Origin of the sequence: Rouxiella badensis, assembly GCF_002093665.1 — a bacterium.
Taxonomy (GTDB): domain Bacteria; phylum Pseudomonadota; class Gammaproteobacteria; order Enterobacterales; family Enterobacteriaceae; genus Rouxiella; species Rouxiella badensis.
On the sequence record NZ_MRWE01000010.1, the window covers coordinates 1 to 115,343 of the forward strand.

Annotated in this window: 95 protein-coding genes and 2 pseudogenes (1 of these 97 running past the window's edge); 51 read left to right on the forward strand and 46 right to left on the reverse strand. The window is 53.3% G+C overall.

Features of this window, described 5'->3' with window-relative positions; all coding sequences use genetic code 11:
* Window positions 1–101: 101 nt before the first annotated feature.
* Window positions 102–302 (forward strand): annotated as a pseudogene (locus BS640_RS22240) (Tn3 family transposase); the annotation flags it as partial.
* A 213-nt stretch (window positions 303–515) separates the two neighbouring features.
* Here the strand turns inward: BS640_RS22240 and BS640_RS07680 are convergent.
* From BS640_RS07680 to exaC, 4 genes are all read right to left on the reverse strand, one after another.
* Window positions 516–923, reverse strand: a complete 408-nt coding sequence (locus BS640_RS07680; protein ID WP_017493396.1) for a nuclear transport factor 2 family protein — start codon at window positions 921–923, stop codon at window positions 516–518.
* Between the two features lie 168 nt (window positions 924–1,091).
* Window positions 1,092–1,928, reverse strand: a complete 837-nt coding sequence (locus tag BS640_RS22160; RefSeq protein ID WP_193791213.1) for a hypothetical protein — start codon at window positions 1,926–1,928, stop codon at window positions 1,092–1,094.
* Between the two features lie 352 nt (window positions 1,929–2,280).
* A complete protein-coding gene (gene adhP, locus BS640_RS07690; protein WP_017493398.1) occupies window positions 2,281–3,306 on the reverse strand; it encodes an alcohol dehydrogenase AdhP in 1,026 nt (341 codons plus the stop codon).
* A gap of 26 nt (window positions 3,307–3,332) precedes the next feature.
* Complete coding sequence (gene exaC / locus BS640_RS07695) at window positions 3,333–4,853, reverse strand: acetaldehyde dehydrogenase ExaC (protein ID WP_084912307.1); 1,521 nt, start codon at window positions 4,851–4,853, stop codon at window positions 3,333–3,335.
* A gap of 285 nt (window positions 4,854–5,138) precedes the next feature.
* Here exaC and BS640_RS07700 point away from each other — a divergent pair, with 285 nt between their 5' ends.
* Window positions 5,139–6,914 (forward strand): sigma-54-dependent Fis family transcriptional regulator, encoded by a 1,776-nt coding sequence (locus BS640_RS07700; protein ID WP_017493400.1) that lies wholly within the window; start codon window positions 5,139–5,141, stop codon window positions 6,912–6,914.
* Window positions 6,915–6,939: 25 nt separating this feature from the next.
* On the opposite strand, the gene BS640_RS07705 is transcribed toward BS640_RS07700, so the two are convergent.
* Entirely contained in the window at window positions 6,940–8,277 is a 1,338-nt protein-coding gene (locus tag BS640_RS07705; protein WP_084912308.1) for an ABC transporter ATP-binding protein, read from the reverse strand.
* Window positions 8,278–8,288: 11 nt separating this feature from the next.
* Complete coding sequence (locus BS640_RS07710; protein WP_084912309.1) at window positions 8,289–10,025, reverse strand: ABC transporter permease; 1,737 nt, start codon at window positions 10,023–10,025, stop codon at window positions 8,289–8,291.
* A gap of 234 nt (window positions 10,026–10,259) precedes the next feature.
* Between BS640_RS07710 and BS640_RS07715 the strand changes: the two genes are divergently transcribed.
* Complete coding sequence (locus BS640_RS07715; RefSeq protein ID WP_026110740.1) at window positions 10,260–12,137, forward strand: potassium transporter Kup; 1,878 nt, start codon at window positions 10,260–10,262, stop codon at window positions 12,135–12,137.
* A 49-nt stretch (window positions 12,138–12,186) separates the two neighbouring features.
* Here the strand turns inward: BS640_RS07715 and BS640_RS07720 are convergent, their stop codons facing one another.
* The 7 genes and pseudogenes from BS640_RS07720 to BS640_RS07750 all read right to left on the reverse strand — a co-directional run bounded on the left by BS640_RS07720 (window position 12,187) and on the right by BS640_RS07750 (window position 17,834).
* Window positions 12,187–12,741: a glycine zipper family protein gene (locus tag BS640_RS07720; protein ID WP_017493404.1), complete on the reverse strand. Its 555-nt coding sequence runs from the start codon at window positions 12,739–12,741 to the stop codon at window positions 12,187–12,189.
* A 40-nt stretch (window positions 12,742–12,781) separates the two neighbouring features.
* Complete coding sequence (locus BS640_RS07725) at window positions 12,782–13,123, reverse strand: hypothetical protein (RefSeq protein ID WP_017493405.1); 342 nt, start codon at window positions 13,121–13,123, stop codon at window positions 12,782–12,784.
* Between the two features lie 318 nt (window positions 13,124–13,441).
* A complete protein-coding gene (locus tag BS640_RS07730) occupies window positions 13,442–14,764 on the reverse strand; it encodes a PQQ-dependent sugar dehydrogenase (protein ID WP_017493406.1) in 1,323 nt (440 codons plus the stop codon).
* Window positions 14,761–15,201 carry a DUF2231 domain-containing protein gene (locus tag BS640_RS07735; RefSeq protein WP_084912310.1) on the reverse strand — a complete coding sequence of 147 codons (441 nt, stop codon included), beginning with the start codon at window positions 15,199–15,201 and terminating at the stop codon, window positions 14,761–14,763. Before BS640_RS07735 ends, BS640_RS07730 begins: the two co-directional genes overlap by 4 nt.
* Before the next feature lie 200 nt (window positions 15,202–15,401).
* Window positions 15,402–16,223 (reverse strand): annotated as a pseudogene (locus BS640_RS07740) (oxidoreductase); the annotation flags it as partial.
* Window positions 16,224–16,230: 7 nt separating this feature from the next.
* Complete coding sequence (locus BS640_RS07745) at window positions 16,231–17,136, reverse strand: alpha/beta fold hydrolase (RefSeq protein ID WP_084912312.1); 906 nt, start codon at window positions 17,134–17,136, stop codon at window positions 16,231–16,233.
* 146 nt (window positions 17,137–17,282) lie between these two features.
* Window positions 17,283–17,834 carry a cytochrome b gene (locus BS640_RS07750; protein ID WP_084912313.1) on the reverse strand — a complete coding sequence of 184 codons (552 nt, stop codon included), beginning with the start codon at window positions 17,832–17,834 and terminating at the stop codon, window positions 17,283–17,285.
* A gap of 142 nt (window positions 17,835–17,976) precedes the next feature.
* Here BS640_RS07750 and yqfB point away from each other — a divergent pair, with 142 nt between their 5' ends.
* A complete protein-coding gene (gene yqfB / locus BS640_RS07755; RefSeq protein ID WP_017492117.1) occupies window positions 17,977–18,282 on the forward strand; it encodes a N(4)-acetylcytidine aminohydrolase in 306 nt (101 codons plus the stop codon).
* A 12-nt stretch (window positions 18,283–18,294) separates the two neighbouring features.
* Here yqfB and BS640_RS07760 read toward each other — a convergent pair whose 3' ends face one another.
* On the reverse strand, window positions 18,295–18,936 hold the full coding sequence (locus tag BS640_RS07760; RefSeq protein WP_017492118.1) for an HD domain-containing protein: 642 nt from the start codon (window positions 18,934–18,936) through the stop codon (window positions 18,295–18,297).
* A 122-nt stretch (window positions 18,937–19,058) separates the two neighbouring features.
* On the opposite strand from BS640_RS07760, the gene BS640_RS07765 reads away from it, so the two are divergent.
* Complete coding sequence (locus BS640_RS07765) at window positions 19,059–20,036, forward strand: GlxA family transcriptional regulator (protein ID WP_017492119.1); 978 nt, start codon at window positions 19,059–19,061, stop codon at window positions 20,034–20,036.
* On the opposite strand, the gene BS640_RS07770 is transcribed toward BS640_RS07765, so the two are convergent.
* Window positions 20,033–20,896, reverse strand: coding sequence for a LysR substrate-binding domain-containing protein (locus BS640_RS07770; RefSeq protein ID WP_084912314.1), 864 nt, complete (start codon window positions 20,894–20,896; stop codon window positions 20,033–20,035). The two genes, BS640_RS07765 and BS640_RS07770, sit on opposite strands and share 4 nt — an antisense overlap.
* Window positions 20,897–21,038: 142 nt before the next feature.
* Here BS640_RS07770 and BS640_RS07775 point away from each other — a divergent pair, with 142 nt between their 5' ends.
* Window positions 21,039–21,761 (forward strand): sulfite exporter TauE/SafE family protein, encoded by a 723-nt coding sequence (locus BS640_RS07775; RefSeq protein ID WP_017492121.1) that lies wholly within the window; start codon window positions 21,039–21,041, stop codon window positions 21,759–21,761.
* Here BS640_RS07775 and BS640_RS07780 read toward each other — a convergent pair.
* Both BS640_RS07780 and BS640_RS07785 read right to left on the reverse strand, forming a co-directional pair.
* Window positions 21,758–22,318, reverse strand: coding sequence for a DNA-3-methyladenine glycosylase I (locus BS640_RS07780; protein WP_084912315.1), 561 nt, complete (start codon window positions 22,316–22,318; stop codon window positions 21,758–21,760). The two genes, BS640_RS07775 and BS640_RS07780, sit on opposite strands and share 4 nt — an antisense overlap.
* Window positions 22,315–23,424: an NAD(P)/FAD-dependent oxidoreductase gene (locus BS640_RS07785; protein ID WP_084912316.1), complete on the reverse strand. Its 1,110-nt coding sequence runs from the start codon at window positions 23,422–23,424 to the stop codon at window positions 22,315–22,317. Before BS640_RS07785 ends, BS640_RS07780 begins: the two co-directional genes overlap by 4 nt.
* 302 nt (window positions 23,425–23,726) lie before the next feature.
* On the opposite strand from BS640_RS07785, the gene BS640_RS07790 reads away from it, so the two are divergent.
* From BS640_RS07790 to BS640_RS07800, 3 genes are all read left to right on the forward strand, one after another.
* Window positions 23,727–24,467: an ABC transporter ATP-binding protein gene (locus tag BS640_RS07790; protein WP_017492124.1), complete on the forward strand. Its 741-nt coding sequence runs from the start codon at window positions 23,727–23,729 to the stop codon at window positions 24,465–24,467.
* Window positions 24,468–24,488: 21 nt separating this feature from the next.
* On the forward strand, window positions 24,489–25,469 hold the full coding sequence (locus BS640_RS07795; protein WP_017492125.1) for an ABC transporter substrate-binding protein: 981 nt from the start codon (window positions 24,489–24,491) through the stop codon (window positions 25,467–25,469).
* Between the two features lie 61 nt (window positions 25,470–25,530).
* A complete protein-coding gene (locus BS640_RS07800) occupies window positions 25,531–27,186 on the forward strand; it encodes an ABC transporter permease (RefSeq protein WP_084912317.1) in 1,656 nt (551 codons plus the stop codon).
* On the opposite strand, the gene BS640_RS07805 is transcribed toward BS640_RS07800, so the two are convergent.
* Entirely contained in the window at window positions 27,158–27,997 is an 840-nt protein-coding gene (locus BS640_RS07805; RefSeq protein ID WP_017492127.1) for a helix-turn-helix transcriptional regulator, read from the reverse strand. The genes BS640_RS07800 and BS640_RS07805 overlap by 29 nt on opposite strands.
* A gap of 126 nt (window positions 27,998–28,123) precedes the next feature.
* On the opposite strand from BS640_RS07805, the gene BS640_RS07810 reads away from it, so the two are divergent.
* Window positions 28,124–29,017, forward strand: coding sequence for an SDR family oxidoreductase (locus tag BS640_RS07810; RefSeq protein ID WP_084912318.1), 894 nt, complete (start codon window positions 28,124–28,126; stop codon window positions 29,015–29,017).
* Here BS640_RS07810 and BS640_RS07815 read toward each other — a convergent pair.
* Together BS640_RS07815 and BS640_RS07820 are read right to left on the reverse strand one after the other, a co-directional pair.
* Window positions 29,014–30,375 carry an HdeD family acid-resistance protein gene (locus BS640_RS07815; protein ID WP_017492129.1) on the reverse strand — a complete coding sequence of 454 codons (1,362 nt, stop codon included), beginning with the start codon at window positions 30,373–30,375 and terminating at the stop codon, window positions 29,014–29,016. The genes BS640_RS07810 and BS640_RS07815 overlap by 4 nt on opposite strands.
* Before the next feature lie 87 nt (window positions 30,376–30,462).
* Window positions 30,463–31,308, reverse strand: a complete 846-nt coding sequence (locus tag BS640_RS07820) for a LysR family transcriptional regulator (protein WP_017492130.1) — start codon at window positions 31,306–31,308, stop codon at window positions 30,463–30,465.
* 121 nt (window positions 31,309–31,429) lie between these two features.
* Between BS640_RS07820 and BS640_RS07825 the strand changes: the two genes are divergently transcribed.
* The gene (locus BS640_RS07825; protein WP_084912319.1) at window positions 31,430–32,359 is read left to right on the forward strand and encodes an NADP-dependent oxidoreductase; all 930 of its coding nucleotides are present in this window, start codon (window positions 31,430–31,432) and stop codon (window positions 32,357–32,359) included.
* Between the two features lie 19 nt (window positions 32,360–32,378).
* Here the strand turns inward: BS640_RS07825 and xdhC are convergent, their stop codons facing one another.
* The 5 genes from xdhC to guaD all read right to left on the reverse strand — a co-directional run bounded on the left by xdhC (window position 32,379) and on the right by guaD (window position 39,210).
* On the reverse strand, window positions 32,379–33,164 hold the full coding sequence (gene xdhC / locus BS640_RS07830) for a xanthine dehydrogenase accessory protein XdhC (RefSeq protein ID WP_017492132.1): 786 nt from the start codon (window positions 33,162–33,164) through the stop codon (window positions 32,379–32,381).
* Between the two features lie 12 nt (window positions 33,165–33,176).
* A complete protein-coding gene (gene xdhB, locus BS640_RS07835; RefSeq protein WP_084912320.1) occupies window positions 33,177–35,576 on the reverse strand; it encodes a xanthine dehydrogenase molybdopterin binding subunit in 2,400 nt (799 codons plus the stop codon).
* Window positions 35,569–37,032, reverse strand: a complete 1,464-nt coding sequence (gene xdhA, locus BS640_RS07840) for a xanthine dehydrogenase small subunit (protein ID WP_084912321.1) — start codon at window positions 37,030–37,032, stop codon at window positions 35,569–35,571. Before xdhA ends, xdhB begins: the two co-directional genes overlap by 8 nt.
* 139 nt (window positions 37,033–37,171) lie before the next feature.
* Complete coding sequence (locus BS640_RS07845) at window positions 37,172–37,798, reverse strand: TetR family transcriptional regulator C-terminal domain-containing protein (RefSeq protein ID WP_017492135.1); 627 nt, start codon at window positions 37,796–37,798, stop codon at window positions 37,172–37,174.
* An 86-nt stretch (window positions 37,799–37,884) separates the two neighbouring features.
* Window positions 37,885–39,210, reverse strand: coding sequence for a guanine deaminase (guaD, locus tag BS640_RS07850; RefSeq protein ID WP_084912322.1), 1,326 nt, complete (start codon window positions 39,208–39,210; stop codon window positions 37,885–37,887).
* Window positions 39,211–39,553: 343 nt separating this feature from the next.
* On the opposite strand from guaD, the gene kup reads away from it, so the two are divergent.
* A complete protein-coding gene (gene kup, locus BS640_RS07855) occupies window positions 39,554–41,422 on the forward strand; it encodes a low affinity potassium transporter Kup (protein ID WP_084912323.1) in 1,869 nt (622 codons plus the stop codon).
* Window positions 41,423–41,611: 189 nt separating this feature from the next.
* Here the strand turns inward: kup and BS640_RS07860 are convergent, their stop codons facing one another.
* Window positions 41,612–47,434 carry a hypothetical protein gene (locus BS640_RS07860; protein WP_084912324.1) on the reverse strand — a complete coding sequence of 1,941 codons (5,823 nt, stop codon included), beginning with the start codon at window positions 47,432–47,434 and terminating at the stop codon, window positions 41,612–41,614.
* 417 nt (window positions 47,435–47,851) lie between these two features.
* Entirely contained in the window at window positions 47,852–48,901 is a 1,050-nt protein-coding gene (locus tag BS640_RS07865; RefSeq protein ID WP_017492139.1) for an acyltransferase family protein, read from the reverse strand.
* 267 nt (window positions 48,902–49,168) lie between these two features.
* Here BS640_RS07865 and BS640_RS07870 point away from each other — a divergent pair, with 267 nt between their 5' ends.
* The 3 genes from BS640_RS07870 (at window position 49,169) to ydfG (ending at window position 52,620) form a co-directional block, all read left to right on the forward strand.
* The gene (locus BS640_RS07870; protein WP_084912325.1) at window positions 49,169–50,632 is read left to right on the forward strand and encodes an MFS transporter; all 1,464 of its coding nucleotides are present in this window, start codon (window positions 49,169–49,171) and stop codon (window positions 50,630–50,632) included.
* Window positions 50,633–50,668: 36 nt separating this feature from the next.
* Entirely contained in the window at window positions 50,669–51,730 is a 1,062-nt protein-coding gene (locus tag BS640_RS07875; protein ID WP_084912326.1) for an aldo/keto reductase, read from the forward strand.
* A 140-nt stretch (window positions 51,731–51,870) separates the two neighbouring features.
* On the forward strand, window positions 51,871–52,620 hold the full coding sequence (gene ydfG / locus BS640_RS07880; protein WP_017492142.1) for a bifunctional NADP-dependent 3-hydroxy acid dehydrogenase/3-hydroxypropionate dehydrogenase YdfG: 750 nt from the start codon (window positions 51,871–51,873) through the stop codon (window positions 52,618–52,620).
* Window positions 52,621–52,695: 75 nt separating this feature from the next.
* Here the strand turns inward: ydfG and BS640_RS07885 are convergent, their stop codons facing one another.
* Window positions 52,696–53,022 (reverse strand): YnfA family protein, encoded by a 327-nt coding sequence (locus BS640_RS07885; protein WP_084912327.1) that lies wholly within the window; start codon window positions 53,020–53,022, stop codon window positions 52,696–52,698.
* A 129-nt stretch (window positions 53,023–53,151) separates the two neighbouring features.
* On the opposite strand from BS640_RS07885, the gene BS640_RS07890 reads away from it, so the two are divergent.
* Window positions 53,152–53,520, forward strand: coding sequence for a DUF1283 domain-containing protein (locus tag BS640_RS07890; protein WP_017492144.1), 369 nt, complete (start codon window positions 53,152–53,154; stop codon window positions 53,518–53,520).
* 65 nt (window positions 53,521–53,585) lie between these two features.
* Window positions 53,586–53,885 (forward strand): DUF1161 domain-containing protein, encoded by a 300-nt coding sequence (locus tag BS640_RS07895; RefSeq protein WP_017492145.1) that lies wholly within the window; start codon window positions 53,586–53,588, stop codon window positions 53,883–53,885.
* Between the two features lie 65 nt (window positions 53,886–53,950).
* On the opposite strand, the gene BS640_RS07900 is transcribed toward BS640_RS07895, so the two are convergent.
* The gene (locus BS640_RS07900; protein WP_026110558.1) at window positions 53,951–55,408 is read right to left on the reverse strand and encodes an MDR family MFS transporter; all 1,458 of its coding nucleotides are present in this window, start codon (window positions 55,406–55,408) and stop codon (window positions 53,951–53,953) included.
* Window positions 55,409–55,681: 273 nt separating this feature from the next.
* Between BS640_RS07900 and BS640_RS07905 the strand changes: the two genes are divergently transcribed.
* The gene (locus BS640_RS07905; protein ID WP_139802796.1) at window positions 55,682–56,635 is read left to right on the forward strand and encodes a hypothetical protein; all 954 of its coding nucleotides are present in this window, start codon (window positions 55,682–55,684) and stop codon (window positions 56,633–56,635) included.
* 104 nt (window positions 56,636–56,739) lie between these two features.
* Here BS640_RS07905 and bioD read toward each other — a convergent pair whose 3' ends face one another.
* Complete coding sequence (gene bioD, locus BS640_RS07910; RefSeq protein WP_026110361.1) at window positions 56,740–57,414, reverse strand: dethiobiotin synthase; 675 nt, start codon at window positions 57,412–57,414, stop codon at window positions 56,740–56,742.
* Window positions 57,415–57,633: 219 nt separating this feature from the next.
* On the opposite strand from bioD, the gene BS640_RS07915 reads away from it, so the two are divergent.
* On the forward strand, window positions 57,634–58,251 hold the full coding sequence (locus BS640_RS07915) for a LysE family translocator (RefSeq protein ID WP_017490599.1): 618 nt from the start codon (window positions 57,634–57,636) through the stop codon (window positions 58,249–58,251).
* Window positions 58,252–58,258: 7 nt separating this feature from the next.
* Here BS640_RS07915 and mlc read toward each other — a convergent pair whose 3' ends face one another.
* Window positions 58,259–59,476 (reverse strand): sugar metabolism global transcriptional regulator Mlc, encoded by a 1,218-nt coding sequence (gene mlc / locus BS640_RS07920; RefSeq protein WP_026110362.1) that lies wholly within the window; start codon window positions 59,474–59,476, stop codon window positions 58,259–58,261.
* 148 nt (window positions 59,477–59,624) lie between these two features.
* Window positions 59,625–60,527 (reverse strand): LysR substrate-binding domain-containing protein, encoded by a 903-nt coding sequence (locus BS640_RS07925; protein ID WP_017490601.1) that lies wholly within the window; start codon window positions 60,525–60,527, stop codon window positions 59,625–59,627.
* Window positions 60,528–60,717: 190 nt separating this feature from the next.
* On the opposite strand from BS640_RS07925, the gene BS640_RS07930 reads away from it, so the two are divergent.
* Together BS640_RS07930 and tus are read left to right on the forward strand one after the other, a co-directional pair.
* Entirely contained in the window at window positions 60,718–61,956 is a 1,239-nt protein-coding gene (locus BS640_RS07930; protein ID WP_225741578.1) for an MFS transporter, read from the forward strand.
* Window positions 61,957–62,193: 237 nt separating this feature from the next.
* Window positions 62,194–63,129 (forward strand): DNA replication terminus site-binding protein, encoded by a 936-nt coding sequence (tus, locus tag BS640_RS07935; protein WP_017490603.1) that lies wholly within the window; start codon window positions 62,194–62,196, stop codon window positions 63,127–63,129.
* Between the two features lie 72 nt (window positions 63,130–63,201).
* Here the strand turns inward: tus and fumC are convergent, their stop codons facing one another.
* Together fumC and BS640_RS07945 are read right to left on the reverse strand one after the other, a co-directional pair.
* Complete coding sequence (fumC, locus tag BS640_RS07940) at window positions 63,202–64,599, reverse strand: class II fumarate hydratase (protein ID WP_017490604.1); 1,398 nt, start codon at window positions 64,597–64,599, stop codon at window positions 63,202–63,204.
* 216 nt (window positions 64,600–64,815) lie between these two features.
* Window positions 64,816–65,190 (reverse strand): winged helix-turn-helix transcriptional regulator, encoded by a 375-nt coding sequence (locus BS640_RS07945; protein WP_017490605.1) that lies wholly within the window; start codon window positions 65,188–65,190, stop codon window positions 64,816–64,818.
* Between the two features lie 121 nt (window positions 65,191–65,311).
* Between BS640_RS07945 and BS640_RS07950 the strand changes: the two genes are divergently transcribed.
* From BS640_RS07950 to BS640_RS07960, 3 genes are all read left to right on the forward strand, one after another.
* On the forward strand, window positions 65,312–65,845 hold the full coding sequence (locus BS640_RS07950; protein WP_017490606.1) for an NAD(P)H-dependent oxidoreductase: 534 nt from the start codon (window positions 65,312–65,314) through the stop codon (window positions 65,843–65,845).
* A gap of 257 nt (window positions 65,846–66,102) precedes the next feature.
* Window positions 66,103–67,281 (forward strand): mannose-6-phosphate isomerase, encoded by a 1,179-nt coding sequence (gene manA / locus BS640_RS07955; RefSeq protein WP_017490607.1) that lies wholly within the window; start codon window positions 66,103–66,105, stop codon window positions 67,279–67,281.
* Between the two features lie 168 nt (window positions 67,282–67,449).
* A complete protein-coding gene (locus tag BS640_RS07960) occupies window positions 67,450–69,024 on the forward strand; it encodes a YdgA family protein (protein ID WP_084912329.1) in 1,575 nt (524 codons plus the stop codon).
* Window positions 69,025–69,092: 68 nt separating this feature from the next.
* Here BS640_RS07960 and malI read toward each other — a convergent pair whose 3' ends face one another.
* A complete protein-coding gene (malI, locus tag BS640_RS07965; RefSeq protein WP_017490609.1) occupies window positions 69,093–70,127 on the reverse strand; it encodes a Mal regulon transcriptional regulator MalI in 1,035 nt (344 codons plus the stop codon).
* A gap of 202 nt (window positions 70,128–70,329) precedes the next feature.
* Here malI and malX point away from each other — a divergent pair, with 202 nt between their 5' ends.
* The 3 genes from malX (at window position 70,330) to add (ending at window position 74,268) form a co-directional block, all read left to right on the forward strand.
* Window positions 70,330–71,943: a maltose/glucose-specific PTS transporter subunit IIBC gene (gene malX / locus BS640_RS07970; RefSeq protein WP_017490610.1), complete on the forward strand. Its 1,614-nt coding sequence runs from the start codon at window positions 70,330–70,332 to the stop codon at window positions 71,941–71,943.
* 48 nt (window positions 71,944–71,991) lie between these two features.
* Window positions 71,992–73,164: a MalY/PatB family protein gene (locus BS640_RS07975; RefSeq protein ID WP_084912330.1), complete on the forward strand. Its 1,173-nt coding sequence runs from the start codon at window positions 71,992–71,994 to the stop codon at window positions 73,162–73,164.
* 105 nt (window positions 73,165–73,269) lie between these two features.
* Window positions 73,270–74,268, forward strand: a complete 999-nt coding sequence (gene add / locus BS640_RS07980; protein ID WP_017490612.1) for an adenosine deaminase — start codon at window positions 73,270–73,272, stop codon at window positions 74,266–74,268.
* Between the two features lie 89 nt (window positions 74,269–74,357).
* Here add and BS640_RS07985 read toward each other — a convergent pair whose 3' ends face one another.
* Together BS640_RS07985 and BS640_RS07990 are read right to left on the reverse strand one after the other, a co-directional pair.
* Window positions 74,358–75,401, reverse strand: a complete 1,044-nt coding sequence (locus BS640_RS07985; protein WP_017490613.1) for an oxidoreductase — start codon at window positions 75,399–75,401, stop codon at window positions 74,358–74,360.
* A gap of 352 nt (window positions 75,402–75,753) precedes the next feature.
* Window positions 75,754–76,587 carry an IclR family transcriptional regulator domain-containing protein gene (locus BS640_RS07990; protein ID WP_017490614.1) on the reverse strand — a complete coding sequence of 278 codons (834 nt, stop codon included), beginning with the start codon at window positions 76,585–76,587 and terminating at the stop codon, window positions 75,754–75,756.
* Window positions 76,588–76,786: 199 nt separating this feature from the next.
* On the opposite strand from BS640_RS07990, the gene BS640_RS07995 reads away from it, so the two are divergent.
* The 11 genes from BS640_RS07995 to benD all read left to right on the forward strand — a co-directional run bounded on the left by BS640_RS07995 (window position 76,787) and on the right by benD (window position 86,304).
* On the forward strand, window positions 76,787–77,473 hold the full coding sequence (locus tag BS640_RS07995; RefSeq protein ID WP_084912331.1) for a 3-oxoacid CoA-transferase subunit A: 687 nt from the start codon (window positions 76,787–76,789) through the stop codon (window positions 77,471–77,473).
* 9 nt (window positions 77,474–77,482) lie between these two features.
* Window positions 77,483–78,148 (forward strand): 3-oxoacid CoA-transferase subunit B, encoded by a 666-nt coding sequence (locus tag BS640_RS08000; protein WP_084912332.1) that lies wholly within the window; start codon window positions 77,483–77,485, stop codon window positions 78,146–78,148.
* Window positions 78,141–79,346, forward strand: coding sequence for a 3-oxoadipyl-CoA thiolase (gene pcaF / locus BS640_RS08005; RefSeq protein ID WP_084912333.1), 1,206 nt, complete (start codon window positions 78,141–78,143; stop codon window positions 79,344–79,346). The genes BS640_RS08000 and pcaF overlap by 8 nt, the downstream gene beginning before the upstream one ends.
* Window positions 79,347–79,356: 10 nt before the next feature.
* Window positions 79,357–80,136, forward strand: coding sequence for a 3-oxoadipate enol-lactonase (gene pcaD / locus BS640_RS08010; protein WP_017490618.1), 780 nt, complete (start codon window positions 79,357–79,359; stop codon window positions 80,134–80,136).
* Window positions 80,120–81,238 carry a muconate cycloisomerase family protein gene (locus BS640_RS08015; RefSeq protein WP_017490619.1) on the forward strand — a complete coding sequence of 373 codons (1,119 nt, stop codon included), beginning with the start codon at window positions 80,120–80,122 and terminating at the stop codon, window positions 81,236–81,238. Before pcaD ends, BS640_RS08015 begins: the two co-directional genes overlap by 17 nt.
* A gap of 71 nt (window positions 81,239–81,309) precedes the next feature.
* Complete coding sequence (gene catC, locus BS640_RS08020; protein ID WP_017490620.1) at window positions 81,310–81,600, forward strand: muconolactone Delta-isomerase; 291 nt, start codon at window positions 81,310–81,312, stop codon at window positions 81,598–81,600.
* A 35-nt stretch (window positions 81,601–81,635) separates the two neighbouring features.
* On the forward strand, window positions 81,636–82,562 hold the full coding sequence (gene catA, locus BS640_RS08025; RefSeq protein ID WP_084912334.1) for a catechol 1,2-dioxygenase: 927 nt from the start codon (window positions 81,636–81,638) through the stop codon (window positions 82,560–82,562).
* A 70-nt stretch (window positions 82,563–82,632) separates the two neighbouring features.
* A complete protein-coding gene (locus tag BS640_RS08030) occupies window positions 82,633–83,997 on the forward strand; it encodes a Rieske 2Fe-2S domain-containing protein (RefSeq protein ID WP_084912335.1) in 1,365 nt (454 codons plus the stop codon).
* Window positions 83,997–84,485 (forward strand): benzoate 1,2-dioxygenase small subunit, encoded by a 489-nt coding sequence (gene benB, locus BS640_RS08035; RefSeq protein WP_084912336.1) that lies wholly within the window; start codon window positions 83,997–83,999, stop codon window positions 84,483–84,485. Before BS640_RS08030 ends, benB begins: the two co-directional genes overlap by 1 nt.
* A gap of 9 nt (window positions 84,486–84,494) precedes the next feature.
* Window positions 84,495–85,520, forward strand: coding sequence for a benzoate 1,2-dioxygenase electron transfer component BenC (gene benC / locus BS640_RS08040; RefSeq protein ID WP_084912337.1), 1,026 nt, complete (start codon window positions 84,495–84,497; stop codon window positions 85,518–85,520).
* Window position 85,521: 1 nt separating this feature from the next.
* On the forward strand, window positions 85,522–86,304 hold the full coding sequence (gene benD, locus BS640_RS08045; RefSeq protein WP_017490625.1) for a benzoate diol dehydrogenase BenD: 783 nt from the start codon (window positions 85,522–85,524) through the stop codon (window positions 86,302–86,304).
* Window positions 86,305–86,379: 75 nt separating this feature from the next.
* On the opposite strand, the gene BS640_RS08050 is transcribed toward benD, so the two are convergent.
* The 5 genes from BS640_RS08050 to BS640_RS08070 form a co-directional block, all read right to left on the reverse strand.
* The gene (locus tag BS640_RS08050) at window positions 86,380–87,381 is read right to left on the reverse strand and encodes an LA_2272 family surface repeat-containing protein (protein WP_225741478.1); all 1,002 of its coding nucleotides are present in this window, start codon (window positions 87,379–87,381) and stop codon (window positions 86,380–86,382) included.
* Between the two features lie 573 nt (window positions 87,382–87,954).
* Window positions 87,955–88,890 carry an arabinose operon transcriptional regulator AraC gene (gene araC, locus BS640_RS08055; RefSeq protein WP_017490627.1) on the reverse strand — a complete coding sequence of 312 codons (936 nt, stop codon included), beginning with the start codon at window positions 88,888–88,890 and terminating at the stop codon, window positions 87,955–87,957.
* Window positions 88,891–89,032: 142 nt separating this feature from the next.
* Window positions 89,033–90,037, reverse strand: a complete 1,005-nt coding sequence (araH, locus tag BS640_RS08060) for an L-arabinose ABC transporter permease AraH (RefSeq protein WP_017490628.1) — start codon at window positions 90,035–90,037, stop codon at window positions 89,033–89,035.
* Window positions 90,038–90,062: 25 nt separating this feature from the next.
* Window positions 90,063–91,652 (reverse strand): L-arabinose ABC transporter ATP-binding protein AraG, encoded by a 1,590-nt coding sequence (gene araG, locus BS640_RS08065; protein ID WP_084912338.1) that lies wholly within the window; start codon window positions 91,650–91,652, stop codon window positions 90,063–90,065.
* A gap of 1 nt (window position 91,653) precedes the next feature.
* Window positions 91,654–92,643, reverse strand: a complete 990-nt coding sequence (locus BS640_RS08070) for an arabinose ABC transporter substrate-binding protein (protein ID WP_017490630.1) — start codon at window positions 92,641–92,643, stop codon at window positions 91,654–91,656.
* 419 nt (window positions 92,644–93,062) lie between these two features.
* Between BS640_RS08070 and BS640_RS08075 the strand changes: the two genes are divergently transcribed.
* The 10 genes from BS640_RS08075 to nth all read left to right on the forward strand — a co-directional run bounded on the left by BS640_RS08075 (window position 93,063) and on the right by nth (window position 103,408).
* The gene (locus BS640_RS08075; protein ID WP_017490631.1) at window positions 93,063–94,742 is read left to right on the forward strand and encodes a ribulokinase; all 1,680 of its coding nucleotides are present in this window, start codon (window positions 93,063–93,065) and stop codon (window positions 94,740–94,742) included.
* A gap of 56 nt (window positions 94,743–94,798) precedes the next feature.
* Window positions 94,799–96,304 carry an L-arabinose isomerase gene (araA, locus tag BS640_RS08080; protein ID WP_017490632.1) on the forward strand — a complete coding sequence of 502 codons (1,506 nt, stop codon included), beginning with the start codon at window positions 94,799–94,801 and terminating at the stop codon, window positions 96,302–96,304.
* A gap of 327 nt (window positions 96,305–96,631) precedes the next feature.
* Window positions 96,632–97,072: a DUF2569 domain-containing protein gene (locus tag BS640_RS08085; protein ID WP_017490633.1), complete on the forward strand. Its 441-nt coding sequence runs from the start codon at window positions 96,632–96,634 to the stop codon at window positions 97,070–97,072.
* Window positions 97,073–97,144: 72 nt separating this feature from the next.
* A complete protein-coding gene (rsxA, locus tag BS640_RS08090; protein WP_017490634.1) occupies window positions 97,145–97,726 on the forward strand; it encodes an electron transport complex subunit RsxA in 582 nt (193 codons plus the stop codon).
* Entirely contained in the window at window positions 97,726–98,292 is a 567-nt protein-coding gene (gene rsxB, locus BS640_RS08095; RefSeq protein ID WP_017490635.1) for an electron transport complex subunit RsxB, read from the forward strand. Before rsxA ends, rsxB begins: the two co-directional genes overlap by 1 nt.
* Before the next feature lies 1 nt (window position 98,293).
* On the forward strand, window positions 98,294–100,390 hold the full coding sequence (rsxC, locus tag BS640_RS08100) for an electron transport complex subunit RsxC (RefSeq protein ID WP_017490636.1): 2,097 nt from the start codon (window positions 98,294–98,296) through the stop codon (window positions 100,388–100,390).
* Complete coding sequence (gene rsxD, locus BS640_RS08105; protein WP_026110365.1) at window positions 100,391–101,443, forward strand: electron transport complex subunit RsxD; 1,053 nt, start codon at window positions 100,391–100,393, stop codon at window positions 101,441–101,443.
* Window positions 101,444–101,452: 9 nt separating this feature from the next.
* Complete coding sequence (gene rsxG / locus BS640_RS08110) at window positions 101,453–102,085, forward strand: electron transport complex subunit RsxG (RefSeq protein WP_017490638.1); 633 nt, start codon at window positions 101,453–101,455, stop codon at window positions 102,083–102,085.
* Entirely contained in the window at window positions 102,078–102,770 is a 693-nt protein-coding gene (locus tag BS640_RS08115; protein ID WP_084912339.1) for an electron transport complex subunit E, read from the forward strand. Before rsxG ends, BS640_RS08115 begins: the two co-directional genes overlap by 8 nt.
* On the forward strand, window positions 102,770–103,408 hold the full coding sequence (gene nth / locus BS640_RS08120) for an endonuclease III (protein WP_017490640.1): 639 nt from the start codon (window positions 102,770–102,772) through the stop codon (window positions 103,406–103,408). The genes BS640_RS08115 and nth overlap by 1 nt, the downstream gene beginning before the upstream one ends.
* 77 nt (window positions 103,409–103,485) lie before the next feature.
* On the opposite strand, the gene BS640_RS08125 is transcribed toward nth, so the two are convergent.
* Both BS640_RS08125 and BS640_RS08130 read right to left on the reverse strand, forming a co-directional pair.
* Window positions 103,486–103,986 carry a YjjA family protein gene (locus BS640_RS08125; protein ID WP_084912340.1) on the reverse strand — a complete coding sequence of 167 codons (501 nt, stop codon included), beginning with the start codon at window positions 103,984–103,986 and terminating at the stop codon, window positions 103,486–103,488.
* Between the two features lie 124 nt (window positions 103,987–104,110).
* Window positions 104,111–105,031 carry a LysR family transcriptional regulator gene (locus BS640_RS08130; RefSeq protein ID WP_017490642.1) on the reverse strand — a complete coding sequence of 307 codons (921 nt, stop codon included), beginning with the start codon at window positions 105,029–105,031 and terminating at the stop codon, window positions 104,111–104,113.
* 361 nt (window positions 105,032–105,392) lie between these two features.
* Between BS640_RS08130 and BS640_RS08135 the strand changes: the two genes are divergently transcribed.
* Both BS640_RS08135 and BS640_RS08140 read left to right on the forward strand, forming a co-directional pair.
* Complete coding sequence (locus BS640_RS08135; RefSeq protein WP_017490643.1) at window positions 105,393–105,620, forward strand: YgdI/YgdR family lipoprotein; 228 nt, start codon at window positions 105,393–105,395, stop codon at window positions 105,618–105,620.
* Between the two features lie 377 nt (window positions 105,621–105,997).
* Window positions 105,998–106,408: a hypothetical protein gene (locus tag BS640_RS08140; RefSeq protein WP_017490644.1), complete on the forward strand. Its 411-nt coding sequence runs from the start codon at window positions 105,998–106,000 to the stop codon at window positions 106,406–106,408.
* 80 nt (window positions 106,409–106,488) lie between these two features.
* On the opposite strand, the gene dacD is transcribed toward BS640_RS08140, so the two are convergent.
* A complete protein-coding gene (dacD, locus tag BS640_RS08145) occupies window positions 106,489–107,658 on the reverse strand; it encodes a serine-type D-Ala-D-Ala carboxypeptidase DacD (RefSeq protein ID WP_017490645.1) in 1,170 nt (389 codons plus the stop codon).
* 323 nt (window positions 107,659–107,981) lie between these two features.
* On the opposite strand from dacD, the gene BS640_RS08150 reads away from it, so the two are divergent.
* Window positions 107,982–110,288, forward strand: coding sequence for an FdhF/YdeP family oxidoreductase (locus tag BS640_RS08150; RefSeq protein WP_084912341.1), 2,307 nt, complete (start codon window positions 107,982–107,984; stop codon window positions 110,286–110,288).
* A gap of 50 nt (window positions 110,289–110,338) precedes the next feature.
* On the opposite strand, the gene BS640_RS08155 is transcribed toward BS640_RS08150, so the two are convergent.
* Window positions 110,339–115,343: the 3' portion of a hypothetical protein gene (locus BS640_RS08155; protein ID WP_084912342.1), read on the reverse strand. 119 nt of this gene lie beyond the right edge of the window; the window shows 5,005 of its 5,124 coding nt (coding positions 120–5,124); its start codon lies off the right edge, out of view — the gene reads right to left on this strand; the stop codon is at window positions 110,339–110,341.

The following is a 115,343-nucleotide window of genomic DNA, read 5'->3' on the forward strand; positions in this document are numbered from 1 at the left end:
GTATATACCATTTTATAAAGCGAGATTTATCTATAAGTATTTAAGAGATTGCTGTGTAAAGCAGGAGTTGTGGAAATCAGCCACCGGTGAATGAAAAATAAAACACGAAAATCAAAGCTAGCGGACTGACGCTGCTGACCGCGGCCATCACTCTGTGTAATAAGGTGTAAAGAGAAAGGAGGATTGACGCATTAAAACGTAAGAGAGCGAAGTTGAACAAGCCGCTGCTGCCGCATTGGTCCGCGTTAGGCTGGGAGCCTATCAATCTGACTGGCGGTTATAATTTTCGATATACAAACTGATCCCCTTGAAGCCCGTGATTCATTGATAGGCTTAAAACCAGGAGCGAGGGCAGTGGGATGCCTGATATGGCTATGAGGTGGATGGTGGTGTGCAGAAGGTAAATTCCTAAGTGACTACCATATCGTATTTAACATAATATACATTATGCGCACCAAGGTATCGGTACGTCGATTCTGAGCTTTTGGGCTTTAGCTCGACCTTGTCTTCAATTATTAGCTTTTGGGGATTATCAATCCTTTGCTATTTGCTGCCGGCGTTCCCTGATGAAATCTCATCTGCCAGCGTCCACTTTTTTCATTGAGCTTCCAGATCGACGACCGCAATGTTTGCCGTGTTACGTTTCCTACGTGGTCGCGGGTAAAACTTTCGTAAGTCAGCAACGTCACCCGATCCTCTAGAAGACTACATTTAAAATTGCTGGCCACTATTTCTAGCCGCTCAGTTTCCTGCAGTAAACTTTCTATCACCTCCTGCCTGACATATACCTTTCCAGAGCGACCTATCTCCGTGAACGCCGGGTGCAGCAAATCCTCGAGCATACTGGCATCGCTGCGAATTCCAGGCTGATGGAGCTTCCTTTCGAGTGTGATTAGCCGCTGAGTTAATATATCGAGTTCCATCTTTACTCCTAAAAGATCGCGCTACGTGAAATCTGAGTACTTTGCGGCCCCAATTACCCGTAATGATGGCGAGAGAGATAGGATTATAATAGAAGTTGTCGTATCGGGATTATCGGTGGCGCGCAAGGGAATTCTCCCCTTGCGCTCTGTCAGGCAGATTTTATAACCCTACTCTGCCGACGTTGGCGTTGGCGTTGTGGTCGTCGTTGATGAAGACGCGGCTGCTGGCGTTGTCGTTGAAGTCGATGAAGACGTCGTGGACGAATCTGTTGGCGTCGTCGCCGTGGACGAAGAAGATGTTGAAGACGCTGCAGGTGCGGTTACTGAGGTTGACCCCGTCGAGGCCGGCGTAGTTGTTGTGGTCGAAGCAGCGGCCGGAGTTGTCGTGGCCGAAGTAGACGCTGGCGTGGTCGCTGAAGTTGCTGGCGTTGCTGGCGTTGACGTCGAAGTTGCTGCCGGTGTCACAATCGAGGCTGGCACCGCAGGAACCCCCGTTGCCGCTGGAGTCGCTGGAGCAGCAGGCGTCGCAGCCGGAGCCGGGGTTGGAGTCGGGGCTGGCGTATCGAAAATCACCTTGGTGGCAGGACGCACTTTGAACGATGGCGTCGTATCCGTCACGGAGTAATTGATATGCTGTTCGTATTTCGTCGTGGTAGTCACCTCAACCGCAGGGATAGTCACACGACCCACCATTGAACGTGCGTAACCCCCGATTTTGTGCTTGCCGGCATTGACGTGCAGTTCAACGGTTTGACCCAGGGCCAGAATACCGGCGTCTACACCGTCAACCGTCACGTAAATTGGTGCACCGTCATCAGCCAACTCTCTAAGATGAGTCACAGTCACTACCGTCGGTCCGGTAGAAAAATCCGTTGCCTGAGGCTTGGCCGGAGTTAAGGCTGAGGCAGCGGCCGAGGTGGCTGCTGAGGTAGCTGCGGTAATCTTTGCGCAGCCGGTCAGCGCAAAAGCTGTCGTGACAGCAATCAGGGTGAAACGGTTAATCATGTTGCGACGTCTTCCTATCGTGGTTTTGTGACTTGTGCACCAATATAACCTATCTCGGGATCGAGATGAATATCAGCTTAATTTTCTTACACAAAACTCGCAGCGATTGCTAATTTATATTGGGGTGAACGGCAGCGAAATGAAACATGAAGGCATCTCTCCTGTGAGAAGTTACCGGTAGTGGAATGACAGAGTGACAGTGTCACGGGCCAAGTATATGGCAACGCAGGAGCAAATGGGCTTTTATGAGGGATGGAAAATCGTCGTTGATTAACTCGAAGATATGCTAACAGTCTGAAAAAATGACTTTATATAGAAGAGGCCCCGAGCGGAGCCTCTTGATAAGCCTGTTTTAAAGAGCTAAATCGACCACGATGCGCCCTTCAATTTTGCCTGCATGCATACGGGCAAAAATATCGTTAATATTGCTGAGAGGTTCAACCGCAATATTCGCCGCCACTTTATGACGACCGGCAAAATCTAACGCCTCCTGCAGATCTTTACGTGTACCTACAATCGAGCCGCGGACGGTGATACCGTCAAGTACCATATTGAAGATTGACAGATCAAAGGTGCCCGGAGGCAGGCCGTTTAAGACCATCGTCCCCCCACGGCGCAGGGTGCCAATGGCTTGCTCGAACGCTTTAGGCGAGACGGCGGTCACGAGAACGCCGTGTGCACCGCCGAAACTTTCGTGGAACACTGTTGCTGGATCCACGTTTTTCGCGTTGGCGACCACGGTTGCCCCCAGTCGCCTGGCAAAAGCCAACTTGTCATCATCAATATCGACCGCCGCGACGTTCAGGCCCATGGCGACCGCATATTGAATCGCCATGTGGCCCAGCCCGCCAATTCCCGAGATAACCACCCAGTCGCCCGGCTTGGTTTCGGTCATTTTAAGACCTTTATAGACCGTGACACCTGCGCAGAGGATCGGTGCAATTTCGTTATAGCCCACGTTATCGGGCAAGATACCCACGTAGTTTGCATCGGCCAAACAGTACTCAGCAAAGCTGCCGTTAACGGAATAACCGGCGTTTTGCTGCGAATGGCATAGGGTCTCCCAGTTGTCCAGACAGTGTTCGCAGTGGCCACAGGCGGAATATAACCAGGGCACTCCCACGCGATCCCCCTCTTTTACGTGCTTTACGCCCTCACCTACGGCAACCACATACCCAACCCCTTCATGACCAGGAATAAACGGTGGCTGCGGTTTAACCGGCCAGTCGCCCTCCGCAGCGTGTAGATCCGTGTGACAAACACCGGTGGCAACAATTTTTACTAACAGTTGCCCCGCTCCAACTTCGGGGATCGGGACTTGTTCAATAACCAAAGGTTCACCAAAGGCTTTCACTACTGCGGCTTTCATCGTTTTCATCTTGTCACTCCATCAAGGAAACAGGCTTAAAACAGACCTAAAGGCGCCGTGTCATAGCTGACCAGCAAATTCTTGGTTTGTTGATACGCGGTGAGTGCCATTTTGTGCGTCTCGCGTCCCACACCTGACTGTTTGTAGCCACCGAATGCCGCGTGTGCCGGATAAATGTGATAGCAGTTGGTCCATACACGACCGGCCTTGATAGCACGTCCCATGCGATACGCGAGGTTGGTGTCTCGTGTCCAGATCCCGGCACCGAGACCAAACTGAGTCTCGTTGGCGATCGCCAATGCTTCAGCCTCGTCTTTAAAGGTGGTGACGCCGATGACAGGTCCAAAAATTTCTTCCTGGAAGCTGCGCATTTGGTTGGTGCCTTTAATCAGCGTTGGCTGGATGTAGAAACCGTTATCAAACTCCGGAGCGATGCTAGCGCGAGCTCCCCCGACGAGAATCTGCCCTCCTTCGTCGCGGGCAATATCGATATAGGAAAGGATTTTATCGTACTGCTGGCGTGAAGCCTGTGCACCGATCATGGTGTCAGTGTCCAGGGGATCACCACGGTGAATGTTGGCAATTTTTGCCATGACGCGTTCCATGAATGGCGCATAAATAGATTCATGGATAAGCGCGCGTGAAGGACAGGTACAGACTTCGCCCTGATTGAAGAAGCCCAGCACTAAGCCTTCGACCGCCTTTTCAATGAATTCAGGCTCGGCGTTCATGATGTCGGCGAAGTAGATGTTCGGCGATTTACCGCCCAACTCTACGGTGCACGGGATAATATTCTCTGCCGCGCAGGCCATGATGTGGCGGCCAACAGGGGTGGAACCCGTAAAGGCAATTTTGGCGATACGCTTGCTGGTTGCCAGGGCTTCACCCGCCTCTTTACCATAGCCTTGGACCACGTTGAGCACGCCAGCCGGGAAGAGATCGCCAATCAACTCAAGCAGCAACGTAATGCTTAGCGGCGTCTGCTCTGCCGGTTTCAGGACCACACAGTTACCTGCAGCCAGCGCCGGGGCAAGTTTCCAGGCGGCCATCAGCAGTGGGAAGTTCCAGGGAATAATTTGGCCGACAACGCCAAGAGGTTCATGGAAATGGTAGGCCACGGTTTTTTCGTCAATCTCTGCCGCACTGCCTTCCTGCGCACGCAGACAACCTGCGAAATAGCGGAAATGATCGGCCGCCAGCGGCAGGTCGGCGTTCAGGGTTTCGCGAACCGGCTTACCGTTGTCCCAGCTTTCTGCCACCGCCAGGTATTCAAGGTTTTCTTCAATACGCGAAGCGACCTGTAACAGCAGGTTGGAACGATGTTGAACGCTGGTTTTGCCCCAGGCGTCGGCCGCTTTATGCGCCGCATCCAACGCTGCATCAATATCTCGCGCATCGGAACGCGGGAATTGGCCGATGTCGCTGCCATCAACTGGGGAGGTATTCATGAAATATTGACCGCTAAGCGGTTCTACGAATTTGCCATCAATATAGTTACCGTAGGCGGCTCTGAGTGAGAATAAAGCGCCTGTTGTTCCGGGATGTGCATAACGCATCGCAAACTCCTTATGTAGGTTACGGCTATCAGAGATAGGCAACCGCCACAGCAAACTCTGAATGGGCGGCATACGGTTGCCTAAGTTACATTGCAGGCGCCGTGCCAATCTTTCACTTTACGACTTTTAGTAAAATATTTTTATTTATTAGATATTTAAAAGAACCCAAGCCGCATGTACTTCTCTGCTGTCACCTAAATTCTCGTTATGTGTTGCAAATCGCAACACTTGCAAAACCAAATTACTACAATAATGCAACACATATTAATGGGCTTGAGGTTACCAATGCAGGGAAATTCGTCAGCCACTCCCCCCTCCGCGACAGCACCTAATTTAGTACTGAGTGACTCCTGGTTTCGCAGCGAGCTTTATGGCCTGGACCGCACGGCGGACGACTTTCCACGCATCCGTCAAAGCGAGCTCGCCGACCTGCTCGCCAATAACGCGGCGCTGCAACAGTTTGCACGGCCTGCCATTAAGGCACTGGCCGAGAAAATTGCCGAAAAACAGTCGGTGGTTGTTCTTTCTGATGCCACTGGGATGGTATTGAATTCGTTTGGTGATATGCAGGCATTGCAAAAAGCCCAGCGTTTTGCGCTCGCCCCCGGTAATTTATGGAGCGAATGCGGCCGGGGAACCAACGCCATCGGTACTGCATTGGCCATTGACGGTGGCTGTGAAATCTACGGCCATCAGCACTATCTCACTAGCAATCAAGGACTTTACTGTGCGGCGACGACGCTGCAAACGCCAAACGGACAGATTGCCGGCGTGCTGGATATTTCTGGGCCAGCGCAGTATCCACATCCCCATACCCTGGCATGGGTGAAAGAAGCGGCAAAGCACATCGAATATCTGTGGATGAAACAGAGCCTGAATCCTGACCAGTGGCTGATGAGTCTGCATCCGCAGATCAATGGTCTTGATAACGTTGAGGAAATGCTGCTGATATTTTCAGATAACGTGTTGATGGCCGCCAATCGCGCAGCGATGCATGAGCTGGCTCTGGACATCACCGACTTCGGTAGCCAAACCTTCCAGCAGCTTTTCCCGCAGACTGAACAGCAGGCCAATAGCGTGCCGCTGCCCATCACCTCCCGTCATCAACAGCGCTACTTCCAACGCCTGCGCGCTCCGGCGCGTAGCCATTTCCCATCGGCGTCTGTCCCTGAGAGTGACCTCTTCCTCGCGCTTCGTGGCAACGCCGACAAAATGGTGCGCCTGCTCAACGCGGGCGTATCGCTCTGCATTCAGGGTGAGACCGGCAGCGGCAAAGAGTATGTCAGTCGGGCTTTGCATCAGCAGAGTCGCTGGAAAGCAGGGAAATTTGTCGCCATTAATTGTGCGGCCATTCCGGAATCGCTGATTGAGTCCGAGCTCTTCGGCTATCAGCCAGGTGCCTTCACCGGCGCGAGCAAGAATGGCTACATTGGAAAAATTCGTGAGGCTGACGGCGGCGTGCTGTTTTTGGATGAGATAGGTGATATGCCACTTTCGCTTCAGACACGTTTGCTGAGAGTGCTTCAGGAGAAAGAGGTTGCGCCGCTGGGTTCGGCACGCAGCTGGCCGGTAAGTTTCGCCGTAATTTGTGCGACACACCGCAATCTTCTTCAGCGGGTTGCCGACGGCGGATTCCGTGAGGACCTGCTGTACCGTTTACAGGAATTCTCGATGACTATTCCGCCGCTGCGCGAGTGGCCGGCCCTTCCCGCCTTTATCGCCCAGCTCTGGCGAGAACTGGGCGGCGAAAAGCGCGGCATCGTTTTATCACCCGCGCTTATCGAAATGCTGGTGAAAAACCGCTGGCCGGGAAACGTGCGTCAGCTGCGGAGTTTAATGAAAGTGTTGCTTGCGCTGGCGGATGACAATTCAGTACTCGGCTGTGACTCCTTGCCTGAAAACTATCAGCTTGAGGTCAGTAAACCTGTTCCTGCACTACACGAGCATGACGATCGGCTCATTGACGAAACGTTGAGGCGTTTTAATGGCAACATCAGCAAGGCGGCACAGGCTTTAGGGATTGCACGCAGCACGCTTTATCGGCGTGCCGCGCGGCGTTAATATTTTCTATGTCCGGGCGCCTAAATTAGAATTCGACGTCCTCGAGGCTGAAGTATTCGGTCTGGTCATTGTAGGAAAATATCTCGGCATATCGGCCCCAGTTAACGACCGTATCCAACGTCTCCTTGGCGGCACCGTCTGACAGGAAGTCTTCAAGCTCCTGCTCGAAGCGAACGCGTGGCGCGCGATGTCCGGGGCGATCGTCAAGCACGGTTTTAATCAGCGCCGCCAGCGGCACAAAACGCAGCAGATGTTCTGCAAACATCACTTTGCGCTGCTGGGTGTCGATATCAGCAAAAATACGCGCCTGCGGCGTCAGGAAAATGTCCCCTTCACGCACATCGGCAAAGCCCAGCGATTGCAGAACTTCGGCGATTGGGAAGAGATCGTCGACCTCAAGATGCAAAGTACGCGCTATGTCTGGCATATCAGCACGGCCAAAGTAAGGCTCACCCGCCAACGTCTCAATCAGACCCGCAATCAGGTTAGTAGAAACGTGCGGCAGTCGCGTGCCGAGTTTTAGCCCTTTTTTCACCGTTTCACTGTTGGGACGTGCGGTCATTTTGGCGTACACGTCATCAACCAGACGGCGGAACTGTGGGTCCAGTCGATTGCGTGGATGTGGGAATGGCACCTTGATTTCGGCAATGACGCGACCAGGATTCGATGACAACACTAGAATACGGTCACACATAAACACCGCCTCCTCGATGTTGTGTGTCACTATCAGTATCGACTTGATGGGCATCTGCCCCTTATTCCACAGGTCGAGCAAATCGGTACGCAGCGTCTCGGCGGTCAATACGTCCAGCGCAGAGAAAGGTTCGTCCATCAGCAGCAAGGTCGGGTCAACGACTAGCGCACGAGCAAAGCCGACTCGCTGCCTCATTCCGCCCGAAAGCTCACGCGGGTAGGCGTTCTCAAAGCCGTCGAGACCGATAAGGTCGATGGCCGCCAACGCACGTTTTCTGCGCTCTCCGGCGGCAACGCCCAGCGCCTCTAGCCCGGCTTCTACGTTTTGTAACACGGTCAACCAGGGGAAAAGCGCAAAGGTCTGAAACACCATTGCAACGCCCTGCGCTGGCCCGTTCAGCGGTTGCCCAAGATAGTCGACGTTACCCGAACTTGGGGTGATCAGGCCGGAAATAATCCGCAGCAGCGTCGACTTCCCTGATCCAGAACGCCCCAACAGCCCGACAATCTCACCTTCGCGCAGCGTGAGATTAACATCATCCAGAATCAACACTTCGCCGTGGGTTTTATCATACCCGTGATTCACGTTTTTCACCGCGAGGATCTCTTTACGCCCTTCCGCTTTAGTATGCTGAGCGCCAGCGTTCAACGTATTTTGATTGTCTTGCATAAAAACGGTCCTTAATCTGCACGGAATCTGGATTCGGCGTAGGCATATAGAGGCCGCCACAGCAGCCTGTTAAACAGGGTAACGAACAGTGCCATGACGGCAATGCCGAGGATAATTTTCGGGAAGTCGCCCGCCGCCGTGGTCTGTGCAATGTAGGCACCCAGCCCATGCGCCGTCACTTTGGTGTCGCCCCACTGTACAAGCTCAGAGACGATACTGGCGTTCCACGCACCGCCTGAAGCCGTGATTGCACCCGTGATGTAGTATGGGAAAATACCCGGCAGCATGACCTGTTTCCACCATTGCCAACCGCGGATATGGAAATTAGCCGCCGCTTCACGGTAATCATTCGGAAATGCCGTGGTTCCTGCCACCACGTTGAACAGGATATACCACTGGGTTCCCAATACTATCAGCGGTGACAGCCAGATATCCGGGTTGAGGTGGAAATGGACGATAACGATAACAAACGCCGGGAACAAGAGGTTTGCCGGGAAGGCCGCCAGAAACTGGGCAATAGGCTGGATTTTACCTGCCAGCCCCGGACGCAGCCCAATCATTACGCCAAGCGGCACCCAAATAATTGACGAAATAAAAATAAGCACCGTTACCCTGAGCAGGGTTATCAGGCCCAGAACCAGCACATGCCCCACGTCGCCGAGCGTGACTCCGGTTTGTACATAGGAGATGACCCGATAGGCAACATAAACGGTGAGCAGAATAACCAGCAAACTCCAGACAATATCGCCCCAGCGGGAAAGGCGTTTCTGTTCGATTTCTGGACGGTGCGCTCTGAAAGTCGGTAAACGCAGCGGAATACGTGCAATCAGGGAGAGCAACAGCCCTATCGGTGATAAGAGCTGGTGAATGAGTCGAGTCTGCCGCATCAAGTCGAGCACCCAGGAGGTCGGTGCGTCGCTGGAGCGGGTATTCTCCATGCGAAATTTATCGGCCCAGGCAACCAGCGGCCTGAACAGCAGCTGATCGTAGGCCAGAATCACCACGGTCATGGTCAACAACACCCAGCCAACGGCATGAATATTCTTGTTTAAAATCGCTTCGGCAAGATAGCCGCCTATTCCCGGTAAGGTAAAGGTGTTGTTACCGACAGTGATCGCTTCGGAGGCCACGATGAAAAACCAGCCACCTGACATTGACATCATCATGTTCCAAATCAGCCCGGGTACGGCGAACGGCACATCCAGCTTCCAGAAACGCTGCCACGCCGTGAGGTGGAATCCGCGTGAAACCTCGACCAAATCACGTGGCACGGTACGCAGCGACTGGTAAAAACTGAAGGTCATGTTCCACGCTTGACTGGTAAATAGCGCGAAGATAGCCGCAAGCTCCACCCCCAGAACACGGCCGGGGAACAGCGCGATAAAAAAGGTGACGGTGAAAGAAATATAGCCCAGCACCGGCACCGACTGCAGGATATCCAATATTGGTACCAGTACTTTCTCGGCACGACGACTTTTGGCGGCCAGCGTTCCGTAGACCAGGCTAAACAGCAGCGCAGCTACCATCGCAACCAGCATTCTCAGCGTAGTGCGCAGCGCATACTCGGGCAAATTTGCCGGATCCAGAGAAATAGCCTGCGTCTTTAGGCTGGTGATGGGCAAGAGTGTTTGATGAAACCCCACCGCTGCCATAGCAATCAAACCGATAATCAAGGGGAAAGCAACGCCATCCCAGGCATTTGGCAATAGGCGCCAATTAGCGGCGTTAACATTAAAACGGAAGTTCATAAACCCTCTCTTTGTATCGTGGGGTCGAATTTGTGCGCCATTATTCAATATACTTATTAAACAGATGCTCTCAACGAAGCACTGTTCACAGTAAATTTATAAAATAAGTTTAATTTAGCATGACAGCATTATGTGACTATTCTGAGTATAGCTACCCTTTGCGTCAGGCACAGGATAAAGACTGGCCATAAAGACAATTAAATCATTGAAATGGAAACTTTCGAGGTATGCGGGATGTCAAGTGACAACGTAACGGAAAAGCAAGACTCACCCGGCCTGAAAATGCTGGCCTTGGGTGCTTTAGGCGTGGTGTTTGGGGATATCGGTACTAGCCCACTTTATACCTTAAAGACCGTACTCTTTTTATCGGGCGAAGCCCCCTCACCTGGCGTTATTCTTGGGCTGCTATCATTAATATTCTGGACATTGGTCATTGTCACCTCGCTAAAATATGCGATGTTCGCCATGAGAATGGATAACAACGGTGAAGGCGGAATTATGGCCTTAATGTCGCTGCTGGTGAATAAAAACAGCAAACGGCCGCTGGTTATTTTCGCCGGAATTTTCGGAGCCGCGCTTATTTATGGTGATGGCGCTATTACCCCGGCAATTTCGGTGCTCTCTGCACTGGAAGGGATAAATATGGTTCTGCCGGAGTCGAAAACGGTCATTGTTACGGCGACGGTAATTATTCTGGTGACGCTATTCTCGATACAGGCCATGGGCACGGCAAAAATTGGTAAGCTGTTCGGCCCTATTATGGCGCTGTGGTTTATCGTCATTGCCGCATTGGGTATTTGGGGAATCGTTCAGCACCCTGCGGTTCTCGTGGCGCTTAACCCCGCCCACGGCGTGAAATTTCTCTTCTCACACGGCATGGCCAGCTTCCTCGTTTTAGGCGGTGTTTTCCTCTGCGTTACCGGTGCCGAAGCGCTCTATGCCGACATGGGACACTATGGCCGTCGTCCCATCTGGCTTGCCTGGTTCGGGTTGGTCTTTCCTAGCCTGTTGTTGAATTATGCCGGTCAGGCGGCGCTGATTCTTTCCGGTGCAGACGTGACTGAAAATATATTTTATCGGCTCTGTCCGCCTTCACTGTTAGTTCCGTTGGTTATTCTCGCCACCCTTGCCACAATTATTGCCAGTCAGGCGATTATCAGCGGTGCGTTCTCAATGACGCGGCAGGCTATTCAGCTCGGATGGCTACCGAGGATGCGAATCAAACAGACTTCGGCAGAAAGTTACGGCCAAATATATATCGGCGTCATCAACTGGCTGTTAATGGTCGCGACGGTATTTTTAACCGTGTTTTTCCAGTCTTCCGACCGGCTCGCCGCCGCCTATGGTATTGCCGTTTCTTTCACCATGATCATGACCACCGGGCTGATATATGTCTCGATGCGCGAGGTGTGGCGCTGGAATCTGGTGATAAGTCTGTTGGTGGCAGGCGTTTTCTTTATTGTTGATATCAGCTTCCTGGGCGCAAACCTGATTAAAATCCTTGAAGGGGGTTATATTCCGCTGCTCATGGCGGTGGCGCTCTACATCGTCATGATGGTCTGGCATCGCGGTGTCGAAACTGCATCACGCATTATTCAGGATAAAACGCAGCCGGTGAGTGAATTCCTGGCTGAGATAGAGATGCATCAGGTGCCACGCGTTCCTGGAACTGCGGTGTTTCTGACGCGTTCGAGCGGTACTCCGACCATTATGCGTTGGCACGTATCGCGCAACGGTTCCCTGCACGCTCAGGTGCTGGCGCTGAATATCCATATCGATAACGTGCCCCGCGTCTCTCCCGCCGAGCGGTTACAAATATGTAAGGTTGCCCCGAACTTCTGGCACATCAAGGCGCATTATGGGTTTATTGAACAACCCGATATTTCCAGCCTGTTCAGCAACAGTAAAATTCAGGAATTGAATCTGGATAAAGAGACCATGACCTTTTATGTCGGACATGAAACTATTTTGCGCCGTCAGGGGAAAGGAAGAATGCCTGCGTGGCAGCGGCATCTGTTCTCATTAATGGTTCGCAACAGTGCGCACGTCACCGACCACTATCATCTGCCGAGTGACCGGGTGGTCGAAATTAGCCGCCAGGTCGCACTGTAATAAAAAAGCCCGGGGATCTCCCGGGCTTTGAGTGACAGCGCGTAATACATTAATAGTCCGGCGGCGCACCGGCATCTTGTTGTGGATAATCTGGCGGAGCCCCGCTGTCGCCTGGATTATAATCCGGTGGCGCACCCGCATCGGATGGCGATACCTCGTAGCCTGCTGGCATCGGTACTTTGTCGCCTTTCGCATACATACATTGGATATACACGCTGTTATAGCGCTGCTGTATGTCGTCGTTACTTTCCATTGATGAGTCATTGCCCATCGCGCTGCCGACAAGCAGGCCACTGCCCGCACCAATCAGCGCGCCGGGGCCAGCGTGGCCGGACGCAGCGCCCAGCAAGGCACCGCCTGCCGCACCGATAATCGTTCCCGCAGCTGCCGTATTCACGGCACTGTTGTTTGCCTGCTGTGAGGCCTGATTCAGTCCGCTGCGTGCATAGTTCTGGCAGGTGGAATCGTCGGCCATAAACTGCTCGTAACTCTTACCGGTTCCCGGCATCGCCGTCACATTAGGACCGGTCGGCGGGCTCACACAGCCGGATAAAAGTACGGTTCCCAGCGCGAGGGCAACGGGTGCGAACGCAATGATTTTCATGTTACTTGACCTCGAATAGCCGCAATCGAATTAGGGTTAATTACCGTGGTGCCAGTTTCTGCCAACCGGTTGGGCAGCGTGGTATCTGCGGGTAATAACCTACCGGGTTGTGGCAGTAATAACTGGCAGAGGCCGGTTTTTGTACATAGACCTGGGGCGCCGGAGGCGTCACGTAAACAACCGGTGGTGGGCCATAATACGGAGGCGGTCCCCAATAGTAAGGATCGGGTCCCCAATAAGGGCCTACGCCGACGACGACGCGTGGGCCGCCCCAACCGCCACGATAACCGCCGTGGTGATACGGATATGCCTGGGAAACACTGCTTGCACCTAACCCGACCAGCAGGGTTGCACAAATCCCGAATAGTGTGAGCTTTTTCATCACAGACCCTCGAATGCAGATTAGAAAATGATTAATAGTAATATACGCCTGCTTTCGGAAAGTGTTATCAGGTGAAGGAGTAAAACATTCGTAAAATTGCGGTGTAAATAATGGAGAGAGTGTTTGAAATGATGTCATCTTATTGAAAAGTGCCCGCCGAGGGCTATAAAAGGCGGGCATCTGAGTTTTATAAACGATTTGTTTAATATATACAAACCATAAACGAAGTTGGATTTGTAAATTAAAACGTAAATAAAATCGTCAATTAAATTCCAAATAGAGCTTCCTAATAAAAACCCTGTTTATCACGCCTGTATTTTATTGGCTGTCCTGCCCCGTAACGCGCCATACGGTATTGCCAGCATCATCGACAATCAGCAATCCACCCAGCTTATCCATCGCTAGTCCGACTGGCAATCCGCGCACCTGTTTCTGATCTTCGGTCAGGAACCCCGTCACGACAGGCTTTGGTTGCCCTACCGGCTTGCCGTCCTTGAAGGCAACATACACGACCTGATAGCCATTGAGCGGTTTGCGATTCCAACTGCCGTGCTCACTGATAAACGCCCCGCCGCGATACTCGGCCGGAAGGTTGGTGCCGGTATAGAACCAAAGCCCCAAGGGGGCGACGTGCGAGCTGAGCGCGTAGTCCGGCCTGATGGCCTTCTCGACCAAATCCGGGCGCTGCGGCCTGACCCGCTGGTCAACGTGCTGGCCGTAATAGCTGTATGGCCAGCCATAGAAAGCGTTTTCCTGCACCGAGGTCATATAATCAGGGACCAGATCGGCACCGATTTCATCGCGTTCATTGACTACTGCCCACAGTTTGCCGGTTTGCGGCTCCCACTGTAGCCCGGTCGGGTTGCGCAGCCCGCTGGCATAAATACGGCTCGCACCGGTTGCCACGTCTACCTCGAGAATATCTGCACGACGATATTCAGCGCCGATGCCATTTTCCGTAATGTTGCTGTTAGACCCTACGCCGACGTAAAGCTTGCTGCCGTCTGGGCTGGCAAGCAGCGACTTGGTCCAGTGATGGTTAATCGGACCGCCCGGCAGATCGGCAACCTCAGTCGGCGGTTCGGTTATTTGCGTTTCCCCGCTCTGATAGGGGTATTTCACCAGGCCGTCGGCGTTGGCAACGTAAAGTTCATTGCCAATCAGCTGAACGCCAAACGGCGAGTGCAGATTTTCGAGGAAAATATGCTTTTCCCAGGTCTTGCCATCGCCATTGGCATTTCTGAGCAGAGTAATGCGATTACCGCCGGGCCCGCCTTTACCCGAGGCCTTCTGTACCATGCCCATGATGATTTCTTTCGGTTTACTGGTCACCCCCGGCGGACTGTTGGCTTCGACCACCAAAACATCGCCATTAGGCAACACCGTTATTTGACGAGGATGCATAAAGCCGTCTGCAACCTTCGCAATTTTTAGGCCTTCTGCCACCTTTGGCGTCTCTGCCGTTTTCCATGTAGTGCCGCTCGGAACTTGCATCGGCGGCAGTAGGAAATTTTTGGCCGCTGGCAACTCGGGATTGCTCCCCGTCTGCTTTTCGGGGGCAATTTTGGCCGCCTCATCGCAGCCTGCGAGTAGCAACGGCACAGTCAGCGCTAGCACGGATAACGCAAAGCGTTTTTTCATTTTGCTTCTCCATAAGCTTTGCGTTGGCGCAGGGCAAGCTGCAAATTGGCGATAAGCAGTAACAGTACCACCAGGCTCGAAAGCGTGACGCCCGCTGGCACCACGGCAAAGGCGTCGCGGCTGTGAATAAAGGCGTTGAAAATCGACAATATGATAGCTAGCGCACTGGCCCAGAAATGCAGTTTTACCGCCGAACTCTGCGGATAAGAAGTACCGACCCACACCTGTACCAGATTAATTAAACGCGGAATAATGGCGATCAATAAGCCGAAAACAATCAACCAGCTGGCCGCCTGAGTCCAGGCTATTTCGCTGCTATAGATATAAATAATGTCAAATATCCAAGCGGCAGTGAAAAAGCCGATCGGCAGCGGATCGAGAAGCGAAACAAACCCTGCGGCAAGCGCAGAATTTTGCGGTGTTATGAGGGACGTCATTCACAAGCTCCTTATAAAAAATAAATCACAGCGAGAGGCCGGATAAACGCGCCTTCACTCAGGGTGCTTGTAAATATTAGTAAAAATTATTAATTTATGTACGCAAGTAATAATTAAAATTAATTAATTGCGTATTGGCACGATAATTATCAGCGCTTGTAGCAGCATTTTTGGGAGAACTTTCGCTCTCCCGGCTTTATTTAGCTCACCTGTTTTTCGACGTACTCAAGCGCGGCCCGTAGCGATTTTTCATTCGGGTGGTTAGGGAGTAAGTGAATGGACTCGGTAGATTTTAGCGTGCGTGCAATCAGACGAGCTATCTGCTCATCGTCATGAATATCAACCCGAAGTTCAGCCAGGCTGACCGGCAAATCCAGACGCTTGTAGAGAGCAATCAGCTGAGCGACCACCTCATACTGCTCCAGCAAGGCACTCTGCACCAGAATGCCATAGGCCACCTTGGTACCGTGCAGGAAGGCATCGGTTTGTGGCAAGGCGGTCAGCCCGTTATGAATCGAATGAGCCGCAGCGATGCGGGTAAAGCGTTCGCCAAGACCGCCCACCAGCCCGCCACCAGCAATGATAGCGTCGATAACGTTGATAAGCGGTTTGCTCAGCTGATTTTTACTCTGCGCCTCAAGCGCTCTCTCGCTTTCGTTAAGTAACACGTCTCGAAGGGTGAGCGCGGTGTTTAGACCCAGCTGTGCGGTCAGCGGAAGCTCAGCAGGCTGCGGACAAAGCACCACCGCTTCATACCATTTCGCTAAAGTATCGCCGATGCCGGCAAGCAAATACTCCTTCGGCGCCTGTAAGATAATCTGCGGTTCGACCACCACCAAATGATTAGCGTCATTGAATATTTCATAACTCAAGGCCGTACCTTGGTCGCTATACCAGACCGACAGTGGCGTCCATGCGGCACAGGTCGCGGCGATAGTAGGAATAGCCACTACGTTAAGATTCAGACGACGCGCCACCGCCTTGGCGGTATCCAGCACGGCACCGCCACCGATGCTCGATATATTCATTTTATAAATCAAAGAAATCACGCAGCGCCTTTTCAACGGCTTCAGGCTGTTCTTCCTGCAGGAAATGTCCACTTTTAGCAATGACCGTCCCCTTCACGTTTTCAAAGAATGGACGTAAGGGTGTCGCCATATCGGCAATCGAGCCTTGTTCAGCGCCGATCGCCAAAACCGGCGTTTTCAGTTTACCCAAAGATTTGAAATGTGCATTTTGTGCCGCAGAAACCGACAGCGCGCGATAGTAAGCCAGACCTGCACGAACGCCTCCGCTTTTAGTGAAGGTACGCAGATACTCATTAATATCTTCTTCGCTAAAGGCATCAGGGGCGGCGGTTTTTCTTCTCAGGAACCACTCAAGATAAACGCGTTCCTTTCCGGCAATAAGCGCCTCAGGCAAGTCAGGGATCGCATGGAAAGCGAAATGCCAGGTCCTCCAGCCTCTTTCTGTGGAATGAGGCACGGCATCGGGTAATGTCACTCCCGGAATACCGGCATCCAGAATGGCCAGTTTCTTTATCTCGTCACCAAACATGGCAGCATACGGATAAGCGACCCAGGCCCCGACATCATGGGCGGCAAGATAATATTCAGTCACCTCTAAAAGTTGCAGGAGCGAACGCACTTTAGTGGCCACGGATTTTGTATCGTATCCTTCAAGAGGCTTGTCTGAATCGCCCTGACCCGGAAGATCCGGGGCAATAATCCGATAGTGTTCTCCTAAAGCAGGCATAACTTTGCGCCACGAATACCAGCTTTCTGGAAACCCTGCCAGAAGAACCAACGTCTCCCCTTGTGCGTTACCGCCCGTCACATAATGAATCCTGACACCCTCGAGTGTCTCATAGTGGTGCGTGAATCCCTCTACAGCGGGAGCGATTGGAGAAAGGCAAGAGATTGAGTTTGCCGTCATTAGGTAATCCTCGTTATTTAGGGAATGATCATTTCCTAATTTAGCGGCAGAGTGACCAAAAAGCCACTCTTGTGTTTCTAAATAATCAGCAAGCAACAAACAGAGTGAGTCAGGAGCGGCATCTCTCCTGACTCAAGAAAGGAAAATCAGGCTTTTTTATTGCGGACCATACTCAGTAAAACCGAGTCTTTATCAACGAAATGATGCTTCAACGCAGCGAGAATATGCACCACCACCAGCGCACCGGCAAACCAGGAAAGGTAGATGTGCACCGGTTTGGCAATGGAGACTAATTGAGGATTCTTTGCGACCAGTCGCGGAATATCGAACAGATAGGCAACCGGCACGTTATAGCCGCTCCCCCAACTCAGCAGACATCCACTGACCGGGAGAATAATCAAAATCAGATACAGCGTCATATGTGCCGCATGCGCCGCTCTCTTCATAAGGAGAGAAATACTGTCAGGCAGCTGCGGGGCCGGGTGGGTATAGCGCCAAAAGACGCGAATAACGATGAGGAACAGGATCAAAGTAGCAATATTCTTATGCAGATCGATGGTGGATTCCTTTGCCGGGCCACTGGGCATAATATTGGCGCAATAAAATCCAATCGCCCATGCGACAATAAAGATTGTCGCCATAATCCAGTGTAGTCTTTGTGCCGTCTTCGTATAGTAAGTACCCGTGTTTGCTTTCATCGAGGGGTTCCCCGTGGAGGTGAGTAATAGCAACATTAGCATGGGTATTATTAGGGCAGATAGCAATTTGCTGTAGGGAATACGTCTGTAGACAACTGAATTTGTAAACAATAATGACCAAAATATTCGCTTAGGAACATCCATGAAAAACATCACCTTCTATCGCCGCTTTGAGGCCGATATTCTTGCCGGACGTAAAACCATTACGCTAAGAGATAAAAGCGACGCCGATTATTCACCCGGTGATAAAGTCAGCGTAGCGCGTTATGAAGACAATCAGTTCTTCTGTCACATTGTGGTTAACTCGGTGACGCCGGTGCTTTATGAGCATCTCGATGACACCCACGCCCAACAGGAAAATATGACCTTAGACGAGCTGAAAGCGGTGATCGCCGAGATTTATCCTGGGATCACCGAACTTTATAAGATTGAATTTACGCTGCAATAACCCAGTTAACCGCTATGAAGGCCAGCGTGAAGCGCGGATAATCGAGCAGAAATTGCCTTTATCAAAACCGGGCTGTTTGTCGGCAATAACATCCGCCTTCACGTTACCAAAGGTTGTCTGCGGCTTGTCTTTAACCCCCTGATAGAAAGCTTCGATAATGTCTTCTTTGAACTGCGGGGTACGGGGATGCGCCGCAACTACCGCCTCACGTTCTTCGTCACTGTACCCTGCATAGTTAATCCCCAGTACGTCCATCTCGACGCCCGCCGTCACCAGCGCAATAACCGGGTCCATAAATTCGGGAATACCCGGCGTGGTGTGAAGTGCAATCGCGGTCCAGACTTTATCAATATCTGCCTGGCTAATCTGATGCTGGCGTAAAAAGTCGCGCGCCGCGTTCGCCCCATCAACTTCAAAACGTTTGTCACAGCTACAGTGGTCGTGGGTTAAGCCCATATCGTGGAACATACAGCCGATATACAGCAGTTCGTGGTCAACGACGACCCCACGCTGTTGTCCTGCAAGAGCGCCCCAGTAATAGACGCGGCTGGAGTGATTGAACAATAATTCTGATTCGGTATCACGCACGAGTTCGGTTGCCTGCTGTGCCATACGGCTGTCTGGGATATGAATGCCTTTAACGTTGAGTGTCATGATGTGTCCTGCCTGTCGGGTTGAAAGTATGGAATGACAATAAACCTCGCGCAGCTCGTCCTCAATCGTACTATTATGACTATATAAGACATTATGACCTCCTGAGACATCGGAACAAACGAATGATCAAAAAAGTGCAGATTTTGGCAATTCCCGGCGTTCAGCTGTTGGACGTCTCCGGCCCGCTCGACGTTTTCGCCGAGGTGAATCAGCAGATGGGACGCAAAATTTATCAGCTGGAGGTGCTGGCAATCGACTTGCTCAACGTGGTGACCTCATCGGGTATTTGTTTGCTGGCGCAGAAGCGGCTCCAGGATGACGCCGATGAAACTGCCGACACGCTGCTTGTCGCCGGTGCGCCGGATATTGCGCAATTTATTCCGTCGTCTGAACTGCTCGACAGGCTCCGCCAGCGTGCTTTAAACAGCCGCCGTTATGGGTCGGTGTGCACCGGCGCCCTGCTGCTTGCCGCGACCGGCCTCTTGGAGGGGCATCGCGTCACTACGCACTGGTCGGTCGCCGAGGCGTTTGCGCAAAGTTATCCGGGGATTCAGGTCGATGCTGACGCTATTTACATCGCCGAAGGCCCCCTGCGCACGGCGGCAGGCGTTACCTCTGGATTAGATCTGGCATTGATGATGGTGGAGGAGGATTTGGGCCGTGACGTCGCGAAGACCGTCGCCGCGCAGTTGGTGATGTTCTTTAAACGCCCAGGCGGCCAGATGCAGTTTAGCCGCATGGGGCGCACCTCGCTGAGCGGCCGCTCGGCGCTACAAGACCTGCAACGTTGGGCGATTGGCAATCTGGAACATCCGCACTCCGTGCAGTCGATGGCCGAACATATGGGCGTTAGCACCCGCCATCTTTCACGTCTGTTTACGCAGGAGATTGGCCTGACGCCGGGAGAATGGCTGGAGCAGGAGCGCATCAATTATGCGCGCCATTTGCTCGAGTCTGCCGAGCTCACGCCAAAACAAATTGCCGCCAAATGCGGGTATTCAAGTATCGATATTTTGCGCCGTGCGTTTTACCGTCAGCTGAAGGTCAGTCCGGCGCAGTACCGCAGCTACTACAAAGATAAAAGACAAAATCGGGCTTAAGCACGATCACCGGCGGCATAGGCCTCGGCGGCTGATTTCAGCCAGGCACAGAAGATATCCGCCTTGCGATTTTGCTTTTTCCTGCGGAGTGTAACGTAGCTGAGTCCGCTTTCGATAAACCCCTGCGGCGCAATCAATCTCCCTGATGCAACATCATCGGCAACCAGTGGCCACGGGGCGATAGCCACACCTAACCCTGCGGTTACCGCCTCCAGCATAAAGTAAAAATGCTCAAATTCGGCTGAACCCTGCTCCCCTGTTTCTACGCCAGCCCGTTGGGCCCAATCCGCCCATGCACTCCTGCGTGAAACGGTATGCAGCAGCGACGCCCCCGCAAGGACGACCGAGGGGGCATGAACCGGACCAAACTTCTCATTAAACAGTTCGATAACCTGCACCCCTATCGGCCAAGGCGCTTTACCGACGCGAATCGCGACATCGACGTTATTGCCAATCGGGTCAGACGAGGTTCCCGAAGAGTTCAGGCGTACGTTAATGCCGGGATGCGCCGCCTGAAAATGATGCAGGCGCGGTATCAGCCAGCGCATGGTAAAAGTGCCGGGACAAGAGACGTCTAACGCCCCTTCTGCACTGTCGGCAATCTGGCTAATCGCCGTTTCCATTTGGTCAAAAGCGGCGGTGAGCGCGGGCAGCAACTGACGGCCTGTTTCCGTCAGTCTCGGCGCATGTTTAGACCCATCAAACAGCGGAACGCCGAGCCAAGCTTCTAACTGCTGCACCTGTCGACTAATCGCACCGTGAGTCACGGAAAGTTCCTCGGCACCGAGTTTTATCAGGCCTAACCGCGCGGCAGCTTCGAAAGCACGGAGAGAATTCAGCGGTGGAAGTCGTCTGGCCATTGTGACTTTTTCTCACTTAGGGTTCGTAAAGATATCGATTAACTCCCATTAAATCACCGCATAAATTGATATGCAACGCAGTGTTGAGCGGATCCCGCATCAATTGATGAGTAAAAAAATCACATAGCTAAGGGAATTTATCATGATTTATCTCGCCATCGTTATTCTGGGAGGATTCGCCGGGTTCGTCAGCGGCATTATTGGTACCGGCGGGTCGATTATCCTGCTGCCGATTTTATCCTGGAAGTTTGGGCCACAGGTTGCGGTGCCGATGATGGCCGTGGCCTCGATTCTGAGTAACTTTTCCCGGGTGATTATCTGGCGTAAGGAGATAGACTGGCGCGCCTGTTTGACTTACTCCGCGTTGGCTGTTCCGGGTGCCGTGCTCGGCGCCAATACGCTTTGGGCGCTGCCGCCGAAGATATCCAATGTCTGTATCGGGGTCTTTTTTCTGGCGCTGGTGCCGCTGATGGCATGGTCGCGCAGGCACAATCTGACGCTGAACACCTGGCAGTTGGCGCTGTGTGGGCTGGTCGTAGGCTTCCTGACCGGTATGGTGTTCTCGACCGGGCCCATGACGGTGCCTATTTTCTCAGGCTTTGGGCTGGTCAAACAGGGCCTGATAGCAACCGAATCCGCCGCATCGCTGATTGTTTTCCTGACCAAGACCTCAACCTTTGGCGTGCTCGGCGCCCTGCCGTTATCGGTGGTTCTGAGCGGCATTTTTGTCGGCGCGTCGCAGATTTCCGGCATCTATCTCAGTAAAGGGCTGGTGTCGAGAATGCCCACCAAAATCTTTCACCTTCTGGTGTCGATGATGATGCTTGCCGCAGGCGCATCGATGTTGTGGGACGGCGTGATTTAAAAAGACAGCGCGTGACGTCGGAAACAGTCCGGGTGGTGGCTATTGATGATTCCGGTCGCTTCCATCCAGGCATAGACGATGACCGGGCCAACGAAGCTGAAGCCGCGCTGTTTAAGCTCTTTTGAAATTTGCTCTGAAAGTGTACTGCGAGTGGGAATGGGGCCTGTATGTTGAATCGGTGCGCCCCCAACGTGAGACCAAATCCACTGCGAAAAATCCTCTCCTTTTTCCTGCATGCGTAAATAGGCGTGGGCATTCTTCACCACCGCTTTTATCTTGGAACGCGAACGAATGATATCGGCATTCGCCGCCAGTCGCTCAATGTCCTCTTCGGTAAAAGCCGCCACCTTCTGCGGATCAAACCCACAGAAAGCTTTTCTGAACGCCTCGCGTTTCTTGAGAATGATACGCCACGACAGTCCGGCCTGAAAACCGTCGAGCATCAGCTTCTCCCACAGGGCGCGGCTATCAAAAACCGGTACACCCCATTCGGTATCGTGATACTGCTGCATCAGCGCATCGTTATCGCCCCAGGCGCAGCGTATAAGGTTGGTCACGGTTTAGGCTGGCTCAGGCGCGAAGGACGATAAGCCTCGAGTTCAGCGACCGGCGTACCCGCTATCTCGCGAGTGACTAAACGCGCCAGTAAAGGTGACAGCGTCACACCACTGTGCGTCACAACGGTGTAATAACCGGCCAGCCCTTCGGTCGGTCCCACAATAGGATAGCCGTCCTCAGGCAAGGCGCGAATTCCCATACGTGCCTGATACTGCTCGGGTTTCAACTCAGACAGCTTTGGCCACACCGCCGTTGCTTTGCGGATAATGTCGGCTGCCAGCTCACTGACCCGCGACGCTGGCGTGCTCTCGTCAATGTCATAGACCCCTTCGTTAGGGCAAAGTAGCGTAACGCCTTCACCGTCCGGACGACAGTGGAACAGCGGCGTTGCCAATACGTGGCTGACGGGGGCGTACTCGGCAGGAACGCGGATCAGAATGCCGGTGGTCGGTGCCAGTCTTGTCGCCAGGCCGTCGTTGTAGGGGGACTTGTCGGACCAGCGGCCGCTGGCGTTGATGGTCAGCTCAGCGCGGTGCAGCGTTCCGTCAGAGGTTTTTACACCGGTGACGGTATTCCCCTCCTGCAAAATTTCGTTCACCCGGCTCCCGGTCACAATCTTTGCACCTTCGGCGGCGCTGGCCTGCAACAGCAGCTGAATATATTGCTGGGTATCGATCCAGCCTTCGGACGGAAACCAGCCGATCGCGCCCTGGGTGCCGTCGAGATGGATTTCAGGCTCCAGCGCCTGAAGCTGCTCGGCGCTAATCCACTCCGCGGGATACTGATACTGCTGGAGTTGCTCAACGTTATCCTGCATCGCCTGCTGCTGGTCGGCAGCGCGCCATTCCAGACAACCGGTCAGATTAAGCCAGGGGGCTTTACCCAAGCGCGCGGCCAATTCGCTGTGCGCCTGCATTCCGGCAGCGTTAAGACGCTGATAGGCTTCTGGCGGCTTGCCGTGGGAGTTTATCCAGGCAAATGAGTTGGCGCTGGTGCCCTTTCCGGCTTCACCCGCCTCAAGTAACGTCACAGAATGGCCAGCCTGCGTCAGTTCCCAGGTCAGCGATGCACCGACCATTCCTGCGCCAATAACGATAATTTTCATCAGTTCTCCAGAAGGTTACAGTCTGCATCACGTGACTACAGGAAAGAGTAAGTGAATAGTTAACTTAATCAATAAAGTAGCCAAGCGCGTGCGGTGGCGCAACTGTTTTATCCCAGGGTAGGCAACTTGGTTTTTGACTCAGAGGCCTGTGGGCACTGTCATTGTCGTGTCATAAATCGACATTAGGGTGGCTGCTATCAATAAATCCCAAAGAGGATAGTCCCCATGCAATTACCTGCCTTCTGGCCGGTGGTGCGCGCCTGTGTGCTTTACGACGGAATCTATTCCGTGCGGGAGGCCAAATGCGCACACCGGTAACCGCACTCCCCGCCGCGATTCGTGTTGAACAGGTTTCACACCGTTACGGGACCACCACGGTGTTAAACAACGTCTGTCTCAAGGTTCCCAAAGGAACCATTATGGCGCTGCTGGGTCCTTCGGGATGCGGCAAAAGCACCCTGCTAAAATTGCTCGCCGGGCTGCTTCACCCTGACAGCGGTCGGCTCTTTTTTGGCGAACAGAAGGTGGTCGATGGCCGTTTTAGCCTGCCGCCGGAGAAGCGCAGCCTGGGCATGGTGTTTCAGGATTACGCCCTCTGGCCGCATATGACGGTCGGACAAAACGTCATCTTCCCCCTACAGATGCGCGGTGTTGCCCCAAAACAGCGCCAGCAACGCATGCTAGAAGCCCTGGACCGCGTCGGATTAGCTGATTTTCATCATCGCCGCCCTGCCGAGCTTTCCGGGGGGCAGCAACAGCGCGTGGCGTTAGCGCGTGCCATCGTGGCCGAGCCGCAAATCCTGCTGTTCGATGAACCGCTTTCCAATCTGGACCGTAATTTGCGCGAAAGCCTGTGTGAAGAAATGGCCGTTCTATTGCGCCAGTTGGGAACGACGGCGGTGTATGTCACGCACGATCCGCAGGAGGCGGAAACTCTGGCCCACTGCATTGCGCGAATGAATCAGGGTGCCATCGAACGCATCGACCTGCTGGACGGCAATCGGCAGTCAGGCCTTTCCCGTATTGATCCTTTTGTTGCTTAACCCTCTGGTGGAAATTAAAAAATGACGCATCACTCTTCTTTTATCAAAACAGGTTTACTGACGGCAATGACTCTCTCTTTTGCTCTGACCGCCGCCAGCGCCCAGGCGTTGACGGTTTATACGGCCGGTCCCGGTTCGCTGGCGAAAAAACTGGCGGCAGGCTATGAAAAACAGACCGGCGTTAAAGTAGAAATCTTTCAGGCGACCACGGGCAAAGTAATGGCCCGTCTGGACGCCGAGCAGGCAAATCCGCGCGCCGACGTGCTGATTTCTGCCTCCTGGGACACCGCAGGCAGCCTCGAAAAACGCGACGCGTTGTTGGCTTATGAGAGCCCGAATGCCGCCCATGTTCCCGCACAGTTTAAGACGCCCTATTATGTGGCGCAGGGGATATCAGCGTTGGGGATAGTCTGGAATACCCAGAGTGGGACACCCGAGCCGAAAGACTGGCAGGACTTGGCGCAACCGGCCTTTAAAGACAAGGTCACCACGCCGGACCCGTCGCTCTCCGGCGCATCGCTGGACTTGCTCGAAGGCCTGCAAAATGCCCACGGCGAGCAGGCATGGAAGCTGTTTGAGCAGCTAAAAACCAACGGCATGATTATTGCCGGCCCTAACGCCCAGGCACTGACGCCGGTGCTTCAGGGCGCGAAAGCCGCCGTATTTGGCGCAGTGGACTACGTTTCCTATAACAGCGTAGAGGCCGGAGAGGCCATCAAAGTGATTTTCCCCGCCAGCGGCACCGTTATCGCCCCGCGTCCGATGATGATCCTCAAGAGCAGCAAGGAACCAGCACAGGCCAAAGCCTTTATCGATTATGTCCTTTCACCCGAGGGCCAGAAGCTGGTTGCCGATGCCTGGCTGATGCCAGCGCGCGACGATGTCGATGCCAAACGTCCGCTGTTTAAAACGCTTAAAGTGCTGCCGACGGCGTCAACGGGAAGCGCCGACCGCCGTCAGCTCCTCGACAAGTTCGCGACCCTGTTCGCGGCAAACAACTGATTCAGCGCATTAATTACCGACCAATGACCGGCGACTCAACTCGCCGGTCGCGGGAGTCTCAATGAATAAAAATACGCTGCTGCCGGTATTTACCGGCGGGGCTCTGCTGTTTCTGGTCGCCGTCCCCGTCACCTTTGTGCTGCTGCAGGCGATTTTCCCTCATCTAGACCGGGGCACGTTTAACGCGCCTTTTAGCGCCTTCGGCAAACTGTTTGCTGATGCGCAATTTCCCACGTTGCTCTCAGGCACCCTGCGGCTCGGGCTAGGTGTTGCGCTGGCCACGGCGCTCATCGGCATTCCGCTGGGCACGCTGCGCGGGCTGTTTGCCCTGCCGTACGCCGCGCTGTGGGACGCCCTGTTCCTGATCCCGTTCCTTTTCCCGCCTTATCTGGCTGCGCTGGCGTGGATGCTGGCCCTACAGTCGCACGGCTATGTACAACAGCTGCTGGGCGTGAATCTCAACAACCTGCTGTTCTCAATGCCGGGAATGGTGATGGTGATGACGATGAACGTATTCCCGGTGGTCTATTTTGCCATTTCACGGAGCATGGCAGCCAGCGGCAGCCGTCTGGCCGATGTCGCACGGGTGCACGGCGCAGGGCCATGGCGAGCATTTTTCAGGATTTCCGTGCCCCTCGCACTGCCGTCGACAGCCTCTAGTCTGCTGTTGGCCTTTACCCTGTCGATTGAGGAGTACGGCGTACCTGCCGCCTTGGGCACACGCAGCGGCGTGGAGGTGCTAACCACCGGCATCGAACAACGCCTTGCCGACTGGCCGATTGATATGCCGGGCGCTGCCGGACTGTCGGTGATATTAGTGGCGATAGCCTGTTGCGCCTACTGGGTACAGCGCGCGTTAGTCGCCGGTAAAGACGTAGAAACCACCTCCGGCAAACCGATAGCCGTGGTACCCAAGCCGCTGGGGCGCGCACGTTTTCTGGTATTGGCGCTGTTTTCGCTGGTCGCATTAACGGCGGTTGGGCTGCCGCTGGCCTCGATTTTTGTCACTGCGTTTAGCCGCACTTTGTCGGGCGGCCTTGGCGTCAATAATCTGACGTTAGGGCATTACAAGGCGCTATTTGACCTTCAGGGCGATGCCCTCGGCGCGCTCGGCACCAGTCTGAGTCTGGCGTTAGGCACTGCGCTGGTTGTTGGCGTGGTGGGCCTGCTCGCTGCCTGGCTGGTCGTCGCAAGGCGGATACGTTTTGCCGCCTGCATCGATGCGCTATCGCTTCTCCCTGCGGCCCTGCCGGGTATCGTCGTCGGTGTAGGGCTGATCCTCGCCTGGAATCGCAGTTTTTGGCCCGTGACCCCCTATAACACCTGGGGCATTCTGCTGTTGGCCTACTGCTGTCTGCTGCTGCCGTATCCGGTACGCTACGTCAGCGCGGCCATGCGGCAGATTGGTAATAATCTCGAGGCCTCGGCGCGCGTTCACGGTGCCAGTGCGGCGCAGGCATTGCGGCTGATTCTGTTGCCGCTGGTGTGGCCAAGCCTGCTGGCCTCAATGATGATGGTCTTTGCCGTCGCCTCACGCGAGCTGGTCACGTCGTTGCTGCTGGCGCCGGCAGGGGTAGAAACTGTCTCGGTATTTGTCTGGCGGCAGTTTGAGCAGGGTTCGGTCGGAGACGGCATGGCGATGGCTAGCCTGGCTATCGCGCTGACCCTGATGGTGATGTTCCTGGCGGTCAGACTGCAAAACCGACGACTGTACTGAGCCGCAGCAACGCGTGAACGTTTTTTTTGTCGATTTCGGTTGAGGGATTATAAATCACCAGGCTCAGGTTGGGATTGCCCTCAACGGCGAATGACGAATAGTCGAGATGGATAAGCCCCACCCTGGCATGGTTGATGCGTTTGGTGCCCTCGCCGTGGTGACTGACGTTCTGGTCTAACCACAGCGCCTTGAATTCAGGGCTGGCGGCGTTCAGCTCTTCAATCAACGCCCGCGATGCGTCGGTCATGCCCGCTCTGGCGCTCTCGGCCCGAAACGTTGCCACCACGAAGCTCGCGACTTTTTCCCACTCCGGCATCACGGCGCGTTTACTCGGACAGCAGAACACCATGCGCAAAATGTTACGCTCCTCGTAGGTCATCTCAGCATAGTCGGCCAGCACAACGGACGCGGCGCGGTTCCAGGCAACCACGGTCCAATCGGCGGTTTTGACAAAAGCCGGGATATTCTCCATCGCATCGAGCAGCCGCTGGAGCTGGGCGGACACCGTTGCGGGAGGTTGATGATGCAGCTGCGGTGGCCGATTCTGCGCCAGCAGGAACAGATACTCGCGCTCGACGTCAGAGAGCGCCAGGGCGCGTGCCAGTCGTTCCAGCACGTCGCTTGACGGCGCTCCCTCGCGCCCCTGTTCGAGCCAGGTGTACCAGGTAGTGCTGACATTGGCCCGCAGAGCCACTTCTTCCCTTCGCAGCCCCGGCGTGCGCCTGCGGGTCATCGAGAACCCCAAACTGGCAGCATCGAGCCGACTGCGCCGGTCCTTGAGAAAATTTCCCAGCAGATTTTGCTCTGACATCGTGCCTCCGTTTAGCCTGTTAGTGGTTATACCCGTATAACGTCACGTCTTTAATCGACCGCCAACGCGCCTGTAAAGTCGCTGTAGAGTTCACGTCGCACACATTCATCTTAAGAGGATATTATCATGCGCGTATTTGTCACGGGAGCAACAGGATTTATTGGTTCTGCCGTTGTGCAGGAACTGTTGAACGCGGGTCATCAGGTGCTTGGCCTGGCCCGCAGCGAGTCGGCGGCCGAGGCATTACAGGCGGCGGGCGCTGAGCCTCATTTCGGCAGCCTTGACGATTTACCGAGCCTTAAACGCGGTGCGCAGGCGGCCGATGGCGTCATTCATACGGCCTTTATTCACGACTTCGCTCAGTTTGCCGCCTCGTGCGATACCGATTTAACGGCGATTCAGGCCTTGGGCGACGCGCTGGAAGGAACCCATAAGCCGTTGGTGGTCACTTCAGGAATTGCGCTTTTAGCGCAGGGCCAAGTCGGTAAAGAGACCGACCTTGCCAGCCCTGACGCGGCCGGCAAGCTGCGCGCCCGATCCGAACAGGCCGCGCTGGCGCTGGCTGAGCGCGGTGTGCGCAGTTCACTGGTGCGTCTGCCGCCTTCGGTTCACGGCGACGGCGACCACGCTTTCGTGCCTGCACTGATAGGCATTGCCAAAAGCCACGGCGTTTCCGGGTTTATTGGCGACGGTAACAACCGCTGGCCCGCGGTGCATCGTTTCGATGCGGCCAGATTATTTCGCCTGGCGCTGGAGCAAGCCCCGGCAGGCGCTATTTATCACGGCGTGGGTGACGAAGGCGTGCCAACCCGCGATATCGCTGAACTGATTGGCCGCGCGCTAAACCTGCCGGTCAAGTCTATCACCGCCGCTGACGCCGCGGAACATTTCGGCTGGCTGGGGCATTTCTTTGCGGTTGACGTTCCGGCGTCAAGTGCCATCACACAGTCAGCGCTGGGCTGGTCACCGACCCATAAATCGCTGCGCGAGGATCTCGAGTCAGGCAGCTACTTCGGCTAAGAATTTTTGGCGGCGGCGTCTTCGCGCCGCCACTCTTTTTTCAATGACTTAATGCGGTGACAAGCATGTTTCGCCAGTCTCAGCCAGGAAACCTGCCTCGGGTCGACCAGCATGCTGAGTGCGCGGGCATAGTCTAGCGTCAGGCCCGGCGTCCAGGCCATCGTTAACGCCCGCATCCTAATCTGTGAGGCGACCCACAGCTCCGGCGTCAGCAGCAGCCGCAGCATCACCAACGGTCCAAATCCCATTGATCGCGCGACTGCGCCTTCTATAGCGGCATCCAATGCGCGACTGACCGTGCTCGAACAGTTGCGATACGTCAGGTTGTAGGTGTCGTCCTGCCGGTAAAGCTGCCAAAATTCACTGAGTTTCTCGGCATTATAGTTTTTGATCATCACCTGAATATTTGACGGACACCACTCTTTGGCCTCGGTTTGATAATCCGGCAGGAAACGCCCCGCCACGTTATTCTCCGGCGTGGCGCGCAGCAATCGGGTAAAAGAATGGCTGGAGCGATCGATTTCCTCCTTAGGATAGAGGCTGATGTAAATCCCTTCAGGAGATTCCAGCGCTGAATGCCCGGTCGAAATCACCCCGTTGGTATCGACGGCGGCAATATAACGGTCGACTATCATTTGACGCCGCGCGGGGGCCTTTGAACTGCCCATCGGCGTCCAGATATGCACCGTCAACGCCTTCACCGAGGTTGAATGACTGTCCAGGACCACCGGGGTCTTATCGTTCTCTTTTCCGAGTAATTTGGGGCCAATTATCGGATTACCCATCGCCACAAACCCAGGATTCACCATCATTCGCCGTACATTTAGCGCAATACGCACAAAATTGAGGCCGGCAAAGAACAGGAACAATCCCAGGAAATACGGCAGCGTACCGTGATAGTTGGTCGGATAAGGCTGGAAGAAAAAGATCGCCAGCAGGATTTCAATCATCCCGCCAATTGCCGCGGCCCGCCAGCGACGATAGCGCACCACCCAGGCAGAGGTCAGCTGCAAAAGCCCATCGGCCAGAAACAAGAAACCAAACAGCATCGAGAGGATGAAATGGCCGTGATAATCGCTGGCTAAAATCAGCACCGCGCAGATAACGACCACGGTGCCTTTCACGTAGCGCAGCGTCTTCTGACCGCCGACTCCCGCCCAGGCGACGGCGAGGGTAAAGCAGCCGTCTATCAGTAACAGCCAGGCAAAAAAAGCGATGGGGAAGTTAATCGCGTCGTCAAGCCCGTCGACAAAGACGGCAACGCCGCTAATCAGCCATAAAATTCCCACCGACATCAGGCTACGCCAACGGCCACGCAAGTATTCAACGCCCAGTAACAGCAGTACCAACCGCGCCATATTTTGCCTGCTTATCTTGAGGGAGCTTTAAATTAAGAAAAACAGGTAGCAAGAATTTAAGCAAATTTATCACGTTATATTTTTGATCTAGGGTGAAAAATGTTCCTCAAGCAGGGTCATAAACGCCCGGGTACGCAAGCTGAGATGGCGGCGGCTCGGGTAGAGAAACCAGAAATTAATCTCGCCGTCTATCTGCTCGCCCAATGAAACCAGCGTGCCGTTTTTAATATCCTCGCCAATCACGATCAGCGGTAATAGTGCCGCGCCTGCCCCGGCCAGCACCGCGTCGTAAATCATCGTCGGAGACGACAGCCGCATCACCTCCCGCGTTTCCACCTGATGCTCCACGCCTTGATGCCTTATCTCGAGACGCTTTTCTCGGTAAAGGTTGCCGAGCGCGATAAAAGGCAGCGGCGCTCCCTGCACATCCGGACGGCAAACCAGCAGCACGGTATCGCTCAAAATACGTTTCCCCATCAGCTCCTCGTCCACCGAGGGCTGCGCGCGAAGTACCGCGTCATAACCCTCGCGAACGGGGTCCACGCGCCGGTCTTCCGCCACCACCTCGAGCTGAACGTCAGGATAAAGTCGGGCATAGCGTGCGGCAATCTCGCCAAACGAGGAGTTTGCCATTATGGTCGGTACGCTGATGCGCAGCTTGCCCGAAGGCGACAGTCGACGCGTGCCGAGCACCTCTGCCAAATCGTCCAATTCAGCCAGCAGCGGCTGGGACTTCTCGAGCAGAAAACGGCCCTCGTCGGTCAGGCGAAAACCGGTCTGGGTGCGTTCAAGCAGGCGCACGTCAAGTTGCTCCTCCAGCTGGCGAACGTGGCGGGAAAGGCTGGTTTTCGCGATGCCGGTCTTACGGCTGGCGGCACCAAATCCCCCCTCTGCGGCGACGGCAACAAAACTCTTTAAGCCATTTAGATCCATATACTGCCCCATATTTGGCACAAGCTGTGCCGATCATTGCATCTGCCAAACCATTTTTAAAACATTTATTGTTGTCTTATTCCGACAGTATCCAAACGGTATTCAAACAGGAGTTTTCAAAATGACAACCACTAACCAGGCAGTACGTTTCCATCAGTATGGCGGCAAAGAGGCGGTAAAGGTTGAAGATGTCACTCTGCCCGAAGCGCAGGGCCCGCTTGTGGTGGTTCGCGTTATCAGTGCAGGCGTGAATCCGGTGGACAAAAAAGTGCGCAGCGGCATGCTGAGTGCGGCGTTCCCGCTTCAGTTTCCAGTGACCTCGGGCAGCGAGATTTCAGGCGTCATCACCTCTGTTTCAGACGACGTGACGGCGTTTAAAAGCGGTGACCGCGTTATGGGGCTGACCGGCAATCAGGGCGGCTTCGCTCATTACATCAGCATTGATGCGTCACAACTGGTCAAGATTCCAGACGGCCTCTCTGACGCCGTAGCCAGTGCGTTGCCGGTCAGCGGTCTGACGGCGTGGCAGGCGTTGTTTGAACAAGGGCAACTGCGTGAAGGTCAACGGGTCTTGATACATGGCGCGGCTGGCGGCGTCGGCTCCCTCGCCGTTCAGCTTGCGCATCGGGCGGGTGCCAAGGTGTTCGCCACCGCTTCGCCGAAAAACCATGATTATCTGCGTCGCCTCGGGGCTGACGAGGTCATCGATTATCATCAACCCTCGGCGTTTGCTGACGTCAGAGAGATTGATTTACTGCTGGATTTTGCCGGTGCAGGTTATGAAAATCTGGGTCAGACGCTTAAACCCGCGGCCCGCGTTGTGAGTGCCGTCAGGCCAGATATTGCGGCGCTGGTGACGAGCCAGACGCCGCCGGTTTTCCTGCAAATGCACGGCGATAATGCCCTGCTTAGCGAGCTGGCACAGCAGGTCGCCCACGGCACACTGCATCTACGTTTAGGGCCGGTGTATCCTTTTGCAGAGGCCGCGGAGGCCATCGAGCAGCAGAGTGCCGGTCAAACAGGTCGCGCGACGTTGGCCGTCGCAGGCTGATTTACGGCGTAATCACCGGCTAACGCTGTTGGCCTGCCGCTGAATAGGCGGCGATAAACTCCCCGGCAATCGCCACGGCGATTTCTGCCGGGAGTTTTCCTTTAACGTCCGGCAACCCTACCGGACAACGCATTCTTGCCAGACTTTCTCCGCTTATCCCCTTACCCGTTAACCGATAATCAAACCTTTTACGTTTGGTATCGGAACCAATCAGCCCAAAGTAGGCGAAATCATTACGCTTGAGGATTTTCTCGCTCAGCGCCAAGTCAAGCTGATGATCGTGGGTAAGCACGATGAAATACCCGTTGGCGGGCATCTGTTGCACGGTTTCTTCGGGGTCTTCGTCGACGATGCAGGTAATCTGCGGGTCAACGTGCGCGGGAAACTCGCTGGCGCGTGAATCGACCCAGGTAATGCGGCACGGCAGCGTTGAGAGAATGGCGACCAGCGCCCGCCCAACGTGCCCTGCGCCGTAAACAATAGCCTGCGGCTGTGGCTGACACAGCGGTTCGAAGAGCACCGTGGCCACGCCGCCGCAGCACTGTCCCAGCCGCGCCCCCAGATTGAAGCGTTCAATGCGGCTCTCCTGCGCACCGCCCTTTATCATTTCACGCGCGATAGCGGTGGCCTGAAACTCCAGATTACCGCCACCGAGGGTAAAATATTGACGCTCGGCGGTAATAATCATCTTACAGCCGCTGTTGCGCGGCGTAGAACCCTGATGCTCAACCAGCGTCATCATCACGCAAGGCTCCCTGCGCTGTTGCAGCTGAGTGAGTTGGGTAATCCAGTCATCGGTGCGCATAGGTCCTCCTGCTTATTGGGCGGTTAATGCCGCATTGGTGACAACGTCACTCATGGACTGTAAATGTTCCTGCAACCGCGTTACCCCGCGCAACACCCGCTCTGGAGTGGCAGGCGCATCCAGCTCAGGCAGAAGTCGGTAATCCGCTACGCTAGCGATAGCATCCTTGATGGCACACCACACAGAAATGCCGAGCATAAACGGCGGTTCGCCTACCGCCTTGGAATGGAACACAGTGTCTTCCGGGTTTTTACGGTTTTCGACCAGCTTGACGCGTAGATCCTGAGGCACGTCGGCGATGGCGGGTATCTTGTAGCTGGCAGGACCGCTGGTCTCAAGACGGCCTTTGCTGCTCCATACCAGCTCTTCGCAGGTCAACCAGCCCATTCCCTGCACGAATCCACCTTCCACCTGACCTATATCAATCGCCGGATTCAGTGAGTCTCCCACGTCATGCAAAATATCGGCCCGCAGCAGCCTGTACTCTCCGGTGAGGGTATCAATCAGCACCTCTGAACAGGCCACACCGTAGGAGAAATAGTAGAAAGGATGGCCGGCCGCTTTGCTGCGATCGTAGAAAATCTTTGGCGTTTTATAGAAACCGGTGCTCGACAGCGGCACCTGATTAAGCCACGCCTCCTGCACCACCTGCTGGAAGGTAAAATACTGCTCTTTGACCCGCACCTGCCCGTTGCTAAAGGCAATATCGGCCTCTTCGGCCTGATAATTTTTCTTCAGCATCTCTACCAGCCGGGACTTGATAATCTCGGCGGCATTCTGCGCGGCTTTGCCGTTCAGGTCAGCGCCTGACGATGCCGCCGTTGGTGAGGTATTCGGCACTTTCCCGGTATCGGTGGCGGTAATCTGAATCTGCGCCAGCGGCACCTGAAAGACTTCGGCCACCACCTGCGCCACCTTGGTATTCAGCCCCTGTCCCATCTCGGTGCCGCCGTGGTTAAGCTGAATACTGCCGTCGGTGTAAACCAGTACCAGCGCACCGGCCTGATTGAGAAAACTGGCGGTAAACGAGATACCAAACTTGACCGGCGTCAGCGCCAGGCCTTTTTTGAGGTACGGACTACGCTGGTTATAGGCTTTTATCGCCTCGCGTCGTGCCGCATAGTCTGCGCTCTGCTCAAGCTCGGCGGTCATCTCCTCCAGCAGATTCTGTTCGACCTTCTGGTAGTAATGGGTGACATTGCGCTGCTCCTTGCCGTAGTAGTTCAGTTTGCGAACAGCCAGCGGATCACGTCCTCTTTCACGCGCGATATGGTCGATGATGTGCTCAATGGCGACCATGCCCTGCGGGCCGCCGAATCCGCGATAGGCGGTGTTCGAGGCGATGTGGGTTTTACAGCGATAGCCTGTGATAGTGGCGTCGCCGAGGTAGTAGGCATTGTCGGCGTGAAACATCGCACGGTCGATAATCGAGCCTGATAAATCCAGCGAATAGCCGCAGTTGCCGGCCAGCTTTATCTCGATGCCTTGAATCAGCCCACGGTCGTCATAGCCGACGTCATAACTCACGTAAAAAGGGTGACGCTTGCCGGTTATCATCATGTCGTCCTGACGCGAGAGGCGCATTTTTACCGGTCTGCCGGTGAGATGCGCCGCCAACGCAGCCAGACAGGCCGTGCCCGCTGCCTGCGTCTCTTTGCCACCGAAGCCTCCGCCCATGCGCCGCATATCAACCACGACCTTGTGCATCGGCAAATCCAGCACCGAGGCCACCAGTTTTTGCACCTCGGTCGGATGCTGGGTGGAACTGTAGACCAGCATCGCACCGTCTTCGCCCGGCATCACTGTGGCAATTTGCGTTTCGAGGTAGAAATGTTCCTGCCCGCCTATCTCCAGTTCCCCCTGCAACCGATGCGGCGCCTTCGCCAATGCGGCCGCAGAGTCGCCGCGCTGGTGCACGTGCGGCTCTTCGACCCAGAACTCTTCGGCCAGCGCCTGTTTCACGCTGAGTACCGCATCAAGCTCGCGGTATTCAATGATGGCCGCCGCTGCCGCCAGGCGGGCAGCCTCCTGACTGGTCGCCGCCACCGCCAAAATCACCTGCCCGAAATATTCAATTCGGTCTTTGGCCATCAGCGGATCGCCGTGGGTCAGCGGCGCGATATCCAGAGAGCCTGGCACGTCGTCGGCGGTCAACACTCGCACCACTCCAGGCACAGCGAAGCAAGGCTCGATGTCAATACGCAGGATTTCGGCGTGTGCGACGTCGCTCAGGCGCGGCGCGAGATGCAGCTGATTGGGAAATTCCTGCCGGTCGTCAATGTAAATCGCCTCACCGCTGACGTGTTTGTCGGCACTCTCGTGCTTCATGCTTTTACCGGTACCGCTGGATAACCCAGCGCGGAACAGCGCGGCCATTTCCTGTTGTGAAGGCGTCGGTTGAGATTTAGACATACTGAGTCACTCGCATCAGGGTTTCGGGAGAGGTAGTTTCTATCAGGCAACGGCGCAGCAGGTTTTTCGCGACCTGCATACGGTATTCCTGGCTAGCGCGGAAATCACCGATCGGCTGAAAGTCTTGCATCAGCGCCTGACAGGCGCGCTCAACGGTGGCGGCCTGCCACGGCTGGCCAAGCAGCTGCTGTTCGCAGTTTTCCGCCCGCTTGGCGATGGCCGCCATGCCGCCATAGGCTATCGTGACCCGCGTCACCACGCCGTCGGTCACCTCGAGATTGAACGCGCCACACACCGCTGAAATATCGTCGTCGAGGCGCTTGGAAACCTTATAGACCTTGAGCGTGCTGCCCGCTGCACGGGGAATAACGACCTGTTCAATAAACTCACTGGATTGCAGCGCAGTGTGTTTGTAGCCAAGATAAAACTGCTCCAGCGGCAGCGTTCGACGCTGTGAACCGCGACGAAGCACTAATGATGCACCGAGGGCCAACAGCACCGGTCCACCGTCGCCAATCGGAGAGGCGTTGGCAATGTTGCCGCCAAAGGTGCCTTGATTGCGGATCTGCTGCGAGGCAAAACGCTCGAGCAAGGCACCAAAATCAGGAAACTCGCGGGCCAAAAACGGCATGCAGTCGCTGAGCGTTGCCGCTGCCCCAATAAGCAGGTTCGTGTCGGTCACAGCCAGCATTTTCATCTCGGGAATGTGGCTGACAGAAATCAGCTGCGTCAGCCGATGGTGACGCTGGGTCACCTCAAGCGCCAAATCGGTGCCTCCGGCGACCAACCGCGCATCAGGATTCGCAGTATAGGCGGCGGCCAATTCATCGACCGTCGAGGGCAACAGGCTAAGGTCGCCTTCGCGCTGGGTAATTTGACCGGCTACCGGGCTAATCGCCCGCAGGCGCTCAAGGGTCATTTTCTCTGCGCGGTCAAACTGGTCGGCGGGAGGCTGCTGGCAGGCGGCAAAGGCCGCATCGACAATCGGGCGATAACCGGTGCAGCGGCACAGGTTGCCCGAAAGCGCGTGCAGCACCTCTTCACGCTCAACGCCGCGTTTGACTGCAAAATGTTCTTTCTGCTGGTGATTCTTTTGCAATGCGAACAGTGACATCACGAAACCGGGCGTGCAGAAACCACACTGTGAAGCGTGATTGTCCACCATCGCCTGCTGCACGCTGTGCAACCGCCCCTGATGCTTGAGGTCTTCAACGGTGATCAACTGTTTACCCTGTATTGCAGACATAAACGTCAGGCAGGCGTTGATTGGGGTATAGCGTAACGACTCACCCTGCGGTTCGGCCAGTACCACGGTGCAAGCCCCGCAGTCTCCGGAAGCACAGCCCTCTTTCGTGCCACAGCGCCCCGCCTCTCGACGCAGATACTCTAATACCGTGGTGTCCGGCGACAAGGTGGCTTCCTGCTGTAAACGGTCATTTAATAAAAATTGGATCATGGGAATATCCTGCTCACATTGCGCAGCCAACGGGCCGCAATCAAACAAACCAATCGATTTGTACAACTGGTCAAACTTTAATTAAAAAATAAGCAATATTGATGCCAACAATATGACAGGGTTAATTTTTATCACTGAGTTATAGAACGCTGCCTCGCAGAATAAGTGTAGTTACCTCATTAATAATATGTTCACGGTTTTGATGACTGTCGGTGATGTCGCGGTACATGCGATTAACCTGCACCGCGAAGTCGGCGTAATATTGGGTCACCGCCCAGATGTTCATAATGAACAGGCGAGCATCAAGCGGGCGGAGTTTGCCTTGTTCAATCCATTGATTAATCAGGTTCTCCTTGTTAACTATCTTGGCAATCGCCTCGGGCCAGTACTTTTCGAGATAGTGGGCACCGCTCAATACTTCGCTGGTGAAGATGCGCGACAGTTCGGGCTGGTTGAATGAGAAGTTCAGCTTATTGCGAATATAGCGGCTCAGTACCGCCTCTGGCTCCACCAGGCTGTGGTCAAATTTAATGATTTCACCCCAGACGCTGAGCACCTTTTGCAGGAGCTCCTCATAGAGCTCTTCCTTGCCCGCAATGTAATAGTGCAGCTGGGTTTTTTTCATCCCTGCCCGCTGCGCAATCGCTTGCGTGGTTGCACCTTGAAAACCCTTCTCACTAAATTCGGCGATCGCCGCGGCGTGAATGCTCTCGATCATCCGTTCACGGGCCATTCTTACCCGGCTGCTGCTGGTTTCACTGTTCATATTGGGTGCATTTTTTCCCTGTTTTTGCCTCTTTATTGCCCATAGGGTGCCGTTTCACGGCACCCCTGATATTTATACAGTGCTTTTTACGCCGGGCGTTGGTAAACCACTTTGCCATCTACCAGCGTGCGGTAGATGTTGCGGTCATCGCCGAGCGTCATCAGCACGAACAGCTTCTCGGACAGCGTTTTACTGTTGCTGGAACGCAGCTGTTGAAGCGCGGTTGCGCCGGGATCCAGCACCACCAAATCAGCCTCTTTACCGCCGTCAAAGTTGCCGATTTTGTCGTCGAGATGCAGTGAGCGTGCGCCCCCCAACGTGGCGTGATAAAAAGCTTCAAATGCCGACAGTCGGTACTTTTGCAACTGCCCAACCTTATAAGCCTCGCCCAACGTTTGCAGCATATTGAAGGTGGTACCCGCGCCTACGTCTGTGCCCATGCCGAGACGCACCTGCTTGTGCCATGATGCCTGTAGATTAAACAAACCACTGCCGAGAAACAGGTTGGAGGTCGGGCAAAAGGCAATGCTTGAATCCGTTTCGCTCAGACAGTCCCACTCATCTTCGTGAAGGTGCAAACAGTGCGCAAATACGCAGCGCGACCCGGTCAGGTTGTAGTGGTGATAAACGTCGAGATAGCGTTCATGCTCGGGATACAGCGACTTCACCCATGAAATTTCATCGGTATTTTCACTAAGATGGGTCTGCAAATAGATATCGGGAAAGTCCGCCTTGATGGCGCGCACTTTTTCAAGCAGCTCGGGTGACGAGGTGGGCACAAAGCGCGGCGTCAACGCATAGCTGAGGCGTTTATGGTTATGCCAGCGGCTAATCAGCGTGCGGGTATCGCGGTCACTCTGCTCCGGCGTTTCCAGTACCGCTTCGGGGGCATGTTTGTCCATCATTACCTTTCCGGCGATGAGGCGCATATTGAGCGAGGCTGCGACGGTGAAGAGCGCGTCAACCGATTGCGGATGTACGGTGCCAAACACCAGCGCGGTTGTCGTGCCGTTATTAAGCAACTGATCGATGAAAAACTGCGACATTTTGTGCGCATACTCGAGGTCATGATACTGGGCCTCGGTCGGGAAGGTATATTCGTTCAACCACTCCAGCAGCTGTTCGCCGTAGGCACCGATCATTTCGGTTTGCGGGTAGTGAATGTGGGTGTCAATAAAGCCGGGAACAATCAGTTTTTCGCGGTAGTCATCGAGGGGGATCGCCGTAACGCTCTCGGCGAGGCGTCTTTCGCCCTCTTCGCGAGACCCAAGCCAGACGATTTTTCCGCCGTTTAGCAACATAATACCGTCTTCGAGATAGCGAGCGCTGGCCTCAACATCCGCAGAAGAAGACACTACTTCACTGAAATCAAAGAAATTTCCACGAAGAGCGCGGGTGATAGTCTGGGTCATAAATTTTACCTGTCATTGTGTATGACGAAAGAGATGTCACACCGATTCAATAGAATACGTGTTGTTATAGTCCTTAAATTCAAAGCAAGCGTTGTGCCAGTAGTTTGACCGATTGGTCAAGCCAACTGGATGTCAGTATAAATTACTGAATAAAAAGTTTTTATTTAGAGTCGTTGCAGCACGATTTAATCAGGTCGATGCTAAAATCTATCAATCTGTGATTTAATTTTTTAAAAGCTGACTTTTAAAATTTAATAAAAGATAAAAAGTGGTGCAACCTTGCACCAGCAACAGGCATTGTTGCTTTTAAGAGCGTCACGGAAGACTTCAGTTTGAGGAAGTTATGGCGACACATGAGAAGCAATCCCTGGCTATCGTCACGCTGACGGCCATTGGCGTCGTTTATGGCGATATCGGCACCAGCCCGCTCTATACCCTGCGCGAGTGTTTGGCCGGTGAATGGGGCGTGGGCATCAATCAAACCTCGGTTTATGGTTTTCTTTCGCTGATTTTCTGGCTATTGACCAGCGTGGTTTCCATCAAGTATTTACTGTTCGTACTGCGTGCCGACGACGCGGGCGAAGGCGGTATTTTGACGCTGATGTCGCTGGCCGGGCGCAACATCGATGCACGCTATATGCCACTGGTTATCGTCATGGGGCTTATCGGCGGCAGTTTCTTCTACGGTGACGGGGTGATCACCCCGGCTATCTCGGTGATGTCGGCCATTGAAGGGATGGAAATCATTGCGCCGAATCTCACCCGCTACGTTGTGCCGCTCTCGGTGATCATTCTGACGCTGTTATTCGTGATTCAAAAACACGGCACCGGCAGCATCGGCAAGCTTTTCGCGCCTGTCATGATGCTGTGGTTTATCACGCTGGCGGTCCTGGGGATACGCGGCATCATGGAGTATCCCCAGGTCCTCCATGCGCTGAACCCCTACTGGGCGATTAACTTCTTCGTCCAATACAAGCTGGTGTCATTCTTCGCGCTCGGTGCGGCAGTGCTTTCCGTCACGGGTGCCGAGGCGCTTTACGCCGACATGGGACACTTCAACCGTTCGTCGATTCGCATTGCCTGGTTTTCGATTGTGCTGCCGTCGCTGGTCCTGAACTATTTTGGTCAGGGCGCACTGCTGTTGCAGCATCCCGAGGCTATCAAGAACCCGTTCTTCCTGCTGGCGCCGGAATGGGCGCTGATTCCGCTGTTGGTACTGGCGGCATTCGCGACGGTGATCGCCTCGCAGGCGGTAATTTCGGGCGTGTTCTCTCTGACGCGCCACGCAGTTCGCCTGGGCTATCTGCCGCCGATGCGCATTATCTACACCTCAGACAAAGAGTCGGGTCAAATTTATATTCCCGCCATCAACTGGATGCTGTATCTGGCCGTGCTGATAGTCATCGCCAGCTTTAAAAGCTCGAGCAATCTGGCAGCGGCCTACGGTATCGTGGTCACGGGCACCATGGCGCTAACCTCGGTCCTGTTCTGTCTGGTGACGGTGCACAACTGGCAATGGAATCGCTGGGCGGTTGCTCTGCTGCTGGCGTTACTCTTGGTGATTGACCTCCCCCTGTTCGGCGCAAACCTGATCAAAATTATGGCCGGCGGCTGGCTGCCTATCTGCATCGGTATCGGCTTCCTGGTGGTGATGACCACCTGGCGCACCGAGCGATTCAACGTGCTGCGAAAGCTGTCGGAGCACGGCAATTCGCTGAGCGCGATGATAACCTCGCTGGAAAAGAACCCGCCGGTGCGGGTGCCCGGTACCGCCGTTTACCTTTCACGCGTTGTGAACGTTATTCCGACTGCGCTTCTGCACAATATGAAGCATAACAAGGTGTTGCATGAGCGCGTGGTGCTGCTGACCATCCGTACCGAAGAGGTACCGTATGTGCCTAACGTGCGGCGCGTTGAGATAGAGCAGCTGTCGCCGAGCTTCTGGCGCGTGGTGGCGAGTTACGGGTGGCGAGAAAAGCCGAATATGGAGGGAATTTTTCATCGTTGCAGCGTCGAAGGACTTAACTGCCCGATGATGCAGACCTCGTTCTTTATGTCGCACGAGGCGCTGATTTTGGGCAAACGCCCGTGGCATCATAAAATTCGCGGCATGCTGTTTCTGGCGTTGGCGCGGAATGCGCTGCGATCCCCGGACCTGTTCGAGCTGCCGCCCAACCGAGTTATCGAGCTGGGCACGCAAATGGACATCTGACTACTTCAACAACACTTCATACTGCGGGTTAAACTCGTCAAAAATTGGCAACGCGGCCGCGCCTAGAGCGGCCGTATCGCCCGGTCATGCCGATACCGGCTCCAAACCACATCCCTCATAGGCCGCCTGTAGCGATAAATAACGTCCGGCAGGGTGATGCATTTCATGTGGCGGAGGGCCCGGTGACTGTCAAATCTCCCAGCTGCCGGTTTCTGCGTTGTAACTCACCGGCATAGAGTCCCCAGCGGGATTGTTCAACCGCCAGGTATTGCTACTTCGGTCCCGGAACACCTCGAACGCGCTACCGTCCTGCTGAATATAATACTGTTCGCCTTTTTTGTAAGTGCCATGGAAAATCCCCGTCCTCTCTATTTTTACACCGCTCAGGTCAATCCCCGTCACTTTCAGGCTGTCATCAAGCGTCGGGAGCGTACCTTTTGAATTCACCCACTGATTGTTCTTGAGTTCAGGTCGTTGAATCGCCGGACCCTTATTAATTGCAGGCTGGCCGATGGTGCTGTAGTCGGGATTCATCTTACTGTACGTTCCCTGAGGAGGGCGTGAGTTGCCCCATGTTCTTGCGCCTCCCTGTAGCCCCACACTAGAGTTAGGCCGCCAGCTGTTGGTATCTGCGTGGTAACTCACCGGCATATGGTACGTTGATGATTGATCGGGGTTCTTCAAACGCCAGGTATTGCTACTTCGGTCCCGGAACACCTCGAACGCGCTGCCGTCCTGCTGAATATAATACTGTTCACCCTTTTTGTAAGTGCCATGGAAAACCCCCGTCCTCTCTATTTTTACACCGCTCAGGTCAATCCCCGTCACCTTCAGGCTGTCATCAATCGTCGGGAGCGTACCTTTCACTCTTGATTCAAACATATTTTCAATCGATTTGAAGGATTTGTTTTTCATGCACTTACCGGCATAATTACTCCCGATGGCAATGCCGTCAAATAGCAAGCCTGCCAGGATATTCTGTAAAACGTTAGACAATATTGCCTGTTTTTCTTCATTAGAGTCGGCAAGCGTGGCCAGGGTCAAATCTTTTGCTACGCTAATACTGGAACTTAGCGCAATCTTTGCCATGAAAGTAATGATCCCCTTACCAGGTATAAAACTTGATGCTCCATTTACTAAATCGAATGCAATATTAACCAGCTGGTCTCGAAGGAGTTCGTTGGGAGTTTTAACCATCGTGTCCATATCTTGTTTCATACGACTGATAATGGTTTTAACAGTGTCAGCACCAATATTATTGGCTTTGGATAATGCCAAGCGGGTCTCTTTATGCTCAATAGGGATTTTGTTGCCGGTAATCCAAGTTTTAGTAAATGTATCAAATTTTTTCCTGCTATTTTTACACTCGTCTTGTGTTTTAATAGACAGATGTTTTAATATCCAGTTCTGCTCTTTTTGACTAAGGTTTTTATCATTGTCGAACTCAATGTAATCACCTAATGCGTCCCAGGCTAAAACCTTGTTCCCTTGGGCTAGTGCAACAACTTCCTTTAATTTCTCACCATTTAAAGACATCAGCTTAGGTGTTTCTTCCTTATTAATGTAACGCTTGAGCTGATTTTTGAATCTATCGTCAATGTCTTCTGACGTTGAAAGTTCTCTCGCCGTCGAGTGAAATGAAAATTCATAGAAAGCAGATAGATTATTTGTTGTCCCATCATCCTTTTCAAGGTTAGCCATTTCGCCTTTAAATGCCGCCGTTATGGCAGAATCTGTATCTCCCGTAGTAAATAATCCACTGGAAGAGCCTGGGAGAATTTTATCTCGAAATGCAGGTGGGATGTGATTATCCCATTCCACTTTAAGGTTAATCCCATGTAATTTACCACAAACGAGATCTGTCAGCGTAAAGTGTGTTGTTTTTTTTGCCACTGTGACGCTTGATTGGCCTCTGCCTTCCGTTATTATTTGTGTGGTTTTGATACGGCTGTCTGGAGTTAATGGCGAAAGCCCATTTTCATCAATAGCCTTTTGAACATAATTCCAGATATACGAAGGAGCGTGAAGTTTAGTGATAGTAGTCTCAGCTCCATTTATCACGCTTTGCATATAAGGAACAATAACCTTTGTCGTAACATAATCTTCATCCCATGCTCCCCGGATATTTTCTTCCTTCTGCGTCTCAGTTATGCCCTCGACCAAGGGAGTTGACTGATTAACATTACTGGTAATAGGGGGTGAGGGTTTATTTTCAGGTTTTCTGTAATTCAACAGACCACCCCCTCCAAATCCAAAGTGTAGCCCATTAGTATTTTTTTCATCGTTCGCATTAAGGTTAATGTTTACCTTCCATGCAATGCTGTGGTCACCCGTCCGCAACCCCATCAGCGTCGCCATAATGTTGCGGGTCTCCTTCTCACCTTTCCCCCACAGATGGGTCACCTCGTGGCGCAGCAAGTCCTTACCAGCAGCTCCCTCCCGGATAAAAATACGGCTGTCACCGTCCCTGACGCATGCATCAAAATCACGCTGCCCGGGCTTGACCTTCCCGAGAACAACCAGCTGGTTTGCGTTTTTTCCTTCCTTCTGATAGGAGCGGAGTTTCTCAGACTGAGCGTCACAGGCAACGACCAGTGCCGCTGGTGTCAGCCCTCGTTCTTTTATGAAGTCACGCTCTGTTTTTGTCAGAATGCCGTTTAACCTGGCCTTTTCCTGTGCAAGGTCTTTCAGTGCATCGTCCAAGGCACGGTCAATAGTCGCAACTTCGTCTTTCCCCATGCTCTCCGGACCCGCTCGTCCACGTCTGACAATATCAGCCATCTTTCCGACAGCCTGCTCCACGCGGTCTCCTTTTCCCTGGTAAGGGAAAACCTGATTACGCTCTGCTGCACTCTCCATGGCATCAGTTATAAATTCAGCCGCCGCCTCTGCGCCTTCCCTTCCTCCGGCGGCAGCCAACGTGGTACCGGAACTGATGAGGTTATTCCCCACGAAGTGATTACCGGCCTGCTCCATCGTATGCGCGAAGCCGTTCTTTTTAATATCATTCAGCATCGCCAGCCCGTTTTTGGCCGCCCTAAGGACCTGCGGCAATGCCGCATCCGCGGTCGATGCAGCAACAAATTTCCAGGTGTCATTTCTGGCTCCGGAAAGCGTTCCGGAAGGCAGGGCATGGCCCGGCATAACCGACTGCTTCAGAAAATTAACGCGTTCTTTCCCTGCCTGATAGATTAACCCTGCTGACACCGCTCCACGGATACGCCCCCATGCGCTGCCCACGATCCCCCCTGGCATGAGGATGTTGACACTCTGTGAAATCAGTTTACGGAGTGTCAGACTGACGAGCGAACTCCCCAGCCTGGCTGCACCTTTGTCTGTCATCAGATTTGCCCACTTCAGCCCCGGCTCTGCCAGAACCGCCCTGTACTCGCGGGGAAGTTTCAGCGTGCCATCACATTTCTGCCGGTAATTTTCTTTAATCAGAACGGCAAATGCCTTCCTGTCAAATCCGGGTGAGTCAATATCTCCGGCAAGCTTCTCCGCCAGCACCGCCACCTGAGCCTGCTTTTCCGCCGGGCTTAACTCTTCTTTTTCATTCATCCGCTCTGCGAGCACCAGTGCAAGATACATCGCCACTTTCTGCTGAGGGCCGTAAACTTCAGGCTCCCGGTGGGTGACCACCTGAAGTGCTGCTGCAGCGGTCCGCATCGCCCCCTCTGCCTGCAGCAGTACCTCTGAGGCAGGCAGTCCCACTTCGGTCTTTGTTAACAGGTCCTGCGAAAACGTCAGGGCCTCTGCACTTCCTTCCGCCTTACGGGCTTGATTAACGGCCTCTTTGAATCCGCCCTGACACTTTTGAATATCTGTAAGGAATCTTCTGAGAGTGTCCACTTTTTTTCGCTGCTGACTGATGTCTTCTGGTTGCGCAGGGAGTTTGCGGGGGTCATCTTTTTCCATAGCGGTCAGCTGAGCCTTCGCCAGGGTGAATTCATTCTGACTGGTCGTCTGCAGCGCGTGCAGGTTTTTTTGGGTTTCCTGCCAGCGGTGTTCAACGAACGAAAAGGCTTCTTTCAGCTCAGTCCGGGCTAATGACACTGCTTTAGCACTTTTTGCGCGCATGTCACTCACATTACTCAGGGAGTCAGTGCCCTTTTTGTGCACCAGCATATCTGCCACTTTATTGGCGGCTTTGGCACTTCCCGCCAGCGCTTTGCCTTTGAGCTCAAACCAGTGCAGTGACGTAAGCAGCGGCTCACTTTTTACCTCAAGCAGGTCCGTCAGTTTTTTTCTCTCAGGCCCGGGCGAGCCCATCTTTTCAGTCACGCCCGACACCACATGTGCAATTTTTGCGTATGCACCGCGAAGCACCACCGCCATCTCTTTCAGCTGCGTCACTGTATCAGCCCCGGAGCCAACAGACTGCAGGTTGCGGGTATCCTCTCGTACCAGGCTGAACGCCAGTCCGGTTTCCCTGAGCGGCGGTTTAAGCTCTTTCGACCTGATACTTTTATGTGCCAGCGTGAGTTTCTCCACTGCCTCATTAAACACGTCACGCCGTGTTTTCGGCTCATCAGCAGTCATGTCAGCACCTATAAGCGTTCTGTACATGGCAACTGCCGCAGTAGCTGCAGCTTTCAGTTCCTTAGTACTCGCGATGGCTGGAGGTTTCCCTGATACCAGCATCTTAAGGTCGGGCGTCAGAAATTCGCAAAATCTCTGCAGCTGGCTGACAGCATCCCGGACCTTCCCTTTCGGTAAAGTGTCGACAGCCCGTGACAGCGTTTGTGTGGCCTCCCGGATATAAATCAGCTCCCGGTATACGCCTTTTTCAAGATTTTGCTCATGCGCTTTCAGGTTGTCCAGGACATCGGTCACCGGGTCTTTTTTGCTGCCTGGTTCGGATACTTTCACAAGGGCAGCTTTTACCCTGCCGGACTTATCCGGATAAGTGCTTTCAATCGATTCATTTCTTCTCGCCTTCACAACCTCAAGCGCATTTTTTATTTTATGCCGCGCGTTGCTCAGTTTCTCTGGTAATCCCAGAACATCACTCCCTTTGGCTGCAACTTTGACGCTTTTCAGGATGTTAACCGAGTCTTCCAGTGCCGCAGACAGGTCCTTCAATGCCTCACAGGCGTCCAGACGAATCTGTTTTTCTCCCGCTGACAGACCTTTTACGGTTTCAGGGCTGACCTGAATAACCTCCATACTGTCCTTCACCACCTTAACCGCCGCCGCCAGCACGCTGCGTTCTTCCGAGCAGGCCAGCTTTTTTTTCAGCTTTTGCAGCGAGCTCAGTTCCTTCTGTTCTTCAGATGTCAGCCCACCCGCCTTGTTCTCCAGTGCAGTGAGCCTTTTTTCCTGTGTTTCATCCAGACCGTCCAGTTTACCCAGCGTGTTCTCCAGGCTCTCCACCGCCGCTTTCAGTTCCGGTCCCGAATCATCAAGATACTCCCGGTTTATGCCCCCCTCCATGATAAACTCATTCGCAGTGGCAACGACGCTTTCACGGATTTCCTCATCCAGCAGCAAGCGGAGGGTCTGAGCATCAACAACCTCTTCTTCCGCTTTCGCTATGGCTGGCTGCATTCCTGTGAGTTCATCCGTTCCGGCCGCGCTTTCTGCCGCAGATGCCACCACATCCTGCAGTAACGATTCCGTGGCGTGGAGAAGGCCTTCAGCTGCTTTCGTAACCCCGGCACCCTCAGGAATATCTTTAAATTTTTCGCCGGGAAATATTTCCCACAGCATCTGCCAGTTCTCACGAGCATAGGGTTCGTCCAGTTCACCGTTCGCTGCTATGAATCCCCCCTCCGAGAGGCTCTCCCTGAGAGCAGGAGAGGCTTTCTGATAATCATTCAGTAACCGGAGAGTTTTTTCATGAGGCTTGGGCATTTCTTTCATTGCACTGCATCCCTGAGAGATAATAGCAAGACAGCCCGGGTCCTCATGGGTGCCCGCACTCTCTTTGCGTACGGCGTCTGCCTGAGCGGTGGTGTTTACTGTTGAGAGCGGGACGCTGGCATGCTGAAACTTTTTTGTGGTGGGCATGGGAGTACTTCCTGGTCAATGTCTGGCTAAATTGATCGGGATATTATCCTGCCGCAACAGAAGGCTTTTCTGGATTAAGCTGATTTCTTATGTATTTTTACATGATGACTAGACTGGCGAGTCATCATCTGCGGTCATCATGACAGCCCTTGTCTCAGTGATGTAGTCACTACAACGGGTATCATAAGCGCACAGTGCGAGGAACTGTGTTTTCCACTGCCGGAGAAATGGCACCACAGCGCCCGGCAGGCTAGCGGAAACCGGGGTCGGGTAAGGCATAGCATCAACGCACCGTTAAATCTGGCCGTCCGCAGTGAAGGGATCCCCCTGTTCGACGCAGAAAGTGGCTATCGACTGGAAGAGCATTAATCTTAGTAAATCCGCCGTTCGAGATGAGCGAATGGCGGATTAATCCTCCTAATCTCTCGCCGCCGCGGCTCGCGATGACTGAAGCGAGCGAATTCCTCGCGCAATCCGTGTTTCTATCTGGGAGTAAAAAATGCAGCCAAAGATCACCGCGATAATGGAAAATACAATGCCGAAGAGATCGTGATTGATATTGAAGTGAGTAAAGAAGAAGTGTTTGGAGTACTCGAAGAAATAGTGCGTGATATAGATGCTGTAAGACGCATTGCCTACATAAACTAATAATCGATATATTTTTCCTTGCGACTCCCTCATCAAACTAAACAGAAAAACAATCGCCAGCGACGTTAACCCGAAGCAAACGAATCTCGGAGCCCCCTTTGCCGACAGCCACATTCCCAGTAAGAAAAAAATCACAATCAGCGGACAGGCATAAAGACTGGGGAGGCGGGCCTGACCCAACCGCATAAATATCTGCGCATACACGCAGCCGATAGCAAAGTTAATCATCAGCGTATCGCCAATCATATAGCTGAAATTATCCAGGTCCAGACGCGGTCCCCGCAGCGAGAAGAGGTTAACCACCAGGACCATCAGCACAATCAGCGACGCAGTGGTAAACACCAGGCTGCGTTTATTTGGGACCAGCATCATGATGACCGCATAAATCAGGTAAAAGAACATCTCATACACCAGCGACCATGAGGGACCGACCAGCATTAAATAGTTGGGGTCGCTGGTAAAGGTGGGCAGCAGCAGGATATTACCAAAAATCTGATACAGGCTGGCGGGATGATTTTTTAGCAGATAAATCAGTAAAAAAGGGGTCAACACTAGCAGGAATAAAGGATAGATTCTCTCCACCCTCTTCTTAATAAAGTCGAGGGCGGTCGACAGCCCCAGCCTGGAATCTTCACGGGTTTTATAACTCATGATAAATCCGCTAAGAATGAAAAAGGCATCTACGCCGAAATCGCCAATATATTGCAGGCCAAGACGCAGTGAAATTGCGGTCTGAGAGTCTCCCCATAGGTGGTTAATCACAACGAAGGTCGCAGCAAAAGCCCTAAGGATCTGTAATGAATCAATTTTTGATTTCATCGATTGAGTCTTGTTTTGAGTTCAACTCCTTTTGATCTGATTTGTCTCAAGCGGCGCATACTTAAACATGGACCACCGACCTCTTCATTCAATTTAGCCAATAAATCTATTTTAACCATTCTCGCTGATGCGCTATGCTCAAAAATCACCTTTCCTTGCCCGATCTTTTGCTAAGAATCGCAAAAGAAAAGACATATTAAAGCTATTAATCAGGGACTTGTTAATGTTCAGCTCAGGGGATTTCCTTTATATTCAGGCGTTATGTCGATGAAAAAATTTTCACTGCCAGGCGGTTCCGCCCTGCCACTGCTGGTTGCCGGCGCCATGTTCATGGAGAACCTCGATGCGACGGTTATCGTTACGGCGCTTCCCAAAATGGCACTGGCGTTTGGCGTACCGGCTATCGATCTTAATATCGGCGTTTCTGCTTACATTCTAACCCTTACCGTCTTTATCCCTGCCAGCGGCTGGATAGCGAATCGCTTCGGGACGCGCACCATTTTCTCATTGGCTATCATACTGTTTACTTTGGCCTCGGTGCTGTGCGCGACGAGCGTAAGTTTGCCCACCTTTACCGCGGCGCGGATGCTCCAGGGATTTGCGGGAGCCCTGATGGTGCCGGTCGGCAGACTGGTGGTTCTGCGCAATACCGCCAAAGCAGATTTGATTAAAGCGATCGCGACCATCACCTGGCCCGCGCTGGTGGCACCGATATTGGGGCCACCACTGGGCGGATTCATCACTACCTATGCGTCCTGGCACTGGATTTTTATCCTCAACGTACCTCTGGGGATCATCGCACTGCTGCTAAGCCTGAGATTAATCCCCAATGAAAAAGGGGCAAAAGGCATACCGTTTGACGTACTGGGCTTCCTGCTGACCGGCATTGCCTGCCTGGGCTTAATGTTTGGACTGGACCTGTTTAATAAAGGCGATGCAACCTATTGGCTGCCGTCACTTTGTGTGATCGGCAGCCTGCTGGTGGGCTCGTTGGCGGTGAAACACTCGCTTTCAAGCCCTCACCCGCTGTTGCCGATGGTGGCCATGAAGATTAAAAGTTACGGCGTAACGGTTATCGGCGGTTCACTGTTTCGTATCGCCATTGGTTCGCTGCCGTTCCTGCTGCCGCTGCTGTTCCAGCTCGGCTATGGTATGAACGCTTTCAACGCGGGTTTGCTGGTGTTATCGGTATTTGCGGGTAATCTGGCGATGAAGCCTTTCACTTCGGCAATTCTGTTCCGTTTCCCGTTTCGCACTATATTGGTGGTCAACGGCTTGCTGAATACGTTGACCATTTTCGCCTGCGCGTTTCTCACCCCGGCGGTGCCGACGACGCTGACCTTTATCTTGCTGTTTATCAGCGGTATGACGCGTTCAATGCAGTTCACGGCTATCAACACGCTCGCCTTTTCACAGGTGCCTGGCCCACAAATGGGGGGCGCGAACACGCTGTTTAATACGGCACAGCAGCTCTCGTCAGGGCTAGGTATTGCCATCGGTGCACTGGCATTACGTATCGCCGAACACTTTGAGCCGGTCTCCAGCAACGGCACCTCGTTGGGCAGTTTCCACACTGCGTTTATCATCGTCGGCTGTATCGCCATCTTCGGCATGATTGACAGCATGACCCTTAACGTTACCGACGGCGATGAGATTCGGCAAAAGAAAAAGAAAGCGACGGCCCCGCCGTCTGAAACCGCGAAGGAGCCAGAAAACTCGGCTCAACACTGACTCATTCAAAACAATCAATAAGGTAAGGAGACAGAGATGGAATATCGTCAACTTGGCCGTTCAGGACTCAAGGTGTCCGCCCTGAGCCTGGGAACCATGACCTTTGGAGGTCAGGGAAAGTTTGCTAAAACGGGACAAACCGATGTCGCGACCGCACGGCGGCAAATCGCCCTGTGTCGTGAAGCTGGGATCAACCTTTTCGATACCGCCGACGTTTACTCGGGCGGCCTGTCGGAAGAAATTTTAGGCGAGGCTCTTGGCAAGGCGCGAAATGACGTGCTGATTGCCACCAAGGCCCGTTTCCCGATGAGTGAAGGCCCCAACGGCGGAGGTTCTTCGCGTCATCACATCCTGCGTGCCTGTGAGGCCAGCCTCAAACGTCTTAACACCGACCACATCGACCTCTACCAGTTGCACCAGTGGGACGGCCTGACGCCGCTCGAAGAAACGCTGCGTGCGCTGGATGATCTGGTCAGCAGCGGCAAGGTTCGCTACGTCGGTTTATCAAATTTCTCTGCCTGGCATCTGATGAAAACGCTGGGTGTCAGCGATGCGCATCATTGGGTACGCCCGGTGAGCCAGCAGATTCACTACACTCTGCAAGCACGCGAAGCAGAATACGAGCTGTTGCCGGTGAGCCACGATCAGGGCCTGGGGGTGCTGGTGTGGAGCCCGTTAGCGGGTGGCCTGCTTTCAGGGAAATATCGCCGCAATCAGCCTCAGCCGGAAGGCACTCGCCATCTAGCCGAATGGGGTGAACCCCCGGTGCGCGACGAGAGCAAGCTGTACGATATTGTCGACGTACTGGTCGACATTGCCGCCGCGCGCGGCGTCTCGGCGGCACAGATTTCGCTGGCATGGCTGCTGTCCAAACCGGTCGTGACCTCGGTGATTGTCGGCGCGCGAAGTGAAGAGCAGCTGGTCGATAACCTCAAGGCTGCCGAGATAACGCTCAGCGCAGACGAGCTCGAGAGGCTGAATCAGGTGAGTCAGCCGCCGCTGATTTATCCTTACTGGCATCAGGCGCAGACCGCAGCCGACAGGCTGTCTGCGGCCGACTTATCGCTGATTGCCCCTTATTTAAAGCAAAACAAATAACCGCAGCAAGATTATTAAATCGATAACTAGACACATTATGGGCCTAGCCGCTTTCAACCACTCTGTGTTATTACTAATTGCAAGCACATGTCGTACTCTTTGCCCCGTCCGCGGGGCCATTTATTCTAAGGAAATCAGAGATGATCGTTTTTGTAACCGGCGCAACAGCCGGCTTTGGCGCCGCTATTGCACGTAAATTTGTTAATGCTGGACACCAGGTGATTGCAACAGGACGTCGTAAAGAACGTCTTGCTGATTTGAAGGCCGAACTGGGCGATGCGCTGTATGTCGCGCAGCTGGATGTGACCTCTCGTGAATCCATCGAGCAGGCCATCGCTGCGCTGCCGGCCGAATGGCAAAACATCGATTTACTGGTCAACAACGCGGGTCTGGCACTGGGTATGGAAACGGCGGACAAGGCGTCTCTGGATGACTGGGAAACCATGATCGACACCAACACTAAAGGTCTGGTGTATGTTACTCGTGCCGTACTGCCGGGCATGGTTGAACGCAACGTAGGTCACGTGATTAACATCGGCTCTACCGCCGGTAACTGGCCTTACGCTGGCGGCAACGTTTACGGCGCAACTAAAGCCTTCGTGCGCCAGTTCAGCCTCAACCTGCGCACCGACCTGTTCGGGACCAAGGTTCGCGTGACCAACGTAGAGCCTGGCCTGTGCGGCGGGACTGAATTCTCCAGCGTACGTTTCAAAGGTGACGATGCGAAGGTCGGCCAGACCTACGACAAGACCAACCCACTGACGGCGGAAGACGTGGCGGAGTCGGTATTCTGGGCCGCAACGCTGCCAGCGCACGTTAATATCAACTCAATTGAGATGATGCCGGTAAGCCAGTCGCTGGCTGGCCTGCGCGTAAGCCGCGACGAATAATCCCTGGCTTGACAGCAGTAAAAAAGGGCAACGGATCCGCTTCGTTGCCCTTTTTTCTTGCCGGTCACCGGATAATTAGTAAGACTTCCACCCGGAAATAATAATTAGCATACCCGCCAATGCGACGACGGCACCCAGCCAGTCGGTGGTCGCCAGTTTTACCCCATCAACGTAGCGCAGCCAAAGGAGCGCGGTCACCACGTAGACGCCGCCGTAGGCCGCATAAACGCGCCCACTCGCCGCAGGATGCAGCGTAAGCAGCCAGACAAACAGCGCAAGACTGGCGGCCGCAGGCACTAAAAGCACGGCGCTGCCGCCCTTTCTTAGCCACAGATAAGGCAAGAAACAGCCGATAATTTCGGCCAGTGCGGTAGCGAAAAATAGCAAGGTGGTTTTGAGCATGAGAAGGAGACTACTCCGTTAGTTCAATCATTTATAAACCAATTTCCCGTCTTTAGGTGACGTATCCCGTCAGGGTGGTATAATTTTAATCGTCGCGTCAGCGATGTGTAAACCTATAAGGATGAGCTAATGAACACAATAATTATGTCTCGACTGCTGCGCCGGATGCTGCCTGTCGCCCTGCTGGTGCTTTCAGGGACCTGGCAAGTGACGGCCCATGCTGAAACCAATTGTGCAGGTGGGACCTGTGTATTTGGCGGCAGCGGTAATGGGGCGATGAGCAACGAGCAAGCGCGCCAGAGCAAAGAAGAATGGAACGCGACCCGCACGTTACGCGATCAGAGAATTCAACGTCAGGAAAGAGACAACGCCCAGTACGAGCAGGCTGCTGCGCTGCGTGACCGCTGCAACGCAAGCCGTAATATCAACGCTTATTGGGAACCCAATACCCAGCGTTGTCTTGACCGCGTGACCGGCAACCAATTACTGGCACCTTAATCGCTCGATAGATTGCAGTTAACTGCTAAACTTTGCATGCAAGCTTTTCAAAAAAGGACGAAATCATGAAAAAGACTCTGATGGTTGGCTTGGCTCTTTTAACGCTCTCACCTCTGGTAGCTATGGCCTCTTGTGACAGCGTTAAAGCGGATATCACCAAGAAAATTGTGGCGAATGGCTTACCCGAGTCAGGTTTTAAACTCGATATCGTCGCCAATGACCAGGCCGATCAGGCTGGCGGTCAGGTTGTTGGGCATTGTGATAACGACAAGCAGAAAATTGTGTACAGCAAAACGGCAAATGGCGCAGACGACTCGACGGCAAGCCCTAAAACCGGCACCAGTCAGGACTCGTCAGCCCAGTAATACACTGCAATTCTGACCTCAAGGCTTAAACAGTCGCCTGTTTAAGCCTTTTTTATTGCGCCGTTTCAGGACTCTCTCTTCGCCGGACGATGACCGACCGGCAGCAACAGCGCGGCGGCTATTGCAAAGAATGACATGACGGCGGCAAGAACGAAAACCCAGTGCAGCGAGGCAGAAACCTGCTCGATGATATGATTCAGCCTTTCAGCCGAGAGTTGCTGCCGTTGTAGTTTGTCCATCAGCATCTGCACCGGGTCATGCAAGGCGGGCAGGCGATTTTGCAGGTTAACATTTAACGTTGCGCCGAGAATGGCCGTCCCTAGCGCCGACCCGAGCATACGGGTGAACAGCGTCGAGGCCGTGGCGATACCCCGCACCGAGGCATCGACCGAGTTTTGTACCGAGACAATAAACGTGGTGTTGCACAACCCCATGCCCGCGCCAATCATAAAGGCAGAAACTCTCGCCCACCACAGACCTGAGCCCGGAGTGAGCAGCAGGAGTGCCAGACTGCCAAACACCAACAGCAATGCGCCAAGCAGCACCGTGAAGCGATATGAGGTCGCCTGCATCAGCTTTCCGCTCAGCGTGCTTGCCAGCGGCCAGCCTAGCGACATCAGCGCCAGCGTGGTCCCGGCCTGTAGCGGCGTGCCGCCGAGAACCCCCTGAACATAAGTCGGTAAAAAGGCGCTGATGCCCATCATGCTGGCACCAATCACAATACCGCCGATATTGCCGGCAACCACCACCTTGTTCTGCCACAGTGACAGGGGAAACAGCGGTTCTGGTGCCCTTTTCTCCTGACGCACGAGCAGCGCCGAGGCCATCACGGCAAGTCCGACGAGCAGCAGGGAATAATAGCCGAGGGACTCAGCCTGGAGTAACGCCAGCAGCATAGCGGCCACCGCCAGTGAAAGCAGGCCGGTACCGGCGAGGTCTAGCGCGTGGGTCTTTCTGCTCTCCTCAGCGGGTAAATATTTGGCAAGAATCAGCATCGCGACAATGCCAATCGGCAGGTTTATCCAGAACACCACCGACCAATGAAAATGCTGGACGATAAACGCACCGAGCAGCGGCCCGACGATGGCCGATACGCCCCACACGCTGGCAAGATAACCCTGCGCCTTAGCGCGTTCATGCGGGCCGTAAATATTGGCGATAAGCGTGGTAGCAACCGGTGTGATGGCGCCTGCGCCTAATCCTTGCAGGGCACGGAAGGCAATCATCCACACCAACGATGGCGCGAATCCGCACAGCACCGAACCGCCGAGAAACAGCGCTGTACCAATGAAAAACATCTTACGGCAGCCGTAGAGATCGGCTAAACGCCCATAGATAGGCACGGTGATCGCCTGCGTCAGTAGATAGATGGCAAAAACCCAGCCTAAAAGCGAGAAGCCACCCAGGTCAGCAATAATGCTCGGCATCGCCGTGGCGACAATGGTGACTTCAACGGCGGCCATAAACATCGAAAGCATACAGGCGGTCAGCACCAGCGGGCGATGACGGCTATCGACGTGAATGTCGGGTAAGGTATTGGAAGCGATGGGCGTTCTCCTATATTTTTTCTTGTTCAGTATATCAGCGGTCTTTCTGTACAGGCTTGCTAATCGTGCCAATTTGCGAACTGTATCCAGGCCTTTTTTGATTGCTGTGGGTAAAACTCAATAAAACAATAGGCTCTGTGGTGAGGCCCCGCCTGCTTCTGGCTCTACGAGCTGATTAAGCTCAAGACGGGTTTAGGAGTACAAACTTACTGAATACGATTAAACAGGTTTATCAAAAATCTATTTCTTTTGTCATCGATTATTCGAGGGGAAGAACGTTACTCTTCATGCACGCCATTACGCCTGATTGAAAGTTTGTTTATTGCACTTAACTTTATATCTGAAAAACCCGATTTTTACACCTATACTGGCATGGTGAATAATGAAAAATTAAACGTTTTTAAGACACTCAATGAATATATTGAAAGAACTGAAAATACAAATGTGGATGGGGGTCGCTACCCCCTCAGTGAGGTCATGAGTAGGCTCATCAACACATTAAATAAAGAGCATTTAAAACAAAGGATTGGCGTAGAAAGCAAACATGCGAAATTCGCTATAAATGCCATATTGAGAGAAGACGAGACTGCTTTATTGAATATTCCAGGAATAAAAGACGATAATATTGCTTTGGACTATCTTGCCAGATTTGCGGCTCATATGGAAAGTATTGAGCGTGAGCTGCATGATTTTAATGCCGATATAGCACGGCTTTTTAGTACATCGTCGAATACGTTTACGCGCAATACACTTGACAATTTGTTTGAAAATCTAGGCGATCATCCTTGTTATGCACCCTCATACTCTCTTTTAGAGGCAGTCAATGACAAAGCAGAACTCCCTGATAAAAACGACCAAATGCGTGCTGTCGAATTTACCAATCGTATACTTTCTCGTATGATTAAGGGTGTGATTGATGGATTTATTAAACAGGTCAGTGAAAATATTCCGCTACAAAAACAACAAAATGATAACGCTCAGCTCCACTTCTTTTTGGATGATATTAAGATGGAGGATGTTGTATGTAAGTCAGACTCAAAAATGAATGGAATGACAGCAATAGAATTACGCCATTTGTATCGATGCAGAGCACAATTAGCTGACGTAGTCACATTTTATAAGGACAAAAAATCGGTTCCCGCACCGTGGGAAAAAACCCAGAACTATGGAGCCGTTATCTCCCCTCTACTGAACCTGTTTTAGACTATATTGCATTGGACAGCGGAAGCCTCAGAAATAGCTTTTTGTCGCTCGTCTGACGTTGAAATGACTGACTGCCACGGAGAACGCTCTCGGTGGCAGTATTCTTAGGCCATGGCGGCCAGTCGGGAAAGATCTAAAAAATGAGCCATCTCGCGCGATTCGGCACGGGGTAAATACGGAATCTCACCCAGCAGCGGCGCGTCAATATTTTGCTCGATAACCGCAATGGTCTCTGGATAATGTGCCAGACAAGGGTTGATTCTATTCGCTACCCAGCCGAGTAGCGTCACGCCGTCGGCAATAATCGATTGAGCAGCCAACAAGGCCTGACTGACGCAGCCTTCCTGAATACCGACCACCAACACCACCGGCATTTTTGTTTGCACAATCCACTCTGAGTAAGTCTGTTGCGGGGTAATCAGCGTGCGCCAACCGTCACAGCCTTCGATAACAACGGTGTCCGCTTCCTGGCACATAAACTCCAACCCTTCGGTCATACGTTCAAAAATATCGAAGGGTAAGTCGCTGGTAAATATATCTTCATCGGATAAGGCAAAAGGGGTTATTTTTGCCAACGGATATGAAATAGAAGAGGATTGCTGCAGGGTCACCGCATCTTTATTGCGCACGCCGTCGGCCAATGCCTGGCTGCCGGTGGCAATAGGTTTATAACCCAGCACAATTTTCCCCTGCGCGGCCATGGCCTGTAATAATGCGCGGGAAACAATCGTTTTTCCTACCCGGGAATCCGTACCCGTCACAAAAAAGTGCGTTAGCATGTCCAATTACTCCGAATAACTCCATGTACTGTCCAAACGCCTTGGGGAAACGGCAGATGCGTCATTCATTACCATGACGTAATACGCACAAAGTTTAGGGGATTAACCGGATTAGCAACTTGCGTTAGCGCAATGTTTTGTGGGTGCGACCGGTGTTGTGATATAACCCTTATAAGTTATCTTTCGGCTTCTCAAATACTTCCAACCTGAATAAAAACTATGATTGATGCTCATGCGGTGCTGACTGTTTTTATGGTTTATGTGGCTGGTGTGGTTATTCCTGGCCCAAACTTTGTTGCTGTTGTACATAAAGCCGTCGCCTCATCGCGTTCGGCAGCGTTGGCATTGGTTGCAGGTATTGTGGTGGTGAATTTATTCTGGGCAAGCTGCGCAATAGCAGGCGTTGGGATTGTGTTTACGTCTTTTCCGTGGGTAGCGTTGCTGATTAAGATAATGGGTGCCGCTTATCTTATCTGGTTTGGTTCGCGTTTATTGTTCAAAGCCGGGACAAGCGTAATTTCTTTACCCACAGAACAGAAGGACATCCGTTTTCGGCAGGCCTTTGTTCAGGGAGTGATAACGAATATCGGCAATCCAAAATCGATGGCTTTTTATGCCGCTATTTTCTCTACCGCCGCCCCAGCCCACGTATCATCAGGTACTTTTTTCGCCATGTTGGCCGTTGTCGGTATTATTGCCGCACTGTGGTACGGCGCGGTCGCACTGGCGTTGTCCCAACCTCGTATTTCTTCCGCCTACCAAAGGGGCAAAAAGAGTATCGACAGGCTGTGTGGCAGCGTGATTGTTTTATTGGGGATTAGACAAATATTGAAATAAGCCGACGCTAACCCTGCAATAATTTCACCAGTAGTGAGCCATTATAAAGCGCGTCTTTAACCAGTGCTGCGCCCGGCATGGTGCCATGATTTGAAAACTGCGTGGATTCAAGCTGAATATTTTCGCTGTAGGCCGGTAAGGACTGTTGCTGGATGCAAGACATAATGGTCGGGTGCAGAACCGACTGCGCCTGATTAAGCGGCGAACCGATCAGAATTTTTTCAGGGTTAAACAGGTTCACCATAATTGCCAGAATTCGCCCCACATTCTGCCCCACGCCCACAATAATATCCTTCGCCAGCGCGTCGCCTCGGTTCGCAGCATCACAGAGGTTTTCGACAGTGATCGGCAGTCCATTGAGCAAAGAATTAGGCGTAACCTCTAGACGTTGCCTGACCAACTCGAGAATATTATCGATGCTGGCCAGAGTTTCCAGGCAGCCATGATTACCGCAATAACAGCGCTTGCCGTAAGGGTCGACCTGAGTATGGCCTATCTCGACTACGCTACTGCTGTTGCCGTGCAGCACCTGCCCGCCGGTAATGACTCCCGCCCCGACGTTATCATCGATAACTACCTGAATTACGTTACGGAAACCGCGTGATGCGCCGTACAGGGACTCAGCCTTGGTCCAGGCCGCAATATCATGCTGGATAAAAACCGGTAAACCGCTGCGTGCGGCCAAGGCCGGACCGAGGGGGACGGATTCCACCGGATAGAACGGCATTTTCTGAATGACACCTTTTGCGGTGTCAATCATGCCGGGCAAGGTAATTGCCATTGCGGTCAGACGTTCAAGTTTGCTCTGATGATGAATAAAAAATTGGTCAATGTGCGCAATAATGCGATCGAGAAACGGCACGGCGTCTTCGGCGACAAGGGGAAGAATATCTTCGGCAACCAGTTTACTGCTCAGGTCGCGCAAACTCAGCGTTAGCGTGCCAAGACTGACTCGCGCAGAGAGATAGTGCCAAGCCTGGGTATCAAGGATAAGCCCTATTGCAGGACGGCCACGGCTGCCCGGCTCCTGATATTCGGTTTCTTGAACCAGATGCGCCTGAACCAGTTCGCGTACAATCTTTGTGATGCTGGCCGGAGCAAGCTGCGCTTTTTTGGAAAGCTCGATGCGGGAAATTGGACCAAACTGATCTATCAGTCGGTAAACGGTACCGGCATTAATTTGTTTGATCTGATCGATGTGTCCCGGCTGGCCTTCCACTATCACTCAACGTGCCTCGTTATTTTTCGCGCTTCGAAATAAATATTAAAGGCTATGTTGTAGCTTTTGTCATTTATCGTCAACTATTTGATTCGATATGTGATTTAGTGCACATATTACAATTAATACCTGAAGGAATTGCAGGTTTAACAGGCTATTCGCCGTCTTCAATCATCATTTTAGCCAGCGCCAAAGCCGGCGCAGAAAGCGGACGATGACGATGACTGACCAGCCAGACCTGGGTATTCACCTGCTCATCTTTAAAGGAAAGATATTTAACGCCGTCAACCTGAATACGTTTATACGAGGCGGGCAATATCGATACGCCAAGACCCGCGGAAATGAGCCCAATGATGGTCAACGCCTCTCCGACCTCCTGAGTAATAAAAGGCGTAATGCCGGCGAGCGCCAGGCGCTGAAGAATATCGTCATACAGCGAGGTGCCTACGTCCTTGGAGAAAAACACGAACGGCTGATCGGCAAGGTGGCTCAACGTCAGCTCGCCGGGCGGCAGTTGAGTCAGTGGATGCTGCTCGGGGACCACGGCAACCAGCGGCTCGGAACGCAACAGATGATGCTGTAGAACATCGGGCAGCACGCCGTTGCGCATGACGCCCAGATCCAGAGTCCCTTCAACCAGCGGTTGCAGCTGCTGTTGGCTATTGAGTTCTTCGATACGAATATTGACGTGGGGATGCGCCATTCTGAAGCGCTGAAAAGTGCGCGATATCTTTTTCAGAAACGGTGCCGATGAGGTCAGTCCAATCGTCAGATTGCCCTCCTCGCCGCGATGAATGCGCGCCGCCTGCTCAGAGACGTCGTGCACCTTGCTTACGATGCTCTTGGCCTCCTTCAGGAACATCTCCCCCGCCTGGGTAAGACGCACGCTGCGGTTGGTACGATAAAGCAACACCGCACCAATTTGCGTTTCAAGCGCTTGAATCTGCTGGCTTAACGGCGGCTGCGAGATGTTTAGCTTTTCCGCCGCACGGCCAAAGTGCAGCTCTTCTGCTACCGCGATGAAATAGCGCAGATGCCTTAGCTCGATATTGTTCACACAACCCTCATTGATATCTTTAAAGTATCAAAACCCTGTAATTAATATATTAGATTAAGAAAATAATACTGAGTAAAATTTTCTGACACACACTATTGTTTCAAAATAATTTTATTAAGGATTTCACGTGAACATCACGCGTCGGCAGCCCGCAGACTCTGCGGCAGGCCAATCGGTTAATGATGATGAACTGCACGCTATCACCCCGCAGGTTTCAACGCCCGTAAAAGACGACTTTATCAAGAGAGGAACGCCGCAGTTTATTCGCGTGACGTTGGCATTTTTCTCGGCCGGTTTAGCCACTTTCGCCCTGCTTTACTGCATGCAGCCGATTATGCCGGTGCTGTCCCAGGAGTTTGGCGTTTCGCCTGCGGCAAGCAGTCTTTCTTTGTCGGCCGCGACCGGCATGATGGCGATCGGGCTGCTGTTCACCGGCCCTATTTCCGACGCCGTTGGCCGTAAAAATGTCATGGTGGTTGGCATGATGCTGGCCGCTATCTGCACCATTGTCTGTTCAGTCATGACCAGCTGGCACGCCATTCTGCTGATGCGCGCGTTAATTGGCCTGTCGCTGAGTGGCGTTGCCGCCGTGGCGATGACCTATTTGAGTGAAGAGATTCACCCCAGCGTGGTTGCGTTCTCGATCGGGCTTTACATCAGCGGTAACTCAATAGGCGGCATGAGCGGACGTCTGGTCACCGGCGTATTAACCGATTTTGCATCATGGCGCGTTGCCGTTGCCTTCCTCGGCGTTTTCTCTCTGCTTTCGGCCAGTATGTTCTGGAAAATCCTGCCCGCGTCGCGTCATTTCCGCGCCAGTTCGCTGCGCCCGCGTAAATTGATGATTAACTTCAAGCTTCACTGGCGTGATAGCGGGTTGCCGCTGCTGTTTGCCGAAGGTTTTCTGATTATGGGCAGCTTCGTGACCATGTTTAACTACATCGGTTACCGCCTGCTAGGTGCGCCTTACCACCTGAGCCAGGCGATTGTCGGGATTCTGTCGATTGCCTATCTGATGGGTACCTACAGCTCACCGAAGGCCGGTGCGCTGACCGCCGTTTACGGGCGTGGACAGGTGCTGATTGGTTCCTTGCTTCTGATGCTGGTTGGTATCCTGATAACCGCATTCAACCCGGTATGGCTGGTCTTTATCGGAATGGCAATGGTGACAGGCGGCTTCTTTGCCGCCCACTCTGTCGCGAGCGGCTGGATTGGCAGGCGTGCGAAACGCGCTAAGGGACAGGCGTCGTCGCTTTATCTTTTCTCCTATTACGCCGGTTCAAGCGTAGCGGGCACGCTCGGCGGCGTGTTCTGGCACCGCTTTTCCTGGGTTGGCATCACCGCCTATATCTGCGTGATGCTGCTGATCGCCGTTGGTATCGGTTATCGCCTGATGAAGTTGTCAGAATCTCGCATTGCACACAGCTGAGCCTCTCTTTCCCCTTACCAGAGTGTTAGACTTTAAAGCGAGCCAATAACCGTCCTCGCTTTAAAGTCTACAAGGCAAAAAATCACCTAAATATACAATAATTCTCGATATCCAAACTGACCCCAATCTCCCCCGACCCGCCTCTTCATCTTGCCAGAAAAAAACCTTTCCGATGGTCAGGTGTGCACTGTTGATCTTTATAGGCTATATTGTATGTTGTAACTAATTGGAGGGGTAATGGTCAGCTACGATTTGAAATTACGCATGAATGAATGTTTTCGGGAGTTGGAACTGGCGACAACGGATTTAACTCGCTTCCTGGATCGGCTGGAATTGCTTGAGGCGCGAGTATTTTCCCTTCCGGAAATAGAAAAAGGCGCTGAACATAATCCCGCTTCTATTATCGAGGTTACGCCGCATCAGGGTGAAGCCGCCCACCAGCTGGCGATGCAGCATTTCCAAAAACTGTTTATCCATCACAACGGCCTCAATGTTAGCAGCAAAGCCGCCGTCAGGCTGCCGGGTGCGCTGTGTTATGCGGTCGATCAGGCTGAGCATCAGGCCGCACAGCTGCTGGTTCAGGAGGTGAACAAGCTCAAGAGCGAGCTCGAAAATATCGTGACTGTTGAATCTGGCCTCCCTTCTGAGCAGCGTTTTGATTTTGTACACAGTCAGCTGCGTGGACTTATCACGCTCAACGCCTACCGCTCCATCAATACCCTTTTACAACCTGACTCAGTGCGCTTTGGCTGGGCCAACAAGCACATTATCAAGAACCTGAGCCGCGACGAACTGCTGCAAAAGCTGGAGAAAAGCCTGACGGCCGGTCGCGCGGTGCCCCCGTTCACCCGAGAACAGTGGATGGAAAATATTACACGCGAAATCATCGATGTAAAAAAACTGCCCGAGCATGCCATCCTCAAAATAAAACGCCCGGTCAAGGTTCAACCAATCGCCCGCGTGTGGTATCGCAACAGTCAAAAGCAGGTGCAACACCCCTGCCCGTCGCCGTTTATCACCCTATGCCTGCGTGACCCGCTTCTACAGATTCCCAAGTTAGGCGAGCTGCCCAACTATGACGCCAGCGCGGTAAAACACCGCTATAAGCCCGAATCGCAACCGCTTAATCTGTTGATTAAACGCCTGCATCTTTACACCGATCAGCCGGTATAACCTCTCAAAAAGCATAAAAAAGGCTCTGGCCGCGAACGGACAGAGCCTTTAATCGGTCGTTAAACTAACGACTTATTTTTTCATGCTGCCAACCATGTCTTCTGGACGCACCCACTCATCAAACTGAGCTTCGGTCAGGTAGCCAAGCTTGAGGGCAGAGGCCTTCAAGGTCAGACCTTCTTTATGCGCTTTCTTGGCGATTTCGGCGGCTTTATCGTAACCGATATGGGTATTCAGCGCGGTAACCAGCATCAGGGATTCGTTCAGCAGCTGAGTGATACGGTCACGGTTTGGTTCGATACCCACGGCGCAGTGCTCGTTGAAGCCCTGCATACCATCTGCCAGCAGGCGAACAGACTGTAGATAGTTGTGAATAACCATGGGACGGAACACGTTCAGCTCGAAGTTACCGGATGCGCCACCGATGTTAACCGCAACGTCATTACCCAGAACCTGTGCGCACAGCATGGTCATCGCCTCACACTGAGTCGGGTTGACCTTGCCTGGCATGATAGAGCTGCCTGGCTCGTTTTCTGGAATCGAAATCTCGCCGATGCCGCTGCGTGGGCCTGAAGACAACCAGCGAACGTCGTTGGCAATTTTCATTAGGGAAGCAGCCAGACCTTTCAGTGCACCGTGACCATGAACCAGCGCATCACAGGTTGCCAGCGCTTCGAACTTGTTGGGAGAGGTCACAAAAGGCTGACCGGTCAGGTCGGCAATCGCTTTGGCAACGCGAACCGCATACTCAGGATGAGTGTTCAGACCGGTACCTACTGCGGTGCCGCCCAGCGCCAGTTCAGCAATATGTGGAATGCTAGCTTCGATGTGCACCAGATTGTGTGCCAGCATCGCGGCCCAGCCAGAGATTTCCTGTCCCAGCGTCAGCGGTGTAGCGTCCTGTAGGTGAGTACGGCCAATCTTGACGATATCTTTAAAGGCTTCGGCCTTGTCGGTCAACGTCTTGTGCAATACTTTCAGTTCAGGGATCAGATGTTCGCGAACAGAAACCACCGCTGCAACGTGCATTGCGGTTGGAAATACGTCGTTGGAGCTCTGGCTCTTGTTAACGTCATCGTTAGGGTGAATCAAACGACCTTCGCCACGCTCGCCGCCAAGAATCTCGCTTCCGCGGTTTGCCAGCACTTCGTTCATGTTCATGTTGGTCTGGGTACCGGAACCGGTCTGCCAGATTGAAAGCGGGAATTCACTCTCATGCTTGCCGGCCAGAACTTCGTCGGCGGCGGCAATAATCGCATTCCCACGGTCGGCCGGGAGCAGGCCGAGATCCATGTTTACGGTGGCGGCGGCACGTTTGGTCTGAGCGAGAGCGTTGATGAGCGCGGTGGGCATTTTTTCACTGGAAATACGAAAATGCTCTAGTGAACGCTGAGTCTGTGCTCCCCAAAGTTTATCGGCCGGAACTTCGATCGGTCCCATTGAGTCTTTTTCAATGCGATGAGCTGCCATTACTGTCTCCTTACGCGGTTTCTTCAAAAATTTTAAATTGCAGGGTACCGACGACGCTCCCAAGGCTGTGCCGACGGATAGGCAATTATAACCATAAGGTTAACGAGTTGTTGTAGGAATTTCGGGATTTGGCGCTCACCGCACTTTTTATTCACGATCGGGGGTTAAATCAGGCCTTGCTGCAAAATACAAATTAAAACCTTATTAATCATAAGGCTACTTTGATTCAGTCGCTTTATTGTTCGCTTCGTCATGACGATGGACGTTTCCCCAATCACACATCATATCCAGAACGGGGATCAGCGAACGCCCTCTTTCCGAGAGGCTATATTCGACCTTAGGCGGAATTTGCGGATACTCATTTCTGATAATTAAAGCGTCACTTTCCAACTCTTTTAGCGTCAGACTTAAAGTTCGGTAAGAAATGGTCCCGATTCGGCGTTTGAGCTCATTGAACCTCAATACCGGACTGAGGCCCGCTAAAGAATAGAGAATCATCATTTTATATTTTCCGCTTACCAGTGAAAGCGTATAGCCAAACCCCGTTTCTCCCGTAATCTCGCAGGAAGCATCGACCGTTTCTTCGCTCATTACACTATCCATTTGTATAGTACATATCAAAAATGACAGTATTGTACTTTAAATTAAACCTCCCTATGATGCAAACACCTAATAAAGCCCCCTATTCAATCTAATAACCAGGGAATAAATTTTGAAAACTCTAATCATTGTTATTCACCCAAACATAAATGATTCTATCGTGAATAAAAGATGGGTGAGTGAGCTGGATAAATATCCGGACTTATTTACCGTCCACTCTCTTTACCAACATTATCCTGATGGCATCATTGATGTAGAGAAAGAACAACGATTAATTGAACAACATGGAAGTATTATTCTACAGTTTCCGCTTTATTGGTTTAACTGCCCTCCTCTGCTGAAAAAGTGGCTCGACGAAGTCCTTACCTACGGCTGGGCATACGGTTCGACCAGTGGCTATAAGCTTAAAGGCCGTAAATTTGCCTTGGCGGTAAGCGCTGGTATTAAGCAAGAGGACTTCACGCGCGATGGACGTTATCGTTATTCACTGGAGGAAATACTCATTCCGTTCGAGATGACTGCAAAATATGTAGGCGCGCATTATCTCCCGTTTTATTCTGTCTACGGCACTGAAATTGGAATTTCACAACAGGAATTAGAAAGCAACGCTAAAGGCTATATTGATTATCTCAATTCATTTAGCTAATCGCGTTATAAAAAGCCAACTGTTATTTAATCTTATCGTTGAGCAGCATTAATAATTAACGGGCTCGCGTATGGCCTTTGTGCCCGATAGCTCACGCCATGAACAGATTGCTTTAATACGTTTTAATCCGGCCGCGTCGAAGCGCCTGTCAGTTCAGCAAGGTTGTGGGAAGTTGTCGAACAGTGCTTACAGAATCACAGCACATCTCTTATGATAAGCGCAGGAACTCAATTTCTCTTCCAGATTAGGATGAACCCATGAAAAAGATGCATAACAATGTACAAAATTACGCCTGGGGAAGCGTTGACGCGCTCACCAACCTCTATGGCATTAGTAATCCTCAGGGAAAACCGATGGCCGAACTGTGGATGGGCGCGCACCCGAAAAGCAGCTCTTCAATCACCGATAACAACGGCAATAACGTTTCACTTCGCGACCTGATAAGTCAGGATCTCGAGGGTAATCTGGGGAGTAAAGTGGCGCAGCGCTTCGGCGAACTGCCTTTCCTGTTCAAAGTACTGTGCGCCAGTCAACCGTTGTCTATTCAGGTTCACCCGAGTAAAAGCAATGCGGTAGTGGGCTTTGATAAAGAGAACAAGGCGGGGATTCCTCTCGACGCTGCCGAGCGTAACTATAAAGATGCCAATCACAAGCCGGAGCTGGTTTTCGCCTTGACGCCGTTTGCCGCCATGAACGGCTTTCGTGAGCTGAGTGACATTCAGTCCCTGCTACAGCCGATTTCGGGGGCTCATCCTGATATCGCCAGTTTCCTCGCTCACCCGGATAAGGAACATTTAAAAACGCTGTTCGCCGCGCTCCTCGGCATGAAGGGTGAAACTAAATCGCTGGCGTTAGACATTCTTAAAAACACACTCAAGGCTCAGCACGGCCAACCGTGGGACACCATTCGCAGCATTGCGCAACATTATCCCGATGACAGCGGTCTGTTCTCCCCGTTGCTGCTCAACGTCATCGAACTTCAACCGGGTGAAGCGATGTTCCTCTACGCCGAAACGCCGCATGCCTACCTCGAAGGGGTGGCACTTGAGGTAATGGCCAACTCGGACAACGTATTGCGCGCCGGTCTGACCCCTAAATACATTGATATCCCGGAGCTCTACGCCAATCTGAAGTTTGAATCCAAGCCTGCGGATGCGTTGCTGACCACGCCGGTTCAAAAAGGCCACGAGCTTAGCTTCCCGATCCCGGTTGAGGATTTTGCCTTCTCACTGCATAGCCTGAGCGCAGAACCGCAGTCGTTGGCGCAAGACAGCGCCGCTATTATCTTCTGCGTCGAAGGCCAGACCGTACTGGAAAAAGACGGGCATCAGGTTGTCCTTCAGCCGGGTGAATCTTGCTATCTGTCGGCCTCCGACTCGCCGGTAAACGTCAGCGGAAATGGACGAATCGCCCGCGTGTTTAACCAGCTTTCCTAAATATCTTCTGTAAAAACAACCGGCAAAAAGGGACAATTTTCCTAAATGTTTGCCTAAAGGCCGGTTTTTCCACCACAATAAAAGCAGTAAGGCATTAAGTTTGATAACCTTAACGACCTGATTGAGAGGCTGTCGTTACTGATAGCAGTTAAAAGGATGAACAGAACTATGAAAAAATCGTTAGTCGCTGTAAGCGTCATCGTAGTACTTGGCGCAGCATGGACAGGCACTTCCTGGTACACAGGAAAAATGCTCGAGCAAAATATGGGCGATACGGTTGCCGAAGCCAATTCTCAGATTCAAGCCCACTATCCTCACGCCGGTATCAAACTGGTTTATCAAGATTATCAACGCGGTATTTTCAGCAGCACCGTGCGTTTTGTGGCGCAGCCAGACGGCAACTCGCCTGACAACGTGCTGCAACCGGGGGATGAGATTGCTTTCCTCGAGACCCTCGATCATGGTCCATTCCCGGCCGCTCAGCTTAAAAAATTCAATCTGATCCCGAGCGCGGCATCGGTTCACACCGAACTGCAAAATACCCCTGCGGTAAAAGACCTGTTTGACATGACCCAAGGCAAATCGCCGGTTACCGCGGAAACTCGCGTCGGCTACAGCGGTGACACCGCCTCGGTTATTAATATTCAACCCATCGATTTCCAGAAAAATAACAGCCGACTTCAGTTCTCTGGTGCGACGGTTAACCTTGACGCCGATAAAGACCTGAAGAAGGTGAAAATTGACACCAAGGCCGATAGCCTGGCGTTTACCTCGCCAAACCAGTGGGGCCAACTTGAGAAAATTACGCTGGCCGGTTTGAACCTGACCAGCGACACCCATCAGAGCCAGTCCCAGCTTTACATTGGCGGTGGCAATCTCAATGCCGACAACATTGGCATTGATATCGACAACAAAGATGTCGCTCAGGTTGCTGGCTTCAAGCTGAACAGTCAATTTGATGAAGAGGGTCAAAACCTCAAAGGTGAGCTGAACTACTCACTGGATTCCCTGAAAATTCAGGGAGCTGACTTCGGTTCTGGTAAGCTGACCATCAAGCTCGACAGACTGGACGAGCAGGCGTTGAAACAATTTACCGACACCTACCATCAGCAGGCGATGGACTTGTTGCAGAAATCCCAGCAACTGGACCCGCAGATTTATCAGCAGCAGGCCACCGCGCTGCTGCTCTCTAATCTGCCAATCCTGCTCAAGGGCAATCCAAGCATCAATATCGATCCGCTAAGCTGGAAAAACAGCAAAGGTGAGAGTACGTTCAATCTCAAGCTGGACCTGAAAGATCCGACCGTAGCAACCTCTCAGGCGCAGACGGAGGATCAGTTGATTTCTCAGCTGGTTAGCAACGTTGATGCCAAGCTGAACATCCCTATCGATATGGCAACCGAACTGACTACGCAGACTGCCAAAGTTGAAGGCTATACCGGTGATGACGCAGAGAAGCTGGCTAAACAGCAGGTTCAGGGGCTCGCCGCTATGGGCCAGATGTTCAAACTGACCACCCTGCAAGACAACGCGATTACCAGCAGCTTCCACTACTCGGATAATCAGGTGGACCTGAACGGTCAGAAGATGACGCTTCAGCAGTTTGCCGGTCTCTTTGGCGTGTTTGGTGGCCCGGCTATCCCGGCTCAGCAGGCACCTGCTCAACCAGAGACTCAGGCAGCGCCCGTCCAGCCTGACGCCCCGGTACCGCCAACTGTGGTGCCAGCGCAGCCAACGAAATAAAAATGCATGACGCCTCTAAGGCCCACTTCGGTGGGCTTTTTTGAGTCGATTGAAAACGTAACCTTTGTCTACGCCGACCCACGCTCTACGATTGACGCGTTCACGATAATATCCTGCGTTTCTAGATTCTGCCCGCCGATACGCAGCAGCAAACGTCTGGCAGCCGCGTAGCCAATTTCACGCGCCGAACTTGAAACCGAGGTCAAAGGCGGTTCCGTGAGCGCCAGTTCAGGAGAATCCTCGATGCCTATCAGCGCCACCTGTCGCTGAAAAAGGTTATCCATCGAACTCCCTGCGACCTGATTTCCGGTTCGCAATACGCCAAAATAGGCTCCCAGCGCCACCGAAGCCTTATGGCAAACAATAGCGCTGATTTTGGGATAACGCCGAAGCAGACTTTCTGCGGCGTCTGCCGCATGCCCGTAATGATAATCGCACTCGATAATCCACTCACTGCGAAAAGGCAGGCCATACTGGAGCAGTGTCGCGCAAAATCCCCCCAGACGTTCAGCCCGGGTTAATGAGCTGCCCAGCCCACCGAGATAGGCAATCTGCTTGTGCCCGTGGCGAATCAGGTATTCGGTAGCGATTTTTGCCGCCTGCATATTGTCGGGACGCACCAGATCAACGCCCTCACTGCCGCCAGATCGCGAGGCGCAGATCAGCGGCACGCCCTGAGCGGCGGCTTTTTCCCGCAGACTGTGATTGACGTGCTGAATCCCGCCCGCAATCACGATGCCGTCAACGCCGTGGGTCAAGAGGGTATCGAAACAGCGCTCCAGCCCCTTTCCGGTCGCTCCGCTTTGCAACAGGAAGATAACCTTGCCTTGCGCTTCAAACATTTCACTCAGCCCGGCGGTCATTTCGGCATAAAACGGCTCGCAGATATCACGCACGATAAGCCCAATCACGCCGGACTCCCCGCCGCGCAGCGAACTTGCCTGACGATTGCGAACAAAACCCAACTGCTCAATCGCCTGATTTACCCGCGCACTGGTCGCCTGCGAAATACGTCCTTTCCCACTCAACACCAGGGAGACGGTGGCAACTGATACGCCCGCCGTCGAGGCAACGTCGGTGATGGTCACTTTTTTGGACATCATGGCTTCCCGCTCATTAAGACCCGTTCCTTTACCTAATCCGGCAGCAATAGATTAAACGTTTAACCTTAAAACAGGACAAATCAAATTTTCATTGCTTAATTATGTGAACATGGTCAATTAAAACCCAGGTAAAACGTTTTATCTTATCGCCGGTCGATTACCTATAAATTTTGTAAAATCAATTTTCCCTAAGGGAGTTTTTATGCCAGCGAGTCGAAAACAACGCGTTACCCTCTGGGAATTTTTCCAGAGTTTAGGCAAGACCTTTATGCTGCCGGTTGCCCTGCTGTCGTTCTGCGGCATCATGCTGGGTATTGGCAGCTCGTTAAGCAGCCGGGACGTCATTACCCTGTTACCTGCCGTTGGAAACCCCGTTTTCCAGCTGATTTTCACCTGGATGAGCAAAGTTGGTTCATTCGGTTTCAGCTATCTGCCGGTCATGTTTGCCATGGCGATCCCCCTTGGCATGGCGCGTGATAACAAGGGTGTCGCAGCGTTCTCAGGCTTTGTCGGCTTCGTGGTATTAAATCTGGCAACCAATTTTTACCTGACCACCAAGGGGATCCTGCCTTCGGCCGACCCACTGGTCCTCAAAGCCAATAATATACAAAATATTCTTGGGATTCAGTCGATTGATACCGGTATTTTGGGCGCAGTCATTGTGGGCATCATTGTTTACCTGCTGCACGAGCGTTTCAACACCATTCGGCTGCCCGACGCGCTGGCCTTCTTCGGCGGTACTCGCTTTGTGCCTATCGTCACCTCCGTGGTGCTCGGTCTCTGCGGTTTGGTTGTGCCGCTGATCTGGCCGTGGTTTGCGGCAGGCATTACCGGACTTGGGCGCTTGATCCACGACGCAGGTATTTTCGGCCCGATGATTTTTGGCACCGGGGAGCGCCTGTTGCTGCCTTTCGGCCTGCAACATATTCTGGTGGCCATCATTCGCTTTACCGAAGCAGGCGGAACGCTCGACGTCTGCGGCCGCGAAGTCAGCGGTGCGCTGACCATCTTCCAGGCTCAGCTCTCATGCCCAACGACGCACGGCTTTGCCGAAAGCGCGACACAGTTCCTGTCACAGGGCAAAATGCCGGCGTTTCTGGGCGGTTTGCCGGGCGCTGCGTTAGCCATGTATCACTGCGCCAAGCCTGAGAATCGTCATAAAATTAAAGGGTTATTGATTTCCGGCGTGGTTGCCTGCGTCGTAGGCGGCACAACCGAACCTATCGAGTTCCTGTTCCTGTTCGTCGCACCGGTGCTTTACCTGTTGCACGCCGTACTCACCGGATTAGGCTTTACCGTCATGTCGCTGCTCGGCGTCACCATCGGCAATACTGACGGCAATATCATTGACTTTGTGGTCTTCGGCATACTCCACGGCACCGCGACCAAGTGGTATCTGGTCCCCGTGGTCGCGGCGATATGGTTCGTGGGCTACTACGCAATTTTCCGCTTCGCTATCACTCGCTTCAATATCAAGACGCCGGGTAGAGAGTCAGACGCCCTCCCCGTCGCCACGCCCGCGCGTTCAGGCAGTAAATCGGGCTATAACGTGCCTGAAATACTGACCGCACTCGGCGGAGCGGCAAACATCATTACCCTCGACAACTGCATCACACGTTTGCGTCTGTCGGTGCATGATATGTCGCGCGTAGATGACGCGCAGCTAAAAGCCCATCGTGCAATCGGCGTAGTTCATCTTAACGAACACAATTTGCAGGTGGTGATCGGTCCTCAGGTCCAGTCGGTTAAAGACGAGCTTGATAGCTTGCTGAGGCAGCAACCCACAGCCTCGGACTCTACGCCGTTAACGGTATGATATTCCTCAGGGTGAGCCTGCTCACCCTGATTTATTTGTGAGGATGTTATGTTTGATTTTGACACCCCGGTCGACAGACAGGGTACCTGGTGCACCCAGTGGGACTATATTGCCGACAGGTTTGGCCGCGCTGACCTGCTGCCATTTACCATCTCGGACATGGACTTTGCCACCGCCCCCTGCATTCTCGAGGCGCTGCAAAAAAGGCTGTCTCACGGCGTACTGGGCTACAGCCGCTGGCAACACCCCGATTTCACCGGGGCTATTGCTCACTGGTATCAGACCCGTTTTCACTGTGCCATAAACCCTGAAGCACTGGTTTATGGACCCTCGGTCATCTATATGGTGGCTCAGCTCATCCGTCAATGGAGCGCGGCGGGCGACAGCGTACTTATTTTCACCCCCGCCTACGACGCCTTTTACAAGACCATCAGCGGAAATCAGAGAAAAGTCATCTCTTCACCCTTGCAAAAAATCAACCAGCAATGGGAGATGGACCTTTCGCTGCTTGAGACTCAGCTTGCCGAACAGGAGTGCAAGATTTTACTGCTGTGCAGCCCGCACAATCCCACCGGCAAGGTGTGGACGCGGCAGGAACTGGTGACAATCGACAGGCTGTGCCAAAAATATCAGGTAAAAGTCATTAGTGATGAAATTCACATGGACATGGTATGGGGCAAAAATCAGCATCTGCCTTGGTCATCAATCGGTAGCGGCCACTGGGCGCTGGTCACCTCCGGCTCCAAGACATTTAATATCCCGGCATTAACCGGCGCTTACGGCCTGATAAATCACGCCGCTGACCGCGCGGCTTACCTTCAGCAACTCAAAAACACCGATGGCCTCTCCTCGCCCGCCGTACTTTCCGTATTAGCACACATTACCGCCTATACGCAGGCCGCGCCGTGGCTCGATGCACTGCGGCAGTATCTCGAAGCCAATCTGTCGTTTGTCGCCAGGCAGCTTAATGACGCGTTTGCCGAACTAGACTGGCAGCCACCGCAGTCGACTTATCTGGCCTGGATTGATTTACGTCCGCTAAATATTGATGATGAGGCGTTGCAGACCGAGCTTATCGAGCGCCAGGGCGTCGCGATGATGCCGGGCATAACCTACGGCGAAGAGGGGCGCGGCTTTCTCAGGCTAAACGTCGGCTGTTCACGCGCCAAGCTTGAAAAAGGCGTTGAGAAGCTGATTGCAGGTTTACAGGCCGTTCGCTGACCGTATGGTTTACAAAATCAGCAGTCAAATCATAACTCCGTGCCAGCACCCGTCGAAAACGCTATAATAGTTTGCACTTTATCGACAATAAAATGGGTGCTGCCAATGATTGACTCTCGTCTTCCGCTTACTGATATTCACCGCCACCTTGATGGCAACATTCGCGCCCAAACCATTCTCGACCTAGGTCGTCAATTTAATATCGCCCTGCCCGCCAATGAAATTGAAGCGCTGCGTCCGCACGTTCAGGTCACTAAAACCGAACCGGATCTAGTGAGCTTCCTGCAAAAACTGGACTGGGGTGTTGCCGTTCTGGGTTCTCTCGATGCCTGTCACCGTATTGCGCAGGAAAACGTGGCCGACGCGGCCAGAGCAGGCCTGCATTATGCCGAGCTGCGTTTTTCACCGTATTACATGGCGATGAACCACAAACTGCCGGTCGCAGGCGTTGTCGAGGCGGTGATTGACGGCGTGCGTCGCGGCTGCCGTGACCATGACATTGATATCAACCTGATTGGCATTCTCAGCCGCACCTTCGGTGAAGACGCCTGCCTGCAAGAGCTCGACGGGCTTCTTGCCCACAAAGACGGTATCACCGCGCTCGACTTGGCCGGCGATGAACTCGGCTTTCCGGGCAGCCTGTTCCTCGATCATTTCAACAAAGGCCGTGACGCAGGATGGCGTATCACCGTGCACGCGGGCGAAGCGGCCGGTCCAGAGAGCATCTGGCAGGCGATTCGTGAGCTGGGTGCGGAACGAATCGGCCACGGCGTGAAGGCCGCAGAAGACCCCGAGCTGATGGATTTCCTGGCTAAACACCAGATTGGTATTGAGTCATGCCTGACCTCGAATATCCAGACCAGCACCGTGTCTGCACTGGAAAAACACCCGCTGGCGACCTTCTTGCGCCACGGCGTGCTGGCCTCAATCAACACCGATGACCCGGCCGTTCAGGGGATCGAAATTGCGCATGAGTACAACGTTGCCGCCCCGGCCGCGGGCTTAACTCAGGCCGAGATTCGTCAGGCTCAGATAAATGGCCTGACGATGGCGTTCCTGAGCGAAGCAGACAAGCAGCGAATTAACGTTAAGGTTCAGGGGTAATTTAGGTTTTCTTAAAGATAATCTTTAGCGATAAAAAAGGGCCAGAACAGAATGTCTGGCCCTTTTATTTTGCGTATTGAAACAGGCGCTTATTTAGGAACGGGCAGCGTCTTTTGCTGCTGCGCCGACTGAATACCTAACTCAATGAGCTCCATGACGCGAATAGACTGCTCGGCGGTGACCGGGTTTTCGCCCTGTCCGTTAATGGCATCACGCACACCGGCGTAATAAGCCGGATAATTACCCGGAATCGTTAACAGGCTCTTTTCTGCCAACACGCCTTCATGACTCAAGGTGACCACGCCGTCACGCATGTCATATCCCCAGTCAGGCTGAGGAAGACGTTCACCCGATTTAAGCCGGTCTTCCTGCGGATCGAGGCCGTATTTCACATAGCTCCCCTTTTCACCCTGCACGATATATCGCGCCGTTTCCGCCGCGGCATAAACGGTGCTGTGCAATACAACGCGCAGACGTGGGTAAGTGAGGACAGTATTGAAATAGTCCACCGCTTTGGCGCCGGGCCTCTGCATTGCCTGATCCGACTGAATAGTGTCGGGAAGCCCAAAGAGTTCGAGAGCCTGATCGAGCAGGTGTGAACCCAGATCGTACCAAATACCGCTACCGAGCTCCGCGGACTCGCGCCAGCGGGTTTGTACCTCAGGGCGATAGCGGTCGTAGTGTGATTCGAAATAGACGATATCCCCAAGAGCCCCTTCTTTGATAAGCGCCTTAACGGTCAGGAAGTCGGCGTCCCAGCGGCGGTTATGAAAAACTGACAGCAGCTTTCCCCGCTCTTGCGCGAGAATATTTAGCGAACGCGCCTCACCCAGCGTGACGGTAAAAGGCTTATCGACCACCACATGCTTGCCTGCTTCCAGCGCCTGCTGCGCCAACGGGAAATGGGTAGCATTGGGGGTCGGGATAACCACCAAATCGATAGTCGGGTCGTTAAAAACGTCCTCTGGGGAAGCCACCACCTGCACCGAAGGCCAGTCGGCATTGACTTTTTCAGCATTACTGCTTGATACCACGGCCAGTTCCAACCCTGGCGTACCGGAAATCAGCGGAGAATGAAACGTTTTACTGGCAAATCCATAGCCAATAAGCCCAACGCGTAAAGGAGTCGTCATGATGTTATTTCCCTGATCCTGCGAGTAAGAGGTGCTTCGAGTTTAGCGCAAAACAATCGGTGATTCATGTCGTTAAACGGCGTTTTGAGGCCAAAGAAAGCCTTGATGAATGCGCTTGAGGGTTTACGGAGATACGTAATATTACGGCTAATCTTTCGAGGAAAACGCTTATCCACAAGAAATAATTTCGTCATTCCTAAATATCATAAAATACAACAATTTTATTTTGTTGCCGATTTAACCTTTTACACTACTCTTAAAATATTTCCCTGGTGTGTTAGATTTTACTCGCTTAATGCGGGTTTTTTTTATCTGCTTATCGGTGCCTAAATTCTCGTTATTCAATTATAGATTAAATTAATAATGCCAATTCCATTGCCGCTCGCTGCAAGCGTGGCAGGAACTTTTCCTGCAAATCCGCGACGCTCATCTGTGAAGCGTGGGTTCCCACATTCATTGCGGCAACCACTCCCTCTTTGCGTGAATACATCGGCACTGCCATGGAACGCAGCCCTAACTCAAGCTGTTGATCGTTAATGGCAAATCCTTGAGCTTTAACCTTCTTCAGCTCCTTTCGCAGCCGTTGCTCATCGGTAATAGTGAATTCCGTTAGTGGCTCAAGTTTGACGCGCGAGAAATAACTGCCTAATTCCTCTTCGCTTAGCTCGCTTAATAACACCATGCCCATCGACGTCGCATATGCCGGTAACCGACTGCCACGACCTAAATCTATTTTCATGATCCTTTTCATCGATGCGCGGGCAATATAAAGAATATTATCGCCGTCGAGTGTAGCAACAGAACAGGACTCACCTAATTGTTTACTTAAATAATCGAGAGAATATTGCGCCTGACGGGCCAACTCCGAAGAGTTGAGGTAGGCGTGACCAATGGTCAGCACGCGGGGCAGCAGATGGTAATTCCTGTTATCGGGCGAGTAAACGAACCCCAGTGCGCTCAGAGTATACAGGCAGCGTCTGACGACCGCACGATGCAGCCCGGTCATCTGGCTCAACTGCGGAACAGACATAGCAAAAAACTCGGGACTGAAGGCCTGTAAAACCACCAGCCCACGGGCCAACGAGGCCATAAAATCGGGGTCTCCCTTATAGCGAACGTTCGCCAGTTCACTGACTTCCTGCACGCGCAGCAGTTCAGCCTCGCTAATCCTGTAGGGCTCTTTCATTAGTCACTCCCTTTATAATCAACAGGTTAAATAGTTAACTTACTAAACTCATCCGCTGTTTTTCCAAGCAACATCACAATTTTATCACATATTTAACGATTGTTTCGATAATCGCACAAAGTATTGATATTCGCACTTGTTGATGTTCCCCGCGTGACTTAAGTTAAATACACATACCGTTTGAGAGGACAAAACGACGATGATTAACAAAGTGATCCAGTCAGCAGATGAGGCCGTGGCGGATATCCACGACGGCGCGGTCCTGATGATTGGCGGCTTTGGGCCAGCGGGGCAACCTACTGAATTACTTGATGCCCTAATCCGCCTTGGCCCCAGGGATCTGACCCTGATCAGCAATAACGCCGGTAACGGTGATTATGGGTTGGCGGCGCTGCTCAAGGCCGGGTGCGTGCGCAAGATAATCTGTTCCTTCCCACGGCAGACTGACTCATGGGTGTTTGACCAATTGTATCGTGAGAAGAAGATTGAGCTGGAACTGGTGCCGCAAGGCAATCTGGTCGCGCGCATTCAGGCAGGCGGTTCAGGCATCGCGGCGCTCTATACTCCAACGGCGTACGGCACCGAATTGGCCGCCGGAAAAGAGACCCGAGAGTTCGACGGCGTTCACTATGTTCTTGAAACCGCTCTCAAGGCTGACTTTTCGCTGATTAAGGCCCTTCACGGCGATCGCTGGGGCAATCTGACCTTCAACAAGACCGGTCGCAACTTTGGCCCCATCATGGCGGCCGCGAGCAAATGCACGCTAGCGCAGGTTGATAAGTTGGTGGCTCTCGGCGAGATAGATCCCGAGAACGTGATAACACCGGGCATTTTCGTTAAGCGCGTGGTGCAGGTTCATCCACAGCAGGTCAGCCTGACGGCATAAGGAGCTTTTGTGAATACGCTAAACCACAATCAATTAGCAGAACGTATCGCGCAGGACATCCCCGAGGGAGCCTGCGTCAATCTCGGTATCGGGCTGCCGACCCTCATCGCTAACTATCTGCCCTCTGATAAAGAAATTTTGCTGCACAGCGAGAATGGCATTTTGGGGATGGGTCCAACCCCCGCCGAACAGGATATCGATCCCGAACTGATTAACGCGGGCAAACAGCCGGTAACGTTGCTGGCAGGAGGATGCTTTTTCCATCACGGCGACTCCTTTGCCATGATGCGCGGTGGCCATCTGGATATTTGCGTGCTGGGCGCCTATCAGGTGTCGGTAAAGGGTGATTTGGCCAACTGGAGCACCGGGGCAAAAGATTCGATTCCGGCCGTGGGCGGCGCGATGGATCTCGCCATTGGCGCCAAAAAGGTCTACGTGATGACCGACCACCTGACCAAGAAAGGCCAGTGCAAAATTGTCGAGGCCTGCACCTACCCGCTTACCGGCATGGGCTGCATCGACCGAATCTACACCGATATGGCGGTGATGGACGTCACCCCCACCGGTATCGTGGTGAAAGAGCTTTTTGGGGATGTCACCGCCGAGTATTTGCAGGAGGTTACACCGGTCAAACTGACCTTCGCGCTGAAGAATAAAGAGGTGTCTCATGTCTAATGCCTACGTTTGCTACAGCGTCCGTACCCCGTTTGGCCGACTTAACGGCAGCCTGGCAAACGTGCGCGCCGACGATTTGGCCGCCATTCCTCTGCGGGCGCTGATTGAACACTATCCCCATCTCGACCTCGAGGCTATCGATGACGTGCTGCTGGGCTGCGCCAATCAGGCGGGTGAAGACAATCGCAACGTGGCGCGTATGGCCTCGCTGCTCGCCGGTTTCCCGACTAGCGTGCCAGGTTGCACGCTCAACCGCCTCTGTGGTTCCAGCCTCGACGCTGTTGCGACCGCCGCAAGGGCTATCAAAAGTGGTGAATGTGACCTGATGGTCGCGGGCGGCGTCGAGAGTATGTCGCGTGCGCCCTACGTGATGGGTAAAGCCGAGTCCGCGTTCAGCCGCCAAATGAAAATCGAAGACACCACCATGGGTTGGCGCTTTATCAATCCGGCGATGAAAAGCCGCTACGGCGTGGAATCGATGCCGCAGACAGCCGAAAATCTGGCGCGTAAATACGCCATCAGCCGAGGGGATCAGGACGCATTCGCCCTGCGTAGCCAGCAGCGCACCGCCGAAGCACAACAAAATGGATTCTATGACCCGCAGATTGTGGCGGTGACGATTCCAGGGGGTAAAAAAGAACCCTCGATGGCCTTCAGTAAGGATGAACACCCACGCGCCACCTCACTGGAAATATTAAGCAAGTTGAAACCGGTGGTCGACGTCGAAGGAACCATCACGGCGGGGAATGCCTCAGGACTGAATGATGGAGCCTGCGCCCTGCTGATTGCCAGTCAAGCCGCCCTGACGCGCCATGACCTTCAGCCGATGGCCCGCATTGTCGGCAGCGCCACCAGCGGCGTAGAACCCAGCGTAATGGGCTTTGGCCCGGTAAGTGCCGTCCACCGCGTTCTCGAAAAGGCCGGGCTGACCCTGCAACAGATGGATGTTATCGAACTCAATGAAGCCTTTGCCGCTCAGGCGCTGAGCGTGACCCGCGCCCTCGGCCTGCCCGACGACGCCGAGTGGATTAACCCCAACGGCGGTGCCATCGCGCTCGGCCATCCGCTGGGTGCATCGGGCGGCAGGCTGGTGATGAACGCCGCGCATCAGTTGCAAAAAGTGAAAGGTAAATATGCACTGTGCACGATGTGTATCGGCGTAGGCCAAGGCATCGCGCTGATTCTGGAAAGCGTCTGAGGAGACAGATATGGATCTCGAATACCGTCTCGACGGCCCGGCCAACGCGCCTGTATTGGTGCTGTCCAATTCGCTGGGCACCACCTGGACGATGTGGGACGCGCAGTTTACCGACTTCAATAAATATTTCCGCGTGCTGCGTTACAACACCCGCGGGCACGGTAACTCGCCGCTGAACGGCGGGAAAATGTCTCTCGCCTCGCTGGGCAAAGACGTGATTGACCTGATGAATCATCTCAATATCGAAAAGGCCAGTTTTTGCGGAATTTCCCTCGGTGGGATGACCGGGATGTGGCTCAACCGCCATTACCCTACCCATTTCAACCGTTTGGTGGTGGCAAATACGGCGGCCAAAATTGGCGACACCGATGCCTGGCTGACGCGGGCGAAAACCGTGCGTACCGAAGGCATGCAGTCTGTGGCCGACGGTTCGGCCAGCCGCTGGTTCACCAAAGACTATATCCGTGCACGCCCCGGTATCGTCGATGCCCTGGTCGACGGCATTGAGCAACTCGACCCGTTGGGCTATGCCGCCTGCTGCGAGGTATTAGCCTACGCCGACCTGCGTGAAGAGGTGGCGAAAATGGAACGCCCCATGCTGGTGATAGCCGGGGAGCATGACCCCGTGACCACGCTCGCCGAGGCAGAGTGGATCATAGAACGCGCCAGCGATGCACAAATCTGTCTCGTTCCCGCTTCACACTTATCGAATATTGCCTGTCCGGTGATGTTCAGCCGACAGACGCTTAACTATCTGACTTCAGGAGCTACACATGTCATTAACGATTAACGCCATTGAGTGCTGGTTGGTGGATATTCCCACCATTCGTCCGCACAAACTTTCGATGGTGACCATGGGCTGTCAGACCTTGACCCTCGTTAAAATGTCCTGCTCGGGCGGCGTGGTTGGCTGGGGTGAGGCGACGACCATCGGCGGTCTGAGCTATGGACCGGAGAGTCCAGAGGCCATCAAGTCCGCTATCGACCATTATCTTGCTCCTCTCCTTTGTCATCAGCCGTTTACCGGGGTCGAGGCGCTCTCGCGCAAAATGAATTCGGTGGTCAAAGGCAATACCTTTGCCAAGTCGGCGCTGGAAACCGCGTTCCTCGATGCGCAAGGCAAAACGCTGAATGTCCCGGTGAGCGAACTGCTGGGCGGAAGATTGACCGATGAACTGCCGGTGCTGTGGACGCTGGCGAGCGGCAGCACTGAGAAAGATATTGATGAAGGACATCGTCTGATTGCCGAGGGGCGTCACCGGGCGTTTAAGCTGAAGATCGGTGCCAATGCGCTGCAAACAGACCTTAAGCATGCGTTAGCTATCAAGGCCGCGCTGGGGGAAAACATTCCGGTACACGTTGACGTCAATCAGGCGTGGGACATGACAACGGCCCTGCTTGCTATTCCGCAACTGTTTAAAGGCGGGATTACGATGATCGAGCAGCCGATTCCTTTGCACGACCAGCGTAACCTGATTGCCCTGAGCCAGCGCGTCGAGGCAACGCTTCTCGCCGATGAGGCCGTACCCGACTATCACTGCGGATTCTCACTGGCCAGTGGCGGTTTCACCGGAGCCTTTGCCCTGAAGATTGCCAAGGCTGGCGGCCCGGCGCAGGTCATCAAACTGGCACGCGTTGCCCAGGCGGCGGGCATTTCGCTGTATGGCGGCACCATGCTTGAAGGTACGCTGGGCACGGTGAGTTCCTTACACGCCTGGTCGACGCTTGAGATGAAATCCGGCACCGAGATGTTTGGCCCGCTGTTATTAAAAGACGATATTGTGGTGCAATCGCTTGAATATAGAAATGGTCACGTAGTCATACCATCAGGTCCGGGATTAGGTGTGGAAATAGATACAGATAAACTTAAGCACTATTCGCGTAACGAATAACACAAGGAGTCCAGTAAATTAAATTTTATTAATAAGATAGTTAAATCAACAGTGACAAGGAGAAATTTAAAATGTTATTTCAGGTTGATATGGTCGTTAATATTCCCGATTCACTGCCCAAGGAACAGGCAGATGAAATTAAGGCGCGAGAAAAGCTATACTCGCAAAAATTACAGCACGAGGGAAAATGGCGTCACATTTGGCGCGTTGCGGGGAAATATGAAAATATCAGTATTTTTGACGTCAAGGATAATACCGAACTTCATGAAATACTGACCGGACTGCCACTGTATCCTTATATGACCATGACGATACGTCCGCTTTGCCGTCATCCTTCGTCTATAAGAGATAACGATAAGTAATAATTTGGCCTGTACCCTACAATGAGGATTAAGCTATGTCACATAATATAATAAATCCAGCTGAGCTGGAAAAACTACTCAACATAAGCTGCGGTCTCGACACTAAACAAGGTAATCCACGTTTCAAAGCTATTTTGCATCGTTTAATGGGCGACGTTTGTCGCACCATTGACGAATTTGATATTACCGACGAAGAGTTTTGGCAGGCGGTTAATTATCTCAACGTGCTGGGTGAGCGCAAAGAGGTGGCGCTCCTCGCCGCCGGCCTGGGACTGGAGCATTTCCTCGACATGCGCGCCGACGCCAAAGAAAAGGCCGCGAGCCTACACGGCGGAACGCCGCGCACCATAGAAGGGCCGCTGTATGTCGCTAATGCCCCGTTGAGCGACAAGTTTGCGCGCATGGACGACGGCAAAGACGACGGTGAACCCATGTGGCTCTATGGGCAGGTGACTGACCCTGATAACCAGCCGATTGCCGGCGCGGTGGTCGATATCTGGCACGCTAATACGCTGGGTAATTACTCGTTCTTCGACTCGTCGCAAACCGACTATAACCTGCGCCGCCGCATCAAAACCGGCCCCGACGGGCGCTATGCGGTGAGGAGCATTATTCCTTCTGGCTACGGCTGTCCACCGGATGGGCCAACCCAGGCACTTTTGAATCACGTGGGTCGCCACGGTAATCGCCCGGCTCATATTCATTTCTTTGTTTCTGGCCCAGGTTTTAAGCATCTGACCACCCAAATCAATTTAAGCGGTGACCCCTATTTATGGGATGATTTTGCCTTTGCCACGCGCGATGAGTTAATTGCAGACCCTGTTAAAGTTACAGACGAAAAAATAGCCCAGCAGCGTGATATTCCCGTATCACACACGGAGGTTAAATTCGATTTTAAACTCACCCCCGTTACCACGACTGAGGAGCAAGTAAGAATAAAAAGAGAAAGAGCCATGGAATAGCGCACTTAATGTTCTTTCCTTGAGAACAAGTTAACGCCCTTCCCCTATTTTACAGCAAAGAGGAATTAAGATGAGCGAAATTATTTCGCAGCGTTCGCGCACGCTTGAAGAAAAAATAAATAACGCCCTGATTATCGATAAAGAGGCCGGTATTTATAAATGTCATCGCAGTATCTTTACCGACCCGGAATTATTCGAGTTAGAAATGGAAAATATATTTGAGGGGAACTGGGCGTTCCTTGCCCATGAAAGTCAAATCGCCAACCCTGGCGATTATTATACTCTCACGCTAGGCCGCCAGCCCATCATGATCACTCGCGATAAAAGCGGAGAGTTAAACGCTGTTATTAATAGTTGTTCCCACCGTGGCGCGATGTTAGCGACCCGAAAAACGGGCAATAAAAGCTCATTTACCTGTCCGTTCCACGGCTGGACTTTCAGCAATAACGGCAAACTGTTAAAAGCAAAAGATGAAAAGACCGGAGGCTATCCTCCCTGCTTTAAAAAAGAAGGGTCGCACGACCTTAAAGCGCTGCCGCGTTTCGCCAATTATAAAGGTTTCCTGTTTGGCAGCCTGAATGACAACGTCTGCGAACTGGCGGAATATTTAGGTGACACCAAACAGGTCATCGACCTGATTACCGATCCAGCCGAAGAAGGTCTGGAAGTGGTGCCAGGCACCTCGAGCTATACCTATGAGGGCAACTGGAAGCTACAGATGGAAAACGGAGCCGACGGTTATCACGTTAGCGTCGTTCACTGGAACTACGCCTCTACCATGTCTCGCCGCAACTACGAAGAAAACGCCACCCACACCGTAGACGCCAACGGCTGGTCAAAAAGTGAAGGCGGCGTCTACGGCTTCGAAAACGGCCATATGCTGCTGTGGACCAAGGTGCTGAACCCTGAGGTGCGCCCTATCTATAAACATCATGAGCGGCTCAAACAGCAGTTTGGTGAGGCGAAGGCCAATCTGATGGTTAACGAGACCCGTAATCTGTGCCTGTATCCCAACCTGTATCTGATGGACCAGTTCTCCACTCAGTTGCGCATCGTCAGGCCGATTGCGGTCGATAAAACCGAGGTCACCATCTTCTGCTTCGGCACGAAAGGCGAAAGTGACGAAGACCGTGCGCTGCGTATTCGTCAGTACGAAGACTTCTTCAACGTCAGCGGCATGGGTACGCCAGACGATCTCGAAGAGTTCCGTGCCTGCCAGACCGGCTATAACGGGCACAATCTGCCGTGGAGCGACATGAGCCGAGGTGCGACCCGCTGGGTCGACGGTGCAGACAACAACGCCAAGCTAATGGACATTTCTCCGCTGATGACCGGCACCAGCGCCGAGGATGAAGCGCTGTACATCACCCACCACCATTACTGGCAACAAACCCTGCTTAACGCTCTAAGCCAGCGCGACAAGGAGGCCCACTGATGTCTTCACTACAACAGCAAATTGAGCAATTTTTTTATCGTGAGGCACGCTTGTTGGACGACCGGGAATGGGATGCATGGCTGGAGTGCTATCACCCGCATACCGAGTACTGGATGCCGGCCTGGGGCGATGACGACTGCCTGACCACGGATCCGCAGCGTGAGGTCTCGCTGATTTACTACCACACCCGCGGCGGCCTGGAAGACCGTGTCTATCGCATTAAAACCGAACGTTCGGCGGCAAGCACGCCTGAGCCGCGTACCACCCACCTGCTGAGCAATATCGAGGTGTTGAGCGACGAAGGCAATCAGGTCGAGGTCCGTTACAACTGGTGCACCTACAGCCATCGCTATAAAAGCGCTGAACACTTCTTTGGCAATACGCAATGCACCTTGGTAAAAGCCGGTGAAAGCTTCCAGATTAAGCGAAAGAAGATCCAGCTCAACAACGACTACATCAATCACGTCATTGATATTTATCATTTATAGAGGTGGAAAATGGCTTATACCATCGCGCTCAATTTTGAAGACGGCGTTAGCCGCTTCATCGAATGCAACGAAAACGAAAAGGTGCTGGATGCCGCCTATCGCCAGCAGGTCAATCTGCCGATGGACTGCTCCGACGGCGTCTGCGGGACCTGTAAATGCCATTGCGAATCCGGGAGGTATGACCTCGGCGACGAGTATCTCGAAGAGGCGTTGTCGGAACAGGAATTCGAAGACGGTCAGGTCCTGACCTGCCAGATGATCCCGAACTCAGACTGCGTTATCTCCGTGCCGCTCTCATCGCAGATGTGTAAAACCGGCAGTGAAACCTATACCGCCCAGGTGGTACGCGCCGAATCGTTGTCCGACAGCGCCATCGAACTGAACCTCGAACTGACCAGTCATCTTGGAGTCCCGTTCCTCAGCGGGCAGTATGTCAACATTCAGCTACCGAACAGTCAGGACACCCGAGCCTATTCGTTCAGCTCGATGCCCGGTGAAAAGACGCTCTCTTTTCTTATCCGCAACGTGCCCAATGGCCGGATGAGTCAATATCTGACCACCCAGGCCAAACCGGGCGATGTTCTGAATCTGACCGGGCCTCAGGGCAGTTTTTATTTGCGTGAAGTCACGCGCCCCATTCTGATGCTGGCCGGTGGCACTGGCCTCGCTCCCTTCCTGTCGATGCTTCACCAGTTGCAGGGGTCCGAGCTCAAGCATCAGGTGCATCTGATTTATGGCGTATCACGTGACGTCGATACGGTAAAACTGGCCCAGCTTGAGGCCTTTGCGGCGCAAATTCCGCAGTTCAGCTTCAGCGTTTGCGTGACCGACCCTGCGTCTTCAGCCGAGCTTAAAGGCTATGTCACCGACCATATCGAGCCGGGTCAGATCAATGACGGCGAGGTTGACATCTATCTCTGCGGTCCACCGCCGATGGTTGAAGCCGTGATCACGTTCCTAAAATCAAAATCCATTACCCCGCGCAACTTCTACTACGAGAAATTCGCGCCTCAGGTGAGCAAAGAGACCGCTTAACATGACGAATCAACGTTTTAAAGACCGCGTAATGGTCATTACCGGCGCGGCACAGGGAATTGGCAAAGCCGTTGCCGAACGGGCTGCCGCGGAAGGCGCAAAACTGGTGCTTATCGACCGTGCAGAATGGGTCGATACCCTGGCGCAGCAGTTACGGGAGACCGGCAGCGACGTGCTGTCACTCAGGGCTGACCTCGAACAGTGGGAAAGCACGGCCGCCGCCTTTGAGGAGGCGCATCAGCACTTCGGCAGACTGGACATTCTGGTAAACAACGTCGGGGGCACCATTTGGGCGCGGCCTTATGCTGAATACTCGCCGCAGCAGATTGAGGCCGAAATCCGCCGCTCGCTGTTTCCTACGCTGTGGGGCTGTCGCGCCGTGTTGCCTTACCTGCTCGAACAACGCTACGGCGCGATTGTTAACGTCTCCTCTGTCGCGACGCGGGGCGTGCATCGCGTCCCCTATTCCGCGTCGAAAGGGGGCGTCAATGCGCTGACCCAATCCCTGGCTTTCGAGTATTCTGGAACCGGTATCAGGATTAATGCAACGGCCCCGGGCGGGACTGATGCCCCGGCCAGACTGACGCCACGTAACCAGGAAAAACCGACCGCACAAGAAACAGAGTGGTATCAGGGCGTGGTTAATCAAACCCTTGAAACCAGCCTGATGCATCGCTATGGAACCGTTACCGAGCAGGCGGCGGCCATACTGTTTCTCGCCAGCGACGACGCCAGCTACATTACCGGCACCGTATTGCCCGTGGCGGGCGGCGACCTCGGCTAAAGAGCGCATAAAGCAAGACGGCCCGCGATGCAGTATCGCGGGCCGTCTTTACACATGAAGCCTTTTAGAAAAAACTTAGAACGAACGGTGGAAGTTAACCAACGGCAGAACAGGTACCGCTGCGTTGGTCGCCACGTTGATCAGACCAATCTGCAGACCTTCAAGGTCTTTGGTGGCGTTGAACAGACCAAACTGGAAGTGGGTGCTGTCAGCATAGTTAATCACACCAATATCGGTGGTGCTGTCGGCTGACACGTTGATTGCACCCAGGTTCAAGCCTTTAACATTGTGGGAAATGTTGATGGCACCGAGGTTCACACCGGTCACGTCGTGAGAGAAGTTCAGAGCACCGACGTTGGCACCCTCAACGTCCCAGGCGACGTTCGCTGCACCCAGATTAAGACCCGTCACGTCCCAGGTACGGTTGAAGGCAGAAACGTTGGCACCGGTCACGTTTTCAGACCAGTTGAAGGCGCTGAGGTTGGCGCCGGTGACGTTGCCTGATTTGTTCACTACGCCGAAGTTCAGGCCGGTAATGTTGCCTTCGCTCCAGTTACCGATTGCACCGATGTTCAGGCCGGTGACGTTGCCGGTATGGTTAATCACGCTGACGTTGGCACCGGTGGTTTCACCGGTGGTCCAGTTGAACGGGCTGACGTTCAAACCTTCAACCGAACCCTGGGTATAGTTGCCGACACCGGCAAGGTTCAGGCCGTTCACATCGGCCGTCATGTTGGCAATGCCGAGGTTAACACCGTCGATGTTTTTTGCGGCGCTGTAGATACCGACGTTGACACCGTTGAGGTCGCCCACCTGGTTAGCGAGGCTCAGGTTTAGACCATTGTCTTCGCCACCGTGCCAGTTGAACAGGCCAATAGCCGCACCGTTCATGCCGTTACGAATGTGAGAACCGGCCGCCGCACCGAGCTGGAAGCCGTTCAGGTGGTCAATCTCGTCATAACCGAGGATTGGCAGGTCGAAACCGTTTACCGTGCCAGTATCACCGTACAAGAATGTGCCGTGAAAACCATTGACGTCTTTGTCCGCTGGGAAATTACCGAAAGACGATACTTGCACGGGGGCCGCATTACTCATTGCAGAAAACATTGTGCAGGAAAGTAATAAAGCTAGAGTTGAACGTTTCATTTCCTCTATCTCTCTTTATTTTGATTTGTTATTAACCGGGTTGCTTTGCAAGTTCCAGTACCCCTATTTTTGCTCAAGCGTTAACGTTAAGCTGGGAATAAGCATGACCCCGCAAACCCTTGGTATCTTATCAAAAAATGCTTGTTTCCCGCTGATTTCGCCCGTTTTCGCACTCAGAGACAATAAACAGGACACAATTAAAGCGGACTAATCACATATAGTGATAGTCTCACCCAGACAAAAGAATAAATATTAAACAGCGTAGGCTCGATGTTACAAAATATATTAATCAGAAATTCTTTCCACAATAAGCGATATATTTAATGGGATTTAAATTATATTTAACCGTATATTTTAAAACGCAGAAGGGACTAATTATTGGAAGTTACAAGAATGAGGCGGGAACAACGAGGGGGTCTTGTGGAACCCTCGTTGGCGAGGCTGGGACAGCGCCCAACCTCAGCGTCAGACGCTGTTCTGAGCAAAAAGCGTTGCAATCAAAAATCAGTAATTATAGGTGGCAGCGTTTTCATTCTCAGGCCACGGATGCGACCGATAAGGCTTCGCAGGGTAATTTATCTCAATGCTGCGCCGACGGAAATCGCTGGGACTTACGCCGACCCGTTTACGGAAAACGCGAGAAAAATAGAGCTGATCGTCGTAACCCACGACCCGGCCAATGGTGGCTATCGATTCCTGGGTCGTTTGCAACAGCAGTTTGGCGCGGATAACCCGTTGGTCCTCCCGCCAGCGCAGGATATTAATCCCAACCTGCTCGCGGAACAGGTGCGCCAGCCGCGAAGGAGAAAGGCAAACGTGGCGGGCGACTTCGTCAATACGCAACTCTCCGGCCAGATTGCCGGTGATAAACTGACAGGCCTCGATAACGCGCGGATCCATGATTTTCTGCGGACTCTGCGGGTCTTCTTCCATCGCACGCAGCAGCAGCCTTTCTAACAAATTCATCCCAAGCTCTTCGCCGAAACGACGACCGGACTTTTGCGTTTGTTCGATATTGGCAAACAAGCGGTCAAATTCCAGCAGCAGGGTATTGTTGGGCAGAGAAAGACGACCGACGTCGCGGGTCTTGGTGTGCCATTCCAGCCAGTCGGCCCAGTAGGCACGAGGGCGGAAATATACCCAACGGTGATACCAACAGTCGCTGTTGGACGAGCGTGCATAGAGATGGCGCGCCTTGGGCGGAAACAGCAGCAAATCGCCGGGATTACAGTAAAACGTGTCTTCGCCGTCGAACACCTTACCCTGCCCTTTAACGGTCAGATTAAGGATGTAGCCCTTCATGCCACCGGGCCGGTCGATGGAGAAATCAAGCGGCCCGTCGGCCAAAATGGGCGTCATGCCGGCGACCAGATACGCGTTGAAACTGTAGCCGGGGAGTAGCGGATTGGACTGCTGGTCCTGAATCATGCGGTGATACATCGGGCCTCCTTAAATCGTCACGCTGGTCTAACCATTCTATCGGGCAATAGAATTACTGCCCGTTTGCGTTAAAGAAATGTGAAGGAAATACACTTTTCTGAGCATTTATCACACCAAAGGCCCATTTAAAAACTGGAATCGTTTACACAGCGCGTTTCGCTTTCTGTTTGTAGCGGTCAAAAATCACCGCCGCGAGCAGGATGAGGCCACGCACCACGTACTGCGAGAAGGGGGAAATATTTAAAAGATTCATCGCATTTTCGACGGTGCCAAGAATCAGCACACCGGCGACAACATAGGAGATTTTACCGATGCCTCCCTTGAGCGACACGCCGCCCAGTACGCAGGCCGAGATAACGATCAGCTCATAGCCCAGCGAAGTCATCGGCTGGCCGCTGGTCATGCGCGAGGCCAGGATAATGCCCGCCGCCGCTGAGACCAGCCCTGACAATACGAAGATGATGATTTTAGTCCGCACCACCGGTACCCCGGCCAGACGTGCGGCTTCCTCATTACCGCCGATCGCCAGCGTATTGCGGCCAAAGGTGGTTTTGTTGAGCAACAGACCAAAGGCTATCAGGCAACCGACGGTTATCCAGATAGGGGCAGGCAGGCCAAGCCAGTTGGCGTAGCCCAGCTCGAAGAAGCGTTCGTCTTCAATGCCCACCGCTTTACCATCAGAAATGATATAGGCCAGGCCGCGCACAATTTGCATGGTGGCCAAGGTGGTTATCAAGGCGTTGATTTTCAATCGGGCAATCACGAAGCCGTTTACCAGCCCGGAAAGCACGCCCAGCAGCAGACCCGCCGCCACGCCAATCCACAGGCTTTCCGTCATGTTGATAACCACGGCGGTGGTGACCCCCGCACAGGCAATGACTGACGCAACCGACAGGTCAAAATCGCCGGAGGCCAAACAGAACAGCATGCCGCAGGCCACCATGCCGGACATTGAGATGGCCAGCCCTAGCCCTTTCATATTGATAAAAGAGCTAAAGTTGGGCACGAAAATCGAGCAGGCGATAAACAGCGCGGCGAACACCACCAGCATGCCGTAGCTGTCCCAGATGCGCATCAGGTTTTGCCCGCTGCGCGCGGCAGCGTTCGGCTGTTCGGGTTTGGTAGAATTGGTTGTCATACTGGACATCATTTAACTCCTGCTTGGACCGCGTTTAGGCCGCATCCGGGGTGGTTTCTGGATTTAATGTCGGGGTACGCAGCATCGCCATGCCCAGCGCTTTTTCTTCCGTAGCCTGGTCGTGTGTCAGCTCGCCGGAAAGCGTGCCTTCGCGCATCACCAGAATTCGGTCGGCCAGCCCAAGCACTTCAGGCAGGTCGCTGGAGGCAAACAGCACGGCAACCCCCTGTTTTGCCAGTGCATAAATCACGCTATAAATCTCGTGTTTGGCACCCACATCGATGCCGCGCGTCGGTTCGTCAAGCAAGATGACCTTCATGTCTTCCGACAACCAGCGCCCCAGAATAGCCTTCTGCTGATTGCCTCCTGACAGGTTCATGATCAGCTGCTCGGCGCTCGGCGTCTTGATGTTCAACGCCTTGATTTGCTTGCCGGCATTGTCCGTCTCCCACTGATTATTGATCAAGCATCCGACCTTCACGCTCTTGCGTCGCGCGCTGATGTTGATGTTGTCTCGCACCGAGTGCACGGGAATTATCCCGTCGGCCTTACGGTCTTCGGGGCACAGCATAATGCCCTGACGAATCGCGTCGATCGGGGTGTTTATCTTCAACGGCTGGCCGTCGAGCAACACCCTGCCGCGGGTTATTCGGGTGCCGCCAAACAGGCCTTTCATCAGCTCGCTGCGGCCCGCGCCGACCAGCCCAAACAGCCCGACGATTTCTCCCTGTCGTACGCTGAGGCTAATTTCTGACTTCACGCCCGGCGCTTTCACCGCCTCAAGCTGGAGTCGTACCTCACCCAGCGGTCGTGGTTGATAATCGAAAATATCGCCAAGATTACGTCCGACCATCGCCTGCACCAGAATATCGTTGTCGACCTGCTGCATGTCGTCGAAGGTGCGGACATAACGACCGTCCTTAAACACGGTGATGGCGTCACTCAGGGCAAAAATTTCCTCCATACGATGCGAGACATAAACGATCACCCGACCTTCGGATTTCAGCTCGCGGATAACTCTAAACAGCTGCTCAATCTCGCGCGCAGACAGCGAGCTGGTCGGTTCATCGAAGGCGATAACCTTGGCGTTTCGCGCCAGCGCCTTGGCGATTTCAACCATCTGCCATTGGCCGATCGACAGATATTTCAACGGCGTGTCGGGGTCGATATCCAGCCCGAGATGTTCGAGCTGAAGTTTTGCCTCGTAGCGCAGCAGCTTGCGATTCACCCAGCCGCGTCGGCTCGGCAACTGGCCGAGATAGATGTTCTCTGCCACGGTCATCTCCGGCACCAGATGCAGCTCCTGATAGATAATCGCCACCCCGGCGTCCAGCGCGTCGGTGGTGTTGCTAAAAGTGACCGGCTGCCCTTTTATTAAGATTTGCCCCTGAGTCGGGCTGTAATACCCGCTCAGAATCTTCAGCAGGGTAGATTTCCCCGCGCCGTTTTCGCCCATCAGGGCATGGATCTGCCCCGCGTAGCAGTTGAAGCTAATGCCCTCCAGCGCCTTGACGCCGGGAAAGGTTTTGCCGATCCCCTCAAAAGTCAGATAGGGCTGGCGGACGTCGAATGCCTCAATCGAAGGGTTGAGCGCCGTTGATGACGGGGTCGAGAGCAAAGTCATGTTACTTGCCTCCCAGGCCTTTCTTGTCGAGTTCAGCCTTGAAGTTGTCGCGTGTTATCAGCACCACGTCGGTGACTTCGGTGAACTTCGGCGGCTCAACGCCTTTGGTTACCCAGTTATTCAGCATTTGGATACTTTTATAACCGTGTACGTCCGGGCTAGGTAACAGCGAACCGTAAAATCCGGTCTGTTCATTTTTGGAAAGCTCGTTAACCGCGTCAACGCCGTTAATACCGATACCGATGACGTTTGCGGCCTTGAAGCCCTGCCCTTCGGTCGCACGCACGCCGCCCAACACGGTGTTGTCATTCATGCCCAGAATCAGCCAATTTTTCACCCCCGGATGCTGTACCAGCAGGGAGTTGCCCGCGTCGAGTGCGCCCGGAATATCGTTGGACTTGGTCGGAACTTTGTAAATCTGGGCCGCCGGGAAACCGGCCGCTTTCAGAGCGTCCATCGCGCCTGTGGTACGGCGGCGAGCGGTATCCAGCTCATCGGCGGTAATCGCCATGACGCCGGTATCGGCAACCTTCCAGCCGCGTTTTTGCATCTCTTTATACAACTCCTGTCCCTGACGCTCGCCAATTTTACTCGCCGCCATCATCACCAACGGTACGTCCTCCATCGGCTTGCCCTTGGCATTCACAAACTGGTCGTCGACGGCGATAACCTTCAGGTCATAGCTTTTAGCCTTGGCCATAATTGCAGGCCCAAGGCGCGGGTCCGGCGTACAAATCACAAAGCCCTTCGCGCCGTTTGCCGCGAGACTGTCAATGGCGTTCAACGTTTTCTCACCGTCGGGCACAGCAATCTTGATAACCTGGAAGCCGAGATCTTTCCCCGCCTTGTCTGCAAATTTCCATTCAGTCTGGAACCAGGGTTCTTCGGGTTGTTTCACCAGAAAACCCAGCTTCAGGGTCTCGGCCATAGCCGAATGTGACATAACCGCAGCCAGTCCAACTGCCGCCAGCGCCTTAGTGAATTTATGCATGATGCTCTCCGACTTCTTATTGTTGTTAGCCCCGTCATTCGGCGGGACTGTGAAAACGTTATCAGCAGGGTGCTTCCAAAAAAACCACCAATAAACCTTGCGATACGTAGATTCATTAATGGATTCAGATAAGACGAACTCAGTTTTAGCCGGATTGCTTTCTAAATAGGTAGAGCGCTATCACACTTTAAAATTGCAGCCATTTAGTACATATATTCAGCAAAATCACCCTCAAGTGAAGTTATGACCCGCTTCACATAACCTTAATAAGGAGCAGAAAAGTACATACTTCCAGCAATCGTCTCCTCACTGCCTGACGACCCGCCCTCCTATGGTTATCAACAGTACACGTCGCCTGCGTTTTGGGACGACCTGCACCCTATAAACGTGTCAAGTAGCTTACCTTTGGGGAGATAACCATGGCGCAAGGCGCAATTGCTCTTGGTCTGGATTTTGGGAGTGACTCGGTCCGCGTACTGGCCGTGGATTGTCACAGCGGAAAAGAGATAGATACCGACGTGGTGTATTACCCACGCTGGCAGGAAGGCCTCTACTGTCAAGCGGGAAAAAACCAGTTTCGCCATCACCCCCTCGACTATATCGAGGCGATGGAAACGGCAATAAACAATCTCACTGCGCGCCTCGGCCGTGAAACCAGCGCACGGATTATCGGCATCGGTGTCGATTCAACCGGTTCTACGCCTGCGCCGATTGACGCACAGGGACAGGTTCTGGCGCTGAGGCCCGAATTTGCCGACAACCCGAACGCCATGTTTGTCCTGTGGAAAGACCACACCGCCATCAATGAGGCGGAAGAGATCAACCGCCTGTGCCGCAGCGGTGACTTCCCTGACTACACCCGCTACATCGGCGGAGTGTATTCGTCCGAATGGTTCTGGGCCAAGATTCTGCACGTCTCGCGCGAGGACCGCGCCGTTCGCGAAGCCGCGGCCTCCTGGGTCGAACTCTGCGACTGGGTGCCCGCCCTGCTTTCAGGCACCACCGCGCCGCAGTCTCTTGCCCGAGGCCGCTGCAGCACCGGTCACAAGATGCTCTGGCACCCTTCCTGGGGAGGATTCCCGCCGCGCGATTTCTTTATGGCACTCGACCGGACGCTGGTTGAGAACCTACCTTATCCACTGTTTAGCGAGACGCAAACCGCCGAAAAACCCGTTGGCACCCTCAGCGCCGAGTGGGCAGAACGTCTTGGCCTCTCGCAGCAGGTGGTGATTTCGGGCGGCGCCTTTGACTGCCATATGGGGGCAGTCGGCGCCGGTGCGCAGCCTTATACGCTGGTTAAAGTCATTGGCACCTCAACCTGCGACATTCTGATTGCCGACAAACAACGCGTCGGCGAGCGCGCCATTGCCGGCATTTGCGGGCAGGTTGACGGCAGCGTCGTGCCGGAAATGATCGGTATGGAGGCCGGACAATCGGCGTTCGGCGACATGTATGCCTGGTTTAGCCAGCTGCTGAGCTGGCCACTGGTGCAGCTGGCCGCCAGACATCCGGCGCTCAGACCGCAAATCAATGAGATGAAAAAGACGCTGCTGGCGGACCTGACCGCCGCCTGGGCCGCTAACCCTTCTCTGGACACCCTGCCGCTGGTGCTCGACTGGTTCAACGGTCGCCGCACGCCGTTTGCCAACCAGCGCCTGAAAGGGGTTATCACTGATATCAACCTCGGCACGCAGGCGCCAGAGCTGTTTGGCGGCTTCATCGCCGCCACCGCCTTTGGCGCTCGCGCCATCATGGAGTGTTTCGAGCAGCAGGATATTCCAGTCGAGAACGTGCTGACCCTCGGCGGCATCGCGCGTAAATCGCCGGTCATCATGCAGGTTTGCGCCGACGTGATGAACCGTCCGCTGCAAATCGTCGCCTCAGACCAATGCTGCGCACTCGGTGCTGCCATCTTTGCCGCCTGCGCCGCCGGAGAGTTCGACTCCGTGCCGCTGGCTCAGGCCGCTATGGCCTGCCGTATCGAGAAAACGCTGCTGCCCCACCCGCAGCGTGCCGCCCAGTTTCAACAACTTTACGAACGCTATCAGCAGTGGTGTCAGGCATCTGAACCGCTGTTTAGTGCCGCCAACCCGGCTTGATTTTTCTCGCTGGTTTGAGACCAGCGGCCAATTTCCCTCGTGCAGGAGTATGAAGAATGGACGTATTTAAGCAGCTCGAAGTGTGGTTTGTGATAGGCAGTCAGCATCTTTACGGTGCCGAAACGCTGCGGCAGGTGAAAGAAAATGCCGAAAAAGTGGTGAATGGCCTGAACGCCTCCGCCGGTCTTCCGGTCAAGCTGGTGCTGAAACCGCTGGCCACCACCCCGGATGAAATTACCGCCGTCTGCCGCGACGCTAACTACAGCAACGACTGTATTGGGATTATCACCTGGCTGCATACCTTCTCACCGGCCAAGATGTGGATAGCCGGGCTGAGTATTCTGCACAAACCGCTGATGCAGTTTCATACCCAGTTCAACGCCACCATCCCGTGGGACTCGATGGACATGGACTTTATGAACCTTAACCAGACGGCGCACGGCGGCCGCGAGTTTGGTTTTATCGGTGCGCGGATGCGTCAACAGCATTCTGTGGTGACCGGCCATTGGGAGGATACGGAAAGCCATCGCCGCATCGCACAGTGGATGCGCGTCGCAGCGGCCAAGAATGAGAGCCAGCACCTCAAGGTGGCGCGTTTTGGCGACAACATGCGCCAGGTCGCGGTAACCGAGGGTGACAAGGTCGCCGCTCAGATGAAGTTTGGCTATACCGTGAGCGCCTACGGGATAGGCGATTTGGTTAGCGTGATTGATGAGGTTAGCCGGGGCGACGTCGATACCTTGATTGAAGAGTATGAATCAAGCTATCAACTTACCGACGCCGTGAAGCTCAATGGTCCAAAACGCGAGAACCTGATTGATGCCGCCCGCATTGAGCTCGGCATGACCCGCTTCCTCGAGCAAGGAGACTTCAAGGCCTTTACGACCAATTTCGAAAACCTGTATGGCATTAAACAGCTGCCGGGGCTGGCGGTGCAACGATTGATGCAAAAAGGCTATGGCTTTGGCGGCGAGGGAGACTGGAAAACCGCCGCCCTGCTGCGCATCATGAAAGTCATGGCCAGCGGACTCAAAGGCGGCACTTCCTTTATGGAGGACTACACCTATAACTTCGAGACCGGCAATGATTTAGTGGTCGGCTCGCATATGCTGGAGGTCTGTCCGTCGATAGCCAGCGCCCAGCAGCCCATTGTCGATGCGCAGTTCCTGGGTATCGGCGGCAAGGCAGACCCTGCACGGCTGATTTTCTCGACTCCGGCCGGTCCTGCGGTCAACGCCAGCGTTATCGACATGGGTGACCGTTTCCGCCTGCTGGTCAATCTGGTGGACACCATCGAGCAGCCGAAACCGTTGCCGAAACTGCCGGTGGCGCGCGCTATCTGGAAGGCTCAGCCCTCGCTAGCTACGGCGGCGGAGGCGTGGATCCTCGGCGGCGGTGCACATCATACGGTGTTCTCACAGGCGCTGGACGTTGACTATCTGCGACTCTATGCCGAGCTATACAACATCGAGCTGCTTGTTATTGATAACGACACCACGCTGCCTGACTTTAAAAATCAGCTGCGCTGGAACGAGGTTTACTACAAACTTTGCGCTAACTGAGCGCTTTTCCCTCCCTTTAAATAAGGTTAATAGACAGGCAGACTCATTGACTCTGCCTGTCTTTCCCGTCGCTCAAAATGGGCTAACGCGCAAAGCTTTATTCTTGCCTTCCTCAATTGAACAAATCACCAGCACTATTCTCATTTTTAAGGCAAAAAGTGATATTTTTTACGCTGTTGCGCAGCAATCACATGAATACGATAGAGACGAACACTTTCTAGCGTTAAGCTATCGCGCCTTGAATGTCTAAATCCGCCTTTTGTTGCAGCGGTATTAACTACTGCCTCAGGCTGGATTGTCGTCAACACGATTGGAATAAGGTTTCATATGTCTCTTAATTCTGGCTATCAGCGTATTGGCGGCTGGTTATTGGCCCCGATGGCTTACCTGATTGTCAATTTGATGAGTGTGGTCCTGATGCTGCTGCTTTATTCAATGGCCGTGTTTGAGCCCGAGTCGCGCAAGTATTTAATCACCCACTCTCAGGCGTTTACCCTACAGTGGTATTTCTCGGTGGTGACGACGCTGGCAATGGGAGCATTTACCCTCAGCGTGCTGTGGTCGTTCTGCAGAAGAATGAAATCGCTGCCAAGACTTTATATTCTCTGGCTGCTCTTTACCGTCCTGTTGGCTATCAAGACCTTTGCCTTTTCGCCAATCAGCGACAATCTGGCGGTGCGAAATTTACTGATACCGCTTCTCGCGGCGGCGCTGTTGGTACCCTATTTCAAACGTTCTCGCCGCGTTAAAGAGACGTTTACGCAGTAAATTAGCCTTCGGGTAACGGGTTCGAAAATTTAAACGTATTCAACTATTTTCTGGCAATTTTTAGGCACTATCATGACATCATACTTATTACTGTTTATTGGTACCATGCTGGTAAACAACTTCGTACTGGTCAAGTTTCTTGGGCTCTGTCCATTTATGGGCGTCTCCAAAAAACTGGAATCTGCTATTGGCATGGGGTTAGCCACCACCTTCGTCATTACGCTGTCCAATATTTGCTCATGGATTGTGAATACCTTTATCTTGATGCCCCTGGGCCTGGTATACCTGCGCACCATGGCGTTTATTCTGGTTATCGCCGTTGTCGTGCAGTTCACCGAAATGGTGGTGCGTAAAACCAGCCCGTCGCTTTACCGCCTGCTGGGTATCTTCCTGCCGCTTATTACCACCAACTGTGCTGTGCTTGGCGTGGCGCTGCTGAACATCAACCAGCAGCTCAACTTTATGCAGTCGGCACTTTATGGCTTCGCCGCCTCGCTCGGTTTCTCGCTGGTCATGGTGCTGTTTGCTGGTATTCGTGAACGTCTGGTGGTTGCCGACGTGCCCGCCCCCTTCCGGGGTTCTTCTATCGCATTGGTCACCGCCGGCCTCATGTCTCTGGCCTTTATGGGCTTTACCGGGCTGGTGAAATTCTAATGTTCGAATTATGGGTTGCTATTGGTTCACTCAGCGCACTGGCGCTGGTGTTTGGTTTGCTGCTGGGCTACGCCTCTCGCCGTTTTGCGGTGGAGGGAAACCCGGTTGTCGATCAGATTGACGATATCCTGCCACAGAGCCAGTGCGCGCAGTGTGGTTACCCCGGCTGTAAGCCTTATGCCGAGGCGGTCGCCAACGGCGATAAAATTAATAAATGCGTGCCGGGCGGCGAACCGGTCATGCTGAAACTTGCCACGTTGCTCAACGTCGATCCTCAGCCGATGGACGGTGACGTCGTTGAAGCCGTGCCCGTACGTAAGGTCGCCTACATTGACGAAAGCAACTGCATCGGTTGCACCAAGTGTATTCAGGCCTGTCCGGTAGACGCCATTGTGGGTGCGACGCGTGCTGTTCATACCGTCGTTTCTGACCTGTGTACCGGCTGCGACCTCTGCGTCGCCCCCTGCCCGACCGACTGCATTGAAATGCTGCCGATTAAAACCACCACCGCAAACTGGAAATGGGATATGAACACCATTCCTGTGCAAATTATTCATGCGGAGTAACATGTTCAATCTGTTTTCTGCGCTCAAGAAAGAGAAGATCTGGGACTTTGACGGCGGGATCCATCCGCCTGAAATGAAGACCCAGTCCAGCCTGGTTCCGCTGCGCCGGATGCCGCTTCCTGAGCGTTTCATCATTCCTTTACAGCAGCACCTCGGGCCGGAAGGCGAACTGTGCGTGAAGCCTGGCGACAGAGTCAGTAAAGGCCAGCCACTGACCACCGGACGCGGGCGTACCGTGCCCGTTCATGCGCCGACCTCCGGCATGATTCGCGCCATTGAGCCGCACATCACCGCTCACCCTTCGGGTCTGAAAGAGCTGTGCGTGATGATCGACGCCGACGGTGAAGACCGCTGGTGCGAGCGTGAGGCGGTTGCCGATTACACCCAACTCAGTGCTGACGAGCTTAATCAGCTTATTCATCAGGCCGGTATTGCCGGTCTGGGTGGTGCAGGCTTTCCAACGGCAAGCAAAATCCAGGGAAGCCTGAAACACACCAAAACGCTGATTCTGAATGCCGCCGAGTGTGAGCCTTATATCACCGCCGATGACCGCCTGATGCAGGAACACGCTGACGAAATTCTTCAGGGCACGCGTATTCTCTGCCATATGCTGCACCCAGAACAGGTGCTGATTGGCATTGAGGACAATAAGCCGGAAGCCATTGCCGCGCTGAAAGCCGCCATCAAGCATGAAAACCATCCAGGCGTGAAGATTGAGCTGCGCGTAGTGCCGACCAAATATCCTTCGGGCGGGGCCAAGCAGTTGACGCGTATTCTGACCGGCCGTGAGGTGCCAAAGGGCAAGCACTCTTCTGCCATTGGCGTATTGATGCAGAACGTAGGCACCATTTTTGCCATTAAACGCGCCATTATCGACGCTGAGCCGTTGATTGAGCGCGTGGTCACCCTGACCGGTGAATCGGTCAAGAAACCGGGCAACGTCTGGGCGCGACTCGGCACCCCGGTGGCCGAGCTGCTGCGCGAGGCTGAGTTTGTTCCGCAGAACAAGCAAAAAATGGTCATCATGGGCGGTCCGTTGATGGGCTTTACCTTGCCGTCATTGGATGTGCCGATCGTCAAAATCAGTAACTGCCTTCTTGCCCCTTCAGAGAGTGAGATGGGGGCGCCCGAGCCGGAAGAAGCCTGTATTCGCTGCAGCCTGTGCGCAGAATCCTGTCCGGCTGGCCTGCTGCCGCAGCAGCTGTACTGGTTCAGCCGCGGTGAAGAACACGAGAAAGCGCGCAATCACAACCTGTTCGACTGTATAGAATGCGGCGCCTGCGCCTATGTTTGCCCGAGTAACATTCCGCTGGTGCAGTACTACCGCCAGGAAAAGGCCGAAATACGCGCCCTCGATCTCGAAGCCAGTCGTGCCGCCGAGGCCAAGGCTCGCTTTGAGGCCAAACAGGCGCGAATGGAACGCGAAAAACTGGCCCGTGAAGAGAAGCACAAGAAGTCTGAGGTCAAACTGAGTGCGGAAGAAACCGCCGCACTGAAACCTCGCGTCAGCGCAGCGGCAAACGTTCAGGAACCGGTGGCCGAGAGTGAAACCCCAGCCGCGGATTCGCGTCAGGCGGCTCTGGCCGCCGCTATCGCGCGGGCTAAGGCGAAGAAAACCGCCTTAGCCGAGGCTGTCGAAGACGTGCCGGTATCCAATGAGCCTGTCACTCCGCCCGCTGATATGCCGGTAGAAGGTGACAGCCGCAAGGCCGCCGTTGCGGCAGCTATTGCGCGCGCCAAAGCCAAGAAAGCGGCGGCACAGGCCGAGTCTCAGCCTGCCGTCGCAGAGCCTGTTTCGGTCGAGCCCGCGCCAGAAACCGTCGCCAGTGAAATCGTTGAGGCATCGCCGGAAGACAAACGCAAGGCCGCCGTCGCCGCCGCCATTGCGCGCGCCAGGGCGAAAAAAGCCGTCGCAGCGGGTGATACACCGGCCGAGGAACCGGCGCCAGAAGTTGTTGCATCAGAAATATCACAAGAAGTATCACAACCAGAAAGCGATCCGAGAAAAGCTGCCGTGGCAGCCGCGATCGCTCGAGTAAAGGCCCGTAAAGCCGCTCAAGCTCAGACGTTGTCGAGCGAAATGTCGAACGAGGAATAGATGGCCTTTAGAATCGCGAGTTCTCCTTTTACCCATAATCGGCAGAGCACTAGCTCAATAATGCTGATGGTCGTGCTGGCCTGTATTCCAGGGATTTTGGCACAGGTCTGGTTCTTTGGTTACGGGACGCTGGTGCAGATTGCCCTGGCTATCCTGATTGCCGTATTGGCCGAAGGGGCAATATTACAGCTTCGCAAACAGCCGGTTGCCAAGCGCCTTGGCGATAACTCCGCCCTGCTCACCGCCATTCTGCTCGGCGTCAGCCTGCCGCCGCTGGCCCCCTGGTGGATGGTGGTTATCGGTACGGTGTTTGCCATCATCATCGCCAAACAGCTGTATGGCGGTCTGGGGCAAAACCCGTTTAACCCGGCGATGGTCGGTTACGTTGTGCTGCTCATCTCCTTCCCGGTTCAAATGACCACCTGGCTGCCGCCGGAGAGCCTGCAGGCGCATCCGGTCGGTCTGGTCGATACGCTGTTAACCATTTTTAGCGGCCATGACTCGCAAAACATGACCGCCTATCAGCTGCAAATGAACGTTGACGGTATTACGCAGGCCACCCCGCTAGACGGTTTCAAAACCGGTCTGCGCGCCGGCCACACCGCTAAGCAGGTGCTCGACGAGCCGATGTTCAGCGGAATTCTGGCCGGTCTGGGCTGGCAGTGGATAAACCTGGGCTTCCTGCTTGGCGGTCTGTTCCTGATGTGGCGGAAAATCATTAGCTGGCACATCCCGGTCAGCATGCTGGTGATGCTGACCTTCTGCGGGACGCTCGCCTGGCTGCTGGCACCGGGAAGCTACTCGCCGCCGATGATTGGCCTTTTCTCCGGTGCCACCATGCTCGGCGCGTTCTTCATCGCCACCGACCCGGTTACCGCGTCAACCACCCCGCGTGGTCGTCTGATCTTTGGTGCCCTGATTGGCCTGCTTATCTGGCTGATCCGCGCCTACGGCGGTTATCCTGATGGCGTTGCCTTTGCGGTTCTGCTGGCAAATATTACGGTCCCACTGATTGACCATTACACCCAACCACGTGTCTACGGCCATCGCTGAGGAAGAGTTATGTTAGAAACAATGCGTCGCTATGGCCTGACACTTGCGTTCTTTGGTGTGCTGATGACCGGCATGACCGCGCTGGTTAACCTGCTGACCAAGCCGACCATCGAACATCAGGCCCTGTTACAGCAAAAAGGCCTGTTCGATCAGGTTATTCCGTCCAGCGTGTACGATAACAACATGCAGCAAGAGTGTTACAACGTCACCAGTGATTCACTGGGTACCGAGACACCTCACCGCATGTATCTGGCGCGTAAAGACGGTCAACCCGTTGCCGCCGTGGTCGAGACCACGGCACCTGACGGCTATTCGGGTGCGATTCAACTATTGGTTGCCGCCGATTTTCATGGCAAGGTATACGGTACCCGCGTTCTTGAACAACATGAAACGCCGGGACTCGGTGACAAGATTGAAGTGCGAATTTCGGACTGGATCAAAAGCTTTGCTAATCAGACTGTTAACGGCGCTAATGACGTGCGCTGGGCGGTTAAGAAAGACGGCGGCATGTTTGATCAATTCACCGGTGCGACTATCACACCGCGGGCCGTGGTCCGCTCTGTAAAACGTACCGCACTCTTTATTGAAACTGTGCCTGCGCAGCTTTCCCACCTCACCCCTTGTGGAGCACGTGATGAGTGAAGCAAAAACACTAATCGTTAACGGGTTGTGGAAAAACAACTCCGCCCTCGTTCAATTACTTGGTCTCTGCCCGCTGTTGGCAGTGACCTCGACGGCAACCAACGCCCTGGGTCTCGGTCTGGCGACGACCATGGTGCTGACCTGCACCAATGCCATGATCTCGGCCTTCCGCCGCTGGGTGCCGAACGAGATCCGTATCCCTATTTACGTCCTGATCATCGCCTCGGTGGTCAGTACCGTGCAGATGCTGATCAACGCCTATGCTTTTGGGCTTTATCAGGCGCTGGGGATTTTTATCCCGCTTATCGTGACCAACTGTATCGTGGTCGGCCGTGCCGAGGCGGTTGCCGCCAACAGCCCAGTACACCTTGCGGCGCTCGACGGCATGATGACCGGGCTCGGTGCGACCGGTGCGATGTTCGTGCTCGGTTCGCTGCGTGAAATTCTGGGTTCAGGCATTCTGTTTAACGGCGCAGACCTGCTATTGGGGAGCTGGGCCAAAGTGCTGCGCGTGCAGGTTATTCACCTCGATAACCCCTTCCTGCTGGCGATGCTGCCACCGGGCGCGTTCATCGGTCTCGGCATGCTGCTGGCCGGTAAATACTTGATAGACCAACGGATGAAAGCCCGTGCCGCAGCGCGCGCTGCGCATACTTTACCGCAAGGGAACACTGAGAAAGCCTGATGAACAAGGAAAAACGCATCAGTATTCTTGAGCGTTTGCGCGATAATAATCCGCATCCGACTACCGAGCTGGTTTACACCACGCCTTTCGAACTGTTGATTGCCGTGTTGCTCTCCGCCCAGGCCACCGACGTGAGCGTGAACAAGGCGACCGCAAAGCTTTATCCGGTCGCCAACACCCCGCAGGCTATCTTGGAACTAGGCGTTGACGGCCTGAAAGAGTACATCAAGACGATTGGCCTGTTTAATTCCAAAGCCGAGAACGTCATCAAGACCTGCCGTATTCTGCTCGACAAGCACGCCGGTGAGGTACCTGAAAACCGTGAAGCGCTCGAGGCTCTGCCGGGCGTGGGCCGTAAAACTGCCAACGTGGTGCTTAATACCGCCTTCGGTTGGCCGACTATCGCCGTTGATACGCATATTTTCCGCGTCTGTAATCGCACGCGTTTTGCGCCGGGTGACACGGTTGAAAAAGTTGAGGAGAAACTGCTGAAGGTGGTGCCTGCCGAATTCAAGCTCGACTGTCACCATTGGTTTATCCTGCACGGCCGCTATACCTGCATCGCGCGCAAGCCACGCTGCGGGTCCTGCCTGATTGAAGACCTCTGCGAAAGCAAAGAGAAGGTTTATCCCGAATAAGGGCCTGTCAATACCGCCGGGGTTAAGCTCTGTTTGAAGCCGCTATTATAGATATAATTTAATAGCGGCGCAGAGGGTTACAGGAAGGATTTCGCCTGTTTGAGGACCACGTTACAGGCCTTGGTTTTCACCTTTTCTTTCAGTTGAGTGAATCCCCCGCCGCCGAGGTTATTCAGATCCAGATTTTGACCGTTACCGGTATGCAAAATACCGCTTAGCCCATCCTGATAATCGACCTTTTGTGTCGCCGTACTGTTCTCAATCCCCAACTTATTCATCAATTTGTCTTTAACCGATGTGGCATTGGTTGCCGAGAGCACGTTATTTTGCACACAGTATTGCAGGATACCGGCCGCGTTGGTGCTGCTTTTCGAGGTCAGGTTATTTCCGCTGCCGTTCAATAAAGAGGTCAGCTGGCTCATCGAGGTGCCGTTCGCGGGCGTGCTGTTGCCGCTTCCGCTCAGTTGCTGATTCGCTGCATCCGACAGAGACCCGAGAAGGCTATTGGCCTGTGCGCCTCCGGCAATCAGAAGTCCGCTGGCTGCCAGGGCCAAAATACTGCTACGAAATGCTTTCATCATTTGCTCCATCCATTTTGCGATTACAGATTCGTTTTATGTTGATCAACATAAGCTTGTCGCGAATGACGACGCATCGCAATAGGAATACGTCGGATAATGGCCCAGGGCAGAAAAGTTAAATTTATCTGCTGACGTTCGCGTTACCTTGTTGAGCCAGCCAGCGGCTTGCGGCACCAAAAAAGTGCTGGGCCAACGGCGTTGCCCTTCCCGCCTCGGCAACCACCAGCGCGGCGTGGCGACTCATTGGCGCGATATCCAGCGAGCAGCGCTTGAGTGCTGGCGTCATCTCGTCAATCAAGTGACCTCTTGGCACCAGCGCACACCCCAGTCCGACAAAGACTCCCTGCATAAGCTGGAAGATAGAACTGCTTTCCAGAATCGGATGCAGCTCCAGTCCGTTGGTGCGGAAATAGTTATCCAGATAGCGGCGGAAATAGCGGCTTGGCTCTGACAGACACAGCGGCAGCTCCGCAACCTGCTGCACGCTCAGCTGGGTGAGCGGGCTAAGCTGCGGGAAGTGATCGGGATGATAAACCAGGTCTACACCGCCGTCGTGCAGAGGAAACAGCTGGAAACGCAGTTCGTTGAGGGTCGAAAACTCGAAGAAACCGATGCCAATATCCACCGAATGGCTGCTGAGTGCCTCGATCAGTTGATCGGCGCTGACCTCAGAGACCCGATACTCAAGTCCGGAATGCTCCTGGCCTATTCCCTTCAGCAGCGCCGCTAGCGACAGGCTGCACTGCGGCATCACGCCGATGCGCAGCGTACCGCTCAGGCCCTGCTTCAACGAGGCGACCTCAAGCTTGAGGCCTTCATAGACCGAGACAATCTCACGTGCCCAGCTCAGCACCCGCAAGCCTTCGGCGGTAAAGCCCTCGAAGTTGTTGCCACGGTTAATTAAATTGAGATCGAGCTCTTTCTCGAGATTCTTCAGCCGCATCGACAGGGTCGGCTGACTGACAAAACTCGCCTCGGCGGCGCGGCCGAAATGTTTTTCGCGCTCAAGATTACACAAATAGATAAGTTGCTTAATGTCCAAAGGCTTTATTTTCAGTAAGTTAATTGGGAGGCGCTGCGGTCATTAAGAATTTATATACTTGTAGAAGTACTGATTCGAAAAAACCGACCACAGGAATCTTTTATGTTCTTCGCACTATAGCGTTAATCATAGCGGAGGCGGTTAACAGGGTCACTCCCCCCTAACGACCGATTTACACTGTTTCGATGCCAGAAACAGTTTTTATGGCTCAATGCGCATTTTATCGACCTTTATAACTCACTTTGTGATGTGGGTAGGCAAACTTTTATCTCTCTTTATTCTTAACGGTCTAGAATTGAATTACCCACCCACTCAAGAGAAACAATGAGTGGACGTTGATAGCTGACAAAAGGAAATTCAGATGAAAAAGGTTATTGTTATTTCAATCGCCGCTTTACTATCTGCCGTTGCTCTGACTGGATGCACACGCACGAGCTATGCAATCCATACCAATGACGCCCGCACTATTATCAGTGACGGTAAACCTGTTGAAGCCAGTACCGGGTTGATCGGATATACCGATGCCTGGGGCACCAAACAGCAGATAAATAAGGCCGACGTGAAAGAAATCTCCGCGCTGCCTAATTAATTGCGCAATCTCAATGGCACCGTGGAAATAGCCCAGGGTGCCTTTTTTATTGACGCTCGCTGAGTGATGGCCAAAGCGCAGAGTTATAAACCTCGTCATTACCGCCATTGCCACAATTCCGGTCGATATCCATCCTGGTCGCTGACGCCTTTTCCTGCCACAAACTGCCCCATTAAGAGATGACGCAATTTTACGCGCTTCTTGCGCTGCTATTCGCAGCGGACAAATGTTCAATAACAACCCTGATTCTATAATCTGTCAAAATTTAACCAATGGGCCTGAAATCAGGACATTTTGAGTTGATAAGTATGTTCTCAATCTTTACTTAATCTAACAATCGCGTAAAGTTTGATTATTCTTTCTAAAAAGTGCTTGATATGACTCCAAACTTAAGGCGTTTTGTTTGCAGCACAACGGTATTATTTTTTGCGTCGCTCCCGGCTGTGTACGCCAGCGATGCGCTTGATAATGCGATTGTCGTTCCGCAGGGAGAGCAACGGGCTGCTACGTCCTCGCCTACCATAGCCGATATCTATCGCCAGTGTAAAAATGGCGCAACCTACGATGGAACCAAGGCTCAAGAGGGGCAGCGTCTCATCTGCAACGGTTTTATGATGGCGGCAGTTCAGTCGGCGACGAACAACGGAAACGGCACGTGCCCTGCCGTCACCTATCGACAGATTTTGGATAAGGTGAATCACAAAATTAGCGGCGTAGAACAGTGGCAGCAGCCTGCATTACCTTGGCTGGTCGCGGCATTAAAGGACGTCGGTTGTAAAGACCACTGATATAAAGCGAGGATGGCGTAACAACCTGCCCGTGAGGACAGATTGTTACGCGGTGAGTCAATCACTGACTCGGCGTGAAACTAGATTTTCAGTTTGATGTAATCGATAGCGCGGCTAACAATGCCACCCTTCGGCAAGTCTTCGAGCGCAACCAGTGGCACAGTTTTAATCACTTTACCGTTATCCACAATATTAATGGTTCCCACGTCCTGACCTTTGGTCAGCGGTGCATCAATCTGCTGATTGTTCAAGACGTACTGCGCCTTCACTTTTTCACTGTCTGCCTGCGGAATGTTCAGGTATACGTCGTCAAGGCTACCCACCTTAATCTGCGGTTTATCACCGAACCACACCTTCTCGGTCGAAACGCTCTGGCCCGCTTTGAATACCTGCATGCTGGTAAATTCACGGAAGCCCCAGGTCAGCAGCTTACGCGCCTGCTCTTCACGACCTTTTGAGCTTTTGCCTCCCATTACCACCGCAATCAGACGGCGATTGCCTTCTGTCGCAGACGCGATAATGTTGAAGCCCGCCGTTTCGGTGTGACCGGTCTTCAGACCATCAACGTTGAGATTTTTATCCCACAGCAGGCCGTTACGGTTGTTCTGAGTAATGTTGTCATAGGTAAGCGTCTTCTCGTCATACATATGATATTCCTCAGGCTCACCGCCGATAATCGCGCGCGAAAGCTTAGCAAGGTCGTATGACGTGGTGTACTGACCTGGCGCATCCAGACCGTGTACGGTCTCGAAGTGTGAGTTAGTCAGGCCGAGTTTTTGTACGTACTGGTTCATCATGCCAACGAATGCGTCCTGGCTACCGGCAACATAGTCAGCCATGGCCACGCAGGCGTCGTTACCAGAATCGATGATAATGCCCTGAATTAGGTTACGCACGGTCACGCGGTCGCCAGGTTTGAGGAACATCAGTGAAGAACCGGCCAGCACTTTGTTGCCTGCGACCCAGGCTTCCTGAGGCACAGTCACCACGTCATCCATGGTGATTTTATGCTGATCCAGCGCACGGTCGATGACATATCCTGTCATCAATTTTGTCAGGCTGGCAGGGTTGCGGCGCTCGTCAGGATTTCCGGAAGCCAGTACATCGCCGGTAGCGTAATCCATAAGAACATAAGAAGCAGCATCAATGCTGGGTGGCACTACCTGAAAATCGATCGGTGCTACGGCCCACGCATTGCTAGCAGAAACACAGATTACACCGGACAAAATACTCAATACTAAACGCTTCACTTAATCATCCTCAAACGCACTTTTGAAGTCAGCCGAAACCCAGTCATTGGGAAAGCCGCACAAGGTTAAAACAACCCATTGGCGGCATAGGGTGCATCAATTCACGCAGAAGCTAAACAACAAGACTTTTGCTGAAAGTTTCACAATGAAACCATTTGCTTACAATTTCCAAATTTTGGGCCGTCATCAATGCGCTCTATCCCACAATTACAACATTCAATTAGACGTAAAGCATTATCCCTAATAAAGTTGTGACATAAAATTAACATTCCAGATAAATCTCTTTTAACAGATTAACCCACACACACCTGCGAAGACCTAAAATGAAATTCAAATCCGAGATAAAACCTTATACCGGCGCGGCGGGCGGTTGGGGTTCATTGGAAGCTACCACCCGTTACGTTTTCGACAGTAAAAAAGTGCTTTCCAACCTGCGTAACCTGATGCGTGTTAATAAAGGTCGTGGATTCGACTGCCCAGGCTGTGCCTGGGGCGACGATAACCACAGCACCTTCAGCTTCTGCGAAAACGGCGCCAAGGCGGTAAGCTGGGAAGCCACCCGTAAAGCGGTAGAGCCTGAGTTTTTCGCACAGCACAGCGTGGCAAAACTGCGTGAGCAAAGCGACTATTTCCTTGAATATCAAGGTCGCCTCACCCACCCGATGCGCTACAACCGCACCACCGACCGCTATGAGCCTATTTCGTGGGATGCCGCCTTCTCCCTGATTGCCAGCCACCTTAAGGGGCTCGAGGATCCTAATCAGGCTGATTTCTACACCTCCGGTCGCGCCAGCAACGAAGCTTCTTACCTGTATCAGGTATTTGGTCGTATGTTCGGCACCAACAACTTCCCTGACTGCTCCAATATGTGTCACGAAGCAAGCGGTGTCGGCCTCAAGCAGAGCATCGGCGTCGGTAAAGGCACGATTCGTCTGGACGATTTCGACAAGGCGGATGCGATTTTCGTTTTCGGCCAGAACCCGGGCACCAACCATCCACGTATGCTGCACAGCCTGCGTCACGCCGCCGATCGCGGTGCCAAGGTCGTGAGTTTTAACACTCTGCGCGAGCGCGGGCTGGAACGTTTTGCCGATCCGCAGAAACCGCTCGAAGTCGTGACCCCCAAAGCGGGCCGCATCAGCTCTGCCTATTACCAGCCGAATCTCGGCGGTGACATGGCCGCGATTCGCGGTATGGTCAAGGTATTGCTACAAGAACACCGCCAGCGTATTGCCTCCGGCGAAGCTTCATTATTTGACGAAGACTTCATCGAGAAAAACTGCCACGGCGTGGATGAATACCTGGATATCGTCGATCAGACTACCTGGGAGCAAATTACCCACCAGTCTGGCCTGACAGAGTTCGAGATCCGCGAAGCCGCCAACATCTATATGAAGGCTGAACGGGTGATTTGTACCTGGGCGATGGGTGTTACACAGCACAAACACTCCGTGCCGACGGTGCGCGAAATCACCAACCTACAGTTGCTGTTCGGCCAGCTGGGCAAACCGGGCGCTGGCCTGTGTCCGGTTCGTGGTCACAGTAACGTGCAGGGCAACCGCACCATGGGCATTGACGAGAAAGCGCCAAAACCGCTGCTCGACAGCCTTGAGCGTCATTTCAAATTTACCCCACCGCGTGAGCCTGGCCACAACACCGTTGAGGCACTCGAGGCGATGCTGCGCGGCGAAGTCAAAGTGCTTATCGCGCTGGGTGGCAATCTGGCCGCTGCGGCGCCGGATACGCCACGCACCGAGCAGGCGCTGAGCAACTGTGATTTAACGGTTCAGATAAGCACAAAGCTGAACCGAAGCCACCTGACACCTGGCCGCGAAGCACTGATTCTCCCCACTCTGGGGCGCACAGAGCTGGACATGCAGGCCACCGGTTCACAGTTTATCACCGTTGAGGACTCGTTCAGCATGGTCCACGCTTCTGAAGGCGTCGGCGTGCCGTTGTCGAGCGAACAGCGCTCTGAAACCGCGATTGTCTGTGGTATCGCCGACGCGGTGCTCGGTAAACGTTATCTGGACTGGATGGCGCTCGCGGATGATTACAACCTGATCCGTGACCACATCGAAGCGACTATCCCAGGCTTTAAGGACTTCAACAAACGCTGCGACATCAAGGGGGGATTCTACCTGGGTAACGCTGCCGCAGAATTGACCTTCAATACCCCAACCGGGAAGGCCAACTTCAGCGCCGCACCGCTGCCGGAGCGCGTGATCCCGATGGAAAATGACGACGCGCCGTTTACGTTGCAAACGCTGCGTTCGCACGACCAGTACAACACCACTATTTACGGCCTCGATGACCGTTATCGCGGCGTTTATGGTCAGCGCGAAGTGTTGTTCATCCACCCTCAGGACCTGGCTGACTTAGGCCTGGAAGACGGTGAGCTGGTTGAAATTGAAACGCTGTGGAATGACGGCATTGAGAGAAAGGTAAGCGGTTTCAAGCTGGTCAGCTACGACATCCCACGCGGGAATCTGGCGGCCTATTACCCTGAAACCAATCCGCTGGTGCCGCTGTCGAGCTTCGGCGATCAGACTCATACCCCAACCTCTAAATCGATTCCTGTGGCTATCCGTCGCTGTGAGGCGGTGGCCGATACGCGTCGTATTGCCTGATTGACTGTTTGGCAGGGTGCATTTCTTGCGCCCTGCCTTCCCATTAATGGCTACGGCCAGGCGATAAGATTTCCAAAACGCACATCGCGATACACGTCCAACTCATTGCGCGCCTCTGCGGGCCAGTCGACCGGATAACCGATGATCGCGTTGTCGGTTTTATCGTCCAGCGCTGCCAGCAGCGTTTTACGCTGGCTGCCGTAGGCATCAATCATCAACACCTCGGCCGCTTGGGTGAGGGTCTCCTCGACGCCATAACGCTGCGCAATGCGGCGAATAAATTCATCCGTCTGCGCCAGATACACCGCGTCACGCCGGTAAATAGCGTAATACAGTTCAATGTTTTGCCGTTCTTCTCCCTGTAATGCCGTGTTTGCCCGACAATAACCGGCAATCTCTCTGCGCAGCATCTTATTACCGCGCAGCAGCGGCTGACTTTTCAGGTAGACGTGCAGCCGACCGGCCAATACCGCCATCAGGGACACGCGCTCGACCTGTCCGTTACTGGAAAACTCGAAGGTTAAGGCTTCCCAATCCTTTCGCGCCAAACCGTAACGCAGCAGCCGACTGGTGAAAAAAAGCGCCGCCGGTAAGGTGTAGTAAGGCGTGACCGCCGACTTGACTATCCCGATACCTAAGCCAGACTGACGATTTTGCGCGATGCAGGATGCTCGCTCCCCCAGTCGCTGTTCGGGCGTGGCGTGCAGGTATTGATGTAGCATCAGTGCCACATCCGCGGGAATATTCTCCGGCAACAGCGTAATGAAAGGCCTGGCTTTCTCCGTCGGTATGACTCTCTCACAGAGTTCGGTAAATTTGCCGCTCCATACGCGAAAAGGCTGAAAATCTATCTGCGTAATCTCAAGGTCCGCCAGCTCAACCTTTTTTCTGGTAAACAGATATTCCCGTAACTGTGCATAGTCGGCATTAAGATACTGTTGCTCACCCAGCCGTAAATATTGCAGAGCATGAACGCGATTATATTCCCGCACATAGTCTGCCACTCTGGCATGGCGATATTCCTCAAGCGCCTGCTGCAACTGTCGGTTTATTAATGCCGGATAACGGATAACTGCCGGGGTATTTTTGTACTTCACCAGCGCGTCGGCGAGTCGGATATATTCCTGCCTCTTGCCGGGGCCTTTTAAACAGGAGACGCAACTCACCGGGACGTCATCAAGGACATAATCGAGCCCGTACCTATAGGTTAGTAAAGCGAGAAAGTTTTCCGGCTCAAGGGAAAGCGTTTTGAAATAAAGCCTGGAGGGCAGGCTCAGGCTATTATCGGTCGACTGCGTCAGCGACATTGCCCGCATTGGCTCCCTCGGTAAAGGTAGCCCGAGGAGTAAAATGTCCATAACACTTTGATTAAATTCATATGCCAGCGCCGAAACCGAGGCATAGCGCCGGGTGTTAATTCTCTCCTCGACGGGCAACGGCACCACCCCTTGGCGAATGACCTCGCGGGTCTCCTCCTCACTGAGCGGGATGCTGCGCTCGATAAGCCGAGGCTGGTCGTGACGCCCCTCTCCGCTACTGATATTCATCGCCAACTGCATCTTGATTTTATCGATGAATTTCAATTGGAAATCGACGACGTTAGTGTCCTGATAGCCCCCGTGTTTATCTTCGTTATACCACGCCAGAATAGAGGCTTTAATGACTTCCAGCGTCGCCACCATCAACAGCGAATACGCGAAGGCTTTAGCACCGACTTTTCGGGTTATCATACCTGGAATATTGGCCAGAAAAATGTTGGAAAGCTCTTCGACAATAGCCAAGGTTGCCTGTATTGATTGCCGCTGATGTTCTCTTCTTCTATCCACCACAATATCCAGAAATCGCCTAATGTCATCTTCAAAGGCAAGAGGCTCGCCGTCGTCAGAATATATAAGTTGAGAGTTCAGGCTGACTCTGCCGCTAAAAGAGGAAAAGGTGCTCGCAAGGTCACCCATGCTGGCTGAGATTTCCAATGAATTAATCGGCAGAGTGAAAGAGTCTGAAGTGTGTAAGACGATAGGTCGCGCGCTGCCGAAATAATAGACCGGTTGCTCGGCCGTAGCATAGGTGGAAAATGACTCGATGCTCGAACCGTGCAGCCGGGCAATAGTATGCATCGCCGCAGAGGTGTCTTTGGCGGTGAATATTTCGGTGGGTACTTCGCTAGAGAGAGTTATTCCACGTGCCGGAGACATAAATAACGTCCGTGAAGAAGACAGCGTGTCGGTGGCTTCGGAAAACAGATCCTGTGGCCGAAATGAGAAGAGACTTTTAACGGTTTTCGTCAGCTCGACGCCCTTCTTTGCCACCAGGGAGAGCGTGGGCGCCTCAAAGCTACACACGATATTTTTTTCAACGTTATCATAAGATGGGGAGCGGAACCCGTCGTAACATCCCCACAGCGGGATAAACGACGCCAGAGAGATATCTCTTGCCCAGTCCTCCATACGGGTCAAAAAGGTGCTGCCAATCAGCTTGTTCTTACGGGCGCTGCTAAAGGCAATGCGGTCGACAAAACAGGTCGCTGCCTCAGAGAAATCATCATCGACAATAAAGCTACCCAGCTCGCTGAACGAAAGATCGAGACCACCGTCAATCTGCTCAAACTCATATCCCGTCTTCTCGAGAAAGGCGCTTTTAATATCCCCTTCCTTGAAGAACTTTTTATTATTCAGCATATCGGCGCGGGCCTCGCTTTCATTTGGCCCCAGGAAAGAGCACGAACCGGAGTCATCGATAAAAAACAGGTATTTACTGGTATTGAACTCAAAGGAAACTACGCCCCCCTGAAAAAGATTATTATTGCTCAGGCTGCGAGCAGCCCCCTTTATCCAGCAGTTGAGAATGATAATTTGAATACCGACTTTTACCTGTCCTTTTCGTGACTGATTAAACCAGTTATCGATAATAAACCTCAGCGTTAATTCAACCGACGAAATCAGTGAGTCACGAATAATGTTTATCCGGTCATTCTTGGCAAGCGTATTGTCGTCTTTATAAAAGGCATAAATTTGTTCGACCACCACGTGACTGCTCAGCTTCAGCGCCTGGGTTCGCTGCTTGTCTATCAGGTGAAATGTAGACAGTAGCTCGATAACCCGCTCGAGGTTGTTTTCACTGAGTCGCTCATGCAGCAAGTCCTGCGCCATCAGCTGGACAACAAAACTCAGCGGAGGGTGGGTCAGCATAGACCTGAACTTTTTCCTGTCGGCGGGTGTAACGGAAACGTCGGTAATGAGATAAATAAATTCATTACATCGCTCCAGCGGCTTACCCCTTTTTTCCTGCGGAAAATATTGCTCAATCAGCAGACCCAACATCAACTTCCAGCCGCGCATTTCATGAGTGTGATAGGCCTTGTTTTTTAACAGGTGAAAGGGGAAGGCCAGGATTGCTATTATATCAGCAAGACGTTTATCGATATAATCACTGCCGGATTTTATTTTTATAAAACGTTTTAGTTCAAAACTTAGCGCGGCATCAATATAACCAAAGCGTTTAAGTAAATAATAGAGTTCACCACCGTCCTGTTCATCGAAAATATTTTCTATTTTCAAAAGATGGAAAATATAATTTATATAACCGTTTACCGCCCACGTGCGCGATTGATTGCGCATATCCAGATTGGCGCAGGCATAAAAGCGTTGCACCGGCACGGGCATTATTTGCTCTTTATCGCTGCACAACCAGGCAACGGTAACATCGTCGAGCATCGCTTTGACCAAATCGATGAGGGTGAAATCGGTCGAATCGGCGATAAAAAGCGGCTTATATCGCCGGGTAATATCGTCGTAAACATACTCATTAGGGAAAATACGCTCGATATTGGGCGTATTATTCTTTGCCCGATCGCTCGGGTCAGGAGGTAAAGGCACGCTATTTATTGCCCTCGGAGCCCTGTTGCCGGTGTGCCAGCGGTGAGGAACATAATCAGCCTGCGGCTGAGCGTATACCCTGCCTATGATGCTCATCCGGCGTTCAATGCGCTGGATACCACGAGTCAGGGTGGCCATTATCGAATCAACGGTCAAAGACTGCGCGTCAAACGCGGGACGGGCTGGTGAAACGCCGGTCGCCACCGGCGCAGAGAGGTCCAAAAACCACGCTCCCGCCGTGTCCAGGGTCACGCCCAGCCTTCCGGTGGTCATTGCCAGCGCAATCTGTCGTTGCTGAGGCCATACGCGAGCATAACCCGCCACTCCTGCCGTCACAAAACCCACCGCCGAACCGTTCTCGGACGGCGCATTGACGCAGTACCCTCCCGGCGTTGCCCGATAATGTCCGCAAAAAAAGGCGCTAGACTGTGGGGCAATCTCATAGCGCCCTATCGCCGACGGCGGCCCGTAGCAAGGAGCCATTCCGGGTAGGCGATATCCCGGCAGGGTTTCGGCATCAGGCGTCAGAGGCGCGGCCTGTTGCTGCGCGTGGCGGGTATCCTTTTGCCACCCGGTCCGGTCAGCTGTATCAGGAAACGCCAGCCGCAAAGGGTTGCAGGTCATAATATGGTAGAGCGCAGTCCCCAAACCGTTGATCAGCGCGTTGGCCTGTTTAAGCATCGGAATCAGGGCGAAAACGGCCATTTCCGGCGTGATATAGCGGCCGGTAAGGCGTGATGAAAGGAACAGCAGCAGCGGCCTTTCACATTGCGCGGCGATTTCGTTCGCTGTTACCCCTCTTAATGCACCGGCCTGCGCAAGCGCCCTGCTAAGTTGCCTTAAAACCTGCCTGTTGAACTCAACTGGGATACCTGCCGCAGAAAGCCCTGCAAATGACAGAAAGTAGGCCATCTGTTTCGAAAACTCGCTGTCCTCTATTTCTGGAGGCGGGAAAGGTGCGGGTTGATAAAGCGCATTAAGCAGTTGCAAATTTTCAGCTGTCCGCAGCGCGTGATCCGCTTTGACGACGTCAATAAAAGGTGCAAAACAAGGACCCTGAAGCAAAGGTTGAGAAGCGCGGCTCAGCAACGTTTCAACCATCGCGTTCAGCCTGCCGCTCAGCGGCTCAACCCGAGACTGATAGCCGACAATAAAAGATTGGGAAAGCAGCGCCACCGGC

Bases quoted from the DNA above. Each gene is read 5' to 3' on its own strand.
- BS640_RS07680 (WP_017493396.1), bottom strand. From the start codon at position 923: ATGGAACTCGATATATTAACTCAGCGGCTAATCACACTCGAAAGGAAG.
- BS640_RS22160 (WP_193791213.1), bottom strand. From the start codon at position 1,928: ATGATTAACCGTTTCACCCTGATTGCTGTCACGACAGCTTTTGCGCTG.
- adhP (WP_017493398.1), bottom strand. From the start codon at position 3,306: ATGAAAACGATGAAAGCCGCAGTAGTGAAAGCCTTTGGTGAACCTTTG.
- exaC (WP_084912307.1), bottom strand. From the start codon at position 4,853: ATGCGTTATGCACATCCCGGAACAACAGGCGCTTTATTCTCACTCAGA.
- BS640_RS07700 (WP_017493400.1), top strand. From the start codon at position 5,139: ATGCAGGGAAATTCGTCAGCCACTCCCCCCTCCGCGACAGCACCTAAT.
- BS640_RS07705 (WP_084912308.1), bottom strand. From the start codon at position 8,277: ATGCAAGACAATCAAAATACGTTGAACGCTGGCGCTCAGCATACTAAA.
- BS640_RS07710 (WP_084912309.1), bottom strand. From the start codon at position 10,025: ATGAACTTCCGTTTTAATGTTAACGCCGCTAATTGGCGCCTATTGCCA.
- BS640_RS07715 (WP_026110740.1), top strand. From the start codon at position 10,260: ATGTCAAGTGACAACGTAACGGAAAAGCAAGACTCACCCGGCCTGAAA.
- BS640_RS07720 (WP_017493404.1), bottom strand. From the start codon at position 12,741: ATGAAAATCATTGCGTTCGCACCCGTTGCCCTCGCGCTGGGAACCGTA.
- BS640_RS07725 (WP_017493405.1), bottom strand. From the start codon at position 13,123: ATGAAAAAGCTCACACTATTCGGGATTTGTGCAACCCTGCTGGTCGGG.
- BS640_RS07730 (WP_017493406.1), bottom strand. From the start codon at position 14,764: ATGAAAAAACGCTTTGCGTTATCCGTGCTAGCGCTGACTGTGCCGTTG.
- BS640_RS07735 (WP_084912310.1), bottom strand. From the start codon at position 15,201: ATGACGTCCCTCATAACACCGCAAAATTCTGCGCTTGCCGCAGGGTTT.
- BS640_RS07745 (WP_084912312.1), bottom strand. From the start codon at position 17,136: ATGACGGCAAACTCAATCTCTTGCCTTTCTCCAATCGCTCCCGCTGTA.
- BS640_RS07750 (WP_084912313.1), bottom strand. From the start codon at position 17,834: ATGAAAGCAAACACGGGTACTTACTATACGAAGACGGCACAAAGACTA.
- yqfB (WP_017492117.1), top strand. From the start codon at position 17,977: ATGAAAAACATCACCTTCTATCGCCGCTTTGAGGCCGATATTCTTGCC.
- BS640_RS07760 (WP_017492118.1), bottom strand. From the start codon at position 18,936: ATGACACTCAACGTTAAAGGCATTCATATCCCAGACAGCCGTATGGCA.
- BS640_RS07765 (WP_017492119.1), top strand. From the start codon at position 19,059: ATGATCAAAAAAGTGCAGATTTTGGCAATTCCCGGCGTTCAGCTGTTG.
- BS640_RS07770 (WP_084912314.1), bottom strand. From the start codon at position 20,896: ATGGCCAGACGACTTCCACCGCTGAATTCTCTCCGTGCTTTCGAAGCT.
- BS640_RS07775 (WP_017492121.1), top strand. From the start codon at position 21,039: ATGATTTATCTCGCCATCGTTATTCTGGGAGGATTCGCCGGGTTCGTC.
- BS640_RS07785 (WP_084912316.1), bottom strand. From the start codon at position 23,424: ATGAAAATTATCGTTATTGGCGCAGGAATGGTCGGTGCATCGCTGACC.
- BS640_RS07790 (WP_017492124.1), top strand. From the start codon at position 23,727: ATGCGCACACCGGTAACCGCACTCCCCGCCGCGATTCGTGTTGAACAG.
- BS640_RS07795 (WP_017492125.1), top strand. From the start codon at position 24,489: ATGACGCATCACTCTTCTTTTATCAAAACAGGTTTACTGACGGCAATG.
- BS640_RS07800 (WP_084912317.1), top strand. From the start codon at position 25,531: ATGAATAAAAATACGCTGCTGCCGGTATTTACCGGCGGGGCTCTGCTG.
- BS640_RS07805 (WP_017492127.1), bottom strand. From the start codon at position 27,997: ATGTCAGAGCAAAATCTGCTGGGAAATTTTCTCAAGGACCGGCGCAGT.
- BS640_RS07810 (WP_084912318.1), top strand. From the start codon at position 28,124: ATGCGCGTATTTGTCACGGGAGCAACAGGATTTATTGGTTCTGCCGTT.
- BS640_RS07815 (WP_017492129.1), bottom strand. From the start codon at position 30,375: ATGGCGCGGTTGGTACTGCTGTTACTGGGCGTTGAATACTTGCGTGGC.
- BS640_RS07820 (WP_017492130.1), bottom strand. From the start codon at position 31,308: ATGGATCTAAATGGCTTAAAGAGTTTTGTTGCCGTCGCCGCAGAGGGG.
- BS640_RS07825 (WP_084912319.1), top strand. From the start codon at position 31,430: ATGACAACCACTAACCAGGCAGTACGTTTCCATCAGTATGGCGGCAAA.
- xdhC (WP_017492132.1), bottom strand. From the start codon at position 33,164: ATGCGCACCGATGACTGGATTACCCAACTCACTCAGCTGCAACAGCGC.
- xdhB (WP_084912320.1), bottom strand. From the start codon at position 35,576: ATGTCTAAATCTCAACCGACGCCTTCACAACAGGAAATGGCCGCGCTG.
- xdhA (WP_084912321.1), bottom strand. From the start codon at position 37,032: ATGATCCAATTTTTATTAAATGACCGTTTACAGCAGGAAGCCACCTTG.
- BS640_RS07845 (WP_017492135.1), bottom strand. From the start codon at position 37,798: ATGAACAGTGAAACCAGCAGCAGCCGGGTAAGAATGGCCCGTGAACGG.
- guaD (WP_084912322.1), bottom strand. From the start codon at position 39,210: ATGACCCAGACTATCACCCGCGCTCTTCGTGGAAATTTCTTTGATTTC.
- kup (WP_084912323.1), top strand. From the start codon at position 39,554: ATGGCGACACATGAGAAGCAATCCCTGGCTATCGTCACGCTGACGGCC.
- BS640_RS07860 (WP_084912324.1), bottom strand. From the start codon at position 47,434: ATGCCCACCACAAAAAAGTTTCAGCATGCCAGCGTCCCGCTCTCAACA.
- BS640_RS07865 (WP_017492139.1), bottom strand. From the start codon at position 48,901: ATGAAATCAAAAATTGATTCATTACAGATCCTTAGGGCTTTTGCTGCG.
- BS640_RS07870 (WP_084912325.1), top strand. From the start codon at position 49,169: ATGAAAAAATTTTCACTGCCAGGCGGTTCCGCCCTGCCACTGCTGGTT.
- BS640_RS07875 (WP_084912326.1), top strand. From the start codon at position 50,669: ATGGAATATCGTCAACTTGGCCGTTCAGGACTCAAGGTGTCCGCCCTG.
- ydfG (WP_017492142.1), top strand. From the start codon at position 51,871: ATGATCGTTTTTGTAACCGGCGCAACAGCCGGCTTTGGCGCCGCTATT.
- BS640_RS07885 (WP_084912327.1), bottom strand. From the start codon at position 53,022: ATGCTCAAAACCACCTTGCTATTTTTCGCTACCGCACTGGCCGAAATT.
- BS640_RS07890 (WP_017492144.1), top strand. From the start codon at position 53,152: ATGAACACAATAATTATGTCTCGACTGCTGCGCCGGATGCTGCCTGTC.
- BS640_RS07895 (WP_017492145.1), top strand. From the start codon at position 53,586: ATGAAAAAGACTCTGATGGTTGGCTTGGCTCTTTTAACGCTCTCACCT.
- bioD (WP_026110361.1), bottom strand. From the start codon at position 57,414: ATGCTAACGCACTTTTTTGTGACGGGTACGGATTCCCGGGTAGGAAAA.
- BS640_RS07915 (WP_017490599.1), top strand. From the start codon at position 57,634: ATGATTGATGCTCATGCGGTGCTGACTGTTTTTATGGTTTATGTGGCT.
- tus (WP_017490603.1), top strand. From the start codon at position 62,194: ATGGTCAGCTACGATTTGAAATTACGCATGAATGAATGTTTTCGGGAG.
- fumC (WP_017490604.1), bottom strand. From the start codon at position 64,599: ATGGCAGCTCATCGCATTGAAAAAGACTCAATGGGACCGATCGAAGTT.
- BS640_RS07945 (WP_017490605.1), bottom strand. From the start codon at position 65,190: ATGAGCGAAGAAACGGTCGATGCTTCCTGCGAGATTACGGGAGAAACG.
- manA (WP_017490607.1), top strand. From the start codon at position 66,103: ATGAAAAAGATGCATAACAATGTACAAAATTACGCCTGGGGAAGCGTT.
- BS640_RS07960 (WP_084912329.1), top strand. From the start codon at position 67,450: ATGAAAAAATCGTTAGTCGCTGTAAGCGTCATCGTAGTACTTGGCGCA.
- malI (WP_017490609.1), bottom strand. From the start codon at position 70,127: ATGATGTCCAAAAAAGTGACCATCACCGACGTTGCCTCGACGGCGGGC.
- malX (WP_017490610.1), top strand. From the start codon at position 70,330: ATGCCAGCGAGTCGAAAACAACGCGTTACCCTCTGGGAATTTTTCCAG.
- BS640_RS07975 (WP_084912330.1), top strand. From the start codon at position 71,992: ATGTTTGATTTTGACACCCCGGTCGACAGACAGGGTACCTGGTGCACC.
- add (WP_017490612.1), top strand. From the start codon at position 73,270: ATGATTGACTCTCGTCTTCCGCTTACTGATATTCACCGCCACCTTGAT.
- BS640_RS07985 (WP_017490613.1), bottom strand. From the start codon at position 75,401: ATGACGACTCCTTTACGCGTTGGGCTTATTGGCTATGGATTTGCCAGT.
- BS640_RS07990 (WP_017490614.1), bottom strand. From the start codon at position 76,587: ATGAAAGAGCCCTACAGGATTAGCGAGGCTGAACTGCTGCGCGTGCAG.
- BS640_RS07995 (WP_084912331.1), top strand. From the start codon at position 76,787: ATGATTAACAAAGTGATCCAGTCAGCAGATGAGGCCGTGGCGGATATC.
- pcaF (WP_084912333.1), top strand. From the start codon at position 78,141: ATGTCTAATGCCTACGTTTGCTACAGCGTCCGTACCCCGTTTGGCCGA.
- pcaD (WP_017490618.1), top strand. From the start codon at position 79,357: ATGGATCTCGAATACCGTCTCGACGGCCCGGCCAACGCGCCTGTATTG.
- BS640_RS08015 (WP_017490619.1), top strand. From the start codon at position 80,120: ATGTCATTAACGATTAACGCCATTGAGTGCTGGTTGGTGGATATTCCC.
- catC (WP_017490620.1), top strand. From the start codon at position 81,310: ATGTTATTTCAGGTTGATATGGTCGTTAATATTCCCGATTCACTGCCC.
- catA (WP_084912334.1), top strand. From the start codon at position 81,636: ATGTCACATAATATAATAAATCCAGCTGAGCTGGAAAAACTACTCAAC.
- BS640_RS08030 (WP_084912335.1), top strand. From the start codon at position 82,633: ATGAGCGAAATTATTTCGCAGCGTTCGCGCACGCTTGAAGAAAAAATA.
- benB (WP_084912336.1), top strand. From the start codon at position 83,997: ATGTCTTCACTACAACAGCAAATTGAGCAATTTTTTTATCGTGAGGCA.
- benC (WP_084912337.1), top strand. From the start codon at position 84,495: ATGGCTTATACCATCGCGCTCAATTTTGAAGACGGCGTTAGCCGCTTC.
- benD (WP_017490625.1), top strand. From the start codon at position 85,522: ATGACGAATCAACGTTTTAAAGACCGCGTAATGGTCATTACCGGCGCG.
- araC (WP_017490627.1), bottom strand. From the start codon at position 88,890: ATGTATCACCGCATGATTCAGGACCAGCAGTCCAATCCGCTACTCCCC.
- araH (WP_017490628.1), bottom strand. From the start codon at position 90,037: ATGTCCAGTATGACAACCAATTCTACCAAACCCGAACAGCCGAACGCT.
- araG (WP_084912338.1), bottom strand. From the start codon at position 91,652: ATGACTTTGCTCTCGACCCCGTCATCAACGGCGCTCAACCCTTCGATT.
- BS640_RS08070 (WP_017490630.1), bottom strand. From the start codon at position 92,643: ATGCATAAATTCACTAAGGCGCTGGCGGCAGTTGGACTGGCTGCGGTT.
- BS640_RS08075 (WP_017490631.1), top strand. From the start codon at position 93,063: ATGGCGCAAGGCGCAATTGCTCTTGGTCTGGATTTTGGGAGTGACTCG.
- araA (WP_017490632.1), top strand. From the start codon at position 94,799: ATGGACGTATTTAAGCAGCTCGAAGTGTGGTTTGTGATAGGCAGTCAG.
- BS640_RS08085 (WP_017490633.1), top strand. From the start codon at position 96,632: ATGTCTCTTAATTCTGGCTATCAGCGTATTGGCGGCTGGTTATTGGCC.
- rsxA (WP_017490634.1), top strand. From the start codon at position 97,145: ATGACATCATACTTATTACTGTTTATTGGTACCATGCTGGTAAACAAC.
- rsxB (WP_017490635.1), top strand. From the start codon at position 97,726: ATGTTCGAATTATGGGTTGCTATTGGTTCACTCAGCGCACTGGCGCTG.
- rsxC (WP_017490636.1), top strand. From the start codon at position 98,294: ATGTTCAATCTGTTTTCTGCGCTCAAGAAAGAGAAGATCTGGGACTTT.
- rsxD (WP_026110365.1), top strand. From the start codon at position 100,391: ATGGCCTTTAGAATCGCGAGTTCTCCTTTTACCCATAATCGGCAGAGC.
- rsxG (WP_017490638.1), top strand. From the start codon at position 101,453: ATGTTAGAAACAATGCGTCGCTATGGCCTGACACTTGCGTTCTTTGGT.
- BS640_RS08115 (WP_084912339.1), top strand. From the start codon at position 102,078: ATGAGTGAAGCAAAAACACTAATCGTTAACGGGTTGTGGAAAAACAAC.
- nth (WP_017490640.1), top strand. From the start codon at position 102,770: ATGAACAAGGAAAAACGCATCAGTATTCTTGAGCGTTTGCGCGATAAT.
- BS640_RS08125 (WP_084912340.1), bottom strand. From the start codon at position 103,986: ATGAAAGCATTTCGTAGCAGTATTTTGGCCCTGGCAGCCAGCGGACTT.
- BS640_RS08135 (WP_017490643.1), top strand. From the start codon at position 105,393: ATGAAAAAGGTTATTGTTATTTCAATCGCCGCTTTACTATCTGCCGTT.
- BS640_RS08140 (WP_017490644.1), top strand. From the start codon at position 105,998: ATGACTCCAAACTTAAGGCGTTTTGTTTGCAGCACAACGGTATTATTT.
- BS640_RS08150 (WP_084912341.1), top strand. From the start codon at position 107,982: ATGAAATTCAAATCCGAGATAAAACCTTATACCGGCGCGGCGGGCGGT.